At 65.9% G+C, this 115,343-nt stretch carries 99 protein-coding genes, 1 tRNA gene, 1 pseudogene and 2 riboswitches (2 of these 103 cut by a window edge); of the genes and pseudogenes, 55 read left to right on the top strand and 46 right to left on the bottom strand.

Going from position 1 to position 115,343, the window contains the following annotated elements; all coding sequences use genetic code 11:
• On the top strand, window positions 1–1,765 hold the 3' portion of the coding sequence (locus tag BJL86_RS14815) for a VanW family protein (RefSeq protein WP_232228998.1). 569 nt of this gene lie to the left of the window's left edge; only the last 1,765 of its 2,334 coding nucleotides appear in the window; its start codon lies off the left edge, out of view; the stop codon is at window positions 1,763–1,765.
• Between the two features lie 205 nt (window positions 1,766–1,970).
• Window positions 1,971–2,639, top strand: a complete 669-nt coding sequence (locus BJL86_RS14810) for a biliverdin-producing heme oxygenase (RefSeq protein WP_067478722.1) — start codon at window positions 1,971–1,973, stop codon at window positions 2,637–2,639.
• Window positions 2,640–2,706: 67 nt separating this feature from the next.
• Here the strand turns inward: BJL86_RS14810 and BJL86_RS14805 are convergent, their stop codons facing one another.
• From BJL86_RS14805 to BJL86_RS14785, 5 genes are all read right to left on the bottom strand, one after another.
• Window positions 2,707–4,545 (bottom strand): acyl-CoA dehydrogenase, encoded by a 1,839-nt coding sequence (locus tag BJL86_RS14805; protein ID WP_067478719.1) that lies wholly within the window; start codon window positions 4,543–4,545, stop codon window positions 2,707–2,709.
• Between the two features lie 175 nt (window positions 4,546–4,720).
• The gene (gene cydC / locus BJL86_RS14800; protein WP_075845068.1) at window positions 4,721–6,424 is read right to left on the bottom strand and encodes a thiol reductant ABC exporter subunit CydC; all 1,704 of its coding nucleotides are present in this window, start codon (window positions 6,422–6,424) and stop codon (window positions 4,721–4,723) included.
• Complete coding sequence (locus tag BJL86_RS14795) at window positions 6,411–7,988, bottom strand: ABC transporter ATP-binding protein/permease (RefSeq protein WP_232228997.1); 1,578 nt, start codon at window positions 7,986–7,988, stop codon at window positions 6,411–6,413. Before BJL86_RS14795 ends, cydC begins: the two co-directional genes overlap by 14 nt.
• Window positions 7,985–9,028 carry a cytochrome d ubiquinol oxidase subunit II gene (gene cydB / locus BJL86_RS14790; RefSeq protein WP_082908736.1) on the bottom strand — a complete coding sequence of 348 codons (1,044 nt, stop codon included), beginning with the start codon at window positions 9,026–9,028 and terminating at the stop codon, window positions 7,985–7,987. The genes BJL86_RS14795 and cydB overlap by 4 nt, the downstream gene beginning before the upstream one ends.
• Before the next feature lie 8 nt (window positions 9,029–9,036).
• Window positions 9,037–10,608, bottom strand: a complete 1,572-nt coding sequence (locus BJL86_RS14785) for a cytochrome ubiquinol oxidase subunit I (RefSeq protein WP_067478230.1) — start codon at window positions 10,606–10,608, stop codon at window positions 9,037–9,039.
• Between the two features lie 436 nt (window positions 10,609–11,044).
• Here BJL86_RS14785 and BJL86_RS14780 point away from each other — a divergent pair, with 436 nt between their 5' ends.
• The 3 genes from BJL86_RS14780 to BJL86_RS14770 are packed head-to-tail and all read left to right on the top strand — an operon-like array spanning window position 11,045 to window position 12,529.
• Window positions 11,045–11,518: a DUF4442 domain-containing protein gene (locus BJL86_RS14780; RefSeq protein ID WP_067478233.1), complete on the top strand. Its 474-nt coding sequence runs from the start codon at window positions 11,045–11,047 to the stop codon at window positions 11,516–11,518.
• Entirely contained in the window at window positions 11,515–12,171 is a 657-nt protein-coding gene (locus tag BJL86_RS14775; RefSeq protein WP_075845067.1) for a hypothetical protein, read from the top strand. The genes BJL86_RS14780 and BJL86_RS14775 overlap by 4 nt, the downstream gene beginning before the upstream one ends.
• 43 nt (window positions 12,172–12,214) lie before the next feature.
• The gene (locus BJL86_RS14770; protein ID WP_067477328.1) at window positions 12,215–12,529 is read left to right on the top strand and encodes an antibiotic biosynthesis monooxygenase family protein; all 315 of its coding nucleotides are present in this window, start codon (window positions 12,215–12,217) and stop codon (window positions 12,527–12,529) included.
• A 49-nt stretch (window positions 12,530–12,578) separates the two neighbouring features.
• Here the strand turns inward: BJL86_RS14770 and BJL86_RS14765 are convergent, their stop codons facing one another.
• Window positions 12,579–13,214: a DUF1707 SHOCT-like domain-containing protein gene (locus BJL86_RS14765; RefSeq protein ID WP_067477331.1), complete on the bottom strand. Its 636-nt coding sequence runs from the start codon at window positions 13,212–13,214 to the stop codon at window positions 12,579–12,581.
• 73 nt (window positions 13,215–13,287) lie between these two features.
• A complete protein-coding gene (locus BJL86_RS14760; protein WP_231887283.1) occupies window positions 13,288–13,962 on the bottom strand; it encodes a superoxide dismutase family protein in 675 nt (224 codons plus the stop codon).
• Window positions 13,963–14,123: 161 nt separating this feature from the next.
• Between BJL86_RS14760 and cycA the strand changes: the two genes are divergently transcribed.
• Both cycA and BJL86_RS14750 read left to right on the top strand, forming a co-directional pair.
• Complete coding sequence (gene cycA, locus BJL86_RS14755) at window positions 14,124–15,608, top strand: D-serine/D-alanine/glycine transporter (protein WP_257787272.1); 1,485 nt, start codon at window positions 14,124–14,126, stop codon at window positions 15,606–15,608.
• Between the two features lie 62 nt (window positions 15,609–15,670).
• A complete protein-coding gene (locus BJL86_RS14750; RefSeq protein ID WP_067477334.1) occupies window positions 15,671–16,132 on the top strand; it encodes an SRPBCC family protein in 462 nt (153 codons plus the stop codon).
• Between the two features lie 19 nt (window positions 16,133–16,151).
• Here the strand turns inward: BJL86_RS14750 and BJL86_RS14745 are convergent, their stop codons facing one another.
• Window positions 16,152–16,553 (bottom strand): PPOX class F420-dependent oxidoreductase, encoded by a 402-nt coding sequence (locus tag BJL86_RS14745; RefSeq protein WP_067477337.1) that lies wholly within the window; start codon window positions 16,551–16,553, stop codon window positions 16,152–16,154.
• Between the two features lie 128 nt (window positions 16,554–16,681).
• On the opposite strand from BJL86_RS14745, the gene BJL86_RS14740 reads away from it, so the two are divergent.
• The 3 genes from BJL86_RS14740 (at window position 16,682) to BJL86_RS14730 (ending at window position 19,590) form a co-directional block, all read left to right on the top strand.
• Window positions 16,682–18,106 (top strand): metallophosphoesterase, encoded by a 1,425-nt coding sequence (locus BJL86_RS14740; RefSeq protein ID WP_067477340.1) that lies wholly within the window; start codon window positions 16,682–16,684, stop codon window positions 18,104–18,106.
• Window positions 18,107–18,224: 118 nt separating this feature from the next.
• Entirely contained in the window at window positions 18,225–18,737 is a 513-nt protein-coding gene (locus BJL86_RS14735) for a nuclear transport factor 2 family protein (RefSeq protein ID WP_067477343.1), read from the top strand.
• Between the two features lie 4 nt (window positions 18,738–18,741).
• Window positions 18,742–19,590, top strand: coding sequence for a hypothetical protein (locus tag BJL86_RS14730; RefSeq protein ID WP_156515423.1), 849 nt, complete (start codon window positions 18,742–18,744; stop codon window positions 19,588–19,590).
• Window positions 19,591–19,637: 47 nt separating this feature from the next.
• Here the strand turns inward: BJL86_RS14730 and BJL86_RS14725 are convergent, their stop codons facing one another.
• From BJL86_RS14725 to BJL86_RS14705, 5 genes are all read right to left on the bottom strand, one after another.
• Window positions 19,638–21,233: an AMP-binding protein gene (locus tag BJL86_RS14725; RefSeq protein ID WP_067477349.1), complete on the bottom strand. Its 1,596-nt coding sequence runs from the start codon at window positions 21,231–21,233 to the stop codon at window positions 19,638–19,640.
• Window positions 21,234–21,356: 123 nt separating this feature from the next.
• On the bottom strand, window positions 21,357–22,355 hold the full coding sequence (locus BJL86_RS14720) for an MTB12 C-terminal domain-containing protein (RefSeq protein WP_067477352.1): 999 nt from the start codon (window positions 22,353–22,355) through the stop codon (window positions 21,357–21,359).
• A gap of 208 nt (window positions 22,356–22,563) precedes the next feature.
• A complete protein-coding gene (locus BJL86_RS14715) occupies window positions 22,564–23,403 on the bottom strand; it encodes an MBL fold metallo-hydrolase (RefSeq protein WP_067477355.1) in 840 nt (279 codons plus the stop codon).
• A 26-nt stretch (window positions 23,404–23,429) separates the two neighbouring features.
• Window positions 23,430–24,884: an alanine/glycine:cation symporter family protein gene (locus BJL86_RS14710; protein ID WP_067477358.1), complete on the bottom strand. Its 1,455-nt coding sequence runs from the start codon at window positions 24,882–24,884 to the stop codon at window positions 23,430–23,432.
• A gap of 113 nt (window positions 24,885–24,997) precedes the next feature.
• The gene (locus BJL86_RS14705) at window positions 24,998–26,446 is read right to left on the bottom strand and encodes an alanine/glycine:cation symporter family protein (protein WP_067477361.1); all 1,449 of its coding nucleotides are present in this window, start codon (window positions 26,444–26,446) and stop codon (window positions 24,998–25,000) included.
• A gap of 138 nt (window positions 26,447–26,584) precedes the next feature.
• Between BJL86_RS14705 and BJL86_RS14700 the strand changes: the two genes are divergently transcribed.
• Window positions 26,585–27,259 (top strand): DUF4282 domain-containing protein, encoded by a 675-nt coding sequence (locus BJL86_RS14700; RefSeq protein ID WP_067477364.1) that lies wholly within the window; start codon window positions 26,585–26,587, stop codon window positions 27,257–27,259.
• A gap of 118 nt (window positions 27,260–27,377) precedes the next feature.
• On the opposite strand, the gene BJL86_RS14695 is transcribed toward BJL86_RS14700, so the two are convergent.
• The gene (locus BJL86_RS14695) at window positions 27,378–27,914 is read right to left on the bottom strand and encodes an NADPH-dependent FMN reductase (protein WP_067477367.1); all 537 of its coding nucleotides are present in this window, start codon (window positions 27,912–27,914) and stop codon (window positions 27,378–27,380) included.
• A 176-nt stretch (window positions 27,915–28,090) separates the two neighbouring features.
• Between BJL86_RS14695 and BJL86_RS14690 the strand changes: the two genes are divergently transcribed.
• Both BJL86_RS14690 and BJL86_RS14685 read left to right on the top strand, forming a co-directional pair.
• Window positions 28,091–28,510, top strand: a complete 420-nt coding sequence (locus tag BJL86_RS14690) for a pyridoxamine 5'-phosphate oxidase family protein (RefSeq protein WP_067477370.1) — start codon at window positions 28,091–28,093, stop codon at window positions 28,508–28,510.
• Between the two features lie 12 nt (window positions 28,511–28,522).
• Window positions 28,523–29,395 carry a uroporphyrinogen-III synthase gene (locus BJL86_RS14685; protein ID WP_067477373.1) on the top strand — a complete coding sequence of 291 codons (873 nt, stop codon included), beginning with the start codon at window positions 28,523–28,525 and terminating at the stop codon, window positions 29,393–29,395.
• Window positions 29,396–29,429: 34 nt separating this feature from the next.
• Here BJL86_RS14685 and BJL86_RS14680 read toward each other — a convergent pair whose 3' ends face one another.
• The 6 genes from BJL86_RS14680 to BJL86_RS14655 form a co-directional block, all read right to left on the bottom strand.
• Window positions 29,430–29,900 carry an SRPBCC family protein gene (locus BJL86_RS14680; RefSeq protein WP_067477377.1) on the bottom strand — a complete coding sequence of 157 codons (471 nt, stop codon included), beginning with the start codon at window positions 29,898–29,900 and terminating at the stop codon, window positions 29,430–29,432.
• A 39-nt stretch (window positions 29,901–29,939) separates the two neighbouring features.
• Window positions 29,940–30,470 carry a flavin reductase family protein gene (locus BJL86_RS14675; protein ID WP_067477380.1) on the bottom strand — a complete coding sequence of 177 codons (531 nt, stop codon included), beginning with the start codon at window positions 30,468–30,470 and terminating at the stop codon, window positions 29,940–29,942.
• 47 nt (window positions 30,471–30,517) lie between these two features.
• Window positions 30,518–31,765, bottom strand: coding sequence for an acyl-CoA dehydrogenase family protein (locus BJL86_RS14670; protein WP_075845066.1), 1,248 nt, complete (start codon window positions 31,763–31,765; stop codon window positions 30,518–30,520).
• Window positions 31,762–32,871 carry a dimethylsulfone monooxygenase SfnG gene (sfnG, locus tag BJL86_RS14665; RefSeq protein WP_067477386.1) on the bottom strand — a complete coding sequence of 370 codons (1,110 nt, stop codon included), beginning with the start codon at window positions 32,869–32,871 and terminating at the stop codon, window positions 31,762–31,764. Before sfnG ends, BJL86_RS14670 begins: the two co-directional genes overlap by 4 nt.
• A gap of 62 nt (window positions 32,872–32,933) precedes the next feature.
• Entirely contained in the window at window positions 32,934–34,130 is a 1,197-nt protein-coding gene (locus BJL86_RS14660) for an LLM class flavin-dependent oxidoreductase (protein ID WP_075845065.1), read from the bottom strand.
• A 169-nt stretch (window positions 34,131–34,299) separates the two neighbouring features.
• Complete coding sequence (locus tag BJL86_RS14655; protein WP_067477459.1) at window positions 34,300–36,198, bottom strand: BCCT family transporter; 1,899 nt, start codon at window positions 36,196–36,198, stop codon at window positions 34,300–34,302.
• Between the two features lie 381 nt (window positions 36,199–36,579).
• On the opposite strand from BJL86_RS14655, the gene BJL86_RS14650 reads away from it, so the two are divergent.
• Window positions 36,580–37,485 (top strand): glycosyltransferase, encoded by a 906-nt coding sequence (locus BJL86_RS14650; RefSeq protein ID WP_067477389.1) that lies wholly within the window; start codon window positions 36,580–36,582, stop codon window positions 37,483–37,485.
• 16 nt (window positions 37,486–37,501) lie between these two features.
• Here the strand turns inward: BJL86_RS14650 and BJL86_RS14645 are convergent, their stop codons facing one another.
• Window positions 37,502–38,074: a hypothetical protein gene (locus tag BJL86_RS14645; protein ID WP_156515425.1), complete on the bottom strand. Its 573-nt coding sequence runs from the start codon at window positions 38,072–38,074 to the stop codon at window positions 37,502–37,504.
• A 119-nt stretch (window positions 38,075–38,193) separates the two neighbouring features.
• Between BJL86_RS14645 and BJL86_RS14640 the strand changes: the two genes are divergently transcribed.
• On the top strand, window positions 38,194–38,655 hold the full coding sequence (locus tag BJL86_RS14640) for a flavodoxin family protein (RefSeq protein WP_067477396.1): 462 nt from the start codon (window positions 38,194–38,196) through the stop codon (window positions 38,653–38,655).
• Here BJL86_RS14640 and BJL86_RS14635 read toward each other — a convergent pair.
• Entirely contained in the window at window positions 38,637–39,233 is a 597-nt protein-coding gene (locus BJL86_RS14635) for a dihydrofolate reductase family protein (protein WP_067477399.1), read from the bottom strand. The two genes, BJL86_RS14640 and BJL86_RS14635, sit on opposite strands and share 19 nt — an antisense overlap.
• A gap of 281 nt (window positions 39,234–39,514) precedes the next feature.
• Between BJL86_RS14635 and BJL86_RS14630 the strand changes: the two genes are divergently transcribed.
• Complete coding sequence (locus BJL86_RS14630) at window positions 39,515–40,441, top strand: M57 family metalloprotease (RefSeq protein WP_067477402.1); 927 nt, start codon at window positions 39,515–39,517, stop codon at window positions 40,439–40,441.
• 10 nt (window positions 40,442–40,451) lie between these two features.
• Here the strand turns inward: BJL86_RS14630 and BJL86_RS14625 are convergent, their stop codons facing one another.
• The 4 genes from BJL86_RS14625 to BJL86_RS14610 form a co-directional block, all read right to left on the bottom strand.
• Window positions 40,452–41,627 carry an SGNH/GDSL hydrolase family protein gene (locus BJL86_RS14625; protein ID WP_067477405.1) on the bottom strand — a complete coding sequence of 392 codons (1,176 nt, stop codon included), beginning with the start codon at window positions 41,625–41,627 and terminating at the stop codon, window positions 40,452–40,454.
• 261 nt (window positions 41,628–41,888) lie between these two features.
• Window positions 41,889–42,398 (bottom strand): SRPBCC family protein, encoded by a 510-nt coding sequence (locus BJL86_RS14620; RefSeq protein WP_067477408.1) that lies wholly within the window; start codon window positions 42,396–42,398, stop codon window positions 41,889–41,891.
• A 54-nt stretch (window positions 42,399–42,452) separates the two neighbouring features.
• Window positions 42,453–42,526 (bottom strand) — tRNA-Gly (locus BJL86_RS14615).
• An 84-nt stretch (window positions 42,527–42,610) separates the two neighbouring features.
• Entirely contained in the window at window positions 42,611–42,877 is a 267-nt protein-coding gene (locus tag BJL86_RS14610) for a hypothetical protein (RefSeq protein WP_067477411.1), read from the bottom strand.
• 342 nt (window positions 42,878–43,219) lie between these two features.
• Between BJL86_RS14610 and BJL86_RS14605 the strand changes: the two genes are divergently transcribed.
• From BJL86_RS14605 to BJL86_RS14585, 5 genes are all read left to right on the top strand, one after another.
• Window positions 43,220–44,098 carry a hypothetical protein gene (locus BJL86_RS14605; RefSeq protein WP_067477414.1) on the top strand — a complete coding sequence of 293 codons (879 nt, stop codon included), beginning with the start codon at window positions 43,220–43,222 and terminating at the stop codon, window positions 44,096–44,098.
• A gap of 87 nt (window positions 44,099–44,185) precedes the next feature.
• Window positions 44,186–44,752 (top strand): dCTP deaminase, encoded by a 567-nt coding sequence (gene dcd / locus BJL86_RS14600; protein WP_067477417.1) that lies wholly within the window; start codon window positions 44,186–44,188, stop codon window positions 44,750–44,752.
• Between the two features lie 161 nt (window positions 44,753–44,913).
• Entirely contained in the window at window positions 44,914–46,281 is a 1,368-nt protein-coding gene (locus BJL86_RS14595; protein ID WP_067477420.1) for a UDP-glucose dehydrogenase family protein, read from the top strand.
• Between the two features lie 143 nt (window positions 46,282–46,424).
• Window positions 46,425–47,981: an alanine/glycine:cation symporter family protein gene (locus tag BJL86_RS14590; RefSeq protein ID WP_067477423.1), complete on the top strand. Its 1,557-nt coding sequence runs from the start codon at window positions 46,425–46,427 to the stop codon at window positions 47,979–47,981.
• A gap of 239 nt (window positions 47,982–48,220) precedes the next feature.
• Complete coding sequence (locus tag BJL86_RS14585) at window positions 48,221–48,517, top strand: ribbon-helix-helix domain-containing protein (protein WP_067477426.1); 297 nt, start codon at window positions 48,221–48,223, stop codon at window positions 48,515–48,517.
• 22 nt (window positions 48,518–48,539) lie between these two features.
• Here BJL86_RS14585 and BJL86_RS14580 read toward each other — a convergent pair whose 3' ends face one another.
• Both BJL86_RS14580 and BJL86_RS14575 read right to left on the bottom strand, forming a co-directional pair.
• Window positions 48,540–49,277 carry an ABC transporter permease gene (locus BJL86_RS14580; RefSeq protein ID WP_067477429.1) on the bottom strand — a complete coding sequence of 246 codons (738 nt, stop codon included), beginning with the start codon at window positions 49,275–49,277 and terminating at the stop codon, window positions 48,540–48,542.
• Window positions 49,274–49,987 (bottom strand): ABC transporter ATP-binding protein, encoded by a 714-nt coding sequence (locus BJL86_RS14575; RefSeq protein WP_067477432.1) that lies wholly within the window; start codon window positions 49,985–49,987, stop codon window positions 49,274–49,276. Before BJL86_RS14575 ends, BJL86_RS14580 begins: the two co-directional genes overlap by 4 nt.
• 38 nt (window positions 49,988–50,025) lie before the next feature.
• On the opposite strand from BJL86_RS14575, the gene BJL86_RS14570 reads away from it, so the two are divergent.
• Together BJL86_RS14570 and BJL86_RS14565 are read left to right on the top strand one after the other, a co-directional pair.
• Entirely contained in the window at window positions 50,026–50,628 is a 603-nt protein-coding gene (locus BJL86_RS14570) for a TetR/AcrR family transcriptional regulator (RefSeq protein WP_156515426.1), read from the top strand.
• 237 nt (window positions 50,629–50,865) lie between these two features.
• A complete protein-coding gene (locus BJL86_RS14565; protein ID WP_082908690.1) occupies window positions 50,866–51,876 on the top strand; it encodes a TauD/TfdA dioxygenase family protein in 1,011 nt (336 codons plus the stop codon).
• 120 nt (window positions 51,877–51,996) lie between these two features.
• Here the strand turns inward: BJL86_RS14565 and BJL86_RS14560 are convergent, their stop codons facing one another.
• The 7 genes from BJL86_RS14560 to BJL86_RS14525 form a co-directional block, all read right to left on the bottom strand.
• Window positions 51,997–52,578 carry a hypothetical protein gene (locus tag BJL86_RS14560; RefSeq protein ID WP_231887284.1) on the bottom strand — a complete coding sequence of 194 codons (582 nt, stop codon included), beginning with the start codon at window positions 52,576–52,578 and terminating at the stop codon, window positions 51,997–51,999.
• A gap of 52 nt (window positions 52,579–52,630) precedes the next feature.
• Window positions 52,631–53,796 (bottom strand): IS3 family transposase gene (locus tag BJL86_RS14555; RefSeq protein ID WP_156515427.1). Its coding sequence is split into 2 segments (ribosomal slippage): window positions 52,631–53,509 and window positions 53,512–53,796, totalling 1,164 coding nucleotides; the frame shifts between segments, so codons are not numbered across the junction.
• Between the two features lie 105 nt (window positions 53,797–53,901).
• Entirely contained in the window at window positions 53,902–55,164 is a 1,263-nt protein-coding gene (locus BJL86_RS14545) for a pyridoxal phosphate-dependent aminotransferase (RefSeq protein WP_067477467.1), read from the bottom strand.
• A 98-nt stretch (window positions 55,165–55,262) separates the two neighbouring features.
• On the bottom strand, window positions 55,263–57,449 hold the full coding sequence (locus BJL86_RS14540) for a YhgE/Pip domain-containing protein (RefSeq protein WP_067477441.1): 2,187 nt from the start codon (window positions 57,447–57,449) through the stop codon (window positions 55,263–55,265).
• Entirely contained in the window at window positions 57,446–60,076 is a 2,631-nt protein-coding gene (locus tag BJL86_RS14535; protein ID WP_231887286.1) for a YhgE/Pip domain-containing protein, read from the bottom strand. The genes BJL86_RS14540 and BJL86_RS14535 overlap by 4 nt, the downstream gene beginning before the upstream one ends.
• A 144-nt stretch (window positions 60,077–60,220) precedes the next feature.
• Window positions 60,221–61,219: an IS481 family transposase gene (locus BJL86_RS14530; RefSeq protein WP_083657680.1), complete on the bottom strand. Its 999-nt coding sequence runs from the start codon at window positions 61,217–61,219 to the stop codon at window positions 60,221–60,223.
• Window positions 61,220–61,285: 66 nt separating this feature from the next.
• Entirely contained in the window at window positions 61,286–62,353 is a 1,068-nt protein-coding gene (locus BJL86_RS14525) for a GAF domain-containing protein (RefSeq protein ID WP_067477447.1), read from the bottom strand.
• 67 nt (window positions 62,354–62,420) lie between these two features.
• Between BJL86_RS14525 and BJL86_RS14520 the strand changes: the two genes are divergently transcribed.
• Window positions 62,421–64,259 carry a flavin-containing monooxygenase gene (locus tag BJL86_RS14520; RefSeq protein ID WP_075845061.1) on the top strand — a complete coding sequence of 613 codons (1,839 nt, stop codon included), beginning with the start codon at window positions 62,421–62,423 and terminating at the stop codon, window positions 64,257–64,259.
• 599 nt (window positions 64,260–64,858) lie between these two features.
• Here BJL86_RS14520 and BJL86_RS14515 read toward each other — a convergent pair.
• Window positions 64,859–68,353: a heterodisulfide reductase-related iron-sulfur binding cluster gene (locus BJL86_RS14515; protein WP_075845060.1), complete on the bottom strand. Its 3,495-nt coding sequence runs from the start codon at window positions 68,351–68,353 to the stop codon at window positions 64,859–64,861.
• 391 nt (window positions 68,354–68,744) lie between these two features.
• Between BJL86_RS14515 and BJL86_RS14510 the strand changes: the two genes are divergently transcribed.
• Window positions 68,745–69,080: a thiamine-binding protein gene (locus tag BJL86_RS14510; protein WP_067474201.1), complete on the top strand. Its 336-nt coding sequence runs from the start codon at window positions 68,745–68,747 to the stop codon at window positions 69,078–69,080.
• Complete coding sequence (locus BJL86_RS14505; protein WP_067474198.1) at window positions 69,073–69,894, top strand: SDR family oxidoreductase; 822 nt, start codon at window positions 69,073–69,075, stop codon at window positions 69,892–69,894. The genes BJL86_RS14510 and BJL86_RS14505 overlap by 8 nt, the downstream gene beginning before the upstream one ends.
• Here the strand turns inward: BJL86_RS14505 and BJL86_RS14500 are convergent.
• Window positions 69,858–70,289: pseudogene (locus tag BJL86_RS14500) on the bottom strand (recombinase family protein); the annotation flags it as partial. The gene BJL86_RS14505 and the pseudogene BJL86_RS14500 overlap by 37 nt on opposite strands.
• 68 nt (window positions 70,290–70,357) lie before the next feature.
• On the opposite strand from BJL86_RS14500, the gene BJL86_RS16860 reads away from it, so the two are divergent.
• From BJL86_RS16860 to BJL86_RS14470, 6 genes are all read left to right on the top strand, one after another.
• Window positions 70,358–70,588: a hypothetical protein gene (locus tag BJL86_RS16860; RefSeq protein WP_082908476.1), complete on the top strand. Its 231-nt coding sequence runs from the start codon at window positions 70,358–70,360 to the stop codon at window positions 70,586–70,588.
• A 410-nt stretch (window positions 70,589–70,998) separates the two neighbouring features.
• Window positions 70,999–71,172, top strand: coding sequence for a hypothetical protein (locus BJL86_RS17290; RefSeq protein ID WP_156515298.1), 174 nt, complete (start codon window positions 70,999–71,001; stop codon window positions 71,170–71,172).
• Window positions 71,173–71,510: 338 nt separating this feature from the next.
• Window positions 71,511–72,677: a glutathione-independent formaldehyde dehydrogenase gene (locus tag BJL86_RS14485; protein WP_067474192.1), complete on the top strand. Its 1,167-nt coding sequence runs from the start codon at window positions 71,511–71,513 to the stop codon at window positions 72,675–72,677.
• A gap of 1 nt (window position 72,678) precedes the next feature.
• Window positions 72,679–73,233, top strand: a complete 555-nt coding sequence (locus BJL86_RS14480; protein WP_067474190.1) for a type 1 glutamine amidotransferase domain-containing protein — start codon at window positions 72,679–72,681, stop codon at window positions 73,231–73,233.
• An 11-nt stretch (window positions 73,234–73,244) separates the two neighbouring features.
• Complete coding sequence (locus tag BJL86_RS14475) at window positions 73,245–73,547, top strand: putative quinol monooxygenase (RefSeq protein WP_067474187.1); 303 nt, start codon at window positions 73,245–73,247, stop codon at window positions 73,545–73,547.
• A 141-nt stretch (window positions 73,548–73,688) separates the two neighbouring features.
• Window positions 73,689–74,819, top strand: a complete 1,131-nt coding sequence (locus tag BJL86_RS14470) for an NAD(P)/FAD-dependent oxidoreductase (RefSeq protein WP_197487571.1) — start codon at window positions 73,689–73,691, stop codon at window positions 74,817–74,819.
• 527 nt (window positions 74,820–75,346) lie between these two features.
• Here BJL86_RS14470 and BJL86_RS14465 read toward each other — a convergent pair.
• Window positions 75,347–76,897 carry an AMP-binding protein gene (locus BJL86_RS14465; RefSeq protein ID WP_067474184.1) on the bottom strand — a complete coding sequence of 517 codons (1,551 nt, stop codon included), beginning with the start codon at window positions 76,895–76,897 and terminating at the stop codon, window positions 75,347–75,349.
• A gap of 180 nt (window positions 76,898–77,077) precedes the next feature.
• On the bottom strand, window positions 77,078–78,835 hold the full coding sequence (locus tag BJL86_RS14460; protein WP_067474181.1) for a S1 family peptidase: 1,758 nt from the start codon (window positions 78,833–78,835) through the stop codon (window positions 77,078–77,080).
• A 786-nt stretch (window positions 78,836–79,621) separates the two neighbouring features.
• On the opposite strand from BJL86_RS14460, the gene dnaK reads away from it, so the two are divergent.
• The 6 genes from dnaK (at window position 79,622) to BJL86_RS14430 (ending at window position 86,333) form a co-directional block, all read left to right on the top strand.
• Window positions 79,622–81,481 (top strand): molecular chaperone DnaK, encoded by a 1,860-nt coding sequence (gene dnaK / locus BJL86_RS14455; protein ID WP_067474178.1) that lies wholly within the window; start codon window positions 79,622–79,624, stop codon window positions 81,479–81,481.
• A complete protein-coding gene (grpE, locus tag BJL86_RS14450; protein ID WP_067474175.1) occupies window positions 81,478–82,131 on the top strand; it encodes a nucleotide exchange factor GrpE in 654 nt (217 codons plus the stop codon). The genes dnaK and grpE overlap by 4 nt, the downstream gene beginning before the upstream one ends.
• Window positions 82,132–82,334: 203 nt before the next feature.
• Window positions 82,335–83,531, top strand: a complete 1,197-nt coding sequence (locus BJL86_RS14445) for a DnaJ C-terminal domain-containing protein (RefSeq protein ID WP_067474173.1) — start codon at window positions 82,335–82,337, stop codon at window positions 83,529–83,531.
• On the top strand, window positions 83,531–83,989 hold the full coding sequence (locus tag BJL86_RS14440) for a heat shock protein transcriptional repressor HspR (RefSeq protein WP_067474170.1): 459 nt from the start codon (window positions 83,531–83,533) through the stop codon (window positions 83,987–83,989). Before BJL86_RS14445 ends, BJL86_RS14440 begins: the two co-directional genes overlap by 1 nt.
• Window positions 83,990–84,062: 73 nt before the next feature.
• Window positions 84,063–85,457 (top strand): dihydrolipoyl dehydrogenase family protein, encoded by a 1,395-nt coding sequence (locus tag BJL86_RS14435; RefSeq protein ID WP_067474167.1) that lies wholly within the window; start codon window positions 84,063–84,065, stop codon window positions 85,455–85,457.
• Window positions 85,458–85,499: 42 nt separating this feature from the next.
• Window positions 85,500–86,333 (top strand): carbon-nitrogen hydrolase family protein, encoded by an 834-nt coding sequence (locus tag BJL86_RS14430; RefSeq protein WP_067474165.1) that lies wholly within the window; start codon window positions 85,500–85,502, stop codon window positions 86,331–86,333.
• Window positions 86,334–86,336: 3 nt separating this feature from the next.
• Here the strand turns inward: BJL86_RS14430 and BJL86_RS14425 are convergent, their stop codons facing one another.
• Window positions 86,337–87,620: an FAD-binding oxidoreductase gene (locus tag BJL86_RS14425; protein ID WP_197487570.1), complete on the bottom strand. Its 1,284-nt coding sequence runs from the start codon at window positions 87,618–87,620 to the stop codon at window positions 86,337–86,339.
• 6 nt (window positions 87,621–87,626) lie between these two features.
• On the bottom strand, window positions 87,627–88,292 hold the full coding sequence (locus tag BJL86_RS14420; RefSeq protein ID WP_067474159.1) for a hypothetical protein: 666 nt from the start codon (window positions 88,290–88,292) through the stop codon (window positions 87,627–87,629).
• Window positions 88,293–88,510: 218 nt separating this feature from the next.
• Here BJL86_RS14420 and BJL86_RS14415 point away from each other — a divergent pair, with 218 nt between their 5' ends.
• The 4 genes from BJL86_RS14415 (at window position 88,511) to BJL86_RS14400 (ending at window position 94,331) form a co-directional block, all read left to right on the top strand.
• The gene (locus tag BJL86_RS14415) at window positions 88,511–91,021 is read left to right on the top strand and encodes an ExeM/NucH family extracellular endonuclease (protein ID WP_067474156.1); all 2,511 of its coding nucleotides are present in this window, start codon (window positions 88,511–88,513) and stop codon (window positions 91,019–91,021) included.
• A 97-nt stretch (window positions 91,022–91,118) separates the two neighbouring features.
• A complete protein-coding gene (locus BJL86_RS14410; RefSeq protein WP_067474154.1) occupies window positions 91,119–92,162 on the top strand; it encodes a DUF368 domain-containing protein in 1,044 nt (347 codons plus the stop codon).
• Window positions 92,163–92,379: 217 nt separating this feature from the next.
• A complete protein-coding gene (locus BJL86_RS14405) occupies window positions 92,380–93,990 on the top strand; it encodes a GMC oxidoreductase (protein ID WP_067474151.1) in 1,611 nt (536 codons plus the stop codon).
• A gap of 35 nt (window positions 93,991–94,025) precedes the next feature.
• A complete protein-coding gene (locus BJL86_RS14400) occupies window positions 94,026–94,331 on the top strand; it encodes an NIPSNAP family protein (protein WP_067474147.1) in 306 nt (101 codons plus the stop codon).
• Window positions 94,332–94,355: 24 nt separating this feature from the next.
• Here the strand turns inward: BJL86_RS14400 and BJL86_RS14395 are convergent, their stop codons facing one another.
• On the bottom strand, window positions 94,356–95,498 hold the full coding sequence (locus tag BJL86_RS14395) for an epoxide hydrolase family protein (RefSeq protein ID WP_067474144.1): 1,143 nt from the start codon (window positions 95,496–95,498) through the stop codon (window positions 94,356–94,358).
• A gap of 219 nt (window positions 95,499–95,717) precedes the next feature.
• Window positions 95,718–96,386: an HAD family hydrolase gene (locus BJL86_RS14390; protein ID WP_067474141.1), complete on the bottom strand. Its 669-nt coding sequence runs from the start codon at window positions 96,384–96,386 to the stop codon at window positions 95,718–95,720.
• A gap of 203 nt (window positions 96,387–96,589) precedes the next feature.
• Here BJL86_RS14390 and clpB point away from each other — a divergent pair, with 203 nt between their 5' ends.
• The 10 genes from clpB (at window position 96,590) to BJL86_RS14340 (ending at window position 108,319) form a co-directional block, all read left to right on the top strand.
• Window positions 96,590–99,148 carry an ATP-dependent chaperone ClpB gene (gene clpB / locus BJL86_RS14385; protein ID WP_067474138.1) on the top strand — a complete coding sequence of 853 codons (2,559 nt, stop codon included), beginning with the start codon at window positions 96,590–96,592 and terminating at the stop codon, window positions 99,146–99,148.
• Window positions 99,149–99,301: 153 nt separating this feature from the next.
• A complete protein-coding gene (locus tag BJL86_RS14380) occupies window positions 99,302–100,150 on the top strand; it encodes a sulfurtransferase (protein WP_067474204.1) in 849 nt (282 codons plus the stop codon).
• Window positions 100,151–100,199: 49 nt separating this feature from the next.
• A complete protein-coding gene (locus BJL86_RS14375) occupies window positions 100,200–102,554 on the top strand; it encodes a hypothetical protein (RefSeq protein ID WP_075845059.1) in 2,355 nt (784 codons plus the stop codon).
• Window positions 102,555–102,598: 44 nt separating this feature from the next.
• A complete protein-coding gene (pyrE, locus tag BJL86_RS14370) occupies window positions 102,599–103,153 on the top strand; it encodes an orotate phosphoribosyltransferase (protein WP_067478587.1) in 555 nt (184 codons plus the stop codon).
• Window positions 103,150–103,914: a lysoplasmalogenase family protein gene (locus BJL86_RS14365; RefSeq protein ID WP_067478584.1), complete on the top strand. Its 765-nt coding sequence runs from the start codon at window positions 103,150–103,152 to the stop codon at window positions 103,912–103,914. The genes pyrE and BJL86_RS14365 overlap by 4 nt, the downstream gene beginning before the upstream one ends.
• 478 nt (window positions 103,915–104,392) lie before the next feature.
• Window positions 104,393–105,955 carry an HNH endonuclease signature motif containing protein gene (locus tag BJL86_RS14360; protein ID WP_067478581.1) on the top strand — a complete coding sequence of 521 codons (1,563 nt, stop codon included), beginning with the start codon at window positions 104,393–104,395 and terminating at the stop codon, window positions 105,953–105,955.
• Window positions 105,956–106,007: 52 nt separating this feature from the next.
• On the top strand, window positions 106,008–106,859 hold the full coding sequence (locus BJL86_RS14355) for an SDR family oxidoreductase (protein WP_082908752.1): 852 nt from the start codon (window positions 106,008–106,010) through the stop codon (window positions 106,857–106,859).
• A gap of 21 nt (window positions 106,860–106,880) precedes the next feature.
• The gene (locus tag BJL86_RS14350) at window positions 106,881–107,537 is read left to right on the top strand and encodes a TrmH family RNA methyltransferase (protein WP_067478578.1); all 657 of its coding nucleotides are present in this window, start codon (window positions 106,881–106,883) and stop codon (window positions 107,535–107,537) included.
• A gap of 47 nt (window positions 107,538–107,584) precedes the next feature.
• Window positions 107,585–107,649: riboswitch (guanidine-III (ykkC-III) riboswitch) on the top strand.
• Window positions 107,650–107,663: 14 nt separating this feature from the next.
• Window positions 107,664–107,978 (top strand): DMT family transporter, encoded by a 315-nt coding sequence (locus BJL86_RS14345; RefSeq protein ID WP_067478574.1) that lies wholly within the window; start codon window positions 107,664–107,666, stop codon window positions 107,976–107,978.
• Window positions 107,979–107,980: 2 nt separating this feature from the next.
• Entirely contained in the window at window positions 107,981–108,319 is a 339-nt protein-coding gene (locus BJL86_RS14340) for a DMT family transporter (protein ID WP_067478571.1), read from the top strand.
• A gap of 42 nt (window positions 108,320–108,361) precedes the next feature.
• Here the strand turns inward: BJL86_RS14340 and BJL86_RS14335 are convergent, their stop codons facing one another.
• Entirely contained in the window at window positions 108,362–109,369 is a 1,008-nt protein-coding gene (locus BJL86_RS14335; RefSeq protein ID WP_231887337.1) for an esterase/lipase family protein, read from the bottom strand.
• 151 nt (window positions 109,370–109,520) lie between these two features.
• Here BJL86_RS14335 and BJL86_RS14330 point away from each other — a divergent pair, with 151 nt between their 5' ends.
• Window positions 109,521–109,922: a DUF6157 family protein gene (locus tag BJL86_RS14330; protein WP_067478564.1), complete on the top strand. Its 402-nt coding sequence runs from the start codon at window positions 109,521–109,523 to the stop codon at window positions 109,920–109,922.
• On the opposite strand, the gene BJL86_RS14325 is transcribed toward BJL86_RS14330, so the two are convergent.
• Window positions 109,903–110,589 (bottom strand): TetR/AcrR family transcriptional regulator, encoded by a 687-nt coding sequence (locus tag BJL86_RS14325; protein ID WP_067478560.1) that lies wholly within the window; start codon window positions 110,587–110,589, stop codon window positions 109,903–109,905. The genes BJL86_RS14330 and BJL86_RS14325 overlap by 20 nt on opposite strands.
• Window positions 110,590–110,847: 258 nt before the next feature.
• Between BJL86_RS14325 and BJL86_RS14320 the strand changes: the two genes are divergently transcribed.
• Window positions 110,848–112,410 carry a DEAD/DEAH box helicase gene (locus BJL86_RS14320; protein WP_075845057.1) on the top strand — a complete coding sequence of 521 codons (1,563 nt, stop codon included), beginning with the start codon at window positions 110,848–110,850 and terminating at the stop codon, window positions 112,408–112,410.
• A gap of 93 nt (window positions 112,411–112,503) precedes the next feature.
• Here the strand turns inward: BJL86_RS14320 and BJL86_RS14315 are convergent, their stop codons facing one another.
• Window positions 112,504–113,241, bottom strand: a complete 738-nt coding sequence (locus BJL86_RS14315; RefSeq protein ID WP_067478557.1) for a DedA family protein — start codon at window positions 113,239–113,241, stop codon at window positions 112,504–112,506.
• Window positions 113,242–113,410: 169 nt separating this feature from the next.
• Window positions 113,411–113,568, top strand: a riboswitch (cobalamin riboswitch).
• Between the two features lie 145 nt (window positions 113,569–113,713).
• Here BJL86_RS14315 and metE point away from each other — a divergent pair.
• On the top strand, window positions 113,714–115,343 hold the 5' portion of the coding sequence (metE, locus tag BJL86_RS14310; protein ID WP_067478554.1) for a 5-methyltetrahydropteroyltriglutamate--homocysteine S-methyltransferase. Its footprint extends 671 nt past the window's final position; 1,630 of the gene's 2,301 nt are visible here — the first part of the coding sequence; the start codon lies at window positions 113,714–113,716; its stop codon lies beyond the right edge, outside the window.

Genomic DNA, 115,343 nt, shown 5'->3' with positions numbered 1-115,343 from the left:
GGTCGCCGGCGTCAAGGTCGGTTCGATGGATTACTCGGACGCCGAGACCAAGCTCGTCGACGAGCTCGGCCCGCGGCTCACTGACCCGATCGCGATCCGCGCGGGCGCCGTCTCGACGGAGCTCGATCCGCAACAGGTCGGCCTCAGCGTCGACTGGCGGGGCACCCTTGACCGTGCCGGCGAGCAGCCGCTCAACCCGTTCACTCGCCTCATCTCCTTCTTCCGGTCCAAGGAAATCGGCATCGAGAGTCGTATTCCCGACCAGCGGCTCACCGGCTACCTCGAAACCCTCGCCCGCGAGGCGGACCTCGATCCCCGCGAGGGCGCGATCTGGTACGACCGCGCCGACGTCAAGTCGATCCTCCCGCGCGACGGGCAGAGCGTGCGCATCGAGGACTCCCGCGAGGCGGTCCTCGCTCACTGGCTCGACGAGAACGGCGTCGACCTCGCAGTCGACTACACGCCCACGGAAACCGATGAGGACCAGGTCCGAGAAGTTATCGACAAGGTCGCGGAACCCGCCGTGGCCGAACCGGTCACCCTGGTCGGTTCGCACGTCAATCCTGACGGCGGAGAGCCCGAAACCAAGGACGTGCCGCTGCGCGTCAACGAGCGTGAACAGGACGACGACCAGGCATCGCCGTCGACGACGACCGTGAAGATGGTCGACCCGCGTGGGCCGAACGCCGTGCCGGTCGAGTTTCCGCGCGACCGCATCGGCGAGTACCTCACCTTCGAGCGCAACGGCAATCGCCTCGAGCCGCAGTACAACGCCGAGGCGGCCAAGGGGATTCTTGACCCGTTGCTCTCGGAAACCCAGACCGAGGGGCGCGACGCGAGCTTCGTGTTCTCGGGCAACTCGGTCACGGTCGAGCCGGCGGTCATGGGCCGCACGGTCCAGTGGGGCCCGCTGCTCGGCGGCCTGCAGGCCGGCCTCCAGGATCGAGGTCCGCGCACCGTTCCGGTGTCCTACGAGTCCCAGGAGCCGGAGCTGAGCACCGAAGACGCCGAAGCGGCGGGCATCCGCGAGCGTGTCGGCGAGTTCAGCATCGACGTGAGCGCCGGTTCGGCCGCCAATGAGATGGTCTCGGCGATCAATGGGCACCTGGTCCGCTCGGGCCAGACGGCCAACCTCGCCGAGCTCGCTGGCACGTACTCCGGCAACACCGGCGCCGACGGCGTGGCCACGGCGTTCTTCAATGCCGCCTACGAGGCGGGGATGACGGAGCTCCAGCGCACCTCCCGCGGGGTCGATGACGACGAGTTCCCGGTCGCGCGCGACGTCTCGGCAGCCCAGGCGACGAGCTTCAAGAACCAGCAGAACACCGGTGTGGTGATCGAGGCGTTCTCCACCGGCAACCGCATCACTGTGCGCTTGTGGGGAACCTCGCAGTACGAGGTGCGCACCGAGGAGCAGCCGCGCACCAGTGTCGAGCGTCCCGGTACGCGGCGCGAGAGCGGCGAGGATTGCCGCCCGAGTGCCGGCCGTGACGGCTATACGGCGGTGGCCACGCGCATCGTCACGCAGGGCTCGCGCGAGGTATCCAGGGACACCTTCCGCAGCGTGTACGACCCGGTGGATGCCATCGTCTGTGCGCCGGCGCCCGATCGCGGAGGCGAAGGCGGCGGCAATGGCGGCAACGATGGTGGCAACGGCGGCGGAGGCGATGGCGGGGGCGACTCGCCGGCACCGGCCCCGGCCCCGCCGGAGGTTCCGGGACTGCCGTTCCCGCTGCCGGAGATCCCCGGTATTACCGTGCCGTAGAAATCGGCGCGAAGTCGCGGCACCTCGCGGGCCCGCTTTCGACTTTCACGGTCGGGGCGGGCCCGCGCCGCATTTTCACCCCACGTCCGAGCGCATCTCTTTCCGGCGACCCCTTCTGGATAAGCAACTTATTAGGATAGGCTTGCTTTGATCTGGTGGAAGGTCGCCGAGCATCGGCGGCCATGGGAATGTGTGGGAGACGACGATGACCGATGCCGCGAGGAGCACGACTGTGCTCGCAGCCAGTGAGCCCTTGTCGCGGGCGTTGAAGGAGCGCACGGCGGTGGCGCACGAGCGCGCCGAGAACTCCGGGTTCATGTCCTCCATGCTCGAGGGGAAGAGCGGGGTCGAGGCACTGGTGGCGCTTCTTGCCCAGTCCCTGCCGATCTACGCCGCGCTCGAGGCGGCGTGCCGGCGGCAGGCGCAGAAGCCCCTGTTCGCTCCGTTGTACGACGTCATACTCGAGCGGGAAACGGCGCTGCGCGCGGACCTCGATACACATGCGAAGGCAGGGATCGAGTGTGGGACGATCGTGCCGGCCACGCGGGCGTACGTCGCGGAGATCGAGGCGTCTGCGGCGGATCCGGCGCGCTTGGTAGGGCACCATTACGTGCGGTACCTGGGAGATTTGTCCGGCGGGCAGATCATCGGGACGTTGATGCGCCGCCACCACGGGCTCGACGAGGGGCTGAGTTTCTACCACTTCGATGTGGCCAAGCCGAAGGTGTACAAGGACGAGTACCGGGCGAATCTGGATGCCCTGCCGCTGACGGACGACGAGCGCGGGGAGGCGGTCGATGCGGCCGTGGCGGCATTCGACCTGAACTCTCGGGTGTTCGCAGAACTCGGTGAGCTGGTACCGCTGAAGGCATGAAAAAGCCCCGCACACGGGGTGACCCATGTGCGGGGCGGATCCGGCGGAACAGGCCGCCGGAGTGAGATCAGAACGCGGCTTCGTCCATCTCCATGATGCCGAGGTCGACATCGTCGACGAGGTTCTTGACCTGGTGGATCGCCGGAAGCTCGTTACGGGTGAACCACTTGGCCGCCTCGATCTTGCCGGTGTAGAACGCCTTGTCCTCACCCGAGGCGTTCTCGACCGCCGCGAGCGCGACCTCGGCGCCGACGAGCAGTCGCCACGCCATCATGAGATCGCCGAACGCCATGAGCACGCGCACGGAGACGAGGCCGATCTTGTAGAGATTGGTCGGCTCCTCGGAGGCGCCCATCGCGTACTCGATTGCCTTACCGATGATCGCCTCGTAGGCCTCGATCGCCTCGGCGAGGATCTTGCGCTCGCCGTCGAGCTTGCCGCCGACCTTGTCGTTGTCGATGAACTCCTTCATCTTCGACGACAGATGGCCGAGCGCTTTGCCTTGATCGCGGGCGATCTTGCGGAAGAAGAAGTCCTGCGCCTGGATCGCCGTGGTGCCCTCGTAGAGCGAGTCGATCTTGGCGTCGCGGATGTACTGCTCCAGCGGGTAGTCCTGCAGGAAGCCCGAACCGCCGAAGGTCTGCAGCGACTCGGTGAGCACCTCGTAGGCGCGCTCGGAGCCGACACCCTTGACGATCGGGAGCAGCAGATCGTTGACGCGGAACGCGAGGCCCTCGTCGGCGCCGGAGACGCGCGCGGCGGTCTCGGGGTTCTGATGTGCGGCGGTGTACATGTACACCGAACGCAAGCCCTCGGCGAACGCCTTCTGACGCATGAGCGCGCGGCGAACGTCCGGGTGGTGGGTGATGGTCACGCGCGGGGCGGTCTTATCCGTCATCTGCGTGAGGTCGCCGCCCTGCACGCGCTCCTTGGCGTACTCGAGCGCATTGAGGTAGCCGGTGGACAGGGTCGCGATGGCCTTGGTGCCGACCATCATGCGTGCGTGCTCGATGACGTCGAACATCTGCCGGATGCCGAGGTTGAGGTCGTCGCCGATGAGCCAGCCCTTGGCCGGAACCCCGTGGCCACCGAAGGTGAGCTCGCACGTGGCCGAAACCTTGAGGCCCATCTTGTGCTCGACGTTGGTGACAAACGCGCCATTGCGCTCGCCGAGCTCGCCGGTCTGCTCGTCGAAGTGGAACTTCGGCACGTAGAACAGGGACAGGCCCTTGGTGCCCGGTCCAGCGCCCTCGGGGCGCGCGAGGACGAGGTGGATGACGTTCTCGAACATGTCATCGGAGTCGGCGGAGGTGATGAAGCGCTTGACGCCCTCGATGTGCCACGAGCCGTCGTCCTGCTTGATCGCCTTGGTGCGGCCCGCGCCGACGTCCGAACCGGCATCCGGCTCGGTGAGCACCATGGTGGCGCCCCAGCCGCGCTCGACGGCGAGCTCCGCGCGGCGACGCTGGGTGTCATCGCTGGAGTTCTCGTAGGCGACCGCGGCGAACGCCGGTCCCGCGGCGTACATGAACACGGCCGGGTTGGCGCCGAGGATCAGCTCGCCGCGCGCCCAACCGAGCGCGCTCGGAGCCGGCGTGCCGCCGAGAGCCTCGGGCAGGCCCATCGACCAGAAACCGCTGTCCATGTACGCGGCCTGCGACTTCTTGAAGTCCTCGGGGATCGACACGGTGTGCGACTCCGGATCGAAGACCGGCGGGTTGCGGTCGGCGGAGGCGAACGACTCGGCGATCGGCCCTTCGGCGAGGGTGGCGATCTCGTGGAGGATGGCCTTGGCGGTGTCGGTGTCGAGGTCGCCGAACTCACCGGCGTCCAGGGACTCGTTGATGCCGAGGACCTCGAAGAGGTTGAATTCGAGGTCGCGGACGTTGCTCTTGTAATGACCCATGTCGGAAGTCTCACTCCTGGTCTGTTCACGTGGGCTGCTCCCCGCCGAGGCCCTATGGGCTCACGAGGCCGGAGCAACTCCTTACCAAGGGGAAACTCTAGTCCGACCCCGCGCGGGAAGCGAAAATGAGGGAGACCTCAAAAACCCCTATCTACCTGCATTGTTGAGGGATTCCTCACGATTGTGCATGGCCATCGGTGCCGTCGAAGCCGCCATCGTCGATCTCCGCCCACGCGTCCGGATCGTGGCGCACCGATATCACGGTGCGGGATCCGCGCGCCCCGGGCAGCTCGCGCCCGTCGAGAAGCGCGAGTATCTGCGCCCTTCCCTCGGTATCCAGGTGCTCGGTCGGTTCGTCGAGTAGCAGTATCGGCGCGTCGGTGAGCAGCGCCCGCGCGAGTAGAAGTCGGCGCCGCTGCCCACCCGAGAGAACGGACCCGCCTCCGGTGAGCACCGTCGACAGCCCGGCGTCCAGTCCGTGTGCCCAGTCGCCGAGCCCGACCGCGTCCAGCACCTCGTGCATCTGCTCGTCGCTCGCTTCGGGCGCGCCGAGCGCGAGATTATCGCGCACGGTCGTGGAGAACACGTGCGCGTCGGAGGCGGTGAACACGATGTCGGGTGTCGCTCCGGCGACTTCGCGCGCGCCGACGAGTACCCGCCCACCCATTGCAGGCAACAGGCCGGCGAGCGTGAGCAGCAGCGTGGTCTTGCCGGCGCCGTTGGGCGCGACGAGCGTGCGCCGGTCCCCGCCCGCGATGCGTTCGGAGCGCGTCCCCAGCGCACCGGTGGACGGCCAGCCCCATTCCAGGTCTTCGAGCACAAGGTCGGGGAGTCCGGGCTGCGCGGCAGAACCACCGTGTATGACGCCGGACTCGCCGTTCTCGCCGGCCGTCCCGATCTCGCGGATCCGGCGCACGGCGCCCCGTGAGCGCACCCACGCCGTGGCCGCCGCGGGCAACGCGTCGACGGCTTCGAATGCGGCGAGCGGAAGGAGCAAGAGGACGCCGACCCACTCGGGCGAATGGCTGCCGGCGGCGCTCACGGCGAGCACCGCGATGAGGATCGCAGAGGCGATCCGCCCGCCCACGGAAGCGGCGGATCCGCCGGCGGCGCCGGTCGCGCCGAGGCCTTCCGCCCGCGCGAGCGCTCCTGCGGCGCGCTCGGCGCGGGCGAGAGCCGCGCCGGTTTCCCCGCGCACCCGCATCGTGCCCTGGTCGGCGAGGATCGAGTCGAGCGCGGCGGACCACTCCTCGGTCGCGGACGCCCGCTCCTTGTCGACCCGGGCGACCGAGCGAGCGGTGAGCCACGGCGCAAGTACCCCGGACACAGCCAGCCCGCATGCGAGCACGGCAGCGGCGGCGGGGGAGAGTAGCGCCAGGAAGCCGACCGCCGCGGCGGAGGTTACGGCGGCCACTCCGACAGGGATCGCCACGCGCACGATGGCATCGCCGATCGCGTCGACGTCGGCGCCGGCGCGCGCGAGAAGAGAGCCGCGCCCCAGCCGCGACAGCCGCGCAGGAGGCAGCCCGGCGAGGCCGGAATAGATGCGGACGCGCGTGCGTGAGACGGCACGTAGCGCGACATCGTGGCCGACGAGCCGGTCGAGGTACCGCAGCACCGCGCGCGAGATGCCGAGCGCGCGCACCGCCGTCACCGCGACCGTGAGCTCGAGCACCGGTGGCATCTGCCACGCCCGCATGATGAGCCACGCCGAGACCACGGTGAGCGTCAGCGAGGCGATGAGCGTGAGCGACGCGGCGGCCACCGGCGGGACGAGCGAACGCGCCCGCACCCCGGTGATGTCCGAGAGCTCGCGCAGCTCGGCCCGGATACCGCCGGTCGGGGCGCTCCGGTCGGTCGTGCGCTCAGCGGTGCTCATAAGGCACCTCGATGACGTCGGACGCCGCCGCCAACAGGCGGTCGTCGTGGCTGGTGGCCAGGACCGTGCGCCCGTCGGCGGCCGCTTCTCGAAGGCGGCGAACGACCTCGCGGGCGTGGTGATCGTCGAGATGTGCGGTCGGTTCGTCGAGTAGGAGGACCGGGCGTCGGCGGTCGAGCTCGGCATCGAGATCGGCGAGGCGCTGCTGACCCGTGGACACGCGCGACGCGGAGTTCACCGTGCGCTCGGGAGCCGGCGCCTGCGGCAGCCACGCCACCTGCGAGTACAGCGCGTCGCCCGACGCGGCCCGTCCATCGCGATCGTGGACCTCCGCGGTGCCGGAGACGCCGTCGCGGACGAGGCCGAGCGCCGCGAGCAGTGCCGTGGACTTGCCCGAACCGTTGGGGCCCGCAAGCACGGTGAGCGTGCCGGCACCGGCGCGGGCGGTGAGCCCGGTGGGCGCCGCGCCACCGCGAGAGGGGACCGCGAGCGAGGAGAACACGATCTCGAAGGGGGCGGAAGGTGCGACGTCATCCGGTGGTTCGGTGGAGCGCGCACGGGCAGCGGAAGCGGGGTCGAGGAGGGCAAGGACCTCTGCGGCGCCCTCGGCGCCCTCGCGGGCCGAGTGGTAGGCGGCGCCGAGAGCGCGGAGCGGGACGTAGAGTTCGCCGATGATGACGAGAACGGTGAGGCCGGCGAACAGGTCGAGGCTGCCGGTGACCAGCCGCAGGCCGATGCCGACGGCGACGAGCGCGACCGACAGGGTGGCGAAGAATTCGAGCACGGCGCCGGAGAGGAACGCGATGCGCAGCACGCGCATCGTCGACGAGCGGTGGGATTCGCCGAGGCGGCCGAGCTCGGAGACCGGGGTGTGGGTGCGGCGGAACGCGCGCAGCGTGGGCAAGCCGGCGATGAGATCGAGCATCTGCTCGTTGAGCACCGCGAGCCCGCGAAGGCGCGCCGAGGTGCGCCCCTCGGTGAGCTTGCCGATGAGGATCATGAAGATCGGGATGAGCGGCAGGGTTACCGCGGCGGTGATCGCCGAGGTGAGGTCGAGAATGCCGATGACCACCAGGATCGACGGGATCGCGATAAATGTAGAGGCGAGAACGGGCAGGAAGGAACCGAGGTACGGCCCGATGCCGTCGAGCCCCTCGGTGAGCGCGGTGCGCGAACGGGTGGAGGACGCGGCGCGGGTGCGCACGTCCATCGCGGCGAGCTCGGTGGTGGCCTGCGAGCGCAGGTCCGCGATGATGCCGGCTGCGGCGAGATGTGCGCTGCGGCGCTCGGCCCAGGCGGTCGCGATCTGCGCCAGCCCGGGGATGGCGAGCACGGCGAGGATGCGCCCGGCGCTCGGGGTGTCCGCGCCCGGGTCGAGTGTCGTCGCACCGATCCAGCCGATGGCGAGGCCGAACGCGACGACACTGAGGGTGCGCGCGGCCGCGAGCACGGCGGCGAGTGCGATCCAGCGTCGCGCGGGCCGCGACAGCGCGAGCAGCCGCGGATCGATCGGCGCCCTCGACAACTTCGGGACGACCGCGTCGGGAGCCGCCGGCGTTGTCATGCCTTCTCCGGGGAACCCTCGGTGCTCGCGGGCGCTCCGAGCGCTACCGGGTCGGCCGAGATCCGCTTGCTGAACACCCAGTACGTCCACCCTTGGTACAGGATGACAAGCGGGGTGATCACGGCGGCGGTCCACGTGAGGATCGTGAGAGTGTACTCGCTCGAGGCTCCGTTGTGGATGGTCAGCGAGAACGCGGGGTCGACCGAGCTGGGCATGAGATTCGGGTACATCGACCCGAAGATCAGTGCGGTGACGGCGAGGGTCGCAATCGATGTGGCGGTGAACGCGATCCCATCGCGGTGCCCGGCGAGCGCGGCGATGCCGCCGAGGACCCCGACGAGCGCGAGTGCCGCGACGGCCCACGTCCAATCCTTCCCGTGGGCGATTTGCGTCCACAGCACGAACGCCGCGCCCGCCACCGCGGCGAGGCCGCCGACGATCGGGGTGAGACGCGCCGCCTCCTCGCGAAGCGTTCCCGTGGTCTTGAGCCGCAGGAACGCGAGCCCGTGGAGCAGGAACACAAGCGTGAACGCGACGCCGCCGAGCAGCGAGTACGGGTGGACGAAGTGCACAAGCGTCCCGGCGCCCGAGGACAGCCGTTGCTCGGAGTCGAGCGGCAAACCTGCGAGCATCGACGAGATAGCGATGCCCCAGATCAGCGGCGTCGCCACCGAGCCGGCGATGATCCCGGCGTCGCACCAGCGGCGCCAGCGGTCGGTGTTGACCTTCGACCGCCATTCGAGCGCGACCGCGCGGAAGATGAGCGCGAGAATGATGCCGAACAGCCCGAGGTACAGGCCCGAGAACATCGTCGCGTACCACTCGGGGAACGCGGCGAACATGGCGCCACCGGCGACGATGAGCCACACCTCGTTGCCGTCCCACACGGGCCCGATGGTCGTGATGATCGCCGAACGGCGACGCTCGTCCTTGCCGAGGATCGGCAGCAGCATGCCGATGCCGAAGTCAAAGCCCTCGAGCAGGAAATACCCGGCGAACAGCACCGCGACGAGGACGAACCACAACACTTCGAGTTCGATTCCGAAAATCATCGCCCCTCGTCCTTTCGATCGTCGGCAGCGGACGTGCCGCTCGAGGTGAAGGACACGGGCGCCTCGGCCGAGTCGGAGGCACCCGAATCCGCGTCCGCCGGCGAGCCGTATCCTCCGCCGTCATCGGCGGGGCCGTCCGACGTTGGTGGGCCGGCGAGCACCGTCTTGCGGATGAGCCAGAACCACACGACGAACAGCGCGCCGTACACCAGGGTGAAGCCGATGAGCGTCGTCCACACCGTCCACGTGGCGTGGTCGGAGACGCCCATGTCCACGAGCAGGCGGATCTGCTCGGTTCGCGGGTCGCCACGCGATTCCGGGTTGGGGTGCACCACCCACGGTTGGCGGCCCATCTCGGTGAAGATCCAGCCCGCGGAGTTCGCGAGGAACGGCATCGGCAGGGACACGAGCGCGAGCGTGGACAGCCACGTGCCCCGCCGGCCCGTCGGGATGCGGCCTTTTCGGGTGAACCACCACGCGACGACCGCGAGGAGGAACGAGAACGCCATGAGGCCGATCATTGCGCGGAAGGACCAATAGGTGACGAACAGGTTGGGCGCGTAGTTACCGGGCCCGTACATTTCCTGCGATTTCGCTTGCAGGTCCTGTACCCCTTCGAGGGTGACGCCGCTGAACTTGCCCTCCGCGAGGAATGGCAGCACGAACGGAACCTCGATGAGGTGCATCACCGAATCGCAATTATTGTGCGTCCCGACGGTGAGGACGGAGAACATCGGATCGGTCTCGGTGTGGCACAGCGACTCGGCCGAGGCCATCTTCATCGGCTGCTGCTGGAACATGAGCTTCGCCTGCGTGTCCCCGGTGAAGAAGAGGCCGAAGCTCGCGATCACCACGGTGACGATGCCGACGAGCAGCGCCGGTCGGTGCGCGGAGGTGCGGGCGTCGTGGGAGCCCTCGCCGGCCTGCGCCGCGCGACGGGCCTCGCGGACCATCGACCAACACGCGACGCCGAGGACGAAGGTTCCCGCAGTGAGGAACGAGCCGGCTACGGCGTGGGGGAACGCGGCGAGTGCGGTGTTGTTGGTGAGCAGTGCCCCGAAGTCGACGAGCTCGGCGCGCCCGGTCTCGGGATTCCATTCGGCACCGACTGGATGCTGCATGAACGAGTTCGCGACGATGATGAAGTATGCAGAGAGGTTGACCGCGACCGCGACGATCCAGATGCACGTGAGATGCAGCCAGCGGGGCAGTCTGGTCCAGCCGAAGATCCACAGGCCGAGGAACGTCGATTCGAGGAAGAACGCGGCGAGACCCTCGAGCGCGAGCGGCCCGCCGAAGACATCGCCGACCGTGCGGGAGAATTCCGACCAGTTCATCCCGAACTGGAATTCCTGCACGATGCCCGTGACCACACCCATCGCGAAGTTGACGAGAAAGACGGTCCCGAAGAATCTCGTCGCCCGGTACCAGCGCGGGTTGTCGGTGACGACCCACATGGTCTGCATGAACGCGACGATCGGGGCGAGGCCGATGGTGAGCGGAACAAAAATGAAGTGGTAGACGGTGGTGATACCGAATTGCCACCGGGAGATATCGACTAGGTCCATGGGCGGAGCCAATCCCTTCGCACGGCGCACGGGGACGGGCGGCCACAGTGGCGCGCCGGGTGGCCATCCGGGCCGTACCGGCGGTCCCGCCTAAGCGCTGTCACGATTTACCCTAGGCCCTCGAAGAGTCGAATACGCCCTCGTTCGACGGGCCGGATTTCGGCGGCAACGGACGGTGTTGCCGCGAATGTAACCGCGGCCACCGCGAAACCGACAGGTGACGGAACGAACACGGTGTATGCGCTGGTCGTCGACCGGGAATATCGTTGATATGACACGCAGTGCCAAATTAAGTATGCGGGTTGAACATGACCGCTTCGGGGGTGGTGACACCGCTTTCGGGGTGACCTCGGGCGCGGCGACCGGGCGGGTAGATCCGCCGCCGGGGCGCCTGTCGGGGTTCTTCTGGCCGGCCCGCGGGTCCATACTGATAACCATGGCAACGACACCATTGCACCGAATGCTGGGCCAGCCGCGCGCGTTCCAGATGCTCGCGCGGATCTACCCGCCGCTGCTCGGCGCGGGCATCAGGGTCACCTCGATCTCGCCGGACTGGACTCGCGGAGAGCTCTCGATGCACGTGTATCCGTGGAACGCGAATCACAACGGCACCGCGTTCGGCGGCGCACTGTTCTCGGCGACCGACGTTCTCTACGGCACGATGCTCGCCGGTCAACTCGGCGGAGGGTTCTCCGTCGCCACGAAGGAGGCAACCGTCCGCTTCCTGCGTCCGGGACGCGGCCGCATGTCGTGCACGGTCGAGGTTCCGCGCTCCGAGGCCGACCACGTGATGGAACAGTTGCAGACGGCGTCCGGGGTGGACATGCGCCACCTCGCCACGCTGTACGACACCAAAGGGCGCGCCATCGTCGAAGCGGAACATGTGCTGCGGGTGAAGAGGCGCAAGTGAGTAAGGCTCCTCGCCCGGATACCGGCCCGCCCGCGGACCCGTCCGTGACGGCCGGGGACATCGAGCGCCGCGAGAAGCGCACTCCGTCCCCGCTGCGCCAGGCCGCGAGGACCACCGGGAGCGCGGTGACCGTCGTCGCCCACGAGGTGCGCAATGCCCCGGCCCGCGGGTGGCTGCTCGCCGAGAGGGTGGCGGCGCTGGCCGCGCGCGCGGGCGACACGCGAGTGGCGTTGTCCGACGTCATCCGAGCCATGTGGGAGTTGGCCGAGAACTCCGAGGCCAACGTGCTGCACGTGGTCAACGGGCCGCTGGGTCCTGAGCGGACGAACATGAAGTTGTCGCCGAAGGAGTTGCGCGCGCAGGCCGAGGCCGCCCGTGGCGAGGCCCCTCGGCCCGGCGCGGCGGGCGAAAGCGAGACCCACTTCGCGGCGGACGGCGACGCCGCAGGCGAGGGCCCACGGGTGCGAATGCAGACCGGCGGGATGCTCAGCTCGGACGAGGCGGTGATGGTCGAGCTCGACGTGCCCGAGCGCCATCTCGATGCGGTGATCGCGAAGCTCGAGGCCATGGGTCTGGCCACGGAGGAGCTCGGTAAGCAGCTGCGCGGGCTGCCCTCGCACGCGCTGCCGCTGCGCGGCGGCAAACGCCGGTAATCTCGCAGGCGTCCCGATAGGGCCACCGACGACAAGGAGCGACATGGTTCTCGAAAGCGGCACGCTGCCCGTGATCCCCGGTAGGGAAGAGGAGTTCGAGGCGGCATTCGAGCAGGCGAAGAGCCTTATCGCCGGTTCGCCCGGCTGCATTTCCGTTGAACTGCGCCGCAAGGTCGAGGTACCGAACGAATACCTGTTGCTCGTGCAGTGGGAGACGATCGAGGACCACACCGAGGGCTTCCGCGGCTCCGAGGCCTTTACCGCCTGGCGCGAGCTGCTCCACCACTTCTACGAGCCCAAACCGGTGATGGAGCACTTTACATTTGTAGCGGGCGAAACCGGCATTTCCGGCACTTAGGGGTTCGCCGACTAACGCGGCGGTTTCCCCATGACGTCGGAGGTGGCGGTTACTCGGCCTCGCGCTTGTTTTCCAGTTCGTTGATCCGGTTCGCGGCCTTCCGGAGCCGCTCCTTGCGGCTTTCGACTTTCTCGTCCGAAAACACCTCGTCGTACTTGAACTCGTCGTAGATCAACTCGTCCTCGTCGGAGTACTTGAGGATCATCCGTGGCACCGACAGCGTGACGATGAGCGAGGGCCACACGACCCAGGCGTAACTCCAGTCGAGCGCGAGCTGCAGGATGAGGAACGCGACGAGGGTGACGCCGATGATGATCCAGTCGAGCGATTCGACGAGCTCCCCGCGCTTGCGCAGCGATTCCAGCTCCGCCTCGTCCGAGGCGGGCTCGAGGTCCTTGCCGGGCTTTGCCTTGCCGTCGGAAGCGGGTGCCTCCGGTGTGGCGGGCACCGCGATGTCGCGCTTGACCAGCGCACCACCTGTTACTTCGAGCGGAACTCCGCCGGGAAGTCCGGTGAACAGGTCGTCGAGCTCGCGGACCCGGCGCGCGTCGGCGGCGCGGCCCGAAAGCTCCTCGAACTCGGACATGTCGATGCGCCCGGTCGCATAATGCTCGCCGAGCGCGTTGAGCGCGTGGAGGCGCTCGTCGTCGCTCAGGCGCAGGTTCTCGCTGTCGTCGGCGGCCATTTGTGTCCCACTCCCCGGGTCCGGCGTACGTGTGCAGTCCTGACCCAAGCCTAGCGGCACCGGGGCCAGGCGATTACGCGGCGCCGACGACCCCGCAGCCGACGCGGTCCCCGGCATCGCCGGTGCTCAACGAATCCTCGTCGGGCGCCGGCGCGTAACGGTCGGGGATGTGCGCGAAGTTGTCCGGGCCGGCGTGGATCATCACCGCGGTGCCCTCGCCCGCGCCGAGGTCTTCGGGTGTGAATCGGTCGGTCTGGAATGAGGTCTCGGCCTTGCCGTTCTCCATGACCAGCAGCGGAGGCATGTCCCCGGCGTGGTCGGGGTGCTCGGCGTCGTCCGGATTGAGGTGCGAGCCCGCCGAGTGGAATGCGGAGTGCTCGCCGTCCTCGTCCGTGCCGTGCGGCTCGCACTCCCCGGTGTCGTGGATGTGGAACCCGTAGAAACCGGGATCGAGTCCTTCGAGGGAGGCGGTCACCTCGGTGGCGCCATCGACTTCGGTGAACGACACCGTACCCAGCTCGTCGCCTGCCTCGTTCTGTACGCGCGCGGTCGCGGCCGGCTCCGCGTCGGAGCCGGCCGCCTGGCCTGCCTGTTCTGCGCTTGCGGTGGACTCGGCGTCGCTCGGGGAGGACGTATCTCCGGCGTCATCCGAACCGCATGCGGCGAGGCCGAGAAGGGCTACGGCCCCGATGCCGAGGGCGAGGCGGCTTGCGGTGTGTCGTCGGATTTCGTTGGCGGTTGTGCGCACGTCGACTCCTTGGGATCGGGCGTTCCGGGGCGTTCGCCCCTCCACTCCAGCCCTACACCACGCGCGCGCGGTACAGAAGGGACGGACGGCGACCAGGGGTGATTGCACAGGCGAAATGTGGCCGGGCGTAGGGTATGCCCGTCCGCGACGAAGGAGGCAGTGTGGCAGCTGAGGTGGGACCGAATTCACCTGACGGGGACGTCGAGAAGGCGGGCGGACCCGCTGCCGGGAACGCATCGGAGCAGGAAACGAACGGGCTGTCGCGGCAGCTCGCGAACCGGCACATTCAGCTCATCGCGATCGGCGGTGCCATCGGGACCGGGCTGTTCATGGGCTCGGGCAAAACCATTTCTCTCGCCGGGCCGTCCGTGCTGTTCGTGTACATGATCATCGGCGGGATGCTGTTCTTCGTGATGCGCGCGATGGGTGAGCTGCTCCTGTCGAACACGAATTATCATTCCTTCGCCGATTTCGCCGGCGACCTTCTCGGGCCGTGGGCGGGCTTCTTCACCGGGTGGACGTACTGGTTCTGTTGGATCGTCACCGGCATCGCCGACGTCGTCGCCATCGCCGGGTACACCACGTTCTGGTGGCCGGACCTGCCTTTGTGGATCCCCGCGCTGGCCACTGTCGCCGTGCTCATCGGGCTCAACCTCGTCACGGTCAAGGCGTTCGGCGAGACCGAGTTCTGGTTCGCGATGGTGAAAATCGTCGCGATCGCCGCGCTTATCGTCGTCGGCCTGGTCATGGTGTTCTCGCACTTCTCGGCGCCGAACGGCGCGCAGGCGCAGTTCGCGAACCTGTGGAACGACGGCGGCATGTTCCCCACCGGGTTCATGGGCTTCGTCGCCGGCTTCCAGATCGCGTCGTTCGCGTTCGTCGGCATTGAGCTCGTCGGCACCGCCGCGGCCGAGACGAAGGACCCGGAAAAGACGCTGCCCAAGGCGATCAACGCGATCCCCGTGCGCGTCGCGTTGTTCTATGTCGTCGCGCTGCTCGTCATCCTCGCGGTGACGCCGTGGCGCGAGATCTCCCCCGACAACAGTCCCTTCGTCGCGATGTTCTCGCTCGCCGGCTTCGGGATCGCCGCCTCGGTGATCAACTTCGTCGTGCTCACCTCGGCCGCGTCCTCGGCGAACTCGGGGATCTACTCGACCTCGCGAATGGTGTACGGGCTGTCGTGGCACAGCGACGCGCCCTCATGGTTCGCGCGCCTGTCCTCGCGCCGCGTTCCCGCGAACGCGCTCTACCTGTCCGGGGTCTTCCTGCTCACCGGGGTGGTGATGGTGATGGTCGGCGACTCGATTATCGACGCGTTCACCATCGTCACCACCGTGTCCTCGCTGTGCTTCATGTTCGTGTGGACCATGATCCTTGCGAGCTACATGGCCTACCGGCGAAAGTTCCCCGAGCGCCACGCGGCCTCGAAGTTCAAAATGCCCGGCGGGATCGTCATGTGCTGGGTCGTCATCGCGTTCTTCGCGTTCCTCATCTGGGCGCTTACGCAGAAGGACGACACCCTGCACGCGCTCCTCTTCACGCCGATCTGGTTCGTCGTCCTCGCGATCGCGTGGCTCCTCCTGCGGCGCACGCCGGTGCAGCAGTCCCGCATCCGCGCCTTTCGCGAAGGCCGTAGCGAGTTCTGATCCCGCACGCGCCCCAGGAGTGGAATGCTGTGGGGGCGACGAGGACAGAGAGAGGGTGCGACATGGCAGCGGATTCGCAGGACGGTGCCGATCGAATCGTTCGGGCGAAGCGGACGATATCGGCGCCTGCGGCAAGGATCTTCGAGCTGATCGCCGATCCGGCCAAGCAGCCCGATTGGGACGGAAACGACAACCTCGCCGAGGCAGCGGAAGGACAGCGGGTCCGCTCCGTCGGCGACGTGTTCACCATGACGATCACCAAGGGCGTGGACCGTGCCAACGAAGCCGTCGAGTTCGCCGAGGGCGAGCTCATCGCGTGGCGGCCGAGCGTGCCCGGCGAGCCCGCGCCCGGCCACCTATGGCGCTGGGAAATCGCCGACCTGGGGGATGGGACGTGCGACGTCATCCATACCTACGACTGGACCGACCTGACGGACACTGCACGCATGGAGCGAGCGGCGGCCACCACTTCGGAGTGGCTCGAAAGGTCCATCGACCGGCTCGCGGCGGTGGCCGAACGCTGATCCGGCCACCGCGCGAGGGTTACTTCGCGGTCGCGCCCCAGCCGTGGACCTTGTCGATCGAGATCCACACGTCGACGCGTGGCTGGTCCCGCACCGGGTACGGGTTGCCCGTGTAGTGGCGCGAGATTTTGTCGATGCCTTCGAGCTCGGGGTCGTCGGCGATCTCGACGACGCGGCCCTGGATGGAGACGTGCGAGTACCAGTCGCCATCGGCGAGCACGGTGAGCGAGACGCGCGGATCGCGCTTGAGGTGCTGCAGGCGGACGCGGCTGGCGTCGAGGTTGAAGCGGATGCGGTCGCCTTCGAGGAGGTACCACGTCGCCACGGTCACGGGCGTGCCGTCCTTGCGGAGCGTCGCCATCACCGACGGATTCGGTTTGGCCAGAAATTCGAACTGCTGAGTCGAGGGCGTCTCGGCCATGGGATGTCTCCTAGTTCGGGGATCGGTGCCGCCCAGCGTACGCCGGGCGATTGCGGGTTCGTCGCGCGTTTACCTGCCTGACCCGGCAACTTTTCCCGCTCGTTTCCGGGGCTGGATACGTTAACGCCATGGCGGCATCGACGTATTCCCGAAGATCATTTATGACGGCGGGCACCGCGACCCTCGCCGTCGGCGCGTTCGCGGCGGGAACAGGACGCGTCGCCGCGGCGCAGACCGGCTCCTCGGCCCGCGATAACCTCGCCGCGCTAGACCTCGAGGTGATGACGGTGACCGACACCTCCATCGCCCTGAGCTGGACGACCTACGCGCTGAGCGGCGGCCCCGTGGAGGCAGATACCGAGCTGCTGCTCGGACCGGCCGACAGCCGCGCGCCGCTGCAGCAGGTCCACTTCGACGAGACCCCGGTGGCGATGCACCACGTGATCGTCGACGGCCTGGAACCGGGCCGCGCGTACCGCTTCGAGGCGCGCTCGGCCGGCGTCCGCGCGATCGGGAACCACGTCGTCACGAACCTCCCCGGTTCGCCCGAGCGCACCGGCGTCGTGCGCACGCTCGTCCCACCGCCGGGCAGGAAGATCCGCACGATCGCCGTGGCCAACGACATCCACATCGGCGAGGAGAAGTCAGGACTCATCGTCGGCGATTTCCCGCCGGGCGCCTCGCAGGAGCCCGGGCTGCCTCCGTACGCCGACGTCATGCTGTCGGGGATGCTCGCGGAGCTCGGCCGCGCGGGCGTCACCGAGCTATTCTGCAACGGCGACCTCACCGCGGAGGCGCGCCCGGCGGAGGTCGCCAGGGCACGCGAGCTGCTCGACGGCTTCGGCGAAAAGGGGCGCAATTGGTGGGCCACGCGCGGGAACCACGATCGCCCCCACCGCGGCGCCGAGTACTCCTCGTGCGCGCCGTACGGCAACGAGCACTTCGACTGCTGGGGCCAGCTGTTCACGCCGCGGCAGACGATGTGGTCGACCGACGTCGGCGGGCTGCGCGTCGTCGGGCTCGACTCGACACATGTAGATTCCTCTGGCGGCCTCATCGACCCCGCGCAGTTCGACGAGCTCGACCGCGTGCTCGCCGAGAATCCGGACCAGCCGACGCTGTCGCTCACCCACCATCCGGTTACGCGAGACGCCCAATGGAGCAACTTCACCGGGCCGCCGTTTGTGCTGGATGACGCCGACGCGATGCGCCTACAGGGGGCCCTCGCGCGCACCCCGGGTTCCTTCCTGCACATGTCCGGCCACACGCACCGCACCCGGCGCGGACCCGCCGATGTCCGGCCGGACGATAGCCGCGCACCGACCGAGTACCTCGAAGCCGGCGTCGTCGTGTCGTACCCGGGGAACTACACCTTGATCACGCTGTACGAGGGCGGTTATATGGTCAACCTCCACCGCGTGGCCTCGCCGCTCGCGCTGCGCTGGATTGCCCGCTCGCGCCACACCTACTTCGGGCTCGTCCCCGAGTACCTCCTCGGCACGCTCGCCGACCGTAACCACGTCGCGCACCGGGACTTCTCGGGCCTGCGTTGAGCGTCGCCGCGCGCGGGCGGCTGGGATTCAGCGGGCGGAACGCCGATCGCCGAAATGCCTTGTGGGTATCGGGTGCCACCTAGGATCGGCGCACACCCCGGCGAAAGAAGGAGCGGCCATGTCCGACCCGGCAAACTCAACCGCGCGCGAACACAGCGGCGACGTCTACGAAATTGAGCGGCTTAAGTATCGGTACCTCCGCGCGCTCGACACGAAGGCCTGGGAGGATTTCGCCGACACCCTCACCGAAGACGTGCGCGGCGACTACGGCACCGCGCCCGACGGCACCGCCCTGCGATTCTCGGACCGCGAATCGCTGGTCGGCTACCTGCGCGAGGCGATGGGCGGTCGCGGGGTGATCACCGAGCACGCCGCGACTCACCCCGAGATCGACATCGACGCGGACGGCTACGGAGCCCGCGGCACCTGGTACCTCCACGACCGGGTCATCGTGGCCGAGTTCGACTTCATGCTCATCGGCGCGGCAATCTACTCCGACCGCTACCGGCTCACCGCCGAAGGATGGAAGATTGCCGAGACCGGCTACGAGCGCACCTACGAGGCGACGATGTCGCTCAAGGGGCTTGACTTCTCACTCACTCCCGGTGCCGCACTGGCCGAAGGCTCCTAATGCCGTGTCCGCCGACCATCGATCACAGGTAGACCATTGGAGGAAGCGGACCCCAGAAAAATCGGACAAGGCGTTTGCAAAAGACATCGACGGGCATTTCGCTGAAGGAATTCCTAGCTGGATCGGGAAGGTCAACAAAATGAAGCTAACTGGCCGCCAAATGGTCAAGTATGCGGACGAGCAGTTCGTTGAAGCTGGCTATCTCAAGGTGGCTAGTTATGACGGCGTAGAGATGACAGTCTGGAGCCGTTCTTTTGATCGCCTTCCTGGCTGTATTTGTGAGCTCAGGTTGTTTATTGATACTGGTAAGAGGGCGGGCGCGACTATGGTGTTGTGGCCGAGTCTGCGCCTTGAGGAATCGTTCCTAGAACACGTGTTGCCGTCCGAGGTGTATGCCAGGCTGGTCGAGGTCTTAGGGCGGGGTACAGATAGTCTGAAGATCGAAGAGTTGAGACTACTCAATGAAAAGGTCAAAAAAGGGTCCCGCCCGTACTTCGGTCTTACGACCGAGTTGTTTGATCAGTACTTTGTTCCTGGTGTTCGTGAGTTTGATCGGGCCGCTGACTTAGTTGCTCAGTCGCGTGAGAGTCTTCGGGCGTGTGCGTTGGAACCCCGGCTCGGGGTACGCCCGCCGCTGGATATACAGCAGTTTCAGTTTCGTGGGGCGGCTTTGCTGTTGGCAACGCTGTATGGCCGGGACGCTTTTGACGATGTGGTGTCGGAGTACCGCAGTTTGAAGGACGCTGGGCATTGGATGCATTCGGAGTCCGATGAATCTCTTGATGATTTCGTGAAGGTCGTCGATCTCGTGCCGGAGGAGTCGTGGGCCGCGATGCGTGCCGGCGGGCAATAACGACTGACGGTTCTGCGGCCATTCACCCCCCCGATAATGTGTGCGCCCTACGCCGGAACCCCGGGGCTCGTGGTCGAATACTCGTGCCCGTGCTCGGCCCGTTCCCACAGCTCGTCGCGCGTCTCGAGGCCCTCGGATTGCAGCTCCCGCTTGAGGATCTTGTTCGTCGCCGTCATCGGTAGGGTTTCGGCGAGCCGAACCCAGCGCGGCCACGCTTTCGGCGACAGGTCGTCCTGCCGCTCGAGAAATGCCTGGAACCCTTCCGGGGTGAGGTGGGCGTCGTGCCGCGGGACGAGCGCGGCGACGATCTGGTCCCCGACACCCCGCGGATCCGGCAGCGAATACACCGCCGCCCGCGACACCGCCGGATGGCGCAAGATGATCTCCTCGATAATCCCGGTCGCCATGTTCTCGCCGTCGACCCGCAACCAGTCGCCCGTCCTGCCGGCCATGAAGATGTAGCCGTCGGCGTCACGGTAGGCGAGGTCGCCCGACCAGTACTTTCCGTCCCGCAGGCGCTCGTTCGTGGCGTCGGGATTGTTGTAGTAGCCGGAGAAGAATCCGGCTCCCTCGGTATTGACCAGCTCACCTATACATTCGTCGAGGTTTGTGATCGCGCCGCTGTCGTCATACTCCGCGCGCGGACACTCCGTGCCGGTAAACGGATCGAAGACCGCCACCCCGGGGAAGGGTTCGCCGATCGATTGAAGCGGCGAATTCTCGGTACGCACCACGATGATCGCTAATTCTGTAGAGCCATAGGCATCCGAGACCTTGCACCCGAAACGCTCGGCGAACGCCGGAATGTCCTTCGACGCCGCCTCGTTGCCGAACGCCAGCCGCAGCGTGTTCTCCGCATCGTCGGGCTGTGCGGGAGTGTCGAGGATGTATGCGAGCGGTTTGCCCACGTAATTCATGTACGTCACGCCGTATCGGCGCACGTCGGGTAGGAACCGCGATGCGCTGAACCGCCGCGCCAGCACCATCGTGCCGCCGGTGACCCACGCGGGGCCGACACCACCCAGGATCGCGTTGGAATGAAACGTGGGCATCGACAGATAGAACACATCCCGCGCGGTAAGCCCATGCGAATCGGCGAGCATCGAACCGCTCATCACCACCGTCGAGTTCGCCACTCGGACGGCCTTGGGGTTGCCGGACGTCCCCGAGGTGAATATCAACATGAACGGATCCCGGGCGCCTCGCTCTGGGAAGAATGACGGCGGAGTCGCGTCCGCCACCAGGTCGTCCCATTCGTCGGAGGCGACGTTGATGATGCGTACGTCCCCGAGGTCGAGCCCTTCCAACAGCGGCGCGTAGCGGCCGTCGGTGAGTAGAATCTGGCAGTCGGCGGTCCGGATATCGCGCGCAAGCCCCTCACCACGCCGCGTCGTGTTGATCCCTGCGGTCACGTAGCCCCCGAGTGCTCCCGCGGCGAGCGCGAACATGATCTCGGGAACGTTGTCGAGCAGCGTGCCGACGTGCCGCGGGCGGTCGTCGTTCAGCAGAGCGTGAATCGCGCTCGCGCGCCGCTTGGAGCCGACGACGAACTCGCGCCACGTAATGACCTCGTCGTCGAACTTGATCGCGGGCCGGTCCGAGTCGTGGTGGGAAAGCAAAAGATCCCGCATGGTTTCGGCCATGGTTCCCTCCGGAGAACGGGGCGCTAGAACACATAACGCTGTGAGCTAGATCATATTCAATGTCCGGAGGATTTCAGCGAAGTTCGAAAGGTCCACCCGCACAGGGGGAGCGGGTTGCGGCGGTCAGCAACCCACCGGTGCGCCGGAGCCCTCGGCTGCGGCGCAGACCGACGTCGCCGACAGCTTCCACACGCCGCCGGAGTTGGTGAACACCACCGGGGTGCTCAGACGCGTCTGCCCCTCGGCCGTGTACTCCAGTGTCGCGGTGATGGAATCGCCGGAGCGTTCGAGCGGTCCGACGACCCGTGCTTCGCCCTGCGGGTCGTCGCCCACGCCTAGCCCGGCGAGAAACTGCGGAATGCCTACGCCGAGCATGCCGTTTTCCAACGATTGTGCCTTCGCCTCGTCGGAGGCGTCGGTCGTGACGAGGAACTGCACGAGCGAATCGAGCTCCTCTACCGTCGGCTCGGCCGAGGTCACGGTGAACCCCTCGGCGGGCACGTCCGTGGAGGGCGTCGTATCGCCGTCGGTCGGCGGCGTCTCGGGCGAAGTCGTGGCGTCGGAGGTGCTCGGAGCCGCGCTCGACGACGTGTTCTCCGACGTCCTCGACGAGTTCGAGGACTTTTCCGAGCTGGGGCTGCTGGACAACTTCTTCGAGGACTTATCGCTCTTGGACGAACCGCTGCCCTTCGAGGAGCCGCTGCTGGACGAGCCACCCTTCGACGAGCCTCCGGAGGAGTACGGCTTCGCCGTCGACGTCGCGGCGATCTTCTTCTTGCTCGAATCGCTCGTCTTGTCCGAGTCTTTCTTGCTGTCCTTGGACTTGGCCCCGTCCTTGTCCTCGCGCTTGTCCTTGTCGGAATCCGTGGTTTTGTCGCCCTTGTCGTCTTTCTTCTTCTCGTCCTTCTTGCCCTTGCCGGGCTCCTCGGCTCGGGATGTCTCCGACGCCTCTGCTGCCGTGTTCTTCGGCTGCGGGTCGTCGGTCGTGCGCACGAGCGCCGCAATGGCCACGCCAGCCACCAGCGCAATCGCCAGAATTCCGGCACCGAACGCGAGCATCGCCGAGCGCTTGGTCACCGTGATGGTCTCAGAACTGTCGGACGGGCTGGAGCTATCGCGCACGGAATATCCTTTGCGGTCGGTCGTCTCATTGGGGCGAATCGTCGTACGCCTTTCACAGCGCGGCCTCATGCTAACGGTCCGAAATGAACACCGGAATTTACCTCTCCGCCACCCTGAATGGTGCTTGGCGCGTTCCCAGTCACCACCTGGGAAAGTAAAACGAGGTTTGTATATGACGGCGGAGAGCCGCAGATTTTCCTAACGAAACTTAGGTGAGATCGTCGTAAACTCCCGAGACCCACGCCGCATATCGGTCGGCCGAACGACGCACCGCGCCCGAGGCATCGGAAAGCACCGAGCCGCCGAAGTTCCCGTAGAGCCTGTCGAATTCGTACCGCGACACGTGCTCGGCGATGCGCCGCACGACCGCCGCGGACAGTGGGATCCAGTTGGGGTAGGACCGCATGAACGTCACCCAACCGGTGTCGCGGACGGGGCCGATGGTGTCGCCGGCGAAGAGGACCCCGGCGCCGTCCGGTGCGGTCCAGTGGACTACGTTGCTGCCGGGGAAGTGTCCGCCGGGCTGTGACGCCCGGACCCCGGGCAGGATCTCAGTCTCCCCGTCCCAGATCACTGTGTTCTCCGGGCGCACCCCGAGCCACTCTTCGTCGGCAGCGGAAATGAACACCGGAGCGCCGCCGAACGCGCGGGACCACACCGACTGGAGGCCGTACATGTGCGGATGCGAGGGCACGATCGCCTCGACCCCGCCGAGCCGGGAAATCTCGGCATGCACGGCGTCATCGAAATAGTTGGGTGCTTCGAGGAGCACGTTGCCGGCGTCCGTCTGGAGCAGGATTGGTACCTGGCCGATCCCGGGGCAGCGATGTTGCCGAATGCCGAGCACGCGCGGTTCGAACTCGACGATCTCGAGGGAGGCGCCGTTCGCCCCCGCGCGCTCGGGGCTCGTCCATTCCTGCCCGCGGGGCGGAACGAACTGTCGCTCGTCCGCACAGATCGGGCACACGTCGGGGAGTGCATCGCCAACGCGCTCCACGCCGCACGTGGCGCACTGGATTGTGGTTGCCGCGCCGAAGTCATTGTCCATGGTGCAGTGCAGATTACACCCGGACGCTAGGCCTTCACTTCCGGATCGGGTGTGCGCACGGTGATCGGGTCGGTACCGTCCCACGCCGAGACGCCCCTGGCCTCCGGGATGTCCTCGCGGCTGAATACCGGCTCGAGCCTCTGCTTGCGCTGCGCGCCGTAATTGTTCATCAGTCGCAGCCCGATCTTCGCCAGCGGGATGAGTGCGATGAGGTTGATCGTCGCCATCACGCCCATGAACAGGTCGGCGAGGTTCCACACCAGCTCGAGGCTGCTCACGGTGCCGATCACGACCATGACGCAGACGATGGCGCGAAAGACGTTGACCCACACGTCGGATTCGCGGATGAACCGGACGTTGACCTCCCCGATGTATGCGCTGCCGAGAATCGAGGAAAACGCGAGGAAGAAGATTGTGACGATGAGGAACGGGATCGCCCAGTCGCCGACCTGCCCGGCGAGTGCGTTCTGCGTGAGCGAGATGCCCTCGGCCTCGCCGCCGTACTCCGGGTTCGACAGCAGGATGATGAATGCGGTCGCCGAGCACACGACCAGGGTGTCGAGATACACGCCGAGAGACTGGACGAGCCCCTGCTTCGCCGGGTGGGATACCGAGGCCGTGGCCGCGGCGTTCGGGATCGAGCCCATTCCGGCTTCGTTCGAGAAGAGCCCGCGCCGCACACCCTGCATAAACGCGGCACCGAGCGCGGCCCCGGCAACTTCCTTGAACCCGAGCGCGTGTCCGACGATTAGCCCGACCATCCCCGGCACCTCGCCGATGTTGATCGCCACCACGAACAGCGCGACCGCGACATAACCGACCGCCATGATCGGCACCATGATCTCGGTGACCGACGACAGCCGCCGCACCCCGCCGAACACGACCGCCGCCGTCAGCAGCGCGAGAACAACCCCGATGGCGAACATCGGCGCGCGACCCTCGAACGAGAACTGCGTATCGATCGACGCGGCGATCGAATTGGCCTGCACCGTGGGGAAGATGAAGCCGTAGGTCACGGTCACGATCACCGCGAAGCAGACCGCGACCTTTTTCCAGCCGAGCCCGTCACGCATGTAGTAGGCGGGCCCGCCGACATAGGAGTCGCGCCGGCGCACCTTGTACAGCTGCGCGAGTGCGGACTCGATAAAGGAGGTCGCGCCGCCGAGGATCGCGAGCACCCACATCCAGAACACCGAGCCGGGCCCGCCAACGGTGATGGCGATGGCAACGCCGGCGACGTTCGCCGAGCCCACCCGCGCCGCGGCGGAGATCGTGAACGCGCGAAACGCGGAGATCCCCTTTTTCCCCTCGGAGATGTCCGAGGGCTTTTCGGTAATCGTCCGGAACATCTCCGGCAGCCACCGGATCTGCATCGCGCCGGTGCGAATCGTGAACCACATCCCGGCCAGGCACAGCAGCGCGATCACGAAATACCAATAGTTCTCGTTGATCGTCTCGACGGCCGTCGCAAGAGTTTCCATGCGCAACAGCGTAGGGCCACTACCCGTTTCGCGGGCGTTTATCGCCGTCCCAGCTTCGCCCGACACCGCGTCATTGCGGTATGACGGCGGAGGAGCGCGGCTCTCTGGGCGGTTTAGCTGCCCTCGGCGGGCTGCCTCACCGTGAGCGGATCCGAGCCGTCCCATTCGGAGACGTTCTTCGCCTCGGGGATGTCGTCGCGGCTGAAGACGGGGTCGAGGCCCTGCTTCTTCTGGTCGGTGTAGTTCTTCATCAGCTTCATCGCGATCCTTGCCAGGGGGATGAGTGCGATGAGGTTGATCGTCGCCATGAACGCCATGAACAGGTCGGCGAGGCTCCACACGAGGTCGATACTGCCGATCGCGCCGCCGATGACGGCGACACAGACGAGCACCCGGAAGATTGTGAGCGCCAGCTTGCTCTCCCGGAGGAAGTTGATGTTGGACTCGCCGTAGTAGGAGTTACCGAGGATCGAGGAGAAGGCGAGGAAGAAGATCACGATGGTGAGGAATGGGATCGCCCAGTCGCCGACCTGCGCGGCGAGTGCGTTCTGCGTGAGGGAGATGCCTTCCGGGTCCCCGCCGTACGACGGGTCCGAGAGCAGGATGATGAACGCGGTCGCCGAGCACACGAGCAGCGTGTCGAAGTAGACGCCGAGCGACTGGACGAGGCCCTGCTTGACCGGGTGGGACACCGAGGCCGTCGCGGCAGCGTTCGGCACCGAACCCATGCCGGCCTCGTTGGAGAACAGGCCGCGGCGGATGCCCTGCATGATCGCCGCGCCGATCGCGGCTCCGGCGATTTCCTTGAAACCGAGGGCGTGCCCGACGATCAGCCAGAACACTCCCGGTACCTCGGAGATGTTGAGCGCGACCACGACGAGCGCCACGGCAACATAGGCGAACGCCATGATGGGCACCATGATCTCGGTGACCGCCGACAGGCGGCGGATGCCGCCGAAGATCACCGCAGCGGTGAGCAGCGCGAGGATGATTCCGATGATCACCATCGGGCCGGTGCCCTCGATCTCGAACTGGTTGTTGAGCGACTGCGCGATCGAGTTGGCCTGCACGGCGTTGAACACGAAGCCGTAGGTGATCGTGATGATCACGGCAAAGGCGATGGCGACCCATTTCCAGCCGAGCGCATCGCGGATGTAGTACGCCGGGCCGCCGACATAGGAATCACGTTTGCGGACCTTGTACAACTGGCCCAAGGAGGACTCTACAAATGATGTGGCGCCGCCGAGGATTGCGAGCAGCCACATCCAGAACACCGCGCCCGGGCCGCCGACGGTAATGGCCACGGCCACGCCGGCGACGTTGGCCGAACCCACGCGGGAAGCGGCCGAGACCGTGAAGGCTCGGAAGGCGGAGATTCCCTGCTTGCCTTTCTCGATCTCCGAGGGCGACTCGGTAATCGAACGGAACATCTCCGGGATGAGGCGGATCTGCACCGCCCTCGTCCACACCGTGAACCACACACCGGCGATACACAAGATCGCGATGACGAAATACCAGTAGTAGTCATTGATATTGGTGACGGCATCGGTGATCGCATCCATGGGCACAACTGTAAATGGGCACCGGCCCAAATGCCTCACGAACCGGCGAAAGCCGAGAAAACGGGAAACCGGTGTTGTCCACCTATCGCAAAGGTAGCGTGAACATCGCTCACGAGATATCCCCACAAGGAGGCAGCAATGACCGACCAACCCGGGAACCCCTACGCCCCACAGCCCGACGGCCAAGGTCCGCAGGGTGGCTCCGTTCCGGCAGGTGGCAATAATTCCTCAGGTGGCTACCCCGCGGCTGGCGGCTACTCACAGCCCGGCGGCTACTCACAGCCCGGCGGGTACCCGGCGGACGGCACGTATCCGCCCGGCGCCAACAATCCCTCGGGCGGTTACCCGCAGGCAGGTCAGTACCCGGGAGGCGAGTTCGGTGGTTACGGCTACGCTTCGGGCGGTATCCCGGCAGGCGGAGCGCCGCAGGGTAACCAGCAGTGGGGCGCCCCGCAGCAGGGGCCGGCAGCCGCCGAGGCGAGGGGATTCTTCTCCGCGCTATTCGATATGTCGTTCCAGAGCTTCATCGCGATCAAATTCGCGCGATTCATCTACATGTTCTTCATCATCGTCTTCGCGTTGCTGTGGATCATCGGCCTCCTCAGCTCGCTCGGCGCGGCGGTAGCCGGAGATGGCGGCTGGCTCGTCCTCGTCGCCTTCGTCCTCTTCGGCTGGATCCCGCCGCTCATCTACATTGTGCTCATCCGCCTCTCCCTCGAATTCATGATCGCCCTCGTCCGCACCTCACAGAACACCGCGGGCACGCGCCAGGAAATCGAGGGACTACGCCGCGAACTCCGCTCGCAAGCATAACCCGCGCGCCGCACCCCACAAATCGCGAAGGTGCCCTACCGCGAATCCATTCGCGGTAGGGCACCTTCTCTCGTTCGTCCCCGCTTACCCCCAACTATGACGTCGGAGGTACGGAAACCTACTTGCCCGCGGCGATCAGTTGGTCGAGCAGACCGTTGATCTCGCCGGTGCGGCGCTCCTCGGGCGAGACGCCGGTCTCGGAGAACTCGGTGAAGAGGGACAGCGAGACCTGCGAGCGCACGACGTGCATGTTGAAGTTCGCGAGGATCTGGCGCCACTGCTCGACGGCGCGGACACCGTTGTCGGCGCCGTAAGACACGATCGCGGCCGGCTTGTTCTGCCATTCCGGGCCGATGGAGTCGAAGGCGTTCTTCAGCGCGCCGGGCACGCCGTGGTTGTACTCGGGGGTCACGAAGATAAAGGCGTCAAAGGAATCGATCGCCTCGGACCATTTCTGCACCTCGGGGGTGTCGTACTGGCGGTTCGCGGCGCCGGGGACCGTGGCGCTGGTGAGGATCGGGATGTTGAATTCCGCAAGCGAGACGATCTCGAACTCGGCGCCGCCGTGGCTGTCCGCGTTCTGCTTGACCCACTCGGCAACCGTGGTGGACTTGCGTCCCTCGCGGACCGAACCGTCGATGATGCCAACCTTCATTTCGTCGAACTCCTCTAAGTAGATGTCTTTTGCCTTCGTTCAACGTTCTACCAACGTTGTACGGGCATTTCGTAGACGAATCAACAGTTCGGCCCGCGGTGATATTCCCGAGAGGTTCCTCCCAGGTGGAGGGCTAACCGTCTTGAAGTGTCGGTCATCGTGCTTATCGTGAACCTATGGCTTTCGACGAAACGGCAGCGCGGGAATTTCTTGCAGACCCCAGAGTGGGCATCTTCGCGGTGGCCGCAGAAAGCGGTCCGCCAGCGGCGACTCCGGTCTGGTATCTGTACGAGCCGGGCGGAAGCGTTCGGATCGTCACCTCGGCCTCGACGCGCAAGGCAAAGCTTCTCGCCCACGCCGGTGCCGCAACGTTGGTCGTAGAGGAATCTGCGCAGAACGCCACTTTTGTAGCGGTAGACTTGGAGCTGGTGGATGTCCGCGAGGCAGAGTCGGCGGACGACCGCGAGCTGGCCTCCCGCTATCTCGAAGGCGAGGCGATTGATCGCTTCGTGGAGATGGCGAGTGAACATATGCCGGACGAGAATGTGTACTCATTCCGCCCCACGAAGTGGCGCTTCGCCTCGATGAGCGTCTGAGGAGGAACGTCAGTGTCCAGTGAGTCACCACAGTCCGACGATGCCGCGGGCGAGGCTGTCGACGTCGGTGCGGACGCGCTGGCGGGCTGCCGCGTCCTCGCGGCCTTCGAGCGGCGCGCCGGCGATGTCGTCACGGTCCTCGGCCGCCACGGCATCGAGACGGTCGTCGCCCCGCCGATGTCGACGATCGCCCATCCGGACGACGAGGAGCTCCGCCGCGCTACCGAGCGGGTCGTCGCCGAGCGTCCGGACATCGTCGTCGCGACGACGGGTGTCGGGTTCACTGGCTGGCTCGAGGCGGCTGAACACTTCGGGATCCGCGAGCAGCTAGAGGACGTTCTCGCCTCGGCGCGCATTGTCTCGCGTGGCGCGAAGGTCACCGGCGCGGTGAAGAAGGCCGGTTTCGCGCCTGAGTGGGAGGCGCCGGATGGGTTGAGTGATGAGCTCCGCGGCTATCTCCTCGCGCAGGATCTCGATGTTGCGAAGGTTGCCGTGCAGTTCCACGGTTCTGGTGCCGACGGGATCGATGCGGACCTGCGGGCGGCGGGCTCCGACGTCATAGGGCTGGTTGTTTACCGGTGGGGGCCGCCGGCCGACCGTGAGGTGCTCGAGCGCAGCATTCGGGAGGTGGCCGAGGGCGAGTTCGATGCCGTGCTGTTTACGTCCGCGCCAGGCTCGGAGGCCTGGCTGCGCGAGGCGGATCGGCTCGGTTGGTATGACGGCGCACTTCTCAATTTCGCCGACCGCACGCTTGCCCTGGCCGTTGGACCGGTGACGGCGGGACCGCTCATCGACGCGGGTGTCGCCGTGGAGATTCCGGAGCGGTGGCGCCTCGGGGCGCTGTCGCGCCACACACTCGCGCTCCTCCGCGCGCAGCGGGCGTAGGCGAGGGGCTCGTGCTTGAAAGCGGGAAGCCGATTTACGGCCGGTAGTAGCCGTGGCGGACCGTGCGGTCGAGGATGCCGAGGGTTCCCTTGAGCGCGGACTCGGAGATCACCGGGAAGATCTTCTTCCATTCCGGCGCGGCCGTGGACCAGTCGTAATAGCTCGTCACGGTGGTGCCACCGTCGGTGGGCTCGAGGCGGTAGCCGTAGGTGTGGCCTATCGGGGGTTTGATCGCGCCGTCGATGGTCCACGCGATCTCGCGATCGGGGACGACGGTGGTGAACTGCACGGCGACGTCATACTTGCCGAGGTCCACGTCCCCGAGCGCCTCGCGGTCCATGTGGATGGTGAACTCCTCGCCCGCGGCGGTGACCGGCGAGCCGCTCGCGCTTTGGAGCATGCCGGAGGAGTCGATGGCGACGTGCCCCCACGGATCGCAGAGGAGGGCGAAGATTTCGGCGGGCTCTGCGGGGATGAAGCGGGCGACTTCGATGCGTTCGGACATGCCTCCAGTTGTACCCGCGCTCGCCGATGCGGCCGTGCCTCAGCCGATGTGCGGGGTGGTGACCTTCGAATTATGGAAGACGAGCGCGTCCGCGGCGGACGGGCGCGAGTAGGCGTAGTCGACGGTGAGCAGCGCTATGACGTGGTCGCCCGCGTCGACCTCGGAATGGATGCGCGTGCGGAACGAGGCGGCCGCGCCGTCGAGGAACACCGCCGAGTCGTCGCCCGTCCAGCCGATGCCGTCGAAACGCTCGGCGGATGGCCCGCTGAGCCGGCCGATATGGCCCGAGTGATCGGCGGTGAGCACGGAGACGCCGAGCGAATCGGCGCGCCGCAGCAGCGGCCACGTCGACGAGGACTTCTGCAGGCTCACCGACACGATCGGCGGCTCGAGGCTCACGCCCACGAACGTCCCGACGACCATGCCGACCGGCACGTCGTCGACGAGCGCGGCGACGGTGGCGATCGGAGTGGGGACGCCGGCGAGGATATTGCGCAGGTCCTTGCCGCTGACCTCGGGGGAGAGATCGGCGATGGCGGGGTCGTCGTGGCGGATGGAGGTCGTGGTCATGAGATTCCCTTCGCTGTCGGCGGATCGTGTGCCGCCGTTCGGATCGGTCAGAACTGTGTGCCTGTCGCGGGTGGGGTGGCGTCGAGGAACGAGCGCCCGAGGATGCGGAGCTTGTCGCGGCGTCGCTCGTGGAGCGTGTGTGTGCGCAGATCGCGCCATCGGCGGTCGAGCTCGACGCTCGGCGCGATGCCGCGGGTGCCGGTCAGCTCGAACACGCGGGAGGCGATGTCGACGGTGAGCTCCCCGGTGGTTGCCTTCGCCGCGCCGACGGCGAGCGCGGCGCGGCCGTCCGCGTCGACACCGGCGTCGAAGGCCTGGTCGACAGCACGCCCGGCGGATTCGAGGACCGCGCCCGCGGTGAAGGCGCGCGCGGCGAGCTCCCCGGCGAGATGCTCGGTGAGCTCGCCGCCGATACCGGCCGCGCGGGCCAGATCGAGCGCCTCGTCGAGCGCGGCCTCGGCGAGACCGACATCGATCGCCGCGTGCAACAGCTGCGCGAACGCGCCGTACGCGGGCAGGGAATCGGTGTCGAAGGCGAAGACGTTCTCGGCGCCGACGCTCACCGCATCGAGCTCGACCCGGCCGGAACCGGTGAGCCGCTGTCCGAGCGCATCCCATTCGTCGACGAGCCGCACGCCGGGCGCGAGCGCGTCGACGAAAGCGACGACATCGGGAAGCGTCTCGTCCGAGGCGCCGTGGTGGAACGCGCTCACCGCGAGGTGGTCCGCGTACGGCGAGCCTGTGCAGAAGTATTTCACGCCGTCGAGGCGCGCGCTCTTCGCATCGTCGGCAAGTGTGACGGCGACGTGCGGTCCGCGCTCGGCCTGCGCGTTCGACAGCAGCGACCCGCCGAGAATCCGCTCGGCCCACTCCCGCTCGGAACTCGGCCGTCGGCCGGAGAACAGCCACCTGGCGAACACGAAATGCGGCTGCACGATTTGCGCGAGCGAGCCGTTCCCGTAGGCGAGGACCCGGAGGAGCTCGGCGCGCTGCGAAGGGGAAACGTCTCCGGCCGCTGTCGCCGGGCCACCGAGGCGCGCGGGCACGGCCGCTCCGAGAATCCCCGACGCCTTGAGTTCGTCGACCTCGGCGAAGAGTTCGCGGTCACCGGCTTCGCGTTCGCCGGCGACGTTCCGCGCTCGCTCGCCGATCCGCGCTGCCTCGCGCAGGAGCGCGTCGAAGGGCGCGGCCGAGGGCGACAGCGCCGCCTCGGGTGAAGAGGTCGCGGCGGCACGGGGTCCGCCGATCGCCGAAGCCGCCGGCCGGAGTGCGCGCGTCGTCGTGGGGGCGCTCATCGTGCGCCGGACACGAGGACGCGTTCGCGGGCGGGCTCGGCACGTCCGGCGTCATGCCCGATGATCTCGCGGCCGAAGCGCTGCAGCTCCTCGTCGAAGTGGAGGAAGCCGGTGAGGATCAAGTCCACGCCGACCTTGCGGTAGGCGTCGATGCGCTCCTCGATCTGCTCGCGCGTGCCGATCAGCCCGGTCTTGAAGCCGTCGTTGTATTGGATGAGGTCCTCGAACGAGGAGTCGGCCCACATTCCCTTGCCGTCGCCGGTCGCAGCGCCGGCCTCCTTCACCGAAGAGCGGAAGGCCTCGACGGCCTCGGTATTGGCCCCGGCGACGATCTCGCGAAGCCGCTCCTTCGCCTCCTTCTCGGTGTCTTCGAGGATGACGAACCCGTTGAGCCCGATCTTCACCTCGCGGCCTGCGGCCTCGGCGTGCGAGCGCACTTCGGCGATCTGTTCGCCGATCGCCTCCGGCGAGGCGCCGTTGGTGAAGTACCAGTCGGAGTAGAGGCCGCCGTTGCGGCGGGCAGCGGTCGAGGTGCCGCCTTGGAACAGTTCGGGTACAACCGCAGGGCGTGGGCTCGCCGTGTAGTCGCGGATGCGGTAGTGGTCGCCGGCGAACTCGACGTTCTCCTCGGTGAGGATCTTGCGCAGCACCTGGAGGAACTCGGCACTACGTTCGTAGCGGTCCTGGTGCGCGAGCCAGGGCTCGCCGAACTTCACGTATTCGTCGCGCAGCCAGCCGGAGACGACGTTGAGCGCGAAGCGGCCGCCGTGGATCTCGCTCGCCGTGGCGGCGAGGTTCGCGAGCACGGCGGGCTGCCAAAAGCCCGGGTGCACGGCGGCGATGACCTTGAGCCGCTCGGTCGCGGCGAGGAGCGCGAGCGAGAACGACACCGACTCGTGCTGGCTGTTCGCCCCGTAGGAGCCGAGGTAGCGCACCTGGGACAACGCGTAGTCGAAGCCGACCTCCTCGGCGTGGCGGGCGAGCGCGACGTTGTAGTCGATGCCCCAGTCGGTGCGCTGCTCTACATTTGACGTAACCAGCCCGCCGGACACGTTGGGCACCCAGTAGGCGTACTGCAGATTCTCTGTAATTCCTGCGGTGGACATGGTGGTTCCTGTTCGTTGCGTGTGGTGTGGCCCTGCCGGGAATGTCGGCGGGCGAGGGTGTTCTACGAGGCGCTGGCGGCGACCGGTGCGAAGGGGACCTGTGCGGCGCGTGCCTCGCCTTCGGGGGCCGGCCGGTTCTTCACGCCGTAACCGAGGCGGTGCAGCTCGGGGATTACTCCCTCGCCGACGTGGAACGCCTCTTCGAGGTGCGGGTAACCGGAGAAGATGAAGTGGCTCAGGCCGGCATCGAAGTACTCGCCGATGCGCTCGGCGACCTGCGCGTACGAGCCGACGAGCGCCGTGCCCGCCCCGCCGCGAACGAGTCCGATGCCCGCCCACAGGTTGGGGGCGACCTCGAGCTCGCGGGCATCGGTGCCGTGGGTGAATCCGTCGCCGCGCGAGTGCAGCGCGGTCATTCGGCGCTGACCCTCGGACTGCGAGCGCGCGAGTCCGCCCTGGATCTGGTTCACCACTTCGGGGTCGAGGCCGTCGATGAGACGCTGCGCCTCGGTCCAGGCCTCGTCTTCGGTCTCGCGGGCGATGATGTGGAGGCGGATGCCGTAGTCGAGTTCGCGGCGGTGCCGGGCTGCGGCTGTGCGCGCGCGTTCGATCTTCGCCTGCACGTCGGCGGGGCGCTCACCCCAGGTGAGGTAGACCTGCGCATGCTTGGCGGCGACCTCGATGCCGGCGGGAGAGGAGCCGCCGAAGAACACCTGCGGCGGCTGCGCCGGGCGGCGCGAAAGCACGGCGTTCTCGACGTCGACGTGCTCGCCGCGCAGCGTGATCGGCTCGTCCTCGGTGAGGAGATGGTTGATGACCTGAAGCGATTCGTCGCCCACGGCGTAGCGCTCTTCCTTGCTGCGGTGGTCTCCGAACGCGCGCTGTTCGTGGTCCTCGCCGCCGATCACGACATTGAGCTTGAGCCTGCCGTTCGACAGCTTCTGGAACGTCGTGGCCTGCTGGGCGATCACCGTGGGGCTCACCAGCGAGGGGCGAGCTGCCACGAGAAAGCTCAGGCGCTTCGTCGCTCCGATGAGCGCGGCGGTCGCGATCCACGCGTCCTCGCACCACAGTCCCGTCGGCACGAGCACGGAATCGAAGCCATTGGATTCCGCGGCCAGGGCGAGCTGGGTGAGGTAGCCGAGGTCGGCTTCGCGCTCGCCGTAATGCCCTGTGGTCCCATGTCCGCCGGCCATGATCGCGCGCGAATCGCCGTAGGTGGGCAGGAACCAGTGCAGGGTGATCTCGGAATTAGCCATGTCCGGAAGTACACCAGCGCGCCGCGCCGGCGAACCACCGTTCAATTCGCGGTGAATCTAACGGGCCGGAATACTGCGCGCCGGTCACTAGGCTCGCGCAGGCAAGACGAGTCCGGCTCCCGTGCCGTTAGGGCAGGGGAGCCGGACTCGAATGACGGGGCGTGGAGCCCTATCGATTGTCGGCGGAGCCGCCGTACTCCTCGGAACCTGAGTCGTCAGCGGATGACTCGGCCTTCTCGCTGTCGGCCCACTCGCCGGACGAGTAGTCGTAGTCGATCTCGTTGCCCTCGTCGTCGGTGCGCCGGTACCAGTCGGTGACCTTCTCCGACGTCGAGTCGAAATCGGCGCCCGCGCCGCGACCGTCGGTGGACGGCGCCACCGAGATCTCGAAATCGTCGCCGTGCTCCTCGAGTCCCTTGACCACGGCGTTCTTGATCGCGGTCTGCGCGTACGTGCGCCGGATCGCGGCCGGGTCGGTCGACAGGTCCTTGAGGAAGGCGACCGCGAGCCCGACGAGCACCACCGAGAACGGGATCGCGATGAGAATCGTCAGGTTCTGCAGCCCCGTGAGTGCGGTTTCGCCGCCCACCAAAAGCATCACCACGGCGATGCCCATCATGCACAGACCCCAGAAGACGACGATCAACTTATTGGGCGCAGGGTTGCCCTTCTCCGACAGGGTGCCCATGACGACGGACGCCGAATCCGCAGAGGTGATGAAGAAGACGGCAAGCACGAAAATGATGATCAGCGGGGTGACCGTGCCCAGCGGCAGGTTGTCGAACAGTGAGAACAGAACGTTCTCCGAGGAGGCCGAACCGTCGAATCCCGGGAAGTCCTCGCGGCTGAAGCTGATGGCCGTGCCGCCGAAGATCGTGAACGCGAGGATGAGGATGAATGTCGGCGCCAGCGTCGTCACCAACGCGAACTGGCGAATCGTGCGGCCGCGGGAGATGCGCGCGATGAACATGCCGACAAACGGCGTCCACGCGATCCACCACGCCCAGTAGAACGAGGTCCATACGGCCTGGAACTCGATGGTGTCCTGCCCCCAGGACAGGCCGCGGCTCATCATGTCGAGCAGGTTGTCGGCGTAGCTGAGGATGCCGGCGGGAACCAGGTTGAGCAGGAACAGAGTCGGCCCCAGTAGGAACACGAACAGGATGAGCCCGAGCGTCAGTGTGATGTTGAGGTTCGACAGGTAACGGATGCCGCGGGAGACGCCGGACACCGCGCTGACGATGAAGCACGCGGTGAGAATCCCGATAATGACGATGAGGACGGTGTTCGTCACCTCGCTGACACCGGAGACGATCTGGACGCCCTGCCCGATCTGAATCGCGGAGAGCCCGAGGGTTGCCGCGGTACCGAACAACGTCGCGATGATCGCCATCATGTCGATGATGGAGCCGGCGAGCCCTTCGGAGCGGTCGCTACCGATGAGTGACTTGAACACCGAGCTGAGCAGCGTCACCCGGCCGCGCCGGTACGAGCTGTATGCGAGCGCGCCACCGACCATCGCGTAGAGCGCCCAGATCATCAGGCCCCAGTGGAAATGCGATTGCGCCATCGACAGGTGTAGAGCCTCCGGGGTTTCCGGATCGACGCTGTGCGGAGGCGGGGTGAGGTAATGGCTCAGCGGCTCTGACGGCCCGAAGAAGAAAATGCCGACGCCGATACCGGCGCCGAACATCATCGCCACCCAGGAGAACAGCGCGAACTCCGGTTCCTCGTCGTCCTTACCCAGTTTGATTCGCCCGAAACGCGAGAAGGCGAGATAGGTCATGACGGCGAGCCCGAGGATCATCACGATGTTGAGGAGCCAGCCGAGATTCTCGATAGCCCAGCCGAACATCGTCGACGAGACGGTCCCGACCGAATCGGGGTCGATGATGCCCCAGGCGATGAACGCCACGATGAGCGCGGCAGTGGTGGCGAACAGCGCCTTGTTCATGCCGAAGGTGTTGCGCTGTTCTTCGATGCTCAGTCCCGGGACGAGCCCCGGATGCATGTCGTGCGGGTACACGCCCACCGTGGTGGTCGTGTTCGGCGAGAGGAGGTTCCCCATCAGGGTTCCGTCCTTGGACGCGCCGCGCGCGCCGTCGCCGGCAGACGGAGGTTCGTCGGAGGAAGTTTTTCCGGGCATGGTTCATCGTCCTGTTCAGCTAAGGGAAGGCGCAGGAATCCTGCAGAGAGCGATCGAGTCGCGATTGGGGAAACGCTACCGTCTTCGGCGCGCTACACAAATCCACGCAGAACGGTGCACACATTCTGCGATGCGAGCTCCTATTGCCCGCGGGGAAGGAACTGTCGCTGCCTGTCGTTAAGTCCCTGCGGTCGCATGCGAGTGTCGAGGCCTGCGAAGGAAATTAAGCCGAGCTTATAATTAAGGGAATTGCACGAGGGTTCAACTCAGACTTCGCCGACTTCATTCTTCGAAAGGGCCGTCATGGCATTGCCGATCACTTGCATTCTGCCCGTCTACATCGGCGTGGACACGGACGAATTCACTCGTGCTTATCGCAGCATTGCGCACCAAACCGCGCAGCCGGACGAGATTCTCGTCGTACTCGACGGGCCGGTGCAGGATGGAGTCGAATCCTTTCTCGACGCGCATGCCGGCCCGCAGCTCACGGTCGTGAGGTTCGAGGAGAACAGGGGAGTGGCCGAGGCGATGAACGACGCGCTCCCGTTGGCCCGGAATCGCTGGGTCGCCCGCCACGATGCGGACGACATCATGATGCCGGATCGTCTGGAAAAACAGTGGCCAGTGGTGTCGAAAGGCGAGTACGCCGCAGTGGGCGGCGCGATCCTAGAATTCGAGGGCGCCCCGGACCACGTCGTTCGCGTTCGGCGCCTCCCCTCCGAGCCCGAGGAAATCGCGAGCTACGTCAAGATCAATAGTCCGCTGAACAACCCGACCGTGATTCTCGACAAGGACGCGGTCGCCGACGTCGGCGGCATCCGGAATGTGCTGTTCATGGAGGACTACGACCTGTTCGCGCGACTCATCGCCGCGGGGTATTCCTTGCGCAGCCTCGACGAGGTGCTCACGCTGCAGCACGCGCCGGAGTCGATGTTCGACCGGCGCACCGATCCCCGCCTCGCTTCCGCCGAGAAAACGATGCAACTCAACCTCGTTTCACTCGGGCTCATCGGTCGTCCCCGCGCACTTTTCAATTACGTCGCCCGTCAGCTTTTCCGCTCGCTGCCCCGCCCGCTGCTCAAGCTCGCGTACTCGGCGCTCTTCCACCGGCCCGCCGCGCTCGACGAGCCGATCACCGAGGTCCGGGGCTGGCTCGCGCAGGACTGGCCGGGCTTCGCGCCGGAGCCGCAGGATAGCCCGGCGGTCTAGAACTCGTTCATGCCAGCTAGATCACGCTGTTGGTGAGCTCGGCGATGATCGACGAGTTATGCAGATTCTCGAAGGGCACGACCACGTGGTTGGCGTAGGTCGAGCGCCGTTTCGAGAAGAACTCCGCGAGCCGCGCCTCGAGAACCTCCCGGTCCGAGCGCACGGGAACCTCGATGGCATTCATCGTGAAATCCACGCCGCCGTCGGAAATCGCTGCCGATTCGAACGCGGACGCCAGATCCTCCCACGCGAGCCGGTAGTCCGAGCGTGTCTCCGGGTCGTCGGTCGCGGTGTATCCGACGATCAGCCCGGTCGACGGGTTGGACAGGTGCGGGACGACATCGTCGAACACGTCCCAGATGTCGGTCTCGTTGTGTAGCCAGTCCCGCCAGTTATCGTCCTCGACCGGTTCGAGCACGACGAGCAGAGCGGTGACCGATTCGCCGTGGAGGTCACTACGCTTTTCTGCGACCGTGGTCCGCGTTCCGGTGCTTTCGATCGCGCGCGCGAGGCCGGCGACGTGCGCGGCGTCCTTACCGGTGATCACTACGTGTGGGCGGTCCGTCCCATAACTGCTCGGGCTGCCCATAACGCCAGACTACCAGGCAAAACATCCTCGTACTCGGGGTAGCCGAGTACCGTATACGGCGATGGCGGATGCGCCCGTGGCGCCCGCCGACGCGACCCCGCAAAGGAACCGGCACCGCTATGAACTCCACGATCGTCACCACCTCGCGATCCCCTCACGGCAACACGCGCAAGATCGCCGACGTCATCGCCACAGAACTCGGCGCCCAGATCCATGCCCCAGGTCCGGAGGCCGCCACCGCGGTCGCCGCCGCCGATCTCGTCGGTTTCGGATCGGGCATCTACTGGATGAACTTCCGGAGGAGCCTCCGCGAGTTCGTCGCGTCGCTGCCGGCGGGCGAGGGCAAGGATGCGTTCTTCTTCGCCACGAGCGGCTTCCCGCAGCCGCCCGTCCTCGCGCGCTACATGGACGGGATGCAGCAGGCGCTCGAGGCGAAAGGCTTCCGCGTCGTCGGCGGCTTCCACTGCCGCGGCCTCGACACCATGGGCCCGTTCGGGCTCATCGGCGGGGTCAACAAATCGAGCCCCACCGCGAGCGACCTCGAATCCGCGAAGGCCTTCGCTCAGCACCTCGCGTCGTAGCGCAGCTTCACCAGCTCCGAATCCGGCACCACGCTCGCCTCGAGCAGTCGCAACCCCGCGCGCTCGCCCGTGTACATCTTCGATCCCTCGCCGAGCATCGCGGCGCCGACGAGCACGATGAGCTCGTCGACAACCCCCGCGGCGAGCAGCGGATTCCACGTCGTCGCGCTGCCGAACATCAACAGTGACTCGCCATTCGCCTTGCGTCGCGCGATCTCCGCCGGCGCCTCGCTACGTGCCACCACGGATGACGTCGGAGCCCACGGATCACCCGGCCCGATCGTCATCGAGTCGCTGATCACCAGCGAGGCGAGCGTGGTGACCAATCTCGCCGTGTCCACGTCCCGGCGTCCGCTCTTCTGGTCCTGCGCGATCGCCGACCAATGCCGGAAATTGTTCGGGAACCATGTGCTCCCGTAGACGACCGTGTCCGCCTGGCGCAGCAGCTCGAGATTGTGGGTGTTGAAGGCGTCTTCGAACGGCATGGGCGACAGGTCGCCGCCGGGCCCCTCGAAGTATCCGTCCAGCGACGTCAGAACAGAAACGACAAACGCGCCCTCGCGGGACTCCGAGCTCATGGTGATTCTCCTTTCGAGCCCTTTCCACGTTGCCCGAGAAGGGGCCGCGTGTTCTTGTCCGTTCGTGCGGGATCCGCATCGTGTTTCTCGCGGGCGCCATAAGCGATGGCGGGTCCTATTTCAAGTGGATTATGGGGATACCCACACTCGCGAATTGGTGCTCACAAACCTCTTGCGCGCGCTCGTCGGCGCTACCTAGTCTGGCTCCCCGCAAGGCAAAGTTAGGGTGATTCACAACGTTAATCCTCCTAACTAAATTCTGTACCTATAGCGGGGGACTAATGTTCGAGGAAACGTGGCGCAAGCGCGCGTCTGTACTGTTCGTGGCCGGTGGAGTGGTCTTTTCGACGGCAATCGGAATTCAGGGCGCTGCCGCCGACCCGGCGCCGGAGGGGGCGGAAACTCACACCTCGAAATCCAAGCCGAGCTGGGAGGAGTTTCTCGCCGATACATATAAGGATTCGGATGGACAGTACATCGTCGACGGGGATCTGCCGATCGCCGATATCGAAGAGCTCCGCGAGTTCTACGAGGCCACTCCCGGCGATGACGATAAGACGCACATCAACGACCTCGTCGCGAACAAGAACGACGAGGGCCGCGCGAAACTGTGGAAGAAGTCGAACGTCGGCAACCTGACGTACTGCGTATCCGACAAGTTCGGCGATGAAAAGGGCGAAATCGCCCGGGCCGTCGAAAAGGGGGCGGCGAACTGGGAGGAGGCGTCGCCGGCGATCGACTTCCGCTACATGCCGGAAGAGGACGACGATTGCAACACCTCGAACGACAACGTCCTGTTCTCCATCGAGCCGACGACAACGGACAAATACCTGGCGCGTGCATTCCTGCCGGGCGCGTCGAAGTCCCGCCGCAACATCCTCGTGTCGAAGGATGTGCTGTCCACCGACTACTCGCCGGAGGGCGTGATGGGGCACGAACTCGGGCACGTACTTGGCTTCCGGCACGAGCACAATCGCCCCGAGGCAGGCACCTGCCACGAGGACGATAACTGGGTTCCGCTCACGCCGTACGACAGCACGTCGATCATGCATTACCCGCAATGCAACGGCACGGCCGAGGACATGGAGTTCTCCGAGCTCGACCGTGAGGGAGTGCAGAAGGCGTACGGCGCCCCGGAGGACGAGGCGTCACCGACGGAAAAACCGCTTTCGAGTCTGGAGGGGATCACCGGTTCGCTGGGTAGCTGATGCCGTGACGCTAGAGCGACGGCGCTCCTGGTGCGCCTTCGACGAGCCCGGAAATCGCTGTGGTGAAGCGATCGGCGATCACAGCGTGTGCATCCTCGGGCGGGTGCAGGCGGTCCGCCGAGGGGTAGGCCGCCTCGTCCTCGGCGCCGAAGAGCGTGAGCCCGTCGACGAAGTGGAGGTTGGGGTCCGCTGCGCGTCGCTGGGCGACGACCTCGGCGATCACCTCGCGTGCGGCGCGGAGCGTCAGCATTCCCGCGGCCGCATCCTCCGCCGTACCGGTGGCCAGGTAGCGAATTTCGCCGTCGCCGAAATCGGTCGCCGCCGGGCCGGGGTTGTCCTCATGGATCGCGCAATGCAGCGCCGACACCACCACCAGCGGAGTCTTCGGGTGCCCCTCGCGAATGGTGTCGAGAAAGCCATTGAGCAGCGGGGCGAGTTCCTCGGTGCGCACGGCACCTGCATTGACGAGGTTGATCCCCACCTTCACGCTGATCAGCTCGGCGGGAAGATCTCGAATCACCTGCGCGACGAATTCGTCGAGCATCGCGCTCCCGCTGAATCCGAGATTGGTCAGCTCGAATCCCGCCGTGCGAGCAACGCTGGCTGCCCACGTGCGCGTCGGCGCCGTCGCGTTTGAGCCCTGGCTGATCGAACTCCCGTAATGCACCCACCGCGGACGGGAGTCGAAGGCGACCGGCGTGGCCGCCTCGTCGGCGCGCAGCGAAACCAGTTCGATTCTTTCGTAGTGCGGCAGCCAGATTTCTATGATCTTGTCGCCACTCGGCAGGTCGTCGATCCGAATCGTCTGCGACGGCCCTTCATCGACCTCGACGCTCCCGCTCGCAGGGTCGATCGTCATGCGCGTCCCGCCGCTCGTCTCCACCTGCCGCAGTGGCCTGCCGTCGACCACGATGTCGACGTGGCAATCGGCGCGGGGCGCAACGCCTCGAAACGCCGGGTATGTGCGGTGTGCGCTCAGCTCTACGCTTGTTGACGCCGTGCGGAAGGCCAATCGCACGCCGGCCGGTTGCGCCTGTGCCGACAAAAGCTGGCCGTCCGCCTTCTCGCGCGCCCACGCCGGCAGCCTGCAGGGGACGAGCCCGCGCTCGGTGGTTTCCAGATCGAGCGCGCCGTGAATCAGATTCGAAGTTATCGGGACGGGGCGAAGCTCTCGCGAAGAACTCATGTGAAACCTTGATCTCGTCGGGTGAGTACCGCCAAGCTACCTCAGCCTTGCTTTCCGAAACGTTCAAATGGAGCTCGTATAAACCGGGCAATCCTTCGTTCTTGGAAGTCCGGCGCGATCGCCGCAGTGACTCCACGTTTGTAGATATTCGCAACGCGACGGCCGAGCAATTCCCATCCTTCGAATGCGTGCACCCGAGTCACGATCCTGGCGCATGCTGACGCCCTAACTCGATGATGGCGAGTGACGGTGAGCGACCGGCTATCGCTCCAGCTCCGCCTTGAGGCCTTCGAGCGTGCGTCGGATGTTGCCTTGCTGGAACTGCGCAAAACCTGTCTTGCCTGTCACGATCCGGTCAAACACCGCTGCCACCGCATCGGGCCAGCGCCGGTCGTCCGTCCATGTTTCGGTGACTTTGCACCCGCCTTCAACGGGTTCGAACGAGTAGGACCACGTAGCAACCGGGACTTTGAGTATCGGCTTCCCGAAACCGTATTCGCGAACTCGGAACGTGAACTTTCGCCCCGGATCGGCCTCTGTGACTTCGCACCGAGTGTGCCAGCGGAACCCGCTCCGTGCGTTGGAGCCCACGAACGTCATGCCGACGTAGGCCTTAGAGGAGGCTTGAGGCCTCTCGGACGCATCGATCTCGGCTCCAGTGTTCTCGGGGCTCCACCGAGGCATCTGCGTGACATCACTGACGTTTTCGTACGCGATTGATGGATCGACGGCAATGATGACGTCGTCGGACACTTCCTTGATTCGGGCCATGGGGCCACGATACGGCCCAATGTGGGACAGCGATCGACGGGTAAATCATTAGAGTGGAGCCGATGACGGGAATCGAACCCGCGCTGTCTGCTTGGGAAGCAGAAGTTCTACCATTGAACTACATCGGCACGCTGCGAAAACTCCAGCGAACTTCTCGAATGAAAAGCGGTCGCCGAGTTGCAGGCTGCGCCTAGCTTAGCACGCAGAGTTGGCTACTTTCTGGGCGCCTTCGACTGCCTGCGCGCACCGCCCGGCATCGAGCCCTTGCCGTGGATTCCGGGCTTCGGTGGGTTTCGCGGAACGATGCCCATGCCGATCCCGCCGAGGATCGCGACTCCGAAACCGAGTGCGAGCGAGAGCCACAGCGGGGCCCCGGCGGTAACTCCCATGAAGAAGACGACCACCCCGATGCCGAGGAAAACAGTCGACCAGATGGTCCACTTCCACGTGTATTTCGAAGGTTCTTCTGGACGTGTCATGCCACCCATTCCACCACTTCAGAAGGGTCTTTTGCCAAACGACGGCGACCGGCAGGGGTAAGGGCAACAGAAAAAAGTTTCGGTTAGGGGTTGCTTTTACAGGTAAGCCTTACCTAATGTGAAGCGCGGCGGCTCGTCACGGACCGCGCTCCGTTAGGCACTCGGGGGTCGGGCAGGGCCCCCGAGTGCCACTTAAAACCATCGTGAGTCCGTGGATTGAGATTACCGCCGCAGCGCGAAAAGCTGAACCGTAGCTCGGAAGCTCGCGCACCAAGCACAGCACGATCCACGTTCATCGAACATGACCACGCCGCTTCGATAGGCAAGAACCAAGGGGGCGCAATGCACACGGCGATCGCCGACCCGTCCGAACGACTCGCCTCCCTGGTTCGGGCCGGCTGCGGCCAGGTGGAGATCTTCGCGGTACCCGGCTATCCGCCCGCCGCGAGCTTCCCGATCGTGTTCTCGTGCCTGCACCGCGGCGCGCTCGTTCTCGGCATCGAATCGTTCGGCGGGCAGGCCGAACTGATGGCAGCGACGGCGCGCTGCGAACTCCTCGATTGCGTTTATCAGACCGAACTCGGTCCCTCGGGCGCAGGACTTCTCGGCTCGTGCCCGTGCGGAGATCGCCCCGGGCACCTCGTCCGGCAGATCGCGAGCGTCACCGGTTCGATCACGCTCCCCGGTCTCGAAGAGCAGCGCGTGCTCGCGCTGGAGATCGCCGCTGACGTCGCGCACCCGGAACTCCTCGCCGTCGGCACGGAAGTCCGCCTCCTCGTGATGCGGCCCGAGCGCATCGATCTCGTCGACTCCACGGGCTGCGACGGCATCCTCCCGGAGGAGCTCGAGCTGGCAGCTCCCGATCCTTTCTGTGATATCGAGGCCGTGTGGCTCGCCCGGCTTAATGATCCGGCGTCCGGCGTCATGAGAAAAATGCTCCACAACCTGCGCCACGAGGCGCAGTGGCAGGGTGGGGAACTGGCGCTGCCGCAGACGGCGGTGCTCACCGCGCTCGATCGGTTCGGGGTGACGATGTCCGCGCTCGACCTCGGCGGGGTGCGCCGCGAGTGGCGGATCGACTTCTCCACCGATTGCGTGACGGTCGCGGACCTCGGCCGCGAGATCCGGCGCCTGTGCGGGATGTCGGCGAAGCCGATCGGGCAGGAGCCCGTGATGGCGCGTCCGCTGCAGGATCGCAACGACGACTCACGCGGCGCGTAGCCGGCAGGCCGCGCCCGCGGGAATCCGCACTCGCGAATCCGCCCGTGTTCTTCCGGCGCCCAAGTCGGGGGCGGTAGCCTTATCTCCGTGCTTTTATCAGACCGCGACATCCGCGCCAGCCTCGACTCCGGCCGCCTCGGGATCGATCCGCTCGACGAATCCCTCGTGCAGCCCTCGAGCGTCGACGTGCGCCTGGACAAGTTCTTCCGCGTGTTCAACAACTCGCGGTACACGCACATCGACCCGGCCCTGCAGCAGGACGAGCTGACGACGCACGTGGAAACGCCCGAGGGCGAATCGTTCGTCTTGCACCCCGGCGAGTTCGTGCTCGGCGCGACGCTCGAACGGGTCTCGCTCGGCGCGGACGTCGCGGGTCGGCTCGAGGGTAAATCCTCGCTCGGGCGGCTCGGGCTGCTCACGCACTCGACCGCGGGCTTCATCGATCCGGGGTTCACCGGCCACATCACGCTCGAGCTGTCTAACGTGGCGAACCTACCGATCACGCTGTGGCCGGGGATGAAGATCGGGCAGCTGTGCCTGTTCCAGCTCTCCAGCCCCGCCGAGCGTCCCTATGGTTCGAGCGGGGTCGGCTCGAAGTACCAGGGGCAGCGTGGGCCGACGCCGTCGAAGGCGTACCTCAACTTCCGGCAGTAGTAGTTCGGCGCGGCCGGGCGGCCACGCGAAGCTCTCGGCGCGCGGGCGTTCGCGAAAAGGTTACTTGCCGGTCATGTGATCACCCGATGTTCACTTCCTCGGCGGCGATATTTCTTCCTATGGCGAATCGGTAGCCACTGCGGCGTGCGATTATCGGTCGTATGCGTATGGCCGTTTTTGGTACCGGATATCTCGGCGCTACCCACGCCGCTTGTATGGCCGAGTTGGGGCACGACGTGCTCGGCATCGATGTCGACGAGGCGAAGATCGCCCGCCTCGCCGCGGGAGAGGTCCCGTTCTTCGAGCCGGGCCTGCCCGAGCTCCTCCGCCGCACGGTGGATTCGGGTCTCCTGCGCTTCACCACCGACTACGGTGAGGCCGCCGAGCATGCCGAACTCTTCTTCATCGGCGTCGGTACCCCGCAGCGCAAGGGCGACTTCGCCGCGGACACCACTTATGTAGAGGCCGTGGTGCGGGAGCTGGCGCCGACGCTCACCCGCAACAGCGCGATCGTCGGCAAGTCCACGGTCCCCGTCGGCACAGCGGCCCGCCTGCAGGAGCTCGCCGACGAGCTCACCCCGGACGGAGTCACCCTTGAGGTCCTGTGGAACCCCGAGTTCCTCCGCGAGGGCTTCGCGGTCAAGGACACGCTCGAACCGGACCGCGTCGTCATCGGCCTGTCCGATCCGGAGTCGGGTCCCACCTTCGGCCAGAACCTTCTCTACGAGGCCTACGAGTCCATCCTTTTTAAAGGTATGACGCCGGAGCAGCGCGACGCCGGCGAGACCGCGACCCCGTTGATCGTCACGGACCTCGCGACCGCCGAGCTGGTCAAGGTCTCCGCCAACGCGTTCCTGGCGACGAAGATCTCCTTCATCAACGCCGTATCCGAGGTGTGCGAGGCGGCGGGCGCCGACGTCACCGTCCTCGCCGATGCCATCGGCATGGACCCGCGCATCGGCCGCCGCTTCCTCGGCGCCGGCCTCGGCTTCGGCGGCGGCTGCCTGCCCAAGGATATCCGCGCGTTCATGGCGCGCGCCGGCGAGCTCGGCGCGGACCAGGCGCTCACGTTCCTCCGCGAGGTCGACGCGATCAACATGCGCCGCCGAGAGAAGATGGTGCAGCTCGCCGTCGACACCATGGGTGGCTCGCTTATCGGCACGACCGTCGCGGTGCTCGGGGCCGCGTTCAAGCCGGATTCGGACGATGTGCGGGACTCGCCGGCGCTCAACATCGCCGGCATGCTCTCGCTCAAGGGCGCGCAGGTCATGGTCTACGATCCGCAGGCTCTCGACAACTGCCGCCGCCTCTACCCGACGCTCGGCTACGCCGATTCCGCTCTCGGGGCATGCACCGGCGCGGACATGGTCATCGTCGCGACCGAATGGAAAGAGTTCATCGGGCTCGACCCGGCGTCGGTCGCCGAGGTCGCCCGCGGGCGCCACGTCCTCGACGGCCGCAACTGCCTCCCGCGCGAGGCCTGGGAGTCCGCCGGATTCGACTATCGCGCCCTTGGGCGCGGGCGGTAGGACCGGATTCGGTGATTTATTTCTTATAAACCGAGGTCGCTGTTTCCGGTGCGTAAACAAACTCGCGGAAACCTTCTGTCGGGCACGTTCCATCCTCTAACTTGAGGAAATCCTATTTCCTTGGTTAGAAAGGTTCGCCCCTCATGAGCGATGCCATTGATTGGCTTGCCAGCAACATCATGGGTCCGCCCTTTATCGTCCTCTGCCTCGGCGCCGGCCTGTACTTCACGGTCCGTACCTTCTTCGTGCAGGTCGTCAATATCCCCGACATGATCCGCCAGATCGTCAAGGGCCAGAAGTCCGATTCGGGCGTGTCCTCGTTCCAGTCGCTCATGATCTCCCTCGCCGGCCGCGTCGGCACGGGCAACATCGCCGGCGTCGCCACGGCCATCGCCTTCGGCGGTCCCGGCGCGGTGTTCTGGATGTGGGTCATGGCGTTCCTCGGCGCCGCCACATCCTTTGTCGAATGTGCGCTCGGCCAGGTCTATAAGGAAAAGGATCAGGACACCGGCGAATACCGCGGCGGGCCGGCCTTTTACATCGAGAAGGCATACAAGCACACCAAGGCGCGCGACTTCTCGCTGTTCTACGCGATCTTGTTCGCCGTCGTCACCGTCATCGCGATGAGCTTCTTCCTGCCCGGCGTGCAGGCCAACGGCATCACCGAATCGGCGAACCAGGCCTGGGATCTGCCGCTGTGGATACCGACACTCATCATCGTCTCGCTCCTCCTGCTCATCATCGTCGGCGGCGTCAAGCGTATTGCACTTTTCGCCTCCTACGTCGTGCCGTTCATGGCGACGATCTACATCGTCGTCGCGATCGTCGTGATGTTCATGAACTACGACCAGATCGTCGACGTGTTCAGCAGCATCTTCGGCTCCGCCTTCGGCACGGACGCCGTGTACGGCGCCATCTGGGGCCTCGCCGTCCAGTGGGGCGTCAAGCGTGGCCTCTACTCGAACGAGGCCGGACAGGGCACGGGCCCGCACGCGGCGGCCGCCGCCGAGGTCTCCCACCCCGCCAAGCAGGGATTCGTGCAGGCCTTCGCCGTCTACATCGACACCCTGTTCGTCTGCTCGGCCACTGCCTTCCTCATCCTCTCGACCGGCATGTACCGCGTGTACCAGAACGGCGTCGAGGAGCCGAGCGAGATCCTGCAGCGGGGCTCCGGCGGCATCGCTGACGACGTCGCCGCCGGCCCGGGCTTCGCGCAGGCGGGCATCGACAGCATGTTCAGCTCGATCCCGGGCGCGGGCCCGTCCTTCGTCGCGCTCTCGCTGTTCTTCTTCGCGTTCACGACGATCGTCGCTTACTACTACATGGCGGAAACGAACCTCACCTACGTCATGCGGTGGGTGCCGAACCACACGGTGCGCCGCGCGCTCGTGTGGGTGCTGCGCGTCCTCATCGTCGTCGCGGTCGCCATCGGCGGCCTGAGCACCGAGCCCGGCCAGGCCTGGGCGCTCGGCGACATCGGCGTCGGCGCGATGGCGTGGCTCAACATCCTCGCGATCCTCGTCCTGCAGGTGCCCGCGCTCAAGGTGCTGGGGGATTTCCGCGCGCAGAAGAAGAGCGGCCTCGATCCGCAGTTCGACCCGCGCACGCTCGGCATCCGCAACGCGGAGCTGTGGGAGCTGCGCGCCGACGGCTACAACGTCAAGAAGGTCGACGGCCCGGGAACGCCGGAGAAGGTCTAGCCTCCGGCGTCATAACCGAAAGGCGCCCACCATCGCGAACCTTGGGCCCAAAAGTGTGGTCCATAACCGGGGCCGGAGCATCGCGCTCCGGCACCGGTTTTTCCATTTATGACGTCGGACGTGCCGATTCGCTTCGCGACTAGGGGTTCGATCTCCTCAATTTTGTGGCACAATATTGATGTGAAGGTTGTCTGGTCGCAGTCGGCGCGCAAGCGCCGATTCGCGAACGAGGAACGAAGATGAAGGATAGAAAAACCGCACTCGATCCGGAAGAGTATCGGCCGCACAAGGGAACAACGATTCGCGATGCGACGGCGAGTGAAGAGCTGAGTGAGAAAGACGTGGAGCGAATCGTCGAAGACGTGAGGACCGCTGCCGGGCGACCCTCGCTCTCTTCGGCCGGGACCTCACCGAGCTTCAATCTTCGCATGTCCGCAGCGACCCGCTCGAGACTGGACGAAGTGGCATCGGACCAAGGTCGTAGGCCCGGGGAGGTCGTTCGCGAAGCGCTGGAGCAATACCTGGCGTCACACTAATGGCTGCGGAGTAATCTCGTCCCTACTGCGTGCGGCGGCGAAGCGTCGCGGCCCCGAGCGCGATGAAGACGACGATGAATCCGGCGACCACGGCGATATCGCGGCCGACGCCGTCGGCGGACGTCGAGGTCGACAACGTGTTCATCGCCCGGGCGGCGTAGGACAGCGGCAGCACATTCGACAGCGCCTCGAGAGCCCCGGGCAGCTGCTCGCGCGGGACGAGGAGCCCGCACAGGAAGATCTGCGGCACGATGAGCACGGGCATGAACTGCACGGCCTGGAACTCGGTGCGCGCGAACGCGCTCACGAGCAGGCCGAGGGCGGTGCCGGCGAACGCGTCGAGCACGGCGACGAGCGTGAACAGCCACACGCTGCCCGCGAGGTCGAGGCCGAGCCAGGTCGTCGACACGGCGATCGCGATGGAGGTTTGCACCAGCGCGATGAGCCCGAACGCGAGGCCGTAGCCGGCCACGAGATCGAGCTTGCCCATCGGCGTGGTGAGCGCGCGTTCGAGGGTGCCCGAGGTGCGCTCGCGCAGCGTCGTCACCGAGGTCACGAGGAACATGAGGATGAACGGCAGCAGCGCGAGAAGCGCCGGCGCGATGCGCCCGAAGAGGCTCATCGGCGTCGCCGAATACAGCCACCACAGCAGTGCCATGAGCAGCGAGGGTACGGCGAGCAGCATGACCAGCGTGCGCGGGTCGCGGCGCACCTGCGTGAGCACGCGCGCGGCGACGGCCCCGGTGATTCGGATGCTCATCGGACCAGCTCCAAGAACGCGGACTCGACATCCGTAGTGTGCGTCTCCTGCAGTAGCGCCTCGGGGGAGGAGTCCGCGATCAACTCGCCCTCGCGCAGCAACAGGAGCCGGGAACAGTGCTCGGCCTCGTCCATCACGTGGCTCGAGACGATAATCGTCGTGCCCGCGTCGGCGAGCTCGGCGAACAGGCGCCACAGCTCGACGCGCAGCACGGGGTCGAGCCCCACGGTCGGCTCGTCGAGCACGAGCAGCTCCGGATTCCCGAGCAGCGCCGCCGCGAGGCTCACCCGCGAGCGCTGCCCACCGGAGAGGTTCCGCGCGAGCTCGCCCGCGTGGCTCGCTAGGTCGACCTGCTCGATCACCCTCGCGACCTGCGCGCGCGGCGCTCCGAGCAGCTTGGCGAAGAACCGCAAATTCTCGGTCACGGTGAGGTCCTCGTACACGCTCGCCGCCTGGGTCACGTAGCCGATGCGCGAACGCAGCGCCCGCGCCCCCGCCGGCTCGCCGAGCACCGTGAGCGTCCCGATAACCCCGGCCTGCACGCCGACGATCGCGCGCATTAGCGTCGTCTTTCCGCCACCCGAAGGCCCGAGCAGGCCGGTCACGGATCCACGGATGACGTCGAACTCCAGATTCTTTAGGACCTGCTTCTTGCCGCGCCGGACGGACAAGCCGGCGGCGGACAGTGCCACATTTCGTGTCGTCTCCATGCGCCCAGCGTCCTCCCGGGACGGGTACGATTTCCACCGTGGTGAATTCTCCGAGAGGTCGGCGCAAGGGGCCCTCGCGCACGCGAACCGCGCTTCTTGGCGCAGCTCGCGAGCAGTTCATGCTCCGCGGGTACGACCGAACCTCCGCCCGCGCGATCGCCGAGATTGCCGGCGTCGATCACGCGATGGTGAATTATCATTTCGGCTCCAAGCGTGGGCTGTTCGCGGAAGCGATGGCCATCGATGTCTCGCCTCGGGTGATCCTCGACGTGGTCCTGCAGCACGCGGACACCTCGAATCCCCGCGATTTCGCGCGCAAGATCGCCGTCACGTTCCTCTACATGTGGGACCAGGAGGCCTTTCGGGAGCCGCTGCTCGGCGTCATCCGGCAGGCGGCGCACGACGAACAGACCCGATCGGCAATCGCGGAGTTCATGAGCGCCGAGCTCCTTGGCCGGATCGCCGAGATCCTCGGCGGGGAGCGCGCTCGGGTGCGCGGCGGGGCGGTGGCCTCGGTACTCGTGGGGACGCTGATGAGCCGCTATGTGTTCCGGCTCGAGCCGTTCGCGTCGATGCCGCGAGCGCAGTTGGCCGACGTCATCGCTCCCATGCTTGTCGTGCCGCTGCGGCGCTCGTTCTAGCTGCGGTTTGCGTGCGCGGAGGTGAGTACAGCGCGCATCCTTATACTCACTTAACCCTCTAAGTGAGTATAAGGAGACTCGGCACACTCGTTTGCGCGGCTTAGGTTCAGCGTGGATCGAAGGCTGGGGCCATCCGCCTGGGGCGTGGTTTGATCGACGTCATCGGATAGACAGATCGGTCTACCGGGCGCGCGGCAGCGCCGTGGCGGAACCGATTCGAGTGAAGGGGACACCGCGATGACGTTGACGACCGAGATCATTCCCGACAGCTTCGGCGAACTGTTCCACAACATTCGGCCGGAGACCGGCCCGGCCGCTCCTGCGGCGCCCGCCGTGCACCGGCTCGGCAAGAATATCGGCGCGCGGATTTCGGGGATTCGCGTCTCCGGGGATCTTTCGGTGGACGAGGTCGAGCTGATTCGCACGGCGCTGGCCACGTACAAGGTGGTCGTGTTCGAGGGGCAGCATCACGTCGACGACGAGACGCAGTACGCGTTCGCGAAGCGCCTCGGCACGCCGACGCTGGCACACCCGACGGTGCATTCCACGGGCCGCGATCGGCTCGTGATCGAGGGTGCCGCGAACGCGTGGCACACGGACGTAACCTTCGTTGACCGGGTGCCCAAGGCGTCGATCCTGCGCCCGAAGATCCTGCCGCCTTACGGGGGCGGCACGGTGTGGGCGAACACAGTGGCCGCGTACGAGGCGCTGCCCGAGCCGCTGCGCGTGCTCGCCGATAACCTGCGCGCCGTCCACTCCAACGACTACGACTACGCCGCGCAGGGGCAGCGGTCGACGGACACCAATTTCGGCTCGCGCGACGAGTTCGTGCGCATCCCGTTCGAGACCGAGCATCCGGTGGTGCATGTGCGCCCGGAAACCGGCGAGCGTTCGCTTTTGCTCGGACAGTTCGTGAAGAAGTTCACCGGCCTGCGCTCCTACGAATCGGATGAGCTCTACCGGATCTTCCAGGAGCGCATCACGAAGCCGGACAACACCTTCCGCTGGAACTGGAAGCATGGCGACCTGGCGATCTGGGATAACCAGGCCACCCAGCACTACGGGATCTCCGATTTCGGCTCGCATCGGCGCGAGCTCCACCGCGTCACCCTCGCCGGGGCGATCCCGGTCGGCGTCGACGGGCGGCCCTCGACGGTGCTCAGCGGGGACGCGTCGGAGTATTCGGTTATCGATACCGCGCCGCCGCTGCGCGATTACCGCGGCGACGCCTCGGTGCTCACCGAGTAGATGCGAGCGTGAAAGCGATCGTGCTGCTATAATTAAACCTATCGCCACCTGTTACGACAGGTTTGGAAGAAGGCCCTGGGATTCCAACCGGACGGTTGGACCCAGGGCCTTCGCTTGTTTTCACAACGAATCGCTGGTTGCCTCGTGGAGGACAACCTTGTCTTGAAGCTTCTCCCAATATTCAGTGCGACCGCGGTGATATGAATTGAGTGAGCCAAGCACGGCGTCGGGGATCCACAGGAGTGGGTCATCGCCTCCTCGAGCATGGCTCAACCTGATGCCATCGGCCAGCCCTCGGCCTTGTAATGCCACGATATGTTCGATGTCTTTAGTATCTTGAGACTTCTGACGACTTTCCAGAATGACGTTGCGAACTCTCAAGCCCGAAAGTTCGAAATATAAATTCTCGAGACACTTACGGCGAAATCGTTCTGTCTTCTTCGTTCGTGTACTTCGATGAGTGACGACAAGCAGCATTGAATCCAGTTGCGCTAGAACATCGACGATCTTCCGATGCCTGCTTGGCCGCTCGTCGGACCAATGTAGCTTTATTTGACCGGGTAGAAGCAGCGGTCGAAGAACGTTGCGAGTATGAACGACGTGGCACTCTTCGATCACCGCAGCGCAAACCATATATTCTTGGTGGCTATCGCCACGAAGTGAGGACGATTCATCTACGTAAGCGATGAATCGGGAAGCCACTCAAGAAACGTACCGCGTTGGGGACTGCTGCACGGTCAGGTGACACTTGCGGTTAGGCCGCGAGCGCGGTCTTCGGTGCCATGATCGTCTCGTATTCGATGGGGGTCAATCGCCCCAGTCGGGCTTGTCGGCGCCTGCGGTGGTAAGTCCGCTCGATCCACGTGATGATCGCGGTCCGTAGCTCGTCTCGGGTGCGCCAGGCCTTCCGGTTGAGGACGTTCTTTTGCAGCAGGGCGAAGAACGATTCCATCGCCGCGTTATCGCCGGCCGCGCTGACTCTGCCCATGGATCCGATCAGATAGTGGCGGCGGATCGCGGCGACGTATTTTCGTGAGCGAAATTGCGACCCGCGGTCCGAATGGACCACGCATCCGGCCACGTCCCCGCGGCGCGCGACCGCCATTTCCAGGGCATTGACCGCAAGGCGGGACTTCATCCTGGAATCGATCGAGTACCCGACGATCCGGCCGGAGAACACGTCCTTGACCGCGCAAAGGTACAGCTTTCCTTCACTGGTCGGATGTTCGGAAATGTCGGTCAGCCATAGCTCGTTGGCCTGGATCGCCGTGAAATCGCGGCGCACCTTGTCATCGTGCACAGGCGGGCCCGGCTGCTTGCCGGCGCGACCGCGCTTCTTGCCGAACGTCGACCACCAGCGGTTATCGCGGCAGATCCGCCAGGCGGTGCGCTCGGCCATCGGCTCCCCGGATGCTTCTGCTTCGTCGCGCAGGAACCGGTGCCCGAATTCTGGATCATCGCGGTGGGCATCGAACAGCGCGTTCGCCCGATGCGCCTCGACCAGCTCTGTGGCCGTGACGCTGTGGCGACGCCAGCGGTAGAACGGGGCGCGTGAGAGCTTGAGGACCCGCAGCGACACCGCGACGGGGATTCCGTCGGCGGCGAGCTCTTCTACGAGCGGGTACCACCTTTTCCCGGCAGGTTCGCCTGGGACAGGTAGGCAGCCGCGCGGCGAAGTACTTCGTTCTCTTGCTCGAGTAGCCGGTTCCGGCGACGGAGCTCGCGTAGCTCGGTGGAGTCCTCACGGGTCTTTCCGGGGCGGTTGCCGTCGTCGATATCGGCTTGGCGGATCCACTTGTGGAGCGTCATCTCATGGACGCCGAAGTCCTTCGCGATCTGCGCGACAGTGACGCCGTCCTCACGGGACCGGGCCACCCGCACGACATCGTCGCGGAACTCTCGGGGGTAGGGAGCGGGCATGGTGCACATCCTTCCAGGCCGCCCTATGGGCAAGCCAGATCAGATGTCACCTAAACGTGCGGCAGTCCCTTGGGCCGAAAACGGGGGTTCGCTACTTCGGTCTGCCTACTGCCGGTAGCTCGCCAGGAAGTTACCGAGACGCTCGAGTGCGTCGGTGAGCGTGCGCTCGTCGGGAAGGGTCACCACGCGGAAGTGGTCCGGATCCGGCCAGTTGAAGCCGGTTCCCTGCGTGAGCAGGATCCGCTCGCGCTCGAGCAGGTCGTAGGCGAATTTCTGGTCGTCGTGGATCTCGTGGACGTTCGGGTCCAGGCGCGGGAACGCGTACAGCGCGGCCTTGGCTTTCACGCACGAGACGCCGTCCATGGCGTTGAGCATGTCGAACGCGATATCGCGTTGCGTGTGCAAGCGGCCGCCGGGACGAATGAGCTCGTCGATGGACTGGTAGCCGCCGAGCGCGACCTGGATCGCGTGCTGTGCGGGCACGTTCGGGCACAGCCGCGTCCCGGCGAGCAGCTCGATGCCCTCGATGAACCCGCGCGCGTGCTCCTGCGGCCCGGTGATCGCGAGCCAGCCGGCGCGATATCCCGCGACCCGGTAGGTCTTCGACAGCCCGTTGAACGTCAGGCAGAGGAGGTCGGGAGCGAGCGACGCGGTGGAGATGTGGCGTGCGTCGTCATACAGAATCCGGTCGTAGATCTCGTCCGACAAAAGTAGAAGCGAATGCTTGCGGGCGAGCTCGACCATCTGCTCGAGCACCTCGCGCGAGTACACCGCGCCCGTCGGATTGTTCGGGTTGATGATGACAAGGGCCTTGGTGCGATCGGTGATCTTCGACTCGAGGTCGGCGATGTCCGGGTTCCAGTCGTTCGCCTCGTCGCACAGGTAATGCACCGCGTTGCCGCCGGCGAGCGTCGTGGCCGCGGTCCACAACGGATAATCCGGTGCGGGGATGAGGATCTCGTCGCCATTGTCGATGAGCGCCTGCGTGACCATCGTGATCAGCTCGGACACGCCGTTGCCGAGGAAGATGTCGTCGACCGACAGATGCGGAAAGTCCGGCTCCAGCTCGTATCGCGTGTAGACCGCGCGCCGGGCCGACAGGATGCCCTTGGACTCGGAATAGCCCTGCGAGTGGGGGAGCGCGGCGATCATATCCCGCATAATTACGTCGGGCGCCTCGAAATTAAAGACTCCCGGATTCCCCGTGTTGAGTTTGAGAATGCGGTAGCCCTCTTGCTCGAGCTGCGCGGCCCGCGCCGACACCGGTCCGCGGATCTCGTACAGGACGTTCTTGAGCTTCGACGACTGGTCCAACGTCCGCAGCATGTGCCCGCTGAACGTGCTGATTTCCGCGCGATTCGGTGCCATACCCATCAATTCTGCCACTTGCCGCTAGCTCCCGGCGTAGCGAGCGGCGATTGCGTCCGGAGTGCCACTTCGCTTCAGACCCTCATGTGTCCGCGCACTCAGGACATGACCTTGGTCGATTCGATCGCCTCACTCATTTTCTGGGTGTTGCCTTCGAACAGTCTGCGAAGGGCGAGCCCGAGGAAGAGAATCGGCATGACGAAAAGGCATAGGAGGCCCAGTTCGATCCACATGTCGGCGCGGTAGACGCCCGCGATCGCGGCCCTCATGGCGTTTATTGCGTGGGTCGCGGGAAGCCAGGGGCTGAGCTTCTCAGCCCACGGAGGTAATAGCTGCAGGGGGTATGAACCGCCTGCACCGGACACTTGGAAAACCAGGAGCAGTACTGACAAGGCTTTGCCGACACTCCCGAATGTCAGCACTAGCGTGTACGTGGTGACCATGAAGACCAGTGAGGTCGTCCAGCCACAGATGAAGAGAAAGAACGGGTGCACAGCATCGATTTCGACGAAAGCGAGCAGTCCGAGGATCGCCAGTGTGCTCTGGGTCAAGCCGATAAATGCGAAGAGCCCGAACCTGCCGAGGTACGCCTGTGAACGTGTATATCCTCTGGCCCGGGTGGTCCCGGGGGCGATTCCGGTGTTGAGCATTACCGCCGCGAGAAGCGCACCGATCCACAGCGCGAGGACCGTGTATAGCGGCGCCATTCCGGCGCCGAAGCTAGTCACCGGATAGACCGCTTGTCGGTCTACTGCTACCGGCGAGGCGATTTCTGCGGCCAGCGCTTCCGGGTCCGAGCCGATGAGGTCGGAAATTCTGGAGAGATCGCCTGTCTCCCCCGCCATACGAACCTCGCCTTGCAGGTCGGTGAGCCGGTCGGCGCGTAAATCCAATCGGTCCGCCAGAGCCCGGGTGGTCTCGCTCGCTCGACCGAGGGAGCCCGACAGCGAGGCGGGCGAGTCGGCGATCGATGATCCGACCCTCCCGAGATCCTCCTTTACCGAGGTGACATCGTCTCCCAACGTCTGCAAGGACGAGCCGAGTTCCGTGAGCTGTGGTCTGAGGTTCTCCTGGTACGAGGTCACGGCGTCGTTGACCGCGTTCTTTGCCTCTGCAATTGCAGCGGTCGTCCCCTGGCGAACGTCCTGCGCCGATGCGTTGCTCGAACGGATGTCCCTCGCGGATTGAGCAAAATCATCGTGGAGATTCTGGCTCTTGTCCACTGCCGAGTCGAGGCGCGTCATCACGCGGTCGTATCCGGGTCCGGCCTGGTCCGGGAGCTGCGCTCCGATTCCTTGATCGAGTGTGGTGCGTAGGTTTCGGAGTGCATCGGCTTGCTGTTGCACTCTTTGGGCGAGGGTGTCGTAGGTCTGCGCTGCGCTCGTACTGGTGGTGTCGGCGCTACCCAGGAGCTCGTCGATTCGCGTCCCCACCGTTTCGTAGCTTTCGCTCGTCGCGCGTAGCCCGGTCCCCAGGGACGCCGCTGTGTCCCGCAATGTCGACTTGAGATTCTCGGTTGCGCTCGAGCCGTTTCCGATATCGGTGGTTGGATCGTCCAATTGTTCGCCGGCGGCGTTGACGATGTTTCCGGCGCCCTCCACCAGCGGAAGGCTGGATTCGATGAGGCCGTTGAACGCCCGTGCCGTCTGTGCGCCGGAGTGTAACTGCGAGGCGGTGTCCCCGATCCTCGACTCGATTCGGTCAATAGTGTCTTTGACGTCGTCGCTTTCCAAGAAGTCCTCGAGCGAGGTCAACAATCCGAAACCCACGTTGCTGACGGTCTGGGTGAACGTCGAATTGATCTGATCGATCACGCCGTCCGCTCCCTGGGACGTGATTGTCGTCGAGAGGGCGTTCTTCTTCTCGTTCGTATACAGCGCCAGCTTCGTCGGATCGGTTCCTTCGACATAGAACGTCAGAAGGTCAGCGCTGAAAGTGGGCGGAAGCACGATGGAGGCATAGTACTCACCGGATTCCGTCCCCTCGATCGCATCGTCTTCTCCGGTGATAACCCAATCGATCTGGTCGTTCATGCTCAATTCGGAAAGCACCTGGTCGCCCAGGTTCACACGAAGCTTGAGCAGATCGCTCTCGTAACCCTCGTCTGTACTCGCCACGGCAATCTTGAGGTCGTCCGTATTGCTGAACGGGTCCCAGCTCGCGAGGACGTTGAATGAGGAGAACAGCAACGGAACGATGGTGAGACCGAATATGACGACGGCGGTCATGACACTGTTCCGGGCCGAACGAAAGTCCTGCCCGATAATGCTCAGGATATTTTTCATGAGTCGCCGCCGGTACTGTCGTCACTTCGGTTCGTGCTCGCCCGTTCGGAGGAGCGTTGTTTGCTGTTCGTGGAGGATTCCTCTTCCGTGTAGGTGACCTCTTCAGCGGTTCCGGTCGAAGTGACTGCGCGGCGAAGCTCGTCCTCGGGTAGGTCGGCCAGCTGCTGCGCGCGCGCGAAACTGTGCCGCGCGTACTCCAGGATCGACACGAAAGCCGTGGTAACCAGAATCCAAAGGCAAACCAGGCCGAACAAGATCGCCTTTTGTTCCGGAAGCCAGCGGGCGACGAAGGCGAGGATGACCACCCCGACCACCCCGAAGAGAATGGCTGATCTCAGCAGGGCCGGAAAGTGATCACGCAGAGGCTTCCACCGACGGTCGACTTCCTCGCGAAAGTCGTCGCGGTCCCGGAGCGCGTGGATGATATCCGGCAAGGGGTACTTACTACCCGTCAACTCAACTTTTTCGTGTACCACCAAGCCGCCGTCGGCGAGTTGAGTGTGCACCAACATCTTGACGTGTGAAAGACCACGACGGAAAAGAGTGCCGAATACGAATGCAGCTACAGCCATCCCCGCAAGCAAGCCCATATCGTGCCAGTAATGAGTGCCGTAGAAGCCGCCGATTGTTTCGCGAAGGGCGCCGATCCCGTACGTGAACGGGAGGAAAGGAAAGATGTCTCGGAAGAAGTCGGGAACCATTTCGATGGGATATATCCCGGACGCGCCGGGGATTTGGATAAAGGCCAGAACCACCGCGATTCCCCTGCCGATGTGCCCAAACGCCGTGACCAGAGCGAACACGATGCTCAAGTAAGCGAGGCCGATCAGAGCGCAGGTCGCAACGAAAACAACGGGATTCACTGTCTGGACATCGAGGACGAGGTTACCGATCGAGACGACCAATGCCTGCCCCACCGCGATGATCGCAAGGAGCAGGAAACGCGCGGAATAGGCTTGGGTGATCGACGCTCGTTTCAGACCTGCTGTGTCCACCTCGGTCCGAAAAAGTACGACCAGCATAAACGATCCGACCCACAGAGCGAGATTGGTGAACAAGGCGGCCATTCCCGAGCCGTAGCTTGATACGGGGAAGACAGGGTGGCTTTCCACCTCGGCGGGAGACGCGAAGAACTGTGAGATACCTTCGGAGTCCAGGTTTGAAACGGTGTCCAGGGCGCCGTCACCGGACGCCGCGTCTAATAGAAGTATGTCCGACTGTGCTGTGCGCAGGCCATCCTCGATACCCGAAAGGTCACCGATAAAGCTGTCGAGAACGCCATTGGCCGCGGTAAGTTGCCGGCCGGTACCGTCGAGCAAACCAATCGACTCGCGGACCAAGGTCTGCTGAGAAGCGAGCGCGGAGGAGTATCCCCCTGCGCTGGCGTTGAGCTCGTTGATTGCGGAATTGAGGATGGGCAGCGTCTCTCCGACGGAAGAACGCAGGCCGTCTGAGGAATCGCGAGTCGCCAGCGTCGCATTTTCTAGTGCGTTCGCCGCTGCGGTCACGGTACCCGCAGTGTCCGAGGCAGCATCCTTCAGCCCGGTGAGGTCAGTGACGAGCTGGCGATTCGTGGCGTTACGTTCACGTAGACCGTTGAGAGCGTCGGTGAGAGGTGCAGCGGCCTCCGTCGTGCCTCCGCCGCCGTCTAGTAGTTGTTGCAACTGATCGATGGCACGATCGCTTTGGTCCACAACCCCCGACGCTCCACCAAGTGCGTCGTCGATACCAGAGCCTGCGCTCTCCAGATCCCCGGTCACAGAGGACACGGCGTTCATCGCGGACGTCACCGCGTCGCCCAAACTGGAGGAGCCCTGAAAATATGCGGCGTTCACCGAGTCGGAAACGGCTGCCGTCTGCCTCTGAACTTCCCCGGTAATATATTGGACCTGGCGCAATGCACTTTCGGCGTCGCCGAGCGTCTTGTCGACGGATTCCAACGCCTCCTTGGTCGCGTCGATCGTGGGTCCCGCGCTGTTTACGCTCTTCTGCGCAGCTTTGATATCGGCTTGTGCCGAGCGGAGAGACTCCGCGGTTTCGGTCAGACTGTTGGCGGCGTTATCGCTGGCGTTGTCGAGCGTCGTTGATAGCTCGCCACCCGAACTACGCAACTCGGCCGTAACCGCATTCGACACTTGTTCCTTGAACGCGGAATTGATTTGATTCTCGATGCCTGTAGCGCCCTGATCCGTGATTTTCGGACCGATGGCACTCGTCTTCTCGTTGACCTCATAGTGAAGTGTCGGTTGAGAATATTGTCCCTGGAAAATGCTGAGGACATCGGCGGAGAAACTAGTCGGTACGGTGACGCTGGCGAATACATCGCCGCTATTCACGGCGTTTTTCGCGGCATCTGCGTCCATGAACTGCCAGCCGAGCTGATCATTCTGTTTCAACTGATCAACCATTTGGGCGCCAACGTCCAGGTCCCCGGTCAACTCCGAGCCGGCACCTCGGTCCTCATTCACTACGGCGACACTTATGTTCTCTGTATTGCCGTACGGGTCCCAGAACGCGGCAATGTTGACCCAAGCGTAAAACGCCGGAGTGATCATGACTCCGAGGACAATTACCCAGACTTTCTTGGTCCGCCACAGACGAAGAGCGTCACGAGTGACGATGCTCAACGTAGTTTTCACACCTGGACGCTATCATTCACGTTGGGTGAGCGACGGTCTGAGCACGTCTCGTTAGGCCCCGTGGTGTTCGGGAATCGGGTATGTCATCACAATTCGAAAGCACCGCCCGTCATATTCCGTAGCGCAGGTCGACTAGCTGTGATGTCCAGGGAGGTTGGTCAGTCGGGTGACTGGGGCCTGGCCTCCTATAGCGGAATGTGCTCGGTGATGATTGTAGAAGTGCATCCACTCAGGCAGGGCTGCGTTGCGCTGTGCAGTTGACGCGTAGAACTGGGCGTAGGCCCAGCCGTCGGACAAGGTGCGGTGGAAACGCTCGATCTTGCCGTTGGTCTGTGGCCGGTAGGGACGTGTTCGCTTGTGCTTGATACCTAGGTCAGCACATGCATCTCGCCAGGTATGGGCGCGGTAACACGAGCCGTTGTCGGAAAGAACTCGTTCGACCACAACGCCTCGTTCGGCGAACCATGCTGTCGCTCGGCGCAGGACCCCGATCGCGGTCTCGGCCTTCTCATCAGAGCAGATCTCGGCGTAGGCGACCCGGGAGTGGTCATCGATGACCGTGTGGACGTAGGCGGTGCCGATTCGGGGGCGGTAATCCTTCCCACGCTCGCCCGTTCGATGCGCTGTTGCTAGCGAATTCTGCTGGCCCTGCTTGCGACCGACGAACTTGTGCCCGCCGCCGTCGGGGATGTTGCCGAACTTGGTGACGTCGACGTGGATCATTGAGCCCGGATACGGGTGCTCGTAACGGCGCAGCGGCTCCCCAGTGACACGGTCGATGTAGGTGAGTCGGTTGATCCGGCACCGCGCCAGCACCGCATGCACGGTCGAGGCAGGCACGCCGAGCCGGCCAGCGATCTGGACCGGTCCGAGCCGCTTGCGCCAGCGCAACGCCACGATCCGACGCACGACCGACTGCGGTGTCTTGCCCGGGCTACGGCGAGGACGCGAGCTGCGATCGGCCATTCCCGAGGCGCCTTCGGCCCGGTATCTATCAGCCCACTTCTTCGCTGTGCGCGGCGCGACCATAAACATTTTCGCCACCGCTGAATACGTCCAATGGTCCTCGACGACCAACTTCGCCAGCCGCAATCGTGTGCGTGGCGTCAAGACAGCGTTAGCGTGGGACATGAAGACCTCCGGGACCTGAAGCGGTGAACTAGACAGCTCCACTCCACTACCGGAGGTCTTCCCTTGTCACCCCGACTCACCACCGAGCAGCGGTACAACCTCCCTGGACATCACAACTAGCGCAGGGACCTCGGAGTCCGGCAGTAGCTCTTCGGGCTCGGCAACATGTAGGAAATCGACGCATGCCCTCTCATCCGGGTGAAGGGCATACGGCTGTGAGTCGATGGCGAGGCCGCTCTGCTGACGCAGGCGTTTGATCTCGCCCCGAACGGTCGTAGTCGCGGCCGCATCGCCGTACAGCTCCTCGGCAAGAGCGCGCGCAGACCATGCCTCCCGCGAAGCGAGCAAGGCCAGTAATTCCGCACGCCTCTCGCTGAGCAGTAACTCCGTGCCATCGGTGCGGACGACCGCCGGTCGCCAGCCGAGCAGACGGATCCGGCGGATCGGGTTCGAGACGGCCTCGGTGTCCGGCGCTGCAGGCGGTGGCGAAAGTTGGGCGAGCAGCGTCTCTGCCAGCCGGGCGCCGCAGCGCACCAGGGACGCCACCTCGGTCGTTGCGAAGCGCACGGGCAGCGACACATCGAGCACCCCGACGATGGACCCCGCCCGATCGCGGATCGGCGCCGCCGTGCATGTCCACCCATGGTGGGAGCGAACGAAGTGCTCGCCGGCCGTGGCGTGGGAGAGCCGCCCGGAGTCGAGGGCCAGCGAGATCCCGTTGGCGCCGATCCCGCCTTCCGACCAGTCCGCGCCCTCGGCGAACGCGATCGAATCCGCGCGGCGCAACGCCTCCGGAGAGCCGGATCTCCATAACAACGAGCCCTGCGCATCGGTGAGCACGACGAGGTGCCGGCCGGCCGTCGAGGTGTCTGCCAGCGAGGCCACGAGATCGTCCGCGACCGCCCGCAACGGAGTGCACGTGCGTGCCCGCTCGAGCTCGGGCGCGCCGAGGAAATGCGCGGGAAGCTCCTGCTCCGGCGAAATCCCGGCATCCCCGCTGCGTCTCCACGCGTGCAGGACCCGCGGGTCGAGATCGACCGGCCGGCCTCCTGCGAGCGCCTCCTCGTGCGCGGAGATCGTGCGGCGCGCGAACACCTCGGGCTCCGCGAAACGCAGGTCCGGATGCAACGACATTGCCACCCCCTCGGGTCCACAGTGTGAGCTACGTCATAACCGGCAGTATAGACGCGAAGGAGCGGACATGACCGACACCAAGATCAACCCCACCGAAGCCGCGGACTCCGGCGACCCCCGGTCCGGGGCCGACAAGGCCATCGACTCGTGGCTCGCGGAATTCGACTCCGCGCTTTCCGCGAATGACGTCGGACGTGCCGCCGAGCTCTTCGAGGCCGACGGATTCTGGCGCGACTTCGTTGCGTTCACCTGGAATCTCAAGACCATGGAGGGGCGCGACGACATCCGCGACATGCTCACGTCCCGTCTCGCGGACGTTCGTCCGAGGAACTGGCGACGGGACGACCCTGCAAATGCGGACTCCGGCGTCATAGATGGGTGGCTAACGTTCGAGACGGACGTGGCGCGCGGGTGGGCACACCTGCGCCTGCGCGAGGGCAAGGCGTGGACGCTGCTCACGACGATGCAGGAGCTCAAGGGATTCGAGGAGCGCAAGGGTCGGGCGCGCGATAAGGGCGTCGATCACGTGATCACCCGCGAGCGGAAGACGTGGCTCGAGCGGCGGCGCGAAGCCGAGGAGACGCTGGGGTATTCGGAGCAGCCGTACGTGGTGATCATCGGCGGCGGGCAGGGCGGCATCGGGCTCGCCGCGCGGCTTAAGCGGGCGGACGTGCCGACGATTGTCGTCGAGCGCAACGAGCGCGCCGGGGACTCGTGGCGCAAGCGCTATAAGTCCCTCCACCTGCACGATCCGGTGTGGTACGACCACATGCCGTACCTGCCGTTCCCCGACGACTGGCCGGTGTTCCCGTCCAAGGACAAGGTTGGCGACTGGCTCGAGCACTACGCCGACATCATGGAACTCAACTACTGGTCCGGCACCGAATGCGTGGGCGCGGAGTTCGATGAGGCCGCTGGGACGTGGAAGGTGCGCGTCAACCGTCGCGGCGAGGACGTCGAGCTGCGGCCGACCCAGCTCGTGTTCGCGCTCGGGGTGTCGGGGTACCCGAACACGCCGTCGTTCCCCGGGGCGGATTCGTTCGCGGGTCAGCAGTGTCACTCCTCGGAGTTCACCGGGGAGGAGGATTACGAGGGCACGCGCGCGGTGGTGATCGGCTCGAACAATTCGGCGCACGACATTTGCGCGACGCTGTGGCAGAAGGGCGCGGAGGTGACGATGGTGCAGCGGTCCTCGACGCACATCTCGCGCAGCGAATCGCTCATGGACCTCGGGCTGGGGCCGCTGTATTCCGAGGAGGCGTTGGCGAACGGCGTCACCACCGAGAAGGCGGACATGCTGTTCGCCTCGTGGCCGTATGCGTTGCTGCCGGACGCGCAGAAGCCGGTATACGACGCGATGGCCGAGCGCGACGCCGAGTTCTACCAGCAGTTGCGGGATGTGGGATTCGATCTCGACTTCGGCGAAGACGGATCGGGTCTGTTCGTGAAGTACCTGCGTCGGGGGTCGGGATACTACATCGATGTCGGGGCGAGCCAGCTGCTCATCGACGGCGAGGTCGCGCTGGCAAGCGGCCAGGTCGACCACATCGAATCCGACGCGGTCGTGTTGGCTGATGGGACGCGGCTGCCGGCGGATCTCATCGTGTACGCGACCGGCTATGGCTCGATGAACCAGTGGCTCACCGACATCGTGTCGCCCGAGGTTGCCGACCGCGTGGGCAAGGTGTGGGGCTTCGGCTCGGACACGAAACGCGACCCGGGACCTTGGGAAGGGGAGCTGCGAAACATGTGGAAGCCGACGAATGTCGAGCAGCTGTGGATCCACGGCGGCAACCTGCACCAGTCGCGGCACTACTCGAAGTATTTGACGCTGCAGCTCAAGGCTCGGATGGAGGGAATTTCGACGCCGGTGTACGGGTTGCAGGAGGTGCACCACACGGAGTGATCTTCGGCCAGGGTGTGTCTTCGCGTGGTGAGGTTGATTCGGCCGCGGGCGTGAGCGTTGCGAAAACGACATGTCCGGCCGATTTCACGCAGGCTCGCCTACGTGAAATCGGCCGGGCGCGGTGTTTCGCCTGGCGCCCATCTTTCGTACGAGGAATTAGTCGACAGGTACGAGCGCCTGGCTATGGACGAGGTAACGCCCAGTTGGGGCCGTGGTGTCCCGCGTGAACACGGTATTGACTCGATCGCTGGTGTCGCTCGGCGGTGATCAGTGCACCTTCCACTGCGGTGGCATTGGAATGGGAAATGTCAACACTGTCGATCCAGAAGAATCCGAGAAGACTCGTGCGCTTCGGCCCGCGGGTCCAGTGCATAGCTAATGGCCAGGAGGCCAGAATTCCTCGGGGATGAGCTCCGGGCGGGATGCCAGTGGTAACTCGAATCGAATCGTTGCCCCACGGAGGGTAGGGGCGCAGTGAGTCGTGCTCCAGAATGACCCAACGTTGGTGCACAGCGTTGAGGTTGATCATCGCCAGAAATGAGAATCGGCCCGCGATCAGAACAACTGATCGCGGGCCGATTCATTAGCGGCGGGCCGGTTTACCCGAGCGAGAGCCCGTAGCCGCCGGCCTTCTTGGCCTTGTTGCCGGAAGACTTCTTCTCGGTGGAAGGTTCTTCGGCCGGAGCCGACTCGGCGGAGCCTTCGGATTCCTCGTTGGCCGAATCCTGGGTGGAAGCCTCGTCAGCCTGCGTCTCCTCGGTGGAAGCCTCGCTGGCCGACTCTTCTGCCTTGGGGGCCTCGGTCCCGGTGGATTCTGCCTCGGTGGACTCGGTCTCTGCGACCGCTTCGTCGTCGTCCGACTTCTCGGATTCGGACGAATCGGACGCGCTGGCCGCTGCCACGCCGGCCGCACCGGCGCCGACGGCGGCTCCGCCGATCTTGATGCCCGACGACTTCCGTGCGCCCGCGCTCTTGCCTCCGAGCGAGAGTCCGCCACTTCCGGCCTTGGGTGCTCCGCCCATATGGGCGGGAGCCTCGGCCTTCGGGGCGTCCTCGGACGTAGCGGATTCGGTGGACTCACTCGATGTGGACTCGGCCGATTCCTGCTCAGCGTCCGACTTGGCCGGTACGTTCGCCTCGGAAGCGGAGTTGTCCTCGGTGGTCTCGGACTCCTTCGAGGCGCCCGGCGCTGGCGCGCTGGATGCGCCCGGAGCCTTGGCCTTGCCGCCCAGCGCAAGCCCGCCGCCGGCCTTCGGGGCGCCGGACTTCGGCGCTTCTGCCGCCGGGGTGCCCTCGTCGCCATCGGCCTTTTCGGACTGAGCCGAGTCGACCTTGGACTCCGAATCCCCCGTCTCGGAGGCGTCCGCCGGGGTCTCCTTCTTCGCTCCGCCCGGAGCGGAAGCTTTCGCCCCGCCGGGAGCTGCGGCCTTGCCGCCGAGCGAGAGCCCACCCGACTTCGGCGCGCCCTTCGACGCGGAAGCCGGGGCCTTGTCCGACGAGGACTCTTCCTTCTTAGCTCCGCCCGGAGCAGGCGCCTTCGAGCCACCCGGAGCCGCGGCCTTGCCGCCAAGGGCGAGTCCGCCACCGGCAGCGGCGCCGGCCGCCGCGCCAGCCGCAGCCTTGCCCGCAGTCGAACCGGACTTATCCGAATCGGCCTCGGCTTCGGAGGCTTCCGCAGCGTCGGAGTCCTCGGCCTTCGGCTGCTTCTCGGCCTCCTTGGCCTTCGCCGCAGCGGCCTTGTCCTCCTCGGCCTTCTTCTTCTCGTTCTCCGCAGCCTCGAGCTCTGCCTTCGTCGGCACGCCCGGGCCACGGGAGTCGAGCCAGGAGACCGCATGGGGATCAGGAAGTTCGCCGTCACGCGTGATGGATTCGACGAGCATCTGCGAGACGTCGACCACCTCGACCTGGCCCTCTTGCTCGGTGCCGTCGGTCTGCGCCGTCGTGCCGTCAGTGAGCATGACGCGGCAGAACGGGCAGCCCGTGGCGATCTTCTGCGGATCGGTCGACAGTGCCTCGTCAACACGGTCGATGTTGATGCGCTTGCCGATGGTCTCTTCCATCCACATGCGCGCGCCGCCGGCGCCACAGCACATCGAGCGCTGCCCGTGGCGCGGCATCTCGCGGAGCTTCGCACCCGCGCCGTCGATGAGCTCGCGCGGGGGCTCGTAGACCTGGTTGTGGCGACCGAGGAAGCAGGGGTCGTGGTAGGTGACGTCCTGGCCCATCGGCGACACCGGCACGAGGCGCTTCTCCCGCACGAGGCGGTTGAGCAGCTGCGTGTGGTGGACGACCTTGTACTTGCCGCCGAACGGCCCGTACTCGTTCTTCAGCGCATTGAGGCAGTGCGGGCAGGTGACGACGACCTTGCGGTCGGGCTCCGCGACACCGTCGAACGCGTCGTTGATGGTCTCGATGTTCTGCTGCGCGAGCATCTGGAACAGGAACTCGTTGCCCGCGCGGCGGGCGGAGTCACCGGTACAGGTCTCGCCCTGGCCGAGCACCGCGTAGGACACGCCCGCCGAGTGGAGCAGCGTGGCGACGGCCTGCGTCGTCTTCTTCGCACGGTCCTCGAAGGCGCCGGCACAGCCGACCCAGAACAGGTACTCGGTGTCGCCGAGGTCCTCGACGTCCTGGCCGATGACCGGCACGTCGAAGTCGAGCGCCTTGGTCCAGTCCAGGCGCGCACTCTGGTTCTGGCCCCACGGGTTGCCCTTGTTCTCGAGGTTCTTGAACAGGCCCGCGAGCTCGGACGGGAAGTCCGACTCCAGGAGTACCTGGTAGCGGCGCATGTCGACGATGTGGTCGACGTGCTCGATATCGACCGGGCACTGCTCGACGCACGCACCGCAGTTGGTGCAGGCCCACAGCGCCTCGGGGTCGATAATTCCGGAAGCGGCGACGTCACCCTCGATGGTTTCGCCGACGAGGGGACGCTGCGCTTCGATGCGCGCGGCCTCGGGGATCGCGGAGAGCTTCGCGGAGTCCGGGTTGCCCTCGGAATCGACGAGGCCGACCTCTTCGCCCATCTCCTGCTTACCGCCGGCGAGCAGGTACGGTGCCTTCGCGTAACCGTGGTCGCGCAGCGACATGATGAGCAGCTTCGGCGAGAGCGGCTTGGCCGTGTTCCACGCCGGGCACTGCGACTGGCAGCGGCCACACTCGGTACAGGTGGTGAAGTCGAGCCAGCCCTTCCACGAGAAGTCCTCGATCGCGCCGACGCCGAGCTGTGGCTCCGGAGCGTCTTCCTCCTCGGACATCTCCTCGACCTTCTCCATGGTGAGGGCTTCGCCGTTCTGGGTCATCGGCTTGACGGCGCCGAGAGCCGTGCCTCCCTTGGGATCGCGCTTCGTATAGATATTGAAGAACGCGGAGAAGCGGTGCCAGGCGACGCCCCAGGTGATGTTGCGGCCGACGATGTACAGCCACACCATGCCCGAGAGCAGCTTGATGAGCGCGAAGATCGAGACCATCAACTCGTTGGCCGGGAGGATCTGCGACAGCGGACCGGTGACGAAGTCGGTGGCCCAGTGGAAGTGGTCACCCTCGGCGGCCTGCAGCGAGAGCTTGCCCGCCTTGACGAACACCATGCCCAGGCCCTCGAGGAGGACGACCGCCTCGACGAAGTACGCGGCGCGCATGTCCGAACCGGTGAAGCGCGAGATGCCCGAGCCGCGGTTCGGGTTGTTCTTCTGGCGAATTCCGATGAGGACGAGGATGCCGACCACGGTGCCGAGACCGAGGAGCTCGTCGATGAAGTGGTAGATCGCCAGGTTGGACAACCACGGCCAGCCCGCATGCGGGTTGAACGTCTGGATGTAGGCCTCGAACCAGACGATCGCGCCGAGGAGGAAGCCGATCATCACCATCCAGTGGAAGATGCCCACCGAACGGATCCTGATCATGCGCGTATGCGCGATGAATTCCTTGATCAACGTGGCGAGGCGCGGGAAGAAGGGCAGCCAACGGTTGTAGCCGTCCTTCTGGCCAAGCCGAATGGTGTTGACCATTCGGAACGCACCGCTAAGGAAGGACCACCAACAGAACAAACTGACGATGGCCCCGATAGTGCCGAGGGTGATAGTCACCGGTGACATAAGGGCAGCGGCCTTTCGTAGCTCTCTCGGCGCGGCCGCCGGGGATTCCCGGTGGCGAAGAAGGATGGGCTTCGCTGCGATACCTGAGTGGTACCTATGGCAATTTCCAAGCCTTCTCCGCCGTGGACCCCCTAGTGGGCAGGACGGCCCCGCGCAGAATTGTCTTTCTTTACCGTAGGTTACGGGCACCGAAATTTATAACTCATCGGTAGGGTATCCATACTTTGAGCAGGACTTACGGCCAATCGGGGGTGGGGGGTGCCACACAGGGGGAATCGGCCGATCCCGGGCGGCTTGTGGGGCGAGATTCGGCCGAATTAGTTGAGGATATTCTCACGATTCGCGCTGTGATTTCACGCTTGCCGAGGATGTTCTCAACTACTCTGGGCCCATGCTGTTCGCGTTCTCCATCGCCCCCGCCACCGCGCCCGATCCGGACGGCTCGATGAGCGCCGCCGTCGCCGAGGCCATCCGCGTCGTGCGCGCCTCCGGGCTGCCGCACGAAACCACCTCGATGTTCACCACCATCGAAGGCGAATGGGACGAGGCAATGGCCGTGATCAAGGCCGCCACGGACGCAGTGCTCGCCGTTTCTCCGCGGGTCTCGCTCGTCCTCAAGGCCGACCTGCGCCCCGGCCACACAGGCGAGCTCACCGGCAAGGTCGAGCGGGTCGATGCTCGCCTCGAGTCCCCTGTTCGCGACGCGGGAGGGCGCACCGATGGATAAGTCACCGCAAGATGACGTCGCAGGCCACTTCCACGGGAAGGTCGCGATCGTCACGGGCGCGGCCAGCGGGATCGGGGCGGCGCTGGTAACGCAGCTCGCCGTTCACGGCGCGCGAGTCGTGGCCGTGGACCGGGCCGAAATCCCCGGTCCGCCGCCCGGCGTGCTCGCGGTGGCCGGGGACGTGAGCGACTCCGACGTCATCGCGCGGTCCATCGAGTTGGCCGAGGCCGAGTTCGGCCCGGTGGACATGTATTTCGCCAACGCGGGCGTGATGGGCGGGGCCGACATCGGCAGCGAGGACGAGTGGGCGACCGGGATGGACGTGAACTTCTACGCGCACGTTCGCGCCGCGCGGCTCCTCGTGCCCGGCTGGGCCGAGCGCGGGTCCGGGCATTTCGTCTCCACGGCCTCGGCGGCGGGGCTGCTCACGCAGGTCGGGGCGGCCGTGTACTCCGCGACCAAGCACGCCGCGGTGGCCTTCGCCGAGTGGTTGTCGGTGACGTACGGCGACGCCGGCGTCGGTGTGACCTGCTTGTGTCCGATGGGCGTGGACACCGCGCTGGTCCGAGACGGCGCGGCGTCGGCGGACCCGCGGGCGCGCGCCGCCATCCGGGCCGTCACCTCCGCGGGTGCGGTGCTTTCTTCCGATGACGTCGCACGCCAGACCCTCGCGGCTGTCGCGGCCGGCGAGTTCCTCGTCCTCCCGCACCCGGAGGTCCGGGACATGTGGCAGGGCCGCGCCGGCGACACTCAGCGCTGGATTTCCGGAATGCGGCGCTACCAGGCAGCTGTGCGGGCGGCCGAGGACGGGTAGCCCCTTCGAGCGGGCGCCGCGCCCCGCACCCGCCCACCGACCTTGCCGCGCTTCCGCGCTGCCTCCAGCCCGTTCCTCGTCTCGCGGACGATGTCGCGACGGCGACCCTCGGCCAATGCGAGCGCGAGGTCGAGGATCAGCGACCGCTCGGTGTGCTCGCCGGTCGCAATGCCCTCTAGTACCTTCACGGCGATGCCGCGCTCGAACAGATCGGTCAGGACGATGAGCCCTTCCAGGAGATTGCCACCGAGCCGGTCGACCTCCTGGACCGTGAGCATGTCGCCGTCCCTCATGTACTCGATCGCCTCGCGGAGCCCCGGACGGGCATCGACAGCGAGCTTGCCGCTGACCTTCTCCTCGAAGACCTTCACGCAGATGGAGTCGAGGGCGTCGTGCTGCCGAGACGTCTCCCGAGGCGTTCCAGCGCACGGTCAATGGGGCTCACGAGGGCGACGACCTCCCGGTGCAGATCACCGTGCGCCAGGCCCAGAAGATCGCCGCGATCATGGGAGCAGTCGCCCGCGGCCATTCCGGCTACACCGACGCGCTGCGCGACGCCTCATGGTTCCTCGACGCCGTGGTGGCCGAAGGCCGGCCGCACACGGTCGTGTCGCGCTCGGCGTCCGAGCTGTGGGCCGTCGTCGACGCCTGGCCCTGGCCCCGACCTGGCAAGCCGAAGGACAACGCCGAGTAGACCACCCGGCAGCGTCCGATGTTCCCGCGACGATGAACCCGGGGGAACGAACAAGCGCTACCCCCACCTGCCTGCGCAGAGGGGTGAAGAGCGAGAGCTACGCGAGGCGCGCAAGCGTGGACCGCTGCGCACCCTCGACTCGCTCCAGCTGCGACTACACGCGCAGCCCCTCACGATCGTTCCCGAGCAGACGACGATATGGGGTTACGCCTGGCTACAGTTCGGGGATACGAACGTGCGGTGCGTCGTCCAGGCGAAGCGATGGACGGCCGACGCCGTGGGCGTCCAGGTGACGATCGACGGCGACAAGCTGCGGTGCTGGATATGGCAGGGCGCATGCCAGCGAATCTCGGACCGGACCGACGTCTGGTAGCCCTGCCGCAAACGATCGTCTACGGCGGAGCCGCCTCGTGATCGCCGAAAAAGTCGGCGCATCGTTCCGCTACCCACGACGCACTATCCATGGGGCGATCGGCCGTATGAGTACCCCGATCATCGCCATCGTCTGCGCCCTCGAAGTCATTGTTCCACTGGCGCTCGGCTTCCTGCCCATACAGCGCAAGCGGCGCGCAACTCGCCGCTGATTCGCACAGCCGCGTTGGTTGGCACAGGGCCGCGCTGACGACCACGGTCGTGACGCTTACCTCTTTGCGGTACCGGCTCATCATCAGAACCGCTGTCAACGTCACGATGATAACGAGCGCAAGGACGAATGGCGCGACCACCGCAAGCGTGAACAGAGCGTATGCCCTGGGATCGAGCAGCGGACCCGGGCACTATCCCGGCTTGATCGCTACACATCAACTCAAGGCGAGCCCCTTGACACGTGGTTCCTGGGGGCGTTCACTGACGGGCGATGGGGTCGGCGTCGGAGAGGCCTTGCCAGAACGACATCGAGCAACACAATCGGATCGGAGTAGACATGAAAGCAGTGGTGTACGAGGGACCCCGTCAGGTCAGCACGAAGAACGTCCCGGACGCGAAGATCGAACGTCCCAACGATGTGCTGGTCAAGGTGACAACGACCAATATCTGCGGCTCGGATCTGCACATGTATGAGGGCCGGACCTCCTTCGAGCAGGGCCGCACGTTCGGCCACGAGAATATGGGGGAGGTGGTGGAGGTCGGTCAGGGCGTGGAGAAGGTCAAGGTGGGAGACCGGGTCGTGCTGCCCTTCAACATCTCGTGCGGGTTCTGCAAGAACTGCGAGCGCGGTCTCACGAATTACTGCCTGACCACGCAGCCTGACCCGTCCGCCGCTGGTGCGGCATATGGATTTGCGGACATGGGCCCGTACGGCGGTGGCCAAGCGGAGCTGCTCCGCGTGCCTTTCGGTGACCACAACGCGCTGCGCCTGGGTGAGGATGCGCAGGAGAGGGAGAACGATTACGTCATGCTCTCCGACATCTTCCCCACCGGTTACCACGCCACCGAGATGGCCGGCGTGATGCCGGGCGACAGCGTTGTGATCGCCGGGGCCGGACCGGTGGGGCTGATGGCTGCCCTGTCCGCGACGATTAAGGGCGCAGCGAAGGTGATGGTGGTCGATCGCCACCCTGACCGGCTCGCGCTGGCCGAGCAGATCGGTGCGATTGCCATCGACGACTCCAAGGTCGACCCCGTGCAGGTGGTGCTGGACGAGACGATGGGGCTCGGAGCTGACCGTGGTTGCGAGTGCGTGGGCTACCAGGCCCATGATCCTCAGGGCAACGAGGACACCGCCGCCACGCTGAACATGCTCATCAACGCGGTGCGCTTCACCGGACGAATCGGCACCGTTGGCGTGTTCGTCCCCCAGGACCCGGGGGCCAAGAGCGAATTGGCCAAGCAGGGCAAGGCGGCCATCGACTTCGGCACCCACTGGTTCAAGGGGCAGACCATGGGCAACGGTCAAGCCCCGGTCAAGCGGTACAACCGCCAGCTCCGGGACCTGATCGCGGCCGGCAAGGCGACCCCTTCCTGGATCGTCTCCCACGAAATCTCGCTGGACCAAGCCGCCGACGCCTACAAGAACTTCGACGCCAGGTCCAAGGGTTGGACCAAGGTCCTCATCAAGCCCGGCATGTCAAACGGAAAGAAGGAAAACTGAGATGGCAGCAGATCTTCAGGGCAAGAGGGTCGCGATCCTCGCCGCCGACGGAGTCGAACGCGTCGAGCTTGAGCAACCCCGCGAAGCACTGGACGGGGCCGGCGCTCAGACCGAGGTCCTCTCGATCCACGACGGCGAGATCAAGGCCCGTAAGAACGACCTGGATGAAGCGGGCTCGTTCACCGTCGACGGGCTGGTCGCCGACGCCTCGGTGGGCGACTACGACGCCCTGCTGCTTCCCGGCGGCACGGTGAACCCTGACCAGCTCCGGGTCGACAAGGACGCCGTTTCCTTCGTCCGCGGCTTCGTCGAGAGTGGCAAGCCCGTGGCGGCGATCTGTCACGGACCGTGGACGTTGATCGAGGCTGGCGTGGCCACCGGTCGCACCCTGACGTCCTTCCCGAGCATCCGCACGGATCTGCGCAATGCCGGCGCGAACGTCGTCGACCAGGAGGTCGCGGTCGACAAGAATCTCATCACCAGCCGCTCGCCGGAGGACCTGCCGGCGTTCTCCGAGGCGATCGTGTCCCAACTCGCGGACACCACAACAAAGTAAGAGGAGACATCATGAGTGTGACCAAAGGATTGCTGGTCAGGTTTGACGCGTTGCCCGGCAAGGAGGACGACGTAAAGGAGTTCCTTGACAGCGGTCGTGCGCTTGTTGAGAAAGAGCCGGCGACCACCGCGTGGTTCGCGATCCGTCTCGGCCCGTCCTCATTCGGGATCTTCGACGCGTTCCCCGATGACGCCGGACGTGACGCTCACCTGTCCGGCCCTGTTGCGGCAGCTCTCGGCGAGCAGACCGGTGCGTTGTTCTCCGAACCGACGATCGAGAAGCTCGACGTGTTGGGCTCCAAGCTTCCCGCCTGACACCACAAACCGGGAGTACTGACCCCGACATGAGGGGTCGCTCCGCGCGGTGACTTCGGGCTGGCACAGCCCGTTGACGTCGTGGCAGCGGCCCCTTTACTTGCGGCCTATCGCACATCCCTAACAGATCGAGGAACCGCGATGACAGGAACTGACGACGACGTTGCCCCGACGCGTTCACCCGAGGTAGCAGTGATCGGGGGCGGGATCGTCGGTCTGTCGACGGCGTACGCGCTGCGGGAGCAGGGCGTGCCGGTGCGCTTGTACGAGGCCGGCCTGCCCGGAACGGGTCAGTCCGCGGGCGAGTCGCGGATCTTCCGTCATGCCCACGACGACCCGCGGCTCGTCGCTTTCGCGCGCGAAAGCCGCGGCATATGGGATGAGTGGGCCGAACACTTCGACGTCGAGCTGGTCTCATCAGACGGTGTCGTGGCGATCGGCGACAGCGCCCTGGCGCGGCTGCGGGTGCTCGACCAGGTCGGGGGCGTGGAAGCGCACGAGATCGATGCATCCGAGCTCGCCCAGCGAATGCCGCTGCTCGCTGGGTACTCGGGGCCAGCGGTGCTCGACGAGTCGGGCGGAGCGATCCGCACCCGCACCGCGATCACGGCACTCGCGGGTGCCCTCGCAGATGCCGTCACCACCGCAGAGGTCATCTCCATCGATCCCCGCGCCGATGGGACGGTCGAGGTGCGCAGCGTCAGCGACCGGGCTGTCTACTCCAAGGTGGTCGTGTGCGCCGGCCGCGAAACCGCCCGCCTGGCCGGCAGCGTCGGCTTGTCGCTGCCGGTTCGCCTTGCCGCACACGTCCGGCTGACCTTCGACGTGAAAGCCGCCGCCCCGGCACGAGTCGCGTGCCTGCAGGACAGCAGCGGCGTCTTCGGCGAAGTCGGCGTGTACGCGACGCCGCTACCGGGCAACAGCAGTTATTCGGTCGGACTCAGCGAAACCGTCGGCGTCCGCGACGACGGAACGTTCATCGACCCTGCGGCGATTCGATCGCTGGACGAACGCGCGCGCGAATACGTGACACGGGCGCTGCCCGGTCTCCACCCAGAGCCGCGCGACTTTCTTCACTGCTGGGTGACCGACCTCCCATGGAGCGAGGACGGCGTGGCCGTGTGGGAGGCAGGCTCTGTCATGTTTGTGGCCGGTCACAATCTGTTCAAGCAGGCACCTGCGCTGGGTCGCGCTCTTGCCCGGGCTGCGACCGGCGGCGGTCTCGCCGCCGACCTCACGCCCGCCGCTCGCCTCGGCGAAGCCCTGCGATAGTTCGCCTGACCCCAGAACGGACGCACTCGATGGGTAAACGTCTCCTCGTCGAGGACAACGGCAGCCCGCCCGGGGTCAACCCAAAAGTCGCGGGTGGACAGCAGTCACAGGCTCAACCACCTTGTCATGGGGTGTCTTCATCGTGAGGATCGGTACGCGGAGGTGCCGCAGCGGGATCCGTCACTGCGGGATCCGCACGCGGTGCGACCCGGCGCGGGATGATGAAACCGCGTCGCAGTGCGGGGTTCGGGCCTAGCCGTCAGGTTGCCTGCTGCGCTCATCGGGCGACACCGCGTGCACGGTGATGCGGGGGCGGGCGCCGCGCCCCGCACCCGTCCCTCCATCTTTGCCGTCCTTTTCGTCCAAGCCCAGGCACTTTTCGTTGGCCGCGTAACGACACGCGGCAAACGAAATTTGAGCAGGCTTCGGCGCCTGGCGGCGGCGTGAGGTCTCGAAACGGCGCCGCTATCAGTTGGTCGCGCGCCAGGCGCTGGGGGCTGGGCGCACCAAAAGGCCGACGTTGCGAATTACTTCCGTAGCGCGGATTCCGAGCGCCACGCGCTCTTGAGCACCTCGGCCCTGTCGATCCCGCGCTTGAGGGTCTTGCCCGTCGCACCCTTGGGCAGCTGATCGACGAACGAGATAAGCCGCGGCACCTTATACGCCGACAGGTGTTCGCGGCACAGGGCCTCGAGGTCCTCCGGCGTGACCTCCTCACCGGGCTTGATGACGACGCACGTCGCAACCTCCTCGCCGTACTTCTCGTCGGGTACGCCGATCACTGCGGCCTCCAGCACGGCCGGATTCTGGTAGAGAATGCTCTCGACCTCGGCCGGGTAGACGTTGTAGCCGCCGCGAATGATCATGTCCTTCACACGGTCGACGATGCGCAGATCTCCGTCGGCATCGCGGAGGCCGATATCGCCGGTCCGGAACCAGCCGTCCTTCGAGATCGCCGCGTCGGTATCGGCAGGGCGATTCCAGTAGCCGGCGGTGATCTGCGGCCCACGCAGGAACACCTCGCCGGGCTCGTCCGCGCCGAGCTCGCGGCCGTCGAAATCGCGCACCGACAGCTCGATTCCCTGCACCGGGGATCCGACGAACCCGACCTTGCGCGGCCCGCCGGGCTGGCTGAACGTTCCCATCGCCGCGGTCTCGGTGAGCCCGTAGCCCTCAAGAACGGTCACCCCGAGCTCGTCCTCGAAGCGGGTGATGATCGATTCGGGCAGCGGAGCGCCGCCGGACACCGCGTACTTGAGTGTCGAGAAATGCTCGGCGCCGACGCCCTCCTCCCCGGCCTGGTAGAGCAGGAACATCCACATCGTCGGCACGCCGAGCATCACGGTCAGCCCGTTCTCGGGGATCATCGCCAGCTGGCCCTCGAGGGTCAGTGGGTGCAGGAGCGTGAGCGAGCCGCCGCCGCGGAGAGTGGGAAGCATGCCGGCGACCTGTCCGAAGCAGTGGAACAGCGGCAGCGCCGTGCCGCAGCGATCCTCCGCCTCCATCCCGGACGCGACGATCGCGGAATCGATCGCCGCGCTGAGCCCGCCCACCGTGAGCTGCGTGCCCTTCGGCTTGCCGGTCGTGCCCGACGTGTAGAGGAGGGCGGCGAGATCGGAGTCCGCCCTGTCGATGGGCAGATCCGCGAGCGCGCCGGCGTCTATGGATTGGGGACGTGCGGCGTCATACTCGGTGAGAACGAGGAGGTCGGTGCCCGTTTCGTCGCACGCTTCCTGCAGGCTGGGGCCGTTCTCGTGCCAGCCGATGGCGAGTTTCGCGCCCGAATCGGAGAGGAAGTACGAGAGCTCGTCGCGGGTGGCCATGGTGTTCGCGGCGACGATCGCGCCGCCCGCGGCCTGAACGCCCATGTATGCGACGACGTAGGCGTCGACGCTGGGGCAGCACAGCAGCACGCGATCTCCGGGGTGGACGCCGCGGTCGCGGAGCCGCTGCGCGAAGGCGAGGCACGCATCGCGCAGATCGGGGTAGGAGGTGGTGGCGTCCTCGCCGTGGCGCAACGCCACCGCGTCCGGGCGTTGTTCGGCGTTGCGGATGATGTCGTCGATGAGGTTGGCCACGGGGTCCTCCGTTGCGATGCGGTTGCGAGCTTCGTGGACCGAGTATCTCAGTTGAACGTGACGCGCATCACGATTTCCGGGGTTTCGTGCGCGCAATTCTCTAGAAGCGACGAAGCCCCTCACCACGTGGGCGAGGGGCTTCGGGGTATTGCGTTGGCGGGTGCGGCCGCGCGGACCGAGCTACTTCGTGTTGAGCTCGAGGCCTGGGTGCGCGGCGAGCACGTCGTCGATCGGGACGACGGACAGGGACGGGGTCACACCGGCGGCGTCCGCATTGGTCTTAGCGGCGGCGCAGTCGGTCTCGCCCGCGACATTCGAGGCGCTGGAGATGCCGAGCGCGCGGTTGCCGGAGAAGACGACGCCGCCCGAATCGCCGGGGAGCGCGCAGATATCGACGGTGAAGGCGTTGGCGATCGTGCGCTGGCCGGCGACGTCGATGTGTGCGCCCGTCTCGTCGATCTTGCCGCAGCTGAACCCGGTGCGGGAGCCCATCTTGCAGGCGACCTGGCCGGCGACCGGCGCCGAGGTGCCGGTGATCTCCTGGGCCTTGCCCTCCTCGCCGCCGACGAGATTGTTGTCGAAACGCTCACCGAGCTCCTTGTCGACCTTGATCAACGCGGAGTCGATGTTGTCGGGCTTGGTGTCGGCGAAGGTGCCGAACTCGGTGCCGTCGGCGAATGCCGCGCGCACGCCGTCCATGCGGTTGCAGTGCGCGGCGGTGATAACAACGGGAGCACCGTTGAGTGTGCCGTTGAAGCCGGTGGAGCATTCGAGCCCGCCGATTGGCATCTTCGCATCGTAAGCGGTGCCGCCGATGACCTGCTTGTCGGCCGCCGGAGCCTTGGCCTCGGCGTTCGGGTCTGCCGGTGCGTCCTCGGTGGGGGTCGGCTCGGGATCCGGGACCGGCACGAAGTCCCCGAGGGAGCCGGACTCGCCTCCGAGCGAGCCGAGTGCGTCGGCTCCGCCCGCGAGGCCGAGGATCTGCGTGAGCACGCCGAGCGCCTCGGGGGACAGGAAGCTCCCGAGCGAACCGCCCTTTGTGGCCTCGCCTTCGGCCGGCGCCTCGGTGTCGTTGCCGTCGGTGGGAGCCTCGGCCTGGTCGCCCTCGGTGGTCGTGGCGTCCGGCGCGGTGGCCTGCTCGGCAGGTGCGGTGCCGGTGCCGGTGCCGTCGACCGCGCCGGTGCCCGGATCCGTGGTCTCGTTGCCCGAGCCCTGGCCCTGCTGGCCGTCCTCGAGGCTGCCGAACGGCGAGGTATCGCTCGTCGGGCTGGGTGCGTTGAGTGTCTGCAGCTTGGCAAGTCCGTGCAGCGCAGCGGTGAGGTTGCCGAGCTGCGCCTCGGTACCGCCATCGGTGGTGACGACGACGGCGCCGCGATTCTGGTCGGCCTCGACGCCGGTGATCAGCTCGCGCTGATCCTGCGGGCGCTCCTCGATGGCGGCCTTGACTTCGTCCAGGCGCTGCTCGAGCTCGGACTGCGACAACGCGACGTCCTGTACGACGAAGCCCGCGTCCTTTGCCGCTTCGCGCAGCTCGGAGGCGGCCTTGGTGTCTACCTTCTTCTCTCCGCCGTCATCGGGGAAGACCGTGGCGACGCCGACCACGCCCTCGCCGAAATCGTTGAGCCAGGCGCCACCGAAGGCGTCCTGGAAGGTCTTGGACCACTCGCCGGCCTTGCCGCCGAGCTCCGCGGCGGTGTCGGCCTGGGAGACGAACTGCTCCGGCGTCATACCGAGGTCGCGTTGGAGGGCATCGGCGAGGCTGAGGGCGACGGCGACCGGGTCGTCGGTGTCCACGGCGCCGGTGGCGGCGGGCGCCGTCGCGGTTTCGTCGGCGGCGTTGAGGACCTGATCGGAGGACACGGTGGGTAGGGCGACAGCGCCGGCGACGCCGAGCGCCGTGACGGCGAGGGCCGCGCCAATGGTTGAGCGAATCCGCATGCTGAGCACTTCCTTTGGTTACCGAGTCGGGCGGGCGTGTGGCTGTCCGACCGAAAACGCACCACGTAATTCCGCATTTGTAACTTGGGGTTGGTGATACGTGTGTGACAGTTGTGACTCAGGATAGCGCCAGGATTTGCTAAATACCAGTGAGACACGTGTTGCGGGTGTGAAAAGAATTTATTGGGTTTCTTGGGGATTTGCCGGGTGCGGGAGGTTTGGCGGCTGCGGTTGGGGTGTGCCGGCGGATCTGGGTCGCTGGAAACCGCGCCACGTTCGGGTCGAAGGCCATGCAGAAGAGTTCCGAAGAGGTGGGGTCGGCGCCGTTGTGTGTCCGCACCATCTCGAGTCCCGCAAACCCTGGCAAATCGCGTGGTCTGCGGGACTCGACGTGGTGCGGGCACGGGCGGGTACGCGCGGGCGCACGGAGGTGGGTCCGTCGTGGGCGCCGGAGGTCCCAGTCCAGGGCTGCCGGGAAGGGGTGGCTGCCGGAAAGCACGGAAGCCTGCGCGCGAAGTTGAGCGCGGTAAATGCAAGTTTGGCTGTGAGTTGCACCACATCGGGAATGATGTCGACGTTAAACCAGTTGAACCAGACAGAAAACTTAAGCGTCCGCGACTCAACAAGTTGCACGCTGACGGCGAAACGGTGGCAGAATTGCGACAGGCCCGCCGGCGAGGCAAGGAACTTGAGTCCGGCGCGCTAAGGGTTTTCGACTTAGAAGCAAGACCCAGCACAAACGAACAAGACAATTACTCAGGGACCAATTAATAGGAGGAACACAATATGTCGCGTGCAGTAGGTATTGACCTCGGTACCACCAACTCGGTGGTTTCCGTGCTCGAGGGTGGCGAGCCGAAGGTCATCGCCAACGCCGAGGGCTCCCGCACGACCCCGTCGGTCGTCGCGTTCGCCAAGAACGGCGAGGTTCTCGTCGGCCAGCCGGCAAAGAACCAGGCCGTCACCAACGTCGACCGGACCATCCGCTCCGTCAAGCGCCACATCGGCGCCGAGTGGAAGTCCAGCGACATCGACGGCAAGCAGTACACGGCGCAGGAGATTTCCGCGCGTACGCTCCAGAAGCTGAAGAGGGACGCCGAGTCCTACCTCGGTGAGGATGTCACCGACGCCGTTATTACCGTCCCCGCATACTTCAACGACGCGCAGCGTCAGGCGACCAAGGACGCCGGCCAGATCGCGGGCCTCAACGTGCTCCGCATCGTCAACGAGCCGACCGCGGCCGCGCTGGCCTACGGCCTCGACAAGAACGAGGACGACCAGACGATCCTCGTCTTCGACCTCGGTGGCGGTACGTTCGACGTCTCGCTACTCGACATCGGCGAGGGCGTCGTCGAGGTTCGTGCGACCTCGGGCGACAACGAGCTCGGCGGCGACGACTGGGACCAGCGCATCGTCGACTGGCTCGTCGAGAAGTTCAAGGCACAGAACGGCATCGACCTGACCAAGGACAAGATGGCGCTCCAGCGTCTGCGCGAGTCCGCGGAGAAGGCGAAGATCGAGCTGTCCTCGGGCCAGTCCACGTCGATCAACCTTCCGTACATCACGGTTGACGCCGACAAGAACCCGCTGTTCCTCGACGAGACCCTGTCCCGGACCGAGTTCCAGAAGATCACGCAGGATCTGCTCGACCGCACCCGTAAGCCTTTCCAGGCCGTCATCAAGGACGCGGGCATCTCGGTCTCCGACATCGACCACGTGGTCCTCGTCGGCGGCTCGACCCGTATGCCCGCCGTCAGCGATCTGGTGAAGGAACTGACCGGTGGCAAGGAGCCCAATAAGGGCGTCAACCCGGACGAGGTTGTCGCCGTGGGTGCCGCGCTGCAGGCCGGCGTGCTCCGCGGCGAGGTCAAGGACGTGCTGCTCCTCGACGTCACCCCGCTGTCCCTCGGTATCGAGACCAAGGGCGGCGTGATGACCAAGCTCATCGAGCGCAACACGACCATCCCGACGAAGCGTTCGGAGACCTTCACCACGGCCGAGGACAACCAGCCTTCGGTGCAGATCCAGGTCTTCCAGGGTGAGCGCGAGATGGCCGCGCAGAACAAGCTGCTCGGCTCCTTCGAGCTCGCCGGTATCGCCCCCGCACCGCGCGGCGTGCCGCAGATCGAGGTCACCTTCGACATCGACGCCAACGGCATCGTCCACGTCACGGCGAAGGACAAGGGCACCGGCAAGGAGAACACGATCATCATCCAGGACGGCTCGGGCCTGTCCAAGGAGGAGATCGACCAGATGGTCTCGGACGCCGAGGCTCACGCCGAGGAGGATCGTCAGCGCCGCGAGGAGGCCGACGTCCGTAACCAGGCCGAGTCGACCGTCTACCAGGCCGAGAAGTTCGTCTCCGAGAACGGCGAGAATATCGCCGACGATAAGAAGGAGACCGTGAACAACGCGGTCGCCGAGGTGCGCACCGCGCTCGAGGGCTCCGATCTCGAGGCCATCAAGTCGGCCGTGGAGAAGGTCAACACCGAGCTCCAGGCCATCGGCACCGCGATGTACGAGCAGCAGGCCGCGCAGGGCGAGGGCGCTGCGGACGCCTCCGCCGAGGAGGACGGTGTCGTGGACGCCGAGGTCGTCGACGATGACGACACCACCTCGGGCGACGACGCCAAGGAGAGCAAGTGACCGCCGGACCGGGCCAGCCGGGAACCGAATCGTCCACCGCGGACGATGTAGACCCCACGGCTCCGGCCCAGGCCACGGCCGCCGACGCCGCCCAGCCCGCCGCGGATGCGGACGCATCCGCAGCGGCAGCGGATCACGACGTCGCCCCGTCTGAACCCACAGAGGGTATGACGGCGGAGACCGCCGCCGGCGTCGAGGCCGAGGCCACCGCGGAAGGCGGCAGCGAGAATGCCGAGGCTCCGCGCGACGAGGCGGCCGCGCTCACCGAGGACCTCAAGCGGGTCTCGGCGGAGTACGCGAACTACCGCCGCCGCGTCGACCGCGAACGCCAGTCGGCAGTGGAGGGGGCGAAGGCCTCCGTGCTCTCCGGCTTGCTGGAGATCGCCGACGAGCTGGGCCTCGCCGCCCAGCACGGCGACCTCGAGGAGGGCAGCCCGCTGCGCAAGTTCAACGACAAGTTCTTCGCGGTCCTCGCCGCGCAGGGCGTCGAGGAGTTCGGCGCCGAGGGCGACGACTTCGACCCCTCGATCCACGAGGCGGTGCAGGACCTCTCCGAGGGCGGCGATCCCAAGGTCGCCACGGTGTACCGCAAGGGTTACCGCGTCGGTGATCGCACGTTGCGCAACGCGATGGTGATCGTCGGCAGCTAGTCCGCCGAATACACCGCGTGGTTCGCCCGCGGCACATCAAGACGAGGTCCCGGCAGGGGAGCGGCCCCAGGCCCTTTCCTGCCGGGACCTCTTCGGTTAGTTAGACAATTAGAGTTAGAGACGAAAATTAGAACAGCACCCAGCAGCGTCGCCCGTGCGGCGCGCAGCCACGACACTCGGCACGGTCTGAAAGGAGGCGCCATATGAGCCAGAGCGATTGGGTAGACAGAGATTTTTACGCAGACCTCGGCGTCTCGAAGGACGCCAGCCAAAACGACATTCGCAAGGCCTACCGCAAACTCGCCCGCGAATCCCACCCGGATTCTCACCCGGGCGATGCCGCCGCGGAAGAGAAGTTCAAGAAGGTATCCACGGCGTATGACGTCGTAGGAGACGAATCCAAGCGCAAAGAATACGACGAGGTCCGCCAGCTTGCGGCCAGCGGCTACGGCGGATTCGGTGGCGGCGGGGGCGGCTTCGGCGGCGGTCGTTACCGTCGCGCGGGCGGCGCAGGCGCAGGCGCGGAGGAGTTCGATATTTCGGACCTCTTCGGCGGAGGAGCGGCCGGCGCCCAGTCCGGCGGTTTCGGCGATATCTTCGGTGGCCTGTTCAATCGCGGCGCCGGCGCGGGCGGAGGAGGCCGTCAGGCCAGTGCCCGTGGGGAGAACATCGAAACATCGGTGACCGTCGGTTTCCGCGACGCCGCGCTCGGGAAGCCGGTGGAGATCGCCGTGACGGCGCCGTCAACCTGTAATACGTGTAGCGGCAGCGGCGCCAAGCCGGGCACGACGCCGCGGACCTGCGGATCCTGCCAGGGTGCGGGATACGTGAATCGCAGCCAGGGGCCATTCGGTTTCTCCGAGCCGTGCCCGGAATGCGGCGGCGCGGGGACGATTATCGACGATCCGTGCCCCGAGTGCCGCGGCGCGGGAACGACGACGCGCACCCGGCATTTCACGGTGAAGATCCCCGCGGGGATCGAGGACGGCAAGCGCATCCGCCTGCAGGGCAAGGGGCAGGCCGGATTCCGCGGCGCGCCGGCAGGCGACCTGTTCGTCACCGTCCACGTGCGCGAGGACAAGGTGTTCTCGCGCGATGGCAACGACCTGTTGCTCGAGTTGCCGGTGTCGTATCCGGAGCTGATCCGCGGGACGAAGGTGTCGATCCCGACCCTCGACGGGCGGGTCACGGTGCGCGTGCCGGAGAATTCCCGCGACGGGCATGTGCTCCGCGTGCGCGGACGGGGGATCAACCCGCAGAGCGGTAATCCCGGTGCACTGCGCGCGACGCTGCGTGTCGTGAGCCCGCCGGCCGGTGCCGCCTCCGCCGAGCTCGCCGCGTACGCCGAGGCGCTCGACGCGTCCGGTTTCGACCCGCGCGCAGGGTGGCAAGGTGCGTAATGCGTATCCCGAATCCCGACGACCTGCGCCCTGACGAGGCGGTACTCGTCATCTCCGTGGCGGCGGAGCTGTCCGGGCTGCACGCCCAGACGCTCCGCACCTACGACCGCCTGGGGCTGGTGATCCCCGAGCGCACGCGAGGCGGCGGTCGCCGGTACACGCTGCGGGACGTCGCGCTGCTGCGTGAGGTTCAACGACTGAGCCAGGACGAGGGCATCAACCTCGCCGGGATCAAGCTGATCATCGAGTTGCGCGAGCAGCTGGAGGAGGCGCGCGCGGCGCTGTCCGAGGCGAGGTCGGAGCTGCGCTCGATGTACGAGGCGGCGCAGCGGGCCGAGCGCGCGACGAGTCGCACGGGCCTGTCCGCGCCTTCGGGCGCGCGCGGCGAACTCGTCCACGTGCCGCGCTCGACGCAGGTCGTGCTGTGGCGCCCGCGCAACGAGCGCGGGAAGGACTGAGTGTCTTCCTCGGGCGCGCCCGAAGCCGCAACGGCAGCGGCGACCACCCCGCCCCGCGAGTAGCATCGCGACCATGAGCGATAGCGACCACGAATTCGACGTACTCGTCCTCGGCTTCGGCAAGGCCGGAAAGACCATCGCGATGGGACGCGCCAAGGCGGGCGACCGAGTCGCGCTGATCGAGAAGTCCCCCGACATGTACGGGGGTACCTGTATCAACGTCGGCTGCGTGCCGACGAAGACGCTGCTCACAGACGCGCACCTGCACTCTTCCGCGCGGACGGCCGCCGCGGCCGGCGTCGGTTCGGAAGGCGGCGACGCCGATGCCCTGTCCGCCGCGCAGGATCGCCGCGATACGCTCATCAGCAAGCTCAACGCCGTCAACAAGAAGCTCGCAGACGACGCCGGCGTCACGGTCATCGACGGCGACGCCGAGTTCACCGGCCCCAAGACGGTGCGCATCACCGGCGGCCCCGACGAGCTCACTGTCACCGCCCGGACGATCATCGTCAACACCGGTTCGGTCCCGGTCCGCCCGCCCATCGCCGGCATCGACGGCCCCCGGATCCTCGATTCCACGCAGGTCCAGCACGTCCCGGAGCATCCGGCGCGCCTCGCCGTCGTCGGCGGTGGCCCCATCGGGCTCGAGTTCGCGACGATGTTCGCGCAGTTCGGCACCTCCGTCACGGTTCTCGACGGCTCCGAGCGGTTCCTCGGGCGCTTCGACCGCGATGTCGCCGAGCAGGTGCGCGCGGATCTCGAAAAGCTCGGAATCACCATTCTCTCCGGCGCCAAGGTCTCGGGATTTTCCTCCGATGACGGCGGAGTTACCGTCTCGCACGACGGCGGCGAACTGCAGGCGGACTATGTCCTTCTCGCTGTGGGGCGGCGCCCGGCGACGGACGGGCTCGGCCTCGAGGCGGCAGGAATCGCGACGACCGAGCGCGGTGCGATCGAGGTCGACGAGCACCTTCAGACGAATGTAGAGGGCGTCTATGCGGCCGGCGACGTCAACGGCGGGCCGCAGTTCACGTACGTCTCCTACGACGATCACCGCGTGATCACCTCCGCCGTGTGGGGCGATGGCTCCCGCACCACCAGCGGCCGCATTATCCCGAACACCACGTTCATCTCGCCGCCGCTGTCGCAGGTCGGCCTGGGCGAGGACGCCGCGCGCGAGGATGCCGAGGGGCGCGGGCACACTCTCGACGTGCGGGTCAAGAACATCGCGGACATCCCGATCATGCCGCGGCCGAAGATCCTCGGCGAGCCCGAGGGTATCGCGAAGTTCCTCATCGACGTCGAGGACGACCGCATCCTCGGCTGCACCTTGTACTGCGTCGATTCGCAGGAGCTCATCAACCTCGTCACTGTCGCGATGACCCAGTCGATCCCCGCCTCCGCGTTGGGCTCGGCGATCTATACCCACCCGTCCAGCTCGGAGGTGTTCAACGCGCTGCTCGCGTAGCGTCGGGGCAAGACAGGCAGGGAAGCCGAAGAAGGAGGCGTCGTGCGCATTGCTGCGGCACAGGTGATCAGTGGGGCCGATCCGAGGGCGAACTCCGACGTCATACGTGACTACGTGGCGCGGGCCGCGGAGCAGGGCGCCCGGGTGGTGGCGTTCCCGGAGGCGACGATGCGCGCGTTCGGGCACGGACCGCTGGACGAGGTCGCCGAGGAGCTCGACGGGCCGTGGGCGAGCGAGGTCGGCCAGATCGCGCGCGAGGCCGGCGTGGTCGTGATGGCCGGGATGTTCCGCCCTTCCGGCGACGGGCGCGTGTTCAACACGTATCTCGTCACGGGCCCCGCGGGATCCGCCGCCAGCCCGGGCGCCGGCGGCGACATCCACCTCGGCTACGACAAGATCCACCTCTACGACGCGTTCGGGTTCCGCGAATCCGACACCGTCGCGCCCGGAGAATCTACTTCCGTAGTGGAGGTGGACGGGGTACCGATCGGCCTCGCCGTCTGCTACGACATCCGCTTTCCCGGGCAGTTCACCACGCTCGCGAATGACGGCGCACGGCTGAACATTCTCGGCGCCTCGTGGGGCGATGGTCCTGGGAAGGTCGAGCAGTGGCAGCTTCTCGCGCGGGCTCGCGCGCTCGACGCGACGACGCCGCTGCTCGCCGTGGGACAGGGCAATCCCGCGAGCGAGGGCCGCGAGGTGACGGGCGCCGCGCCGCAGGGCGTCGGGCATTCGATGCTGGCCGGCGCGAAGGGTGAGGTGCTGCGCGAGGCCTCGGACGGCGCCGAGCTGATGATCGTCGACGTCGACCCCGATGCGGCCGAGGACGTGCGCGCGGCGATCCCCGTGCTCACCGGCGGCCGCGTGACGGAGTAGCGGTCAGCTCCCCGGTAGCGGGTCGTGAGAGATCGCCTCGGGCGGGGCGCCGCGGGCGATGAGTGCCTCCTTGGTCGCGCGCAGCATCTCCGGCGGCCCGGACAGGATGATTTGCCGGTCGCCCCACCCGCCGTATGCGGTGACGACCTTGTCGAGGCGGCCGTAGGTGAAACGGTGCAGCGTGTGCGGGAGCGGACCTGCGCCGGTGGTGTCGAGCCACCACGGATCCTCGTGTTCCTCGGCCACGGGCTGCACCGTGAGCCACGGGCTGAACGAGGCCATGTCGATGAGCGAGCTCAGATCGTACAGCTCGCCCGGGTATTTCGCGCCGTAGAACAGGTGCACGCGCGGGTTGTCGGAGAAGCGGCTGATGTCGAGCAGCAGGCTGCGGATCGGCGCGATGCCCGTGCCGCCGGCGATGATGAGTACGTCCTGGTGGTCGCCGCGAAGCGGGCGCGTCGGAGCGGGCTCGCCGGGCTCCTGCTCCGGGATGGGTGCAGGGTTGCGGACGATCTCGAGCTCCCCGAGCGGACTGGACAGGACCCAGCGGTCGCCGGGAGTGGCCATCGCGACGAGTGAGGCGCTGAGCTCGCCGCCGGAGACCGCGCGCACATGGAACTCGATCTGCCGCGCGGGATTGGCGGGGATCGACGGGCTGAGCTGGCGCCACACCGCGTGCGCATACGGGGTGAGCACCGAGACGTACTGGCCGGGCAGGTAGTCCATCGGGACGTCGGTGAGCAGCCGCACGACCGCGAGTCCGCGGGTGGGGCGCTGCACGTCGACGACGGTCGCACCGATGTTGAGCCCGTCCGGCTCCGCCTCGGCGTGGGCCTCGCGCGCCCCCTTGTGCAGGGCGCGGGCGATGATCACATAGAACTGGTTCTGGACCTTGGACAGCTCGCCGGTCCACTCCTCGCCCGCGACGCGCGCGAGTGCCGCGTTGAGAGCGTGCCCGAACCGCTCGTACTGCTCCTCGACCACGTTGTACTTCGCCAGGTCGTGGCCGAGCTCGCGGCACAGGTCGAGCACGTCGTCTACCTTGGCACGGTCGCCGCCGGAATCCTCGACCCTGGTGAGAAGGAACCGATACAGCTTGACGAAGGTCGCGAACGGCCCGTCGAGGTTCCTGGGCAGATCGGCGCGGAGGTAGGGAGCCTCGGTGTTGAGGGCGTCTTCCAATGCGCGGCGGAAATCGGGTGCGACGTCCGAGCTCTCGCGGTACGTCAGCTCGCGGAGTGCGAGCAGCGCAGGGAGCTGATCCAAGGGAGTGGATGTGGCGGACACGGGCATTTACCTTTCGATGATGATATCGACACCGTCGCGCATTTCTTGTTCGGTGTAGTCGAGCTGACCATGGCCCTGGAGGGAAACGAGGTAGGTGGGTTGGCCGGCGGGCACGTAGTCGAGCGAGAATGTGAACGTACATTCGCCCAGCGTGCCGTCCTGATACTGTATCGGCGCCTCGGCGACCTGCGATAGTGGATCACCCGTTTGGACCGAGACTCGCGAGTTCGTGACATCCTCGAGCCCGGGAGGCAGGATGCAATCGCTCGTCCCGCCGAGGATGACCGGCGCGCTGATCGTCAGCGTTCCCCGGCTTTCGAACGTCTCGACCGAGGAGAACTGGTCTCCGGGGACGATCGCGAATACCAGCGCGGATACAGCGACGACTCCCGCCGTCGCGCCGACCGCAATGAGTCCGCGCTTCGGCCCGGGCCCGGGTTCCTGCGGCGGCGCGGGAGGCTGCTGCGGCGCGACCGGCATGGGGGCCTGCGCGGGCTGCTGCTGGAAGGCGAACTGCGGCGGCTGCGCGGGGCGCGGCATCCCGTCCCAGTAAAGCCCGCCTGGAGCGAGACGCGCGGACTGCTCGGGGCCGGGGCGCGAGGGTGGGAACGGCTGCGGCGGATCGCCTACCCGGTATGCGCCGTTGGCGAGCGGTGGATAGTGCATTGCCATCGGGCCACCACCCTCCTTTCGCGCGCAGAATCGGCTCTTTTGCAAGTCTAATCACGAGTGGCGCGGGCACTGTCATCCTCGCGAGCCGCGCGCCCGAATCCAAAGCCTCGCCCGATGTTTACCTAGCGGCAATTGACCTGACTCTCAGACTTTCCACGGGTTCGTTAACTTTTCGACTGTTGCACTTGACCATTTTCCCAACGGGAGGAGGGCGCTGTATGCGTCCGAAGAGTTTTGCCCGCCGCTTCGGCGGACGCATGTCCACGTCCGTGCTGGCCGCGGCGTTGGTGCTGGGCGGTACGTCCGGCGTCATAGCTGCAGGTCCTGCTGCCGCGCAGGGCACCGGCCTGTATATCAGCGAGTACGTCGAGGGGACGGGGAACAACAAGGCCATCGAGCTGTTCAACCCGGGGGCAGAGGCGATCGACCTGTCCGGCTATCGCGTCGCGGTGTACGCGAACGGCCAGACCACGGCGAACTCGTACACGCTGTCGGGCGAGGTCGCACCGGGCGAGACGTTCCTGTTCGGCAGCTCGCGCGCCTCGTTCGCCGGCCAGCTGGATGCCTCCACGGGTGCGGGTCTGTGGAATGGTGACGACGCGGTGGTGCTCTTCCGCGGCGACGAGGTCGTCGACTCGCTCGGTCGCGTCGGCGAGCAGCCGGCCGGCGGTGCCTGGGGAACGGGCGAGGCGAGTACGAAGGACTCGACGCTGCGGCGGACCGGGGGCGTGCCGGACACGATCATCGACGACGCGTTCGACCCTGCCACGGCAGGGTGGAAGGGCTTCGGCGTCGACGTATTCGACGACCTCGGCGAGGAGCCGGGCGGGCCCACCGATCCGGAGGATCCCGAAGATCCCGAGGATCCGACCGATCCGGAAGAGCCGGGTGAGCCGGGTGACCCCGCCGATTGCGAGGCGCCGGCCGAGAAGATCGGCGCCGTGCAGGGCGAGGGCGCAACCTCTCCGCGCACAGGCGACACCGTGACCGTGCAGGGTGTCGTGACCGCGAGCTTCCAGCAGCCCGGCGGCTATAACGGCTACTTCGTGCAGGACGCGGGCGACGGCAGCGACGCCACGTCCGACGGCATATTCGTCTACGCACAGGGCAAGGACGAGCGAGCCGAAGGCGACGTGGTGCGCGTGACCGGCAAGGTGGGCGAGCACTACGAAATGACGCAGATCACCCAGTCCGGCGACGCCACCGTGTGCGACACGGGCGCCGAGAAGCCGGCGCCGGCCGAGCTTTCGCTGCCGATGGACGACGAGGCGCGCGAGGCCGTCGAGGGCATGTCCGTTGTGCTTGGCGAGGGCGTGATCAACGAGTCGTTCAACTACGACCGCTACGGCGAGCTCACTCTCGGCAGCGAACGCCATGCGCAGCCGACGAACCTCCACCGCCCCGGCTCGGACGAGGCGAAGGCGCTCGCGGCGAGCAACCTCGCCGATTCGATCACCCTCGACGACGGCATCAATTCGCAGAACCCCAACCCGATCCGGCACCCGAACGGTGAGGACTACTCGCCGGAGAACCGCTTCCGCATGGGCGATACCCTCCGCGAGGTCACCGGCGTCATGCATTACAGCTTCGACAAGTGGCGCATCCAGCCGACCGCCGGCGCAGAGTACGAAGAGACCAATCCGCGCACCCCGGCGCCAGAGGTTCCGGGCTCGCTCACGGTCGCCTCGGCGAACGTGCTCAACTACTTCACGACCCTCGCGGACGAAGACCCGAACGCTCGCGGCGCGAACAACGCCGCCGAGTTCGAGCGCCAGAAGGCGAAGATCGTCTCGCAGCTCGCCGAGATCGACGCGGACGTCTTCGGGCTCATGGAGATCGAGAACAACTCCGACAAAGCCGTGAACGACCTGGTCGACGGACTCAACGCCAAGATCGGCAGCGAGGAGTACGCGGCGGTCGAGACCGGCGCGCTCGGGACCGACGCCATCACGACCGCGCTCATCTACAAGCCCGCGAAAGTCGAGCGCGTGGGCGAATTCTCCGCGCTCACCGAGTCGGTCGACCCGAACTTCGACACCTCCCGCCACCGCCCCGCGTTGGCCCAGGTGTTCAAGGACAAGGCGACCGGCGAGGAGTTTTCCGTAGTGGTCAACCACCTCAAGTCCAAGGGCTCCGCGTGCGGCGCCGGCGACCCGGAGGACCCGAACGGCCAGGGCAACTGCAACCGCACCCGTGTCGAGGGCGCGAAGGCGCTCGCCAACTGGATCAACACGGACGAAAACCTGTCGCGCTCGGGGCGCACACTCGTGATCGGCGACCTCAACTCCTACGCCAAGGAGGATCCGATCGTCGCGCTCGAGGACGCCGGCTTCGAGAACATGGTCGCGAAGTTCGGCGGCGACGATGCCTACTCGTACGTCTTCGACGGGCAGACCGGTTACCTCGACCATGCTCTCGCGACCGCCAAGCTCACCGGCGAAATTGAGGGCGTAGCCGACTGGCACAACAACTCGGACGAGCCGGATATCAACGACTACAACCTCGACTTCGGCCGCTCGCCCGCGTACTTCGAGGACAACCCCTACCGCGCCTCGGACCACGATCCGGTCATTGTCGGGTTCACCCCGGGCGGCAACGGCGCTCCCGGGGATGGCGGCGACGATTCCGATGACGACGGAGAGCCGCAGCCCTCCGGGCCGCTGGGCTCGCTCGGCTCGATCGGGAGCGACTCGCTCGCACTTCTCGGGCGATTCGGCTCGGCGAACTGAGCAGCTCCGACGTCATAATTGAATAAAGAGATTTCGCCTGTGCAAACCCTGGTGGCGGGGGCATGGGGTTCGCCGGATGCGGCTGCGGTCCTGGACAATGGCGGCTGTGTCAGAACGTGAACCCGTCAAAGAATCCGCCATCAACGCCGAGGCCAGCTCGTACCCCGACGACGACAAGGTCGGTTTCCCAGGGGTGCCGGCGGTGGTCGGCAACGCGCTCCGCGGTGGCCTGATCGGCTCCGCGGAGCTCGTGCCGGGCGTGTCCGGTGGCACGGTCGCGCTGGTCACCGGCGTGTACGACCGGCTGCTGTACAACGGTTCGGTGCTGCTCAGCGGGATCAAGGGCGGCATCGCCGGACCCGACCGCGGCGCGCAGCTGCGCCGGGCGAATCGCGCCATCGACTGGTGGCTGTTGCTGCCGATGGCGCTGCTCATGTTCCTCGCGGTGTTCTCGCTCGCTGGGGTGCTGCACGATTTCGTCGAGAATTCCCCCGAGGTCTCGCGCTCGCTATTCGGCGGGATGGTTGCGGCGTCGATCGCGGTGCCGCTGATGATGGCGCGCGAGTCCGCGCGCGGCGAGGGCGGATTCAAGCCCGTGCGGGCGGCGGTCACCCTCGTGCTCGGCTTCGTGATCGGGCTGATCCTCGTGTCCATCCCCGGCGAGGAGAACCCGGATCCGTCGTACCTAATCGTCTTCTTCGCCGCTGCGATCGCCGTCTGTGCGCTCGCCATGCCAGGCGTGTCCGGCTCGTACCTGCTGCTCGCGATGGGGCTGTACGCGCCGACGCTCGCAGCGGTTGATGAGCGCAACCTCGCCTACATCGGCGTGTTCATGCTCGGCGCGCTGTTCGGTATCAGCGCGTTCATCAAGCTGCTCGAATACCTCCTGACCAGCCACCGCACCATTACGCTGCTCGCCATGACCGGCCTGATGGCCGGATCCCTCCGCGCGCTGTGGCCCTGGCAGGATGACGACGGAGCGCTGCGGGGCATCGAGGGGAACTGGCCCGCGATGCTCGGCTTCTTCGTCATCGGCGTGGCCGTGGTCGTCGCCGTGCTCGTGGCCGAACGATTCCTCGGGCAGGGCAAAATCGCCGATCCGCCCTCTACTTTTGGCGAGACGAAAACGGCGAAAGACTAGAGTCGGAAATACACCCCACCCATGACGGCGGAGTCCCGAATCGCCCAGGCGAACCTCGGAGCTCCGCCGTCATGCATGGTGGAGTGTCGACGGTCGGGAACGCTATCGTGAGGCAGACATCTGTCTGGACAACTTTCCACATTTGTCCGCGCGGAGGGATCTATAGTCCTACACTTCGGGGCCATAACTAAGTCGCTCCGACCGAAGGGCATTCCCGATGCAGCTAAGCCGCCGCTCATTTCTCGCAGGAACAGTCGCGGCGGGTGCCGCACTGACCGGAGCGTCGTTGGTTCCCGCCGCGAGCGCGCAATCCGCCGGAATTGCTCGCGGCGCGGCGCCCGCCCGCGTTCCGTTGACCCGGGAAGAGCACCGGGTGGTCGTGGTGGGTTCCGGGTTCGGCGGCGGAGTCTCCGCGTTGAGGCTTACGCAGGCAGGCGTGCCGGTGCTCATGCTCGAACGCGGCCGGGAATGGAAGTCGGGTCCGAATCAAAACACCTTCCCACTGGCCACCAAGCCGGACAAGCGGCTTCTTTGGCATGGCGCCACCGAGCGGGTTGCGGGGCAGCGAGTCGAGATCGAACCGTACGTCGGCTTGATCGACGCGTTTGCGGGCGAGAACATGACGGCGCTCGCTCCCGCCGGGCTCGGCGGTGGCTCGCTGATCTACCAAGGTATGTCGCTCCAACCCGCAGAGCACGTGTTCAACGAGTACCTGCCCGAGCAACTCGACTGGCAGTGGATGAACCGCGAACACTATCCGCGCGTCGCGCGCATGTTGCATCTTGCCGTCGCTCCCGACGAGCTCATCGAAAGTCCTACTTACTACCCGGCGCGCGTCTTCGCGGCCAACGCGCGCCGGGCGGGGCTGCCGGTGAGCAAGATTCCGATGCCGATCGATTGGAACTACGCGCTCGCCGAGCTGCGCGGAGAAATGAAACCGGCGTACACCAACGGTGATGGCGCGATGGGTGTCAATAACGGCGGTAAGTTCAGCGTCGATGCCACGTATATCGAGGCCGCGCGCGCGACCGGACTGCTGCAGGTCGAGACGCACCACGAAGTGACCAACGTCGAGCGTGCACCCGATGGGCGCTGGGTCGTACGAGTCAATAAAACCGACGACACCGGACAGACTGTAGAGCAGAAAGTGATTACGACCCCGACGCTGATCATGGCGGCGGGTTCGATTCACACCACCCGCCTCCTGGTGCGCGCCCGCGACCGCGGGGACGTGTCGGACCTTCCCGACGCGATCGGTCAGGGGTGGGGTACCAATGCGGACCGCATTTATGGTTGGCACAATCCCGAAGTGCCGTTCGGGGCGCAGCAGGGTGGGCCGGTCGTGTACGGAAGCCTCAATTGGGGTTCCGCGGAATCGGCGCACACCGTGATCCAGGCGTCGACGCCTCCGCTCGGAGTCGACCTGCGCACGACTGTGATGGTCGGTTTCGGCGCGAGTAGGGACCGCGGGCACTTTTCATACGATTCCTCACGCGACGACGCGACTTTGCACTGGCCGGCGAACGGCGACTCGGAAATCCAGTGGGGGCATATCCACCCCACCGCTACGGCGCTCGCCGGTCCCGGTGGACGGCTCATCGATACCAACGCCGTGTTCAATTCGACCTGGCATTCGCTGGGAGGGGCGTGCATGGGAGCGGCGTGCGACCTCGAAGGCCGCGTCGACGGGCAGCGCGGACTTTACGTACTCGATGGTGCGCTGATCCCGGGGACCACCGCCGCGTGCAATCCGTCGATGACCATCGCGGCCGTTGCCGAACGAGCCATGGATTCGATCGTCCGCAATGACGTAGGCGCCATCATTTAGGACGTCTGACGTCGGAGTGTAGTTATCCTCGCATCATGATCACCTGCGTTGTTCATTACACGATTGATCCGGAGAAGATCGAGGCCTTCGAAGCATTCGCCCGCGAGTGGATCCGACTGGTCAACGCCCATGGCGGCACCCACCACGGCTACTTCCTGCCTGCAGAAGGCGCATCCGATAAGGCCGAGGCCCTCTTCAGCTTCGAGAGCCTGGCGGCCTACGAGGAGTATCGACGTCTGTTTGGAGTCGATCCGGAATTCATCGCAGCAGACAAGATCCGTGACGAGTCTGGGTGCGTGCTTCGTTACGAGCGAACGTTCATGCGCCCGTTGCTCGTATGACTCGATTGAATGCCGCGCGTGGCCTTATGTCGTCGCCGAGACGAATGTGCGGAAGTCGTCGATCAGCAGCTCGGGCTGTTCAAGTGCGGCAAAGTGACCGCCGGTTTCGACATCGGTCCAGTGGACGATGGTGTTCGATGCCTCGGCGAACTGGCGGATGGAGGGATCCTCGGCGAACACGACTACGCCGGTCGGGACGCCGGAATTCGAAAATGACGATTGTGGATCTGCGAATAGCTCACCGTATCCCGAATAAATGACGTCAGCGGCGGACGTCGCGGTTCTTGTCAGCCAGTAGATGAGCACATTCGCCAAATGCCGATTTCGATAGTGTTCATCGGCGAAAGTGGAATCGGAGTGAGTCCATGCATGAACCTTGTCGATGATCCACGTAAGCTGGGCGACCGGCGAGTCCTCGAGTCCGTAGCCGATCGTCTGCGGCCTGGTCGTTTGGATGACGTTGTAGCCATTTCCGTCGCGAAGGAAATCGGCGATTGACTCCATTCGCCGCTTTTCCAGGTTCGTGAGCGTGGCGTGGGTGTCGCCGTCGACGTCGCCCATAGGCATGAACCCGAGCGTTGCTGCATTGACATGGATTCCGCGAACGTGTGCGGGGTCGACTCGGCCCATATGTGGCGCGAGTACCGCGCCATGATCGCCGCCCTGGACGAAATACGAGTCATAGCCCAACTCCGACATCAGCCGAGCGTATGCGCGCGCGGTTCGAGGTACTCCCCAGCCGGGACAAGAAACCGGTCCGGACAATCCGGTTCCAGGATGCGATGGGATTACGACGTCGAAAGCTTGTTTTCCGCTTTCCGGATTTGTGAGCGGTTCGATGAGGTCGAGTAGCTCGACCACGGTTCCGGGCCAACCATGAAGGAGGAGAATGGCAACAGGGTTCTCGTGCATGCTTCGAACGTGAACGAAATGAATCGCGTCGCCATCAATTTTAGTTGTCGACTGGGGGAATCCATTGAGCTCTGCCTGTAGACCGCGCCAATCGAAAGTCGCGAGCTCGTCTGCCCACTTGCGTGCGTCGTCGACGGGAATGCCCTTCGACCACCCTTCAACACCAGGGATTTGTTCGGGCCACCTGGCCGCGCGGATTCGTGCTTGCATGTCGAGAATGTCTGATTCGGAAATCTTCCAGACGAAGGGTTCCAATTTCTCTCCTGGGGTAGATAGGTCGGGGGGACTGTGCGATCTAACTTCCTCTCGAACGTAAAAGTGGTTGAGGACTACTTTCGTCCTGAATCCGTAACGGCTGATAGGCAGGTCTGCCAGCTGAGGGGCAACAAGCGGGACATGGCAGGTGGAATCGAAGAATCGCCGTTTTGACCTCTACTTTTGACGAGGAGTAAACGGCGAAAGAGAAGTAGCGAGCTACTGCACGAGAATTCGGTCGACGGCAACCGCGACGTTCGGTGCAATGAGCGTCGGCGTGGGGTCGTGCGACTTTCGCGATTCGGTCCCGTTAGTAATCCATGCGGTCTTGAGACCCGCGTTCGTCCCACCTCGGACGTCGTGTTCGAGGCTGTCTCCGATCATCCACCCGTTGAGTGGATGCTGAACCTGCGCAGCCAACGCTTGAAAGATGCCGAGCCCGGGCTTGCGAATGCCGATTTCCGACGACACCACCCAGCCGTCGACGAGTTGGGAAAGCCCGGTGTTCCGAATCTTCGCGACCTGGTTATCGGCTTCCCCGTTCGTGGCGATCCCGATGGTCCAGCCGCTGGTTCGCATTCTCTCCAACGCGTCTTTAGTTGATTCGTCGCAGTGAACAAGCGTCGGCATCTGTTCGCGATAGGTTGCCCACAAATCCGAAGGGTCATCGCTGAGTTCCAAGCGGGTGACGAGTTCAGCGAAGACTTCGCCTTTCGGACGCCGCGAAGTGAGCGCGTCGGTAATAACGTCTGCATCGCTCGCGCTGAGCTGACACTCCGCGGCAAAACGCTCCGCACAGGTTTTCGCTGCGGCTGCTTGATCGACGAGGGTTCCGTCGAGATCGAAAATGGCGAGAGGCGCGGGTGCAGTGTAGGTCCGCGCGAGCATGCGGGCAGGGCGGTTGGGCCATGTCCGACGTCATGGGTGAAAAGGCGCTGTGTCCAGGGCGGAAGAATCGGGCCGGGATTCGAAGGTTCCAAACTTGAGCGGAATAGACGCAAGGTTTGCTGCGTTGCACTGAGTGGCGCGAACAAAACTTGCGCCCATGAAACTTAAGTAAACTCAGCATTGCGACACGAAAGGGCAGGTACATGAGCGAATTCAACCCCACGACCAAGACGCAGGCGGCGGTCTCGTCGGCTGTGCAACAGGCCTCCGCGGCCGGTAACCCGGATGTGCGTCCGGGGCATTTAGTCCAGGCACTTCTCGAGCAGGAGGGCGGCATCACGGTGCCGCTCCTCGAAGCGGTGGGCGCACCGGTAGATGTCGTGCGTACCCGCATTAACGAGCTGGTCTCCGGCTATCCCTCCGCGCAGGGGTCGGGTCTGGCGACGCCGAACTTCAACCGCGAGGCGCTCGCGGCACTTAAATATGCACAGGACCTCGCCGCCGAGATGGGCGACGCATATACGTCCACCGAACATCTCCTCGTTGGGATCGCCGCGGGTCCTGCCGGCGGCGACGCTTCGAAGATCCTCTCCGAGGTAGGCGCGACCGCTGAGGCGCTGCGCGAGGGCTTTACCGCGGTGCGCGGCTCCACGCGCGTGACCACCGACAACCCCGAGGACCAATACCAGGCACTCGAGAAGTACTCGACCGACCTCACGGCGGAAGCTCGCGACGGCAAGATCGACCCGGTGATCGGCCGGGACCAGGAGATTCGGCGCGTCGTGCAGGTGCTCAGCCGCCGCACGAAGAACAACCCGGTGCTCATCGGCGAGCCCGGCGTCGGCAAGACCGCCATCGTCGAGGGGCTCGCGCGACGCATCGTCGCCGGCGACGTGCCGCAGTCGCTGCAGGGCAAGAAGCTCATCTCGCTCGACCTCGGCGCGATGGTCGCGGGCGCGAAATACCGCGGCGAGTTCGAGGAGCGGCTCAAGGCCGTGCTCGACGAGATCAAGTCCGCCGACGGCGAGGTCATCACCTTCATCGACGAGATCCACACGATCGTCGGCGCGGGAGCCACGGGCGATTCGGCGATGGACGCCGGCAACATGATCAAGCCGATGCTCGCGCGCGGGGAGCTGCGGCTCGTCGGCGCGACGACACTCGACGAGTACCGCAAACACATCGAGACCGACGCCGCGCTGGAGCGCCGCTTCCAGCAGGTCAAGGTCGGGGAACCGTCCGTCGAGGACACCGTCGGCATCCTGCGCGGGCTCAAGGAGCGCTACGAGGTGCACCACGGCGTGCGGATCACCGACTCCGCGATCGTCGCCGCGGCGACGCTGTCGGACCGCTACATCACCTCCCGCTTCCTCCCGGACAAGGCGATCGACCTCATGGACGAGGCCGCCTCTCACCTGAAGATGGAGATCGACTCGCGGCCCGAGGAGATCGACAGCGCCGAGCGTGTTGTGCGGCGCATGGAAATCGAGGAGATGGCTCTACAAAAGGAGAAGGACGCTGCCTCCAAGGACCGCCTCGAGCATCTGCAGGGCGAGCTCGCCGACGCGAAGGAACGCCTGCAAGCGCTCACCGCGCGCTGGCAGAACGAGAAGAACGCGATCTCGGACGTACAGAAGGTCAAGGAGGAACTCGACCAGCTGCGCACCGAGTCCGAGCGCGCCGAGCGTGAGGGCGATTACGGCCGCGTCGCCGAGCTGCGCTACGGCCAGATCCCGGAGCTCGAGCGCAAGCTCGAGCAGGTCACCGAGGAATCCGGCGCGGATACGGAGTCCTCGATGCTCAAGGAAGAGGTCGGGCCCGAGGACGTCGCCGAGGTCGTGTCCTCGTGGACGGGCGTGCCCGTGGGCAAGATGCTCGAGGGCGAATCGGAGAAGCTCCTGCGCATGGAGGACGAGCTCGGCACGCGCGTCGTCGGCCAACTCGACGCCGTGCAGGCGGTGTCCGATGCGGTTCGCCGCGCCCGCGCGGGTGTTGCCGATCCCAACCGGCCGACCGGTTCGTTCCTGTTCCTCGGCCCGACGGGTGTCGGTAAGACGGAACTCGCGAAGGCGCTCGCCGGATTCCTGTTCGACGATGACCGCGCGATGGTCCGCATCGACATGTCCGAGTACGGCGAGAAGCACTCGGTCGCGAGGCTCGTCGGTGCGCCTCCGGGATACGTCGGCTACGAGGCCGGCGGTCAGCTCACCGAGGCCGTGCGTCGGCGCCCGTACACGATCGTGCTGCTCGACGAGGTTGAGAAGGCGCATCCGGACGTGTTCGACGTGCTGCTGCAGGTGCTCGACGAGGGGCGGCTCACCGATGGTCAGGGTCGCACGGTCGACTTCCGCAACACCATCCTCATCATGACGTCGAACCTCGGCGCCGGCGGGACCCGGGAGCAGATGATGACTGCCGTGAAGACCGCGTTCAAGCCCGAGTTCATCAACCGGCTCGATGACGTCGTGGTGTTCGACGCCCTCTCGCAGGAGCAGCTCACCTCGATCGTCGACATCCAGATCGACGAGCTCGCCCGGCGCCTCTCTGCCCGGCGGCTCGAACTCGACGTCGACGATGCCGCTCGGGTCTGGCTCGCCGAGCGCGGCTACGACCCGGCCTACGGCGCTCGGCCGCTGCGCCGGCTCGTGCAGCAGGCGATCGGCGACCAGCTCGCCCGCAAGCTGCTCGCCGGCGAGATCCACGACGGCGACACCGTGCACGTCGGCCACTCCGGCGACGAGGACGGACTGGTTCTCTACTAAAGAAGAGTCGCAATAGGAGGCCGGGGCCGAGGAAGGTCCCGGCCTCCGACGTCATAAATGGGTATCGGTGGGCGGTCGGGCGCGGGCGCGCTCGCCGGAATCCGCATACGCTGGAAAGCAGGTGCCGACACTACTGCCGGAAGAGGTCCGTACATGCTCATTTCCAGCGAGGAACTCCACTCGATCATTCGCACCGGCGCGCACCCCGCGCCGGTTGTGCTCGACGTGCGATGGAAGCTCGGGCAGGTCGACGGGCGCGCGAACTACGACGACGGCCACATTCCCTCGGCGATTTTCGTCGACCTCGACCACGACCTCGCGGACCGGCCGGTGATCGGAGGCGCGCGACACCCATTGCCACATCCCGAGACGTGGGCGACGACGCTGCGGCGGTGGGGGTTGGACAACGATTCGCGGGTCGTGGTCTACGACGATATGGGTGGGACCGTTGCCGCGCGCGCCTGGTGGATGCTGCGCTGGGCGGGGCTGCGCACCGTGAAGATCCTCGACGGCGGCTGGCAGTCGTGGACGCGGAATCGCTATCCCGTCGCCGTCGGCCCGGGAAACCCGGTGTGGCCGGGGACGTTTCAGTTTGTCGGGCCGGCGATGCCCGTAGCGCAGATCGCGGATGTCGAGCGCTGGACCGAGCACGGCACGCTGCTCGATGCGCGGCTGCCCGGGCGCTACACGGGAAAGACCGGAGCGCAGGTCGACCGGCGGATCGGGCACATCCCGGGCGCGAAGAACATGCCGGCGCTCGATCTCGTCCACGAGGACATGACATTCCTGCCGCCCGAGGAGATCCGCGCCAAGCTCGCCGCGCGCGGGATCAATGGCCCCGAGGACGCGAAGGAGGTTGCCACCTACTGCGGTTCGGGTGTCAACGCGACGCAGGTCATCTTCGCGATGGAACTTGCGGGGCTGCCCGGCGCGACGCTGTACCCGGGCTCGTGGTCGGAGTGGGGCTCGGATCGCGCGCGTCCTGCAGAAACTGGGGTCTGACCCCGCGCGTCAGCGTCGCCCGCGCCGCAGCCTGGATAACCTTGAAAGAATGGTAGTCCTCTGTTTCGTTTTGGCCCTCGTCCTCCTCGCCGCGGCGCTCTACCTGCTGTGGCTCGATAAGCAGCAGAAACAGCGCCGTGCCGCGCGAAAGCCGCTGGATGACGGCGGACGTCGCGAACCCGCTCGGCCCGCCCCGCTCGCGCCGCAGCAGGCTCAGCAGTCCCAGCCCCTGCAGGCGCAGGCGCCTTCGGCGCCGCAGGAGCATTCGGCACCCGCCGCGACGTCGGCGACGGACACCCCGCGCCCCCCGATTCGCCCCACCGAGCCGCGTCCGGCCGCGGACGACCACGCCGAGCAGCCGAACTTCACTGCGCAGCCGAACTTCACAGAACAGTCGGAGCCGCTTGCCAGGCCGGCCGACTCCGACTTCGATTCTGACGCCGGATTCGACGCCGGCTCGCCCGCTTCCACAGAGAAGCCCAAGCGTGGCCGACTCGGCCGCCTCCTGTCCGGGATCGGCCAGGGCGCCAAGTCCCGTGGCGCGAGTGCCGCGGCGGGCGCGGCCGCAGCGGGAGCGGGCGCAGTCGGACTCGGCGCCGCCGCGATCTCCCGCGGGGACGGCGACTCCGCGCAGTCACGGGGGCACGGAAACTCCGCCGTCATGGGTGAGAACACGACCGACGCGAACGCGGCCACCTCCGCTCAGCCGGAGGAGGGCTCGCTCGCGGCGATCCAGCAGCAGTGGCTCGACGCGCGTTCCTTCACCGAGGTCCCGCGCGAAGTCAGCCCGCTCGCGGGCGAGCCGGTCGACGGCCTCGCCGCCGCGCAGCGCGTGTACACCGGCACGTTCCGCGGCTGCGACTCGGTGATCACCTTCGCCGGCCCGCGAACATTCGTCTCGCTGTCGCGGCCGGGCCCGGCGACCACACCATTCATCATGGAGCGCGCCTCCGCCGCGGACGAGGGCGACGCGGACGCGACCGTCGAGCAGATGAACCTCCGCTCCGACGACCCGGCTGCAGACGCCCTGCTCTCCGACCCCCGCGTGGTGACGGCGCTGCGCGGCGCTCCCGGTGAGTTCCAATACTGCGATGTCACCGAAAAGTGGGGGCACACGAGCCTGCCCGAGGACGCGATCTCGCACTACGACGGCAGCATCGTCACGCTCCACGCGCTCGTTTCCGCCTCGGCGGCGCTGCCCGCGTCGGGAGGGGCGCCGCTCGACCTCTCGTCGACCGACCCGGGCAGCGCGGCCGCGGGTCGATCCGAGGCGGGCGATGCCGACATCGCACCGCCGCGCGTGGTCGACGCCGAGGAGTTCGACGCCGACATCGAGGACCTCGGCGACGATCTCGAGCCGGCGCCGGTGGATCCCAACGCCGTCCCGTTCGAGCCCCGCAAGCCGGGCCGCGCCGGGCATCTCCGGCTGGTGAAATCGGCGGGTGAGAACGAGCCGGAGCAGGGCCGCTCCGGCAACAACAGCTCCGACGAGAACACCTCCGATGACGGCGCCGGGGGAACGACCGCCGGTCTCGCCGCGGGCGCGGCGGGCCTTGCGGGAACCGCGGGACTGGCGAGTGTGGCCGGCTCCTACTCCAGCGCCGAGGACGGCGGCGAAGGCGGGGCCGAGAAGGATGCACCGTCCGACGTCATGAGCGATAGCGATGCGCAGGCCGCCGACCAGGACGAAAGCGAAATCGAAAATGACGCCGCTACAGAAATAGAGCCGGATCCGTTCGAAGCGGCGATGCGCTCGGACTCCGTGCCGGCGGACCGCGGGGACGTGGCTGCGGACTTCCTCCCGCAGCGCGATCCGGTGCCGCGACCGAGCCGCGCGACCGCGGCTCGGTTCGGCGACGGCGACGGTATGCCCGCGCTCGCGGAGCCGTCGATCGGTTCGCACGGAGGGGCGGACGACGAGTTCAAGCCGCTCGGCAGCACCGGGGAGGAACCAGAAGAGTCGCGCGAGTCGATCTCCGAGGAGGTGCGCCGCTTCGAAACCGCGCGCACCGAGGCGCCAGCGGCTCCGGAACCCGAGGGCACGGCGTTCGAACTCACAGGCGGTGCAGCAGAACGGGAGTCGGAGACGGATACGCGGGAGAGCGGTTCGCAGAAGTCGGGTGAATCTGCGGCGCCCACCGCTGATGCCGGCACTTCGGCCACGTTCGCCCCCACCCCGCGTGCGGCAGGTTCGGGCGGGGGACGTCACCGCCGTGCCGACGACGAGGACGAGGCCCGCGACGAGACCGGCGACGAGGCCGACTCCGACGTCTCTTCCGCACCCGAATTCCCGCGCGTCGGCGGCAGTGCGCTCGACCCGGATTTCGTCGAAACCACCAGGTTCCGCGCCCCCAAATTCGGCGGCGGTTCGCACCGCAGCGACCGGAGCGGCGACGAGTCCTAGCGCTCGCTAGGCTTGAAGCGACGCTTTAGACGAAGGGAAACCACGTGAACACACCGACGCTCGATCCCCAGAACCGCCAGCGCCTCGCCGAGCTGGTCAAGGAACTGGCCGTCGTCCACGGTAAGGTCACGCTTTCGTCGGGGCGCGAGGCCGATTACTACGTGGACCTGCGGCGCGCGACGCTGCACCACGAGGCCTCGCCGCTCATCGGCACACTGCTGCGCGAGCTCACCTCCGACTGGACTTTTGACGCGGTCGGCGGGCTCACCCTCGGCGCCGACCCGGTCGCGACCGCCGTCATGCACGCCGCAGGCCGACCGATCGATTCCTTCGTCGTCCGCAAGGAGGCGAAAAAACACGGGATGCAGCGCCGCGTCGAAGGCCCGGACATCGTCGGTAAGCGGGTGCTCGTCGTCGAGGACACGACCACCACGGGCAATTCACCTCTGACGGCGGTCGAGGCGTTGCGCGATGCCGGCGCGGAAGTCGTCGGCGTTGCCACGGTTGTCGACAGGGCGACCGGCGCCGATCAGGTGATAGCCAAGGCCGGCCTGGAGTATCGTTCGGTCCTCGGCCTCGCGGACCTGGGCCTCGAATGACCAGGTTCGACGCTCTCCTCGGCTACGCGGAAAGTATCTCCCGTGTGGCTTTCGAGGCGATAGATTCGGGCCGTGCCTGGGCTTCAAACGTATTCCTCGGCAGCGTCGCGGCAAGCGAGTTGTCGGCCGCGACCGGGATTCGCGGCCTCAATCTCGTGGCAAAACCGCTCATACTCCCAAGTCTGACGGCGCACAGCCTCTTCCGCTCGCGCGACTGGGCGCCCCTCGAAACCGGGCTTTTCGCTGCGATGGGCGCCTTCCATGCTGCCGGCGACATCGTCTTGCTGCGAGAAACAGACAAGGGTCGGTTCGAGTCGTTGACTCCCGGCGCCATCGCCTTCGCCGCCGGACATGCCGCCGGAATCGCCCTCTACGGGAGCCGAGGCGTGCGCTGGAATCCGCGCGCTACCGCCATCAACGTGGCTCTCGGGGCGGGCGTTGGTCTCGGGCTGAGCGCAATGGCTAAGAAAGCCACGATTCACCAGTTCGTGCAGGGCGCTTATGCCGCACTTTTGCTCGAGTACGTGAGCCGCGGGATTTCCACGGTTGGGCGCGATGACTGGGACACGGATTCTGCGCGCACGATTGCCGTTGGTTCTGTGGTGTGGGCGGTTTCCGATGCACTGATCGCGGTGCGGCTCGCCACCCGCGACGGCTCGGTTATACGCCGCGTCCTCAGCGTGGCGGTGATGGATTTCTACGGCAGCGGCCAACTGCTTACCCAGTCGGGGCTCGTCCGCGCGCTGAACGCGCGACACTAGATCGCCTCGCGCACTTCCTGACTCAATACGCATTTCTATGCAGCACCTTTGTGCTCTTTCTGCTGCTCATTGTGCCCAAAACTTTATCAAGTAGCGTACCCCACTGATCGAACAGTCGCGCTAGTGTTATACCAGAAGGTTAGCCGGTTTGGTTAAACAAGGAATCGACATGGGTGTGCATGCAAAGCCAGCTTCTCCCGCAAATAAACAATCTGACCAGTTCAAAAATGTTGGACCGGTCGAACGCCGTAGTCATCGAGACGACGCTTCCGATGGACGAGAAGCAATCGAACATATTGTTGATGCAATAGATTCTGTTCGATTTAAAATCGAAAATGAGGGATTGAAAAACTCCGAGGTTGCCGAGGCGATTCAACACACGGTGAGGTGCGTTCTCACGCTTTCAGCGCATCTCGAGGACGGCAAAGAAAGGGCCAACGTATTCAATGTCGTAGCGAGCTCCGCCGTAGGAGCGTCAATGCAACAGGCGATGAATATCCTTCGAGAGGCGGAGGCACGGTTCGAGGACGCGATGCGGGATGATCCGCCACAGAGCAACGAGGAGTACTCGAAAATCGACCCCGAAACCGTGGCGTCCGACCAGATCGCCGTCGAGCACAATGTCACGAAGTATCGGGCGAACAAGCTGCTTCTCAACGCGATTCTCGTGCACCGCTGCACCCATGTGTGGAACGCGATGATGCGGGGCGAGATCACTGCCGAAATCGCCACGCGAATCGGTAAGGAGCTCCAGCACGTCACCGATCCCATGCTTCGTGCGGAGATCGAGGCCAGGATCTTGGATATCGCCGTGAAGCAAGGGCGTTGTGCGCGCTGGTCCGCGGGAATGACCAAGCGGTTGCACCACATCATCCACAACGTCGACCCCGATGCGCTTCGCTCTGACGATAAGGAAGCACAGCGAGGTCGTCGCGTCAGCACCTGGTCCCCGAATTCCGCAGAGACCGTGGTCGAGGCGAACCTGCCCACGGTGGAAGCGGAGGCGGTCTGGAGCGCCGTCGACGGCCTCGCCGCGCAGTGGTCGCAGGTCGAAGGAGAGGAGCGAACCGTCAGTCAGCGTCGAGCAGACGCGCTGGTTCAGATGGTCACCGGGATCGATAAGCGGCCAGCCGGCGATTCGACCCCTATCGGCGCTCACTGCTGCACGCCGCAGGTCACTCTGCTCGCCGATTTGGGCGCTGAACGAGCGCGCGACCGGGCATTCACCTCCAACGGCGCCACGGTGCGCGAACGGCTGGACGACCTGTTGGACGCAGCGCAGAAGGCGACTCTCACGGTGGTCCCGTTCGAAGCCGAGGAAGACGGTCAGGATCTGCAGCAGCTGTGCGACGGGATCGCTCGGTTGGTCGGGCAGATCGCAGCGGAAACGACCTACACGCCGTCGACCGCGCTGCGCAGAATGGTGGTTGCGCGCGACGGCACGTGCCGATTCCCTGGGTGCAATGTGTCCGCGCACAAGTGCGACCTCGACCACGTGAAGCCGTTCAACCACGATCATCCGATGCTCGGTGGGCTCACACGGGAAGACAATCTCATTGCCCTGTGCCGCCGGCATCACCGAGACAAGACGCACGGCACCAGCACCTACAAGCTGGAAGCGGACGGTTCGGTTTCGGTGAATCTGGGGCAGGGGACGTGCGGTACAAGTGAGCCGAATGGCCTGCGCGGACTCGGGCGTCAAGAAAGGGGTTTCGAGTACCCGACGCAAGGGGAAAGCCGGGCGAGCCAGCTTCGCGCAATCGTCAGTGCAGCATCAGCACTTCTCGAACTTCTTCAAGACCTTGGAATGCCGGCATCGCCTAGACGCGAAGCGGGGTTCACGCCCAGGGAGGGTGCCTCCGGCGCTGGAGATGCGCGCTCGTGCGTCTTCAAGTCAAGGGAGACGAGGGCCCAGAGGAGAGAACGTGCGACGAGGTCTTTCCGGGCCGACGCGGCAAGCCGGGACCACGGACGTGTGCTCGGCGGGAATGCTCTGGATCCGAGGCGCCTCGCCGGTCACCTCGAGGAGCCGCCCTACTGATGGGCTGGTGACCTGCGAAAGGTTGAAGTTGGTGCAAGGTAACGTGAATTGCATGACTCCGGGAAGCGGACACAAGAAGTCCAAGATCGATGTGCTCGCGCGCAAATTGGGACGCAGGTCCCGGCAAGAGCCACGTGGCGGCCAGCGGACAGTGCTAATTACCGGCTCCGGGCGCGGGATTGGTCGGGCGACCGCCGAATACTTCGCGGCACACGGCTGGAAAGTGGGAGTCTTCGATATCGACGCCGACGCTGTGTCCTGGGCTTCGGGTCCGGAGTACGTTGCCGGCGTAATCGACGTGACCTCGCCAGGGTCCTGGGAGCAGGCGCTCGCGCAGTTCGCCGAAGCTACCGGAGATCGACTCGATGTGCTGGTGAATAATGCCGGCATCTTGTATGGCATGCCCTTCATGGAAGCCAGTTTCGCTCGGGATTCAGCTCTCGCCGACGTCAACATCAAGGGTGTGTATTTCGGAGCGCGCGCAGCGTTCGGCCTACTTCGGAAAACCCCAGGCGCCGCATTGGTCAATGTCGCTTCGGCATCAGCGATCTACGGTACGCCGGAGATGGCCACCTACTCGTCGACAAAGTTCGCAGTAAGGGGCATCACGGAAGCGCTCGACCAGGAATGGGCGGCCGACGATATCGTCGTCCGTTCGGTCTGGCCGCTCTACGTCAAGACCGCAATGCTCGACGGCGTTTCGACATCGGGGACCTCGCGCCAGGGCGTCAACCTCACAGCTGAGGATGTCGCCAGAAAGGTGTTGACCGCAGCAACCGCGACCAACCCGTTTGCACCAGTTCATTACCCGGTCGGACTCAAGACGACGCTGCTCTACCACGGCTCACACTTCGCGCCTTCTCGTGTCTCGCGCGCTCTGAACTCGCTGCTCGTCGGCGACTAGGTCGAGAGAGAATCCGAAGAGATGAGCGAAGGAGATCCGGGCCCAACTGAGTGGGGCGACGGCAAGGTCGGGCTCGGCCCGTGGGCCGAGGAATACCCTGAACTGAACGTGCCGACGGATGAGCGTTACGACCAAGAGCTGCTTACCGCGGGGGACCGTCGAAACGTCGTCGACCACTACAGATATTGGACTCGCGAAGCAATCGTCGCCGACCTCGACCAGAGACGACATCCATTCCACGTCGCCATCGAGAATTTCGAGCATGACGCAAATATCGGCACCGTCGTGCGAACCGCCAATGCGTTCCTGGCGGCTGAAGTCCACATCGTCGGCAAACGCCGCTGGAACCGCCGGGGCGCCATGGTGACCGACCGATACCAGCACGTTCGCCACCACTCAGACGTTGCGACCCTCGTCGAATGGGCTCGCGCCGAGGGCTTGGCGGTCGTCGCGGTCGACAACGTTCCCGGTTCCGTTCCCCTGGAAAAAGTCGAGCTTCCGCGCGAATGTGTTTTGCTCTTCGGCCAAGAAGGGCCCGGTGTAAGCCCGGACGCACGAATGACGGCGGACGTCACGGTCTCCATCACGCAGTTCGGCTCCACGCGCTCTATCAACGCGGGCGTCGCGGCAGGCATCGTCATGCATTCCTGGATCCGCGAACACGCCCACATCGAGTAGTAACAAAACCAAGTTGCCACGATCCCCGGCTCTCGTTACCTTGGATCGTGGAGCTCGGTCATTGGGCTCGCGGACGAGGGAGCAGTACCCGCAAAGCGAAAAGACTGCCACCAAGGAGTCCTTCCGATGGCATGGGTCATTTTGGTGGCCTCGGGCATGCTCGAGGCCGTATGGGCCGCCGCTCTTTCGAAGTCGAATGGCTTTAGACGGCTACGCCCCTCACTACTATTCTTCGCAGCCCTCATCCTCAGCATGGGTGGACTTGCCTGGGCAATGAGAGAGCTGCCGACGGGTACCGCCTACGCGGTGTGGACTGGCATCGGCGCGGTGCTCACCGTGCTCTGGGGGTTCTCGACCAGGCAGGAAAAGGCGACAACCGCTCGCCTCGGTTTACTTGTGCTCCTGGTCGGTTCGATTATCGGCCTCAAGGTGGTGAGCTGACGATGGCTTGGCTAATTCTCGTAGTGTCCGGGGTGTTCGAAGCCGTATGGGCCACTGCGCTCGGCGAATCCCACGGTTTCTCCCAGCTCGGTCCGACAATCGTGTTTCTCGTGGCGCTTGCTATCTCCATGGCGGGGCTTGGCTGGGCGGCCAAGCACATCCCGATCGGCACCGCCTACGCGGTCTGGGTGGGAATCGGGACGACCCTCACCGTCGTGTACGCGATGGCTACGGGAGCCGAGCAGTTCGCCTGGCTCAAGGCATTGTTCATCGCGGGCATCGTGCTCGCGGTCGTCGGGCTCAAGCTCGTCCCCGACGGAACTCGCGAACGCGAAAACTGACCGAAAGCCCACACGATGTCCCTTCCCCGCGGCATCCCTCGTCTATGACGTCGGAGGCGCCGGGTTCGGCGGGACCGCTCCTATCGCCCCGTGCAGTGGCGCCGTGGATGCGCAGCGCGGTGTGCGCGGGTGAGAGGGATCGAGCGCATTCAACACATAATCGGAGGCGCGCGGCGACGAAGGCAGCGAAGCGTGGTCGGACCAGTCGGCCTCGCAGCCGTCCTGGACGACGACGTTCGTCACGGCGTAACCGGGGGCATCAGGGCCTGGGAGCTGACCCGAGGTATACGGGATGACCGCCTCGTCGTATCTGGTCGAGATGTTCGTGTACGAGACCCCGGGAGCGTACGGTGTGCCTTCGTCTCCGTACAGCGCCCTCAAATAGTCGGACCCGGAGAGCATGTGTGGGATCGACTCGAGAGGCGACTGTTCCAGCGCGCCGCGTGTCCGGTCGTCGAGGAGGCGCTCGGCGAATCGCTGCCCGGTTCCCGCCCACGGTCCTGCGAGTGAAACGACGGAGCCCACGCGCCCTGGGCGCTGGCGTTTCGCCACGTCTCCGCTTACCAGCGTCCCCTGGGAATGCCCAACCAGATCGACTTGTTCTGCCCCGGTTGCCGCGAGAACAGCGTCGACGAATTCGGCCACCGCAGGAACGGAAACCTCGGGAAGTGATCGCACTCCGCCGACCGCCGAGAGCGGCCAGTCGGCGTCCTGGTGGTTTCCGTACGTCAGCGTGAATACGCAGTAGCCCTCGTTGTGCAGCAGCGGACCCAGCGTCGCCCAATTGTCGGCTCCGCCACCGAAGGTTCCGTGTACGAGGACCACGGGCCGCGGGTGTGCGTCGGTCGTTCGGCATGACCAGTCGTTCGCCCCCGCGAGCGGCGCCCCGGGCTGGGTGATCTCCTTCACCGCCCCGGACATGAAGGTGTAGGGGACGGGCAGTTCGGGCCGATCGGCAGTAGCCGGCTGCGCGGCGGCGACGGCCGTGAGTGAAAGAGCCGCCGCAGCCATCGTTGAAGCGACGATTTTCGACAGGGTTCTATGCGTCATGCTTCGGGAGCATAAGCGCGCCGCACAGTCCTTAGCTGGGCTTACGGAAAATAGGCCTAAACGGTTCCACTTCGTGCGCACAATTGTCGGAGCGGGGGAATAGATTGACCGCTGTCGGCACGTCAGCCACCGCTGCCCAGGGAGGCACGCAATGCACACCACCAACTACGTTGACACAATCATCACCCCGCCCGCGGATACGCGCGCGAATGCGGCAATCACTCCTCCGACCGGTAAGCGAACGGTCGCCGAGCTTCAGTTCGAGCGCCTTTTCGGGCACGACTACGAGTGGACGAGCGACGAACTGCTTTTCGACGTGCACTGCGAGCGGAAGGGCATCGAAGAACCGGGTCGTGCCGCCGCGCGGGAAGAATTCTTCGCCAAGGGGCAACCGTGCCTGCGCACCTCGCCGCTCGCGAAGACGTATGGCTGGGCCTTCCACTTCGACCATTCGGGCAAGATCGCGCTCGTGCCGATGGGTTCGGAACAGCTCGAAAGGATGACGGCGCTGGAAGCGATTACGGTTCGCAGCGCTATGCGTGCGTCTCGTTGATCGGTAGTTCGCTATCGACCTCGGGACACTTGTCCGCCAACCCATCGATGATAAAGCTGATCTTCTTGTCCAGGAATCCGCGCTCGGTCCAGGATTCGTCGGGCACGAAGAGCCCGGACGTGAAGGACTCCAGCGACTTGGAGAATTCGCTCCGGCCGTTTTCGTCGACCGTACGGAGGCCGGCGATGTTCATGTGCGAGGCGAGCACCATGTCCGTGAGCAGGTCGAGGGCGAACGCCGCCTGGCCAGGCGTGTAGCCGAATTCGCACAACCGGATCACGACGGTCGCGTACCCCTTCTCGAAGTGGGAGAACAGACTCGTCGTCGTCATCAAAAGCTTGTCGATACCGGGGAATCGCTCGCACAACTCCCACGCCTCGTCGCACCACCGGCGCAGGAGTGTGCGCCAATCGGGCGCGTCGGACGGCCAGGTTATGGATGACGTCGCACGTTCCAGACACGCATGGCTGAGTGCCTCGCGGCCGTCGAAGATTCGGTACACGGCGGGCGCCGCGACCCCGAGTTCCCCGGCTACGGCGGAGATCGTGAACGAGTCGATCCCCAGGGAAATCGCCGCATCGACGACGTCATCGAAATCGAAGCGGGGCTTCGGACCCGTCTTCCGACCTGCGTTCTTCTTGGCGACAGCTCCCGGTTCTGTGGACATCGTCGTATTCTATCGCCGAAAAGTGGTAGACACGTCAATTTGTTGGCGCGAGTATGGCATTCGTCACGGCGCGTTAGGGGATCGGGGCCCATGGCGCGTAGGGTTGTCACCATCAGGCCGCACTTCTTGAGGCAGGCCAGCGGTTACCTCTTCTTCGGAATTGTCATCAATCCCGGGTGTAGCCGCGCGCCAGAAGCGTAGAAACCCTTCGCGAGCGCGCCGCTCAAGACGCCCACTATCAACTCGTACGGAGTTTTCTTGTCATCCTCTTTCGCCGATCTCGGCGTGCCCTCTGCCCTGCTCAACGTGCTTTCCGCAGACGGCATCACCTCACCCACCCCCATCCAGTCGGCGACGCTGCCGGACGCACTGTCGGGCCGCGACGTGCTCGGCCGCGGACGCACCGGCTCGGGTAAGACCTACGCGTTCAGCATTCCGCTGGTCGCGCGCCTAGCGGCGACCGGTACCGGCGCCCGCCGCGGCGCCCCGCGCGCCCTCGTCCTCGCGCCCACTCGCGAGCTGGCCCGCCAGATCGACGAAACTCTCGCCCCGCTCGCCGAGGCGATGGGGCTGCGCACCACCGTCATCTTCGGTGGCGTGCCGCAAGGCCGCCAGGTGACTGCGCTGAACAGCGGCGTCGATATCGTCGTCGCCTGCCCGGGGCGCCTCGAGGACCTCATGCAGCAAAAGCACTGCCGCCTCGACGACATCGAGATCTCGGTGCTCGACGAGGCTGACCACATGGCTGACCTCGGGTTCCTGCCGGGAGTCAAGCGAATCCTCGCGGCGACCCCGTCGAACGCACAGCGCCTGCTGTTCTCGGCGACCCTCGACCGCGGCGTCGACGCATTGGTCAAGCGGTTCCTCACCGATCCGGTCACCCACTCGGTCGACGACGGCTCGGCCACGCCCGGCGCCACTGACCACCACATGCTCAAGGTCGAGCACACCGATCGCGTCCGCGTCATCGCGGACCTCGCCTCGGTGAGCCCGCGCACCGTCGTGTTCACACGAACCAAGCGCGGCGCCCGCCACCTCGCGCGCAAGCTCAGCGCGCAGGGCCGCGCGAGCGTCGACCTGCACGGCAACCTCTCGCAGAACGCGCGCGTGCGGAATCTCGAGGCGTTCTCCTCGGGTGAGGCGACCGTCCTCGTCGCCACCGACATCGCCGCGCGCGGCATCCACGTCGATGACGTCGGGCTGGTCATCCACTCGGACCCGCCCGCCGAGCACAAGGCCTACGTCCACCGCTCGGGCCGCACCGCGCGTGCCGGTGCCGTGGGCACGGTCGTCACCATCGCCACGGCGCAGCAGGTCAGTGAGGTTCGCTCGCTGCTCAAGAAGGCCGGTGTCTCCGCGGCCGAGCAGAACGTGCGCTCGGGCGCCGATGTCTCCCTCGGCGACACCGTCATCCCGGCTTCGACCCTGGTGGATGACGCCGCGCAGCCGGCCCCCGCCGGACAGCAGCAGTCCTCGCGTCCTGCAAAGGGAAACCGCAATGGCGGTGGACGCAATGGTGGCGGCGACCGCAGCGGCGGTGGACGCAGCAGCGGTGGCAACCGCAAGAACTCAAGCACCAGCGAGGCGCAGCGCAGCGAGCGTCGCCGTCCCGCGGAGGAGCGCGGCGGCAAGCGCCCGAGCGGACAGCGCGGTCCCGGGGCTCGCAATGGCGCGGGCCGCGCAGCGGGTTCCGCGGGTGGCAATGGCAATGGCAGTGGCAATCGCCGCCGGGCGACCCGCCCGCAGGGGCCGAGTAACGGCGGTGGAAGCCGAGGAAACGGCGGCCGTCAGCCGAACCGCAGACAGTCCACCCACGCATAGGCGCATTTACACGAAAAACACCACGCCCGGCCGGAAAAACACTCGCAGGAGTATGTATTTCCGGCCGGGCGTGGTGTTTCGCGTCTGCCTCTTCTAGCTCTCGGCTGCGGGGCTGTCGACTGCGCGCTCGGGCACGCTCTCGCTGTTCGCGAGCTTGCGGCGGGCATAGATCTTGCGTGCGCCGGCAATGATCATCGGCAGCACCGACACGAGCACGATGAGGATGAGGATCAGGTCGATGTGGTCGCGGATGAACTGGATCTCGCCGAGCAACCATCCGAGGAACGTTACACCTGCGGCCCATGCCACGGCGCCGATCACGTTATAGGTGATGAATACCTTGTAGCGCATGCCGGACATGCCCGCCACGAGGGGCGCATAGGTGCGCACGATGGGCACGAACCGGCAGATGACGATCGTGATCGGCCCGTGCTTCTCGAAGAACTCGTGCGATTCGCGAATGTATGCCTGCTTGAAGATGCGCCCATCGGGCCGGGCGAGCAGCGGCTTCTCGAATTTGTGGCCGATCCAGTAGCCGACCTGGTCTCCCAGGAAAGCGGCGATCGGCGCCGTCACGAGAATGACCCACAGCGGCGCGAACGGATCGTCGAGCCTGGTGAGGAGCCCGGCCGTGAACAGCAGCGAGTCGCCGGGGAGGAACGGGAACAGCAGCCCGGACTCGATGAACACGACCGCGAGCAGCACCGGCAGGATGAAGTTGCCGAACGGCCCGTCGCCGGAGAGCCAGAAGTCGGGGTCGAGGATCTGGCCGCCGGGGACAGCAAGGTTTCGCACGTCAGAGCCGCCGAGCGCGAGCACTGAGTCCTGCATAGATTCAAGTAGCACGCTGCAACTTTAGCCCCTGGAGGGCATCGGCCCAAGCTCCGCGCCGCGCCGCGGGCGTGCTCACAGCAAGTCGAAACGAAACCCTTGGCGAGCCCTCAGCCGGGCCCAGCCAGGCGGCTGTGCTAGAAATTGGGTGCAACCGGTGTGCCGCGAGCGACCACGATGTGGACGCGGCCCGCGGCACCGAGCGCCATGAGAGCGCAAGAGGGAACCTGGTGCGAATCCAGGACTGTCCCGCAACGGTATGGGGCGAATATGCGAACGAAGATCGCCGCCTCGAGTCCGATTACCTGCCGATTGTGCTGGGTGCGCCGCATCCAGCGGTTTGCCGCCTCGAGGATTGTGCGAGCGCCGACTCGGCACCCGTGCGCGCTCCGCACGCCTTCGTGCGCCAGCGAGTCGTCGCCAACCCGTAAGCGGGCGGCGTCCACAACTCGCAACATGGAGGACGTCCAGCGTGACTACCACGAGCAATAATCAGTCCGGCGCAGCGCCGGCATTCACCGCGACGAGCCTCGGCGCTCCGCGCATCGGCCCGAAGCGCGAATTGAAGAAGGCGATCGAAGCCTACTGGGCGGGAAAGATCGACAAGGCCTCGCTGCTCGAGACCGCCGCAGAACTGCGCCGTTCGATGCGCAACGAGATGCGCGATGCGGGCCTCGACTCGGTGCCGACGAACACCCACAGCTTCTACGACCAGGTGCTCGACACGACCGTCCTGCTCGGCGCCCTTCCCGAGCGCTACGACGTCGTGTCGGATGAGCTCGACCGCTATTTTGCCGCCGCGCGCGGCTCGGCGGAGGTCGCGCCTCTGGAGATGACGAAGTGGTTCGACACCAATTACCACTACCTCGTCCCCGAGATCGACGACACGACCTCGTTCTCCCTGCACCCCGAGAAGGTGGAGGGCGATCTCGCCGAGGCGCTCGCCGACGACATTCCCGCGCGCCCGGTCGTGCTCGGCCCGGTGTCCTACCTCAAGCTCGCCAAGGCCACCGAGGGTTCGGGCGATCCGATCGATCGACTGGATGAGCTCGTCCCGCTCTACATCGATCTGCTCGCCCGCCTCCGCGCGGGCGGGGCGCAGTGGGTGCAGCTCGACGAGCCGAGCCTCGTCACCGACCTCACCGATGCCGAGCTCGACAAGACCAAGGAGGTCTACGGCGCGCTGTCGGCCGAGACCGATCGCCCGGCGATCCTGGTCGCCACCTACTTCGGCAGCGCCGACCGCGCGGTCCGCGCCCTCGGCGACACAAACATCGAGGGCCTCGCCGTCGACCTCGTCTACGGCACCATCGACGCGGTCAACTCCTCGACCGCGTTCCACGATCGCCTCGTCGTCGCCGGTGTCGTCGACGGCCGCAACGTGTGGCGCACCGATCTCGATTCGGCGATGGGCTCGCTGGTCTCGGTGCTCGGATGCGCAGGGCAGATCGCGGTGTCCACGTCGTGCTCCACGCTCCACGTTCCCTACAACCTCGAGGCCGAGCAGAACCTCGATCCGTCGGCTGCCGAATGGCTCGCTTTCGGTTCGCAGAAGTACGCCGAGGTCGTCACGCTCGCCGCGGCGCTGCGCGATGGGCGTGAGTCCGTTGCCGACAAGTTCGATGAGAGCCGCGCCGCCCTCGACCGGCGCGCGAAGGATCCGCGCACCAACGACAGCAGAGTCTGCGCCCGTGTCGATTCGACCCGTGCCACCGGCGCCACCCGCGGCGATGCGGCGGCGCGCGCGGCCGAGCAGGCCGAGCGACTCGGGCTCCCGCCGCTGCCGACGACCACGATCGGCTCGTACCCGCAGACCCCGGAGATCCGCAAGACCCGCGCGGCGTACCGGGGCGGCAGGATCGACGAGTCGGAGTACATCTCGGCGATGCGCGCGGAGATCAAGCGCACCATCGAGCTGCAGGAGTCCCTCGGCATCGACGTGCTCGTCCACGGAGAGCCCGAGCGCAACGACATGGTGCAGTACTTCGCCGAGCTCATGGACGGCTTCGTCACCACCGAGCTCGGCTGGGTGCAGTCCTACGGCACGCGCTGTGTGCGCCCGCCAATCCTCTTCGGCGACGTCACTCGCCCGCGGCCGATGA

It is taken from the genome of Dietzia timorensis, from assembly GCF_001659785.1.
GTDB lineage: Bacteria > Actinomycetota > Actinomycetes > Mycobacteriales > Mycobacteriaceae > Dietzia > Dietzia timorensis.
Note: the sequence above shows the minus strand (reverse complement) of the source record. Positions and strands in the feature narration are given on the sequence as shown.

Excerpts from the sequence above, each read along its gene's own strand:
- BJL86_RS14810 (WP_067478722.1), top strand. The coding sequence starts at position 1,971 with ATGACCGATGCCGCGAGGAGCACGACTGTGCTCGCAGCCAGTGAGCCC.
- BJL86_RS14805 (WP_067478719.1), bottom strand. The coding sequence starts at position 4,545 with ATGGGTCATTACAAGAGCAACGTCCGCGACCTCGAATTCAACCTCTTC.
- cydC (WP_075845068.1), bottom strand. The coding sequence starts at position 6,424 with ATGAGCACCGCTGAGCGCACGACCGACCGGAGCGCCCCGACCGGCGGT.
- BJL86_RS14795 (WP_232228997.1), bottom strand. The coding sequence starts at position 7,988 with ATGACAACGCCGGCGGCTCCCGACGCGGTCGTCCCGAAGTTGTCGAGG.
- BJL86_RS14785 (WP_067478230.1), bottom strand. The coding sequence starts at position 10,608 with ATGGACCTAGTCGATATCTCCCGGTGGCAATTCGGTATCACCACCGTC.
- BJL86_RS14780 (WP_067478233.1), top strand. The coding sequence starts at position 11,045 with ATGGCAACGACACCATTGCACCGAATGCTGGGCCAGCCGCGCGCGTTC.
- BJL86_RS14770 (WP_067477328.1), top strand. The coding sequence starts at position 12,215 with ATGGTTCTCGAAAGCGGCACGCTGCCCGTGATCCCCGGTAGGGAAGAG.
- BJL86_RS14765 (WP_067477331.1), bottom strand. The coding sequence starts at position 13,214 with ATGGCCGCCGACGACAGCGAGAACCTGCGCCTGAGCGACGACGAGCGC.
- BJL86_RS14750 (WP_067477334.1), top strand. The coding sequence starts at position 15,671 with ATGGCAGCGGATTCGCAGGACGGTGCCGATCGAATCGTTCGGGCGAAG.
- BJL86_RS14745 (WP_067477337.1), bottom strand. The coding sequence starts at position 16,553 with ATGGCCGAGACGCCCTCGACTCAGCAGTTCGAATTTCTGGCCAAACCG.
- BJL86_RS14740 (WP_067477340.1), top strand. The coding sequence starts at position 16,682 with ATGGCGGCATCGACGTATTCCCGAAGATCATTTATGACGGCGGGCACC.
- BJL86_RS14735 (WP_067477343.1), top strand. The coding sequence starts at position 18,225 with ATGTCCGACCCGGCAAACTCAACCGCGCGCGAACACAGCGGCGACGTC.
- BJL86_RS14725 (WP_067477349.1), bottom strand. The coding sequence starts at position 21,233 with ATGGCCGAAACCATGCGGGATCTTTTGCTTTCCCACCACGACTCGGAC.
- BJL86_RS14715 (WP_067477355.1), bottom strand. The coding sequence starts at position 23,403 with ATGGACAATGACTTCGGCGCGGCAACCACAATCCAGTGCGCCACGTGC.
- BJL86_RS14710 (WP_067477358.1), bottom strand. The coding sequence starts at position 24,884 with ATGGAAACTCTTGCGACGGCCGTCGAGACGATCAACGAGAACTATTGG.
- BJL86_RS14705 (WP_067477361.1), bottom strand. The coding sequence starts at position 26,446 with ATGGATGCGATCACCGATGCCGTCACCAATATCAATGACTACTACTGG.
- BJL86_RS14700 (WP_067477364.1), top strand. The coding sequence starts at position 26,585 with ATGACCGACCAACCCGGGAACCCCTACGCCCCACAGCCCGACGGCCAA.
- BJL86_RS14695 (WP_067477367.1), bottom strand. The coding sequence starts at position 27,914 with ATGAAGGTTGGCATCATCGACGGTTCGGTCCGCGAGGGACGCAAGTCC.
- BJL86_RS14690 (WP_067477370.1), top strand. The coding sequence starts at position 28,091 with ATGGCTTTCGACGAAACGGCAGCGCGGGAATTTCTTGCAGACCCCAGA.
- BJL86_RS14680 (WP_067477377.1), bottom strand. The coding sequence starts at position 29,900 with ATGTCCGAACGCATCGAAGTCGCCCGCTTCATCCCCGCAGAGCCCGCC.
- BJL86_RS14675 (WP_067477380.1), bottom strand. The coding sequence starts at position 30,470 with ATGACCACGACCTCCATCCGCCACGACGACCCCGCCATCGCCGATCTC.
- BJL86_RS14670 (WP_075845066.1), bottom strand. The coding sequence starts at position 31,765 with ATGAGCGCCCCCACGACGACGCGCGCACTCCGGCCGGCGGCTTCGGCG.
- sfnG (WP_067477386.1), bottom strand. The coding sequence starts at position 32,871 with ATGTCCACCGCAGGAATTACAGAGAATCTGCAGTACGCCTACTGGGTG.
- BJL86_RS14660 (WP_075845065.1), bottom strand. The coding sequence starts at position 34,130 with ATGGCTAATTCCGAGATCACCCTGCACTGGTTCCTGCCCACCTACGGC.
- BJL86_RS14655 (WP_067477459.1), bottom strand. The coding sequence starts at position 36,198 with ATGGGGAACCTCCTCTCGCCGAACACGACCACCACGGTGGGCGTGTAC.
- BJL86_RS14650 (WP_067477389.1), top strand. The coding sequence starts at position 36,580 with ATGGCATTGCCGATCACTTGCATTCTGCCCGTCTACATCGGCGTGGAC.
- BJL86_RS14645 (WP_156515425.1), bottom strand. The coding sequence starts at position 38,074 with ATGGGCAGCCCGAGCAGTTATGGGACGGACCGCCCACACGTAGTGATC.
- BJL86_RS14640 (WP_067477396.1), top strand. The coding sequence starts at position 38,194 with ATGAACTCCACGATCGTCACCACCTCGCGATCCCCTCACGGCAACACG.
- BJL86_RS14635 (WP_067477399.1), bottom strand. The coding sequence starts at position 39,233 with ATGAGCTCGGAGTCCCGCGAGGGCGCGTTTGTCGTTTCTGTTCTGACG.
- BJL86_RS14630 (WP_067477402.1), top strand. The coding sequence starts at position 39,515 with ATGTTCGAGGAAACGTGGCGCAAGCGCGCGTCTGTACTGTTCGTGGCC.
- BJL86_RS14625 (WP_067477405.1), bottom strand. The coding sequence starts at position 41,627 with ATGAGTTCTTCGCGAGAGCTTCGCCCCGTCCCGATAACTTCGAATCTG.
- BJL86_RS14620 (WP_067477408.1), bottom strand. The coding sequence starts at position 42,398 with ATGGCCCGAATCAAGGAAGTGTCCGACGACGTCATCATTGCCGTCGAT.
- BJL86_RS14610 (WP_067477411.1), bottom strand. The coding sequence starts at position 42,877 with ATGACACGTCCAGAAGAACCTTCGAAATACACGTGGAAGTGGACCATC.
- BJL86_RS14605 (WP_067477414.1), top strand. The coding sequence starts at position 43,220 with ATGCACACGGCGATCGCCGACCCGTCCGAACGACTCGCCTCCCTGGTT.
- BJL86_RS14595 (WP_067477420.1), top strand. The coding sequence starts at position 44,914 with ATGCGTATGGCCGTTTTTGGTACCGGATATCTCGGCGCTACCCACGCC.
- BJL86_RS14590 (WP_067477423.1), top strand. The coding sequence starts at position 46,425 with ATGAGCGATGCCATTGATTGGCTTGCCAGCAACATCATGGGTCCGCCC.
- BJL86_RS14585 (WP_067477426.1), top strand. The coding sequence starts at position 48,221 with ATGAAGGATAGAAAAACCGCACTCGATCCGGAAGAGTATCGGCCGCAC.
- BJL86_RS14580 (WP_067477429.1), bottom strand. The coding sequence starts at position 49,277 with ATGAGCATCCGAATCACCGGGGCCGTCGCCGCGCGCGTGCTCACGCAG.
- BJL86_RS14575 (WP_067477432.1), bottom strand. The coding sequence starts at position 49,987 with ATGGAGACGACACGAAATGTGGCACTGTCCGCCGCCGGCTTGTCCGTC.
- BJL86_RS14565 (WP_082908690.1), top strand. The coding sequence starts at position 50,866 with ATGACGTTGACGACCGAGATCATTCCCGACAGCTTCGGCGAACTGTTC.
- BJL86_RS14545 (WP_067477467.1), bottom strand. The coding sequence starts at position 55,164 with ATGGCACCGAATCGCGCGGAAATCAGCACGTTCAGCGGGCACATGCTG.
- BJL86_RS14540 (WP_067477441.1), bottom strand. The coding sequence starts at position 57,449 with ATGAAAAATATCCTGAGCATTATCGGGCAGGACTTTCGTTCGGCCCGG.
- BJL86_RS14530 (WP_083657680.1), bottom strand. The coding sequence starts at position 61,219 with ATGTCCCACGCTAACGCTGTCTTGACGCCACGCACACGATTGCGGCTG.
- BJL86_RS14525 (WP_067477447.1), bottom strand. The coding sequence starts at position 62,353 with ATGTCGTTGCATCCGGACCTGCGTTTCGCGGAGCCCGAGGTGTTCGCG.
- BJL86_RS14520 (WP_075845061.1), top strand. The coding sequence starts at position 62,421 with ATGACCGACACCAAGATCAACCCCACCGAAGCCGCGGACTCCGGCGAC.
- BJL86_RS14515 (WP_075845060.1), bottom strand. The coding sequence starts at position 68,353 with ATGTCACCGGTGACTATCACCCTCGGCACTATCGGGGCCATCGTCAGT.
- BJL86_RS14510 (WP_067474201.1), top strand. The coding sequence starts at position 68,745 with ATGCTGTTCGCGTTCTCCATCGCCCCCGCCACCGCGCCCGATCCGGAC.
- BJL86_RS14505 (WP_067474198.1), top strand. The coding sequence starts at position 69,073 with ATGGATAAGTCACCGCAAGATGACGTCGCAGGCCACTTCCACGGGAAG.
- BJL86_RS14485 (WP_067474192.1), top strand. The coding sequence starts at position 71,511 with ATGAAAGCAGTGGTGTACGAGGGACCCCGTCAGGTCAGCACGAAGAAC.
- BJL86_RS14480 (WP_067474190.1), top strand. The coding sequence starts at position 72,679 with ATGGCAGCAGATCTTCAGGGCAAGAGGGTCGCGATCCTCGCCGCCGAC.
- BJL86_RS14475 (WP_067474187.1), top strand. The coding sequence starts at position 73,245 with ATGAGTGTGACCAAAGGATTGCTGGTCAGGTTTGACGCGTTGCCCGGC.
- BJL86_RS14470 (WP_197487571.1), top strand. The coding sequence starts at position 73,689 with ATGACAGGAACTGACGACGACGTTGCCCCGACGCGTTCACCCGAGGTA.
- BJL86_RS14460 (WP_067474181.1), bottom strand. The coding sequence starts at position 78,835 with ATGCGGATTCGCTCAACCATTGGCGCGGCCCTCGCCGTCACGGCGCTC.
- dnaK (WP_067474178.1), top strand. The coding sequence starts at position 79,622 with ATGTCGCGTGCAGTAGGTATTGACCTCGGTACCACCAACTCGGTGGTT.
- BJL86_RS14445 (WP_067474173.1), top strand. The coding sequence starts at position 82,335 with ATGAGCCAGAGCGATTGGGTAGACAGAGATTTTTACGCAGACCTCGGC.
- BJL86_RS14440 (WP_067474170.1), top strand. The coding sequence starts at position 83,531 with ATGCGTATCCCGAATCCCGACGACCTGCGCCCTGACGAGGCGGTACTC.
- BJL86_RS14435 (WP_067474167.1), top strand. The coding sequence starts at position 84,063 with ATGAGCGATAGCGACCACGAATTCGACGTACTCGTCCTCGGCTTCGGC.
- BJL86_RS14420 (WP_067474159.1), bottom strand. The coding sequence starts at position 88,292 with ATGGCAATGCACTATCCACCGCTCGCCAACGGCGCATACCGGGTAGGC.
- BJL86_RS14415 (WP_067474156.1), top strand. The coding sequence starts at position 88,511 with ATGCGTCCGAAGAGTTTTGCCCGCCGCTTCGGCGGACGCATGTCCACG.
- BJL86_RS14410 (WP_067474154.1), top strand. The coding sequence starts at position 91,119 with ATGGCGGCTGTGTCAGAACGTGAACCCGTCAAAGAATCCGCCATCAAC.
- BJL86_RS14405 (WP_067474151.1), top strand. The coding sequence starts at position 92,380 with ATGCAGCTAAGCCGCCGCTCATTTCTCGCAGGAACAGTCGCGGCGGGT.
- BJL86_RS14400 (WP_067474147.1), top strand. The coding sequence starts at position 94,026 with ATGATCACCTGCGTTGTTCATTACACGATTGATCCGGAGAAGATCGAG.
- BJL86_RS14390 (WP_067474141.1), bottom strand. The coding sequence starts at position 96,386 with ATGCTCGCGCGGACCTACACTGCACCCGCGCCTCTCGCCATTTTCGAT.
- clpB (WP_067474138.1), top strand. The coding sequence starts at position 96,590 with ATGAGCGAATTCAACCCCACGACCAAGACGCAGGCGGCGGTCTCGTCG.
- BJL86_RS14380 (WP_067474204.1), top strand. The coding sequence starts at position 99,302 with ATGCTCATTTCCAGCGAGGAACTCCACTCGATCATTCGCACCGGCGCG.
- BJL86_RS14375 (WP_075845059.1), top strand. The coding sequence starts at position 100,200 with ATGGTAGTCCTCTGTTTCGTTTTGGCCCTCGTCCTCCTCGCCGCGGCG.
- BJL86_RS14365 (WP_067478584.1), top strand. The coding sequence starts at position 103,150 with ATGACCAGGTTCGACGCTCTCCTCGGCTACGCGGAAAGTATCTCCCGT.
- BJL86_RS14360 (WP_067478581.1), top strand. The coding sequence starts at position 104,393 with ATGCAACAGGCGATGAATATCCTTCGAGAGGCGGAGGCACGGTTCGAG.
- BJL86_RS14355 (WP_082908752.1), top strand. The coding sequence starts at position 106,008 with ATGACTCCGGGAAGCGGACACAAGAAGTCCAAGATCGATGTGCTCGCG.
- BJL86_RS14350 (WP_067478578.1), top strand. The coding sequence starts at position 106,881 with ATGAGCGAAGGAGATCCGGGCCCAACTGAGTGGGGCGACGGCAAGGTC.
- BJL86_RS14345 (WP_067478574.1), top strand. The coding sequence starts at position 107,664 with ATGGCATGGGTCATTTTGGTGGCCTCGGGCATGCTCGAGGCCGTATGG.
- BJL86_RS14340 (WP_067478571.1), top strand. The coding sequence starts at position 107,981 with ATGGCTTGGCTAATTCTCGTAGTGTCCGGGGTGTTCGAAGCCGTATGG.
- BJL86_RS14335 (WP_231887337.1), bottom strand. The coding sequence starts at position 109,369 with ATGACGCATAGAACCCTGTCGAAAATCGTCGCTTCAACGATGGCTGCG.
- BJL86_RS14330 (WP_067478564.1), top strand. The coding sequence starts at position 109,521 with ATGCACACCACCAACTACGTTGACACAATCATCACCCCGCCCGCGGAT.
- BJL86_RS14325 (WP_067478560.1), bottom strand. The coding sequence starts at position 110,589 with ATGTCCACAGAACCGGGAGCTGTCGCCAAGAAGAACGCAGGTCGGAAG.
- BJL86_RS14315 (WP_067478557.1), bottom strand. The coding sequence starts at position 113,241 with ATGCAGGACTCAGTGCTCGCGCTCGGCGGCTCTGACGTGCGAAACCTT.